General features: G+C 59.6%; 71 protein-coding genes and 1 pseudogene (1 of these 72 running past the window's edge). 57 read left to right on the forward strand and 15 right to left on the reverse strand.

Annotation, left to right across the window (positions count from 1 at the left end; genetic code table 11):
• The 4 genes from BMZ79_RS01275 to BMZ79_RS01290 all read left to right on the forward strand — a co-directional run.
• Positions 1–1,440 carry the 3' portion of an ABC transporter ATP-binding protein gene (locus BMZ79_RS01275; protein ID WP_090635877.1) on the forward strand. It extends 276 nt beyond the left edge of the window, so the window shows 1,440 of its 1,716 coding nt (coding positions 277–1,716); its start codon lies beyond the left edge, outside the window; the stop codon is at positions 1,438–1,440.
• 145 nt (positions 1,441–1,585) lie between these two features.
• Complete coding sequence (locus BMZ79_RS01280) at positions 1,586–2,821, forward strand: aminopeptidase (protein ID WP_090635879.1); 1,236 nt, start codon at positions 1,586–1,588, stop codon at positions 2,819–2,821.
• Positions 2,822–3,042: 221 nt separating this feature from the next.
• Positions 3,043–3,687, forward strand: a complete 645-nt coding sequence (pnuC, locus tag BMZ79_RS01285) for a nicotinamide riboside transporter PnuC (RefSeq protein WP_090635880.1) — start codon at positions 3,043–3,045, stop codon at positions 3,685–3,687.
• Positions 3,684–4,748, forward strand: coding sequence for an AAA family ATPase (locus tag BMZ79_RS01290; RefSeq protein ID WP_090635882.1), 1,065 nt, complete (start codon positions 3,684–3,686; stop codon positions 4,746–4,748). Before pnuC ends, BMZ79_RS01290 begins: the two co-directional genes overlap by 4 nt.
• Before the next feature lie 46 nt (positions 4,749–4,794).
• On the opposite strand, the gene BMZ79_RS01295 is transcribed toward BMZ79_RS01290, so the two are convergent.
• The 4 genes from BMZ79_RS01295 to BMZ79_RS01310 all read right to left on the reverse strand — a co-directional run bounded on the left by BMZ79_RS01295 (position 4,795) and on the right by BMZ79_RS01310 (position 6,789).
• Complete coding sequence (locus BMZ79_RS01295) at positions 4,795–5,337, reverse strand: GNAT family N-acetyltransferase (RefSeq protein WP_090635883.1); 543 nt, start codon at positions 5,335–5,337, stop codon at positions 4,795–4,797.
• Positions 5,338–5,406: 69 nt separating this feature from the next.
• Positions 5,407–6,042, reverse strand: a complete 636-nt coding sequence (locus tag BMZ79_RS01300) for a hypothetical protein (RefSeq protein WP_090635885.1) — start codon at positions 6,040–6,042, stop codon at positions 5,407–5,409.
• Positions 6,043–6,053: 11 nt separating this feature from the next.
• Positions 6,054–6,461, reverse strand: a complete 408-nt coding sequence (locus BMZ79_RS01305) for a permease prefix domain 1-containing protein (protein ID WP_090635887.1) — start codon at positions 6,459–6,461, stop codon at positions 6,054–6,056.
• A 1-nt stretch (position 6,462) separates the two neighbouring features.
• Positions 6,463–6,789, reverse strand: a complete 327-nt coding sequence (locus BMZ79_RS01310; protein ID WP_090635889.1) for a PadR family transcriptional regulator — start codon at positions 6,787–6,789, stop codon at positions 6,463–6,465.
• Positions 6,790–7,564: 775 nt separating this feature from the next.
• Here BMZ79_RS01310 and BMZ79_RS01315 point away from each other — a divergent pair.
• From BMZ79_RS01315 to BMZ79_RS01380, 12 genes are all read left to right on the forward strand, one after another.
• Positions 7,565–8,344 carry an HAD family hydrolase gene (locus tag BMZ79_RS01315; protein WP_177221944.1) on the forward strand — a complete coding sequence of 260 codons (780 nt, stop codon included), beginning with the start codon at positions 7,565–7,567 and terminating at the stop codon, positions 8,342–8,344.
• 62 nt (positions 8,345–8,406) lie between these two features.
• The gene (thpR, locus tag BMZ79_RS01320; protein ID WP_090635893.1) at positions 8,407–8,934 is read left to right on the forward strand and encodes an RNA 2',3'-cyclic phosphodiesterase; all 528 of its coding nucleotides are present in this window, start codon (positions 8,407–8,409) and stop codon (positions 8,932–8,934) included.
• Between the two features lie 9 nt (positions 8,935–8,943).
• Positions 8,944–10,458, forward strand: coding sequence for a bifunctional metallophosphatase/5'-nucleotidase (locus BMZ79_RS01325; RefSeq protein ID WP_090635894.1), 1,515 nt, complete (start codon positions 8,944–8,946; stop codon positions 10,456–10,458).
• Entirely contained in the window at positions 10,451–11,416 is a 966-nt protein-coding gene (locus tag BMZ79_RS01330) for a carbohydrate ABC transporter permease (protein WP_177221945.1), read from the forward strand. Before BMZ79_RS01325 ends, BMZ79_RS01330 begins: the two co-directional genes overlap by 8 nt.
• Positions 11,413–12,246, forward strand: a complete 834-nt coding sequence (locus BMZ79_RS01335; RefSeq protein ID WP_177221946.1) for a carbohydrate ABC transporter permease — start codon at positions 11,413–11,415, stop codon at positions 12,244–12,246. The genes BMZ79_RS01330 and BMZ79_RS01335 overlap by 4 nt, the downstream gene beginning before the upstream one ends.
• A gap of 87 nt (positions 12,247–12,333) precedes the next feature.
• Complete coding sequence (locus BMZ79_RS01340; RefSeq protein WP_090635899.1) at positions 12,334–13,746, forward strand: extracellular solute-binding protein; 1,413 nt, start codon at positions 12,334–12,336, stop codon at positions 13,744–13,746.
• Between the two features lie 168 nt (positions 13,747–13,914).
• The gene (locus BMZ79_RS01345) at positions 13,915–15,510 is read left to right on the forward strand and encodes a bifunctional metallophosphatase/5'-nucleotidase (RefSeq protein ID WP_090635901.1); all 1,596 of its coding nucleotides are present in this window, start codon (positions 13,915–13,917) and stop codon (positions 15,508–15,510) included.
• A 238-nt stretch (positions 15,511–15,748) separates the two neighbouring features.
• Positions 15,749–18,007 (forward strand): phosphodiester glycosidase family protein, encoded by a 2,259-nt coding sequence (locus BMZ79_RS01350; protein ID WP_090635902.1) that lies wholly within the window; start codon positions 15,749–15,751, stop codon positions 18,005–18,007.
• Between the two features lie 28 nt (positions 18,008–18,035).
• Entirely contained in the window at positions 18,036–19,721 is a 1,686-nt protein-coding gene (locus tag BMZ79_RS01355; protein ID WP_090635904.1) for an S-layer homology domain-containing protein, read from the forward strand.
• A gap of 439 nt (positions 19,722–20,160) precedes the next feature.
• Positions 20,161–23,604: a fibronectin type III domain-containing protein gene (locus BMZ79_RS35470; protein ID WP_177221947.1), complete on the forward strand. Its 3,444-nt coding sequence runs from the start codon at positions 20,161–20,163 to the stop codon at positions 23,602–23,604.
• A 494-nt stretch (positions 23,605–24,098) separates the two neighbouring features.
• Positions 24,099–24,791, forward strand: coding sequence for an FAD-dependent oxidoreductase (locus BMZ79_RS01375; RefSeq protein ID WP_090635906.1), 693 nt, complete (start codon positions 24,099–24,101; stop codon positions 24,789–24,791).
• Positions 24,782–25,810, forward strand: a complete 1,029-nt coding sequence (locus BMZ79_RS01380; RefSeq protein ID WP_256252501.1) for an NAD(P)-dependent alcohol dehydrogenase — start codon at positions 24,782–24,784, stop codon at positions 25,808–25,810. Before BMZ79_RS01375 ends, BMZ79_RS01380 begins: the two co-directional genes overlap by 10 nt.
• 277 nt (positions 25,811–26,087) lie before the next feature.
• On the opposite strand, the gene BMZ79_RS01385 is transcribed toward BMZ79_RS01380, so the two are convergent.
• A complete protein-coding gene (locus BMZ79_RS01385; protein ID WP_177221948.1) occupies positions 26,088–26,546 on the reverse strand; it encodes a cupin domain-containing protein in 459 nt (152 codons plus the stop codon).
• Positions 26,547–27,066: 520 nt separating this feature from the next.
• On the opposite strand from BMZ79_RS01385, the gene BMZ79_RS01390 reads away from it, so the two are divergent.
• The 10 genes from BMZ79_RS01390 to BMZ79_RS01430 all read left to right on the forward strand — a co-directional run bounded on the left by BMZ79_RS01390 (position 27,067) and on the right by BMZ79_RS01430 (position 36,883).
• Entirely contained in the window at positions 27,067–27,450 is a 384-nt protein-coding gene (locus BMZ79_RS01390; protein ID WP_090637051.1) for a thioredoxin family protein, read from the forward strand.
• A 10-nt stretch (positions 27,451–27,460) separates the two neighbouring features.
• Complete coding sequence (locus BMZ79_RS01395) at positions 27,461–28,156, forward strand: Crp/Fnr family transcriptional regulator (RefSeq protein WP_090635909.1); 696 nt, start codon at positions 27,461–27,463, stop codon at positions 28,154–28,156.
• Between the two features lie 354 nt (positions 28,157–28,510).
• Positions 28,511–29,257, forward strand: coding sequence for an SDR family NAD(P)-dependent oxidoreductase (locus BMZ79_RS01400; RefSeq protein WP_090635911.1), 747 nt, complete (start codon positions 28,511–28,513; stop codon positions 29,255–29,257).
• A gap of 771 nt (positions 29,258–30,028) precedes the next feature.
• A complete protein-coding gene (locus BMZ79_RS01405) occupies positions 30,029–30,712 on the forward strand; it encodes a response regulator transcription factor (RefSeq protein ID WP_090635912.1) in 684 nt (227 codons plus the stop codon).
• A 95-nt stretch (positions 30,713–30,807) separates the two neighbouring features.
• The gene (locus tag BMZ79_RS01410) at positions 30,808–32,076 is read left to right on the forward strand and encodes a sensor histidine kinase (protein ID WP_218154636.1); all 1,269 of its coding nucleotides are present in this window, start codon (positions 30,808–30,810) and stop codon (positions 32,074–32,076) included.
• Positions 32,077–32,131: 55 nt separating this feature from the next.
• Positions 32,132–33,520 (forward strand): hypothetical protein, encoded by a 1,389-nt coding sequence (locus BMZ79_RS01415; protein ID WP_090635916.1) that lies wholly within the window; start codon positions 32,132–32,134, stop codon positions 33,518–33,520.
• Between the two features lie 183 nt (positions 33,521–33,703).
• On the forward strand, positions 33,704–33,859 hold the full coding sequence (locus BMZ79_RS34095; RefSeq protein ID WP_177221950.1) for a hypothetical protein: 156 nt from the start codon (positions 33,704–33,706) through the stop codon (positions 33,857–33,859).
• Between the two features lie 265 nt (positions 33,860–34,124).
• Positions 34,125–34,376, forward strand: a complete 252-nt coding sequence (locus tag BMZ79_RS01420; RefSeq protein ID WP_090635917.1) for a YolD-like family protein — start codon at positions 34,125–34,127, stop codon at positions 34,374–34,376.
• A 425-nt stretch (positions 34,377–34,801) separates the two neighbouring features.
• A complete protein-coding gene (locus BMZ79_RS01425; protein ID WP_177221951.1) occupies positions 34,802–35,692 on the forward strand; it encodes an endonuclease/exonuclease/phosphatase family protein in 891 nt (296 codons plus the stop codon).
• Between the two features lie 354 nt (positions 35,693–36,046).
• Entirely contained in the window at positions 36,047–36,883 is an 837-nt protein-coding gene (locus tag BMZ79_RS01430; RefSeq protein WP_090635920.1) for an oxidoreductase, read from the forward strand.
• A gap of 324 nt (positions 36,884–37,207) precedes the next feature.
• Here the strand turns inward: BMZ79_RS01430 and BMZ79_RS01435 are convergent, their stop codons facing one another.
• Complete coding sequence (locus tag BMZ79_RS01435; protein WP_090635922.1) at positions 37,208–37,393, reverse strand: hypothetical protein; 186 nt, start codon at positions 37,391–37,393, stop codon at positions 37,208–37,210.
• Between the two features lie 186 nt (positions 37,394–37,579).
• Here BMZ79_RS01435 and BMZ79_RS01440 point away from each other — a divergent pair, with 186 nt between their 5' ends.
• Positions 37,580–38,881, forward strand: a complete 1,302-nt coding sequence (locus BMZ79_RS01440; protein ID WP_090635924.1) for a potassium channel family protein — start codon at positions 37,580–37,582, stop codon at positions 38,879–38,881.
• 9 nt (positions 38,882–38,890) lie between these two features.
• On the opposite strand, the gene BMZ79_RS01445 is transcribed toward BMZ79_RS01440, so the two are convergent.
• Positions 38,891–39,469 (reverse strand): TetR/AcrR family transcriptional regulator, encoded by a 579-nt coding sequence (locus tag BMZ79_RS01445; RefSeq protein ID WP_090635926.1) that lies wholly within the window; start codon positions 39,467–39,469, stop codon positions 38,891–38,893.
• A gap of 293 nt (positions 39,470–39,762) precedes the next feature.
• Between BMZ79_RS01445 and BMZ79_RS01450 the strand changes: the two genes are divergently transcribed.
• The 15 genes from BMZ79_RS01450 to BMZ79_RS01525 all read left to right on the forward strand — a co-directional run bounded on the left by BMZ79_RS01450 (position 39,763) and on the right by BMZ79_RS01525 (position 57,670).
• Positions 39,763–40,242, forward strand: coding sequence for a DUF6530 family protein (locus tag BMZ79_RS01450; protein ID WP_090635928.1), 480 nt, complete (start codon positions 39,763–39,765; stop codon positions 40,240–40,242).
• Between the two features lie 255 nt (positions 40,243–40,497).
• Entirely contained in the window at positions 40,498–41,481 is a 984-nt protein-coding gene (locus BMZ79_RS01455) for a sugar ABC transporter substrate-binding protein (RefSeq protein ID WP_090635929.1), read from the forward strand.
• Entirely contained in the window at positions 41,478–42,917 is a 1,440-nt protein-coding gene (locus BMZ79_RS01460; protein ID WP_090635930.1) for a sensor histidine kinase, read from the forward strand. Before BMZ79_RS01455 ends, BMZ79_RS01460 begins: the two co-directional genes overlap by 4 nt.
• Positions 42,914–44,497 (forward strand): response regulator, encoded by a 1,584-nt coding sequence (locus BMZ79_RS01465; RefSeq protein WP_090635932.1) that lies wholly within the window; start codon positions 42,914–42,916, stop codon positions 44,495–44,497. Before BMZ79_RS01460 ends, BMZ79_RS01465 begins: the two co-directional genes overlap by 4 nt.
• 28 nt (positions 44,498–44,525) lie before the next feature.
• On the forward strand, positions 44,526–45,656 hold the full coding sequence (gene xylF, locus BMZ79_RS01470) for a D-xylose ABC transporter substrate-binding protein (RefSeq protein WP_090635933.1): 1,131 nt from the start codon (positions 44,526–44,528) through the stop codon (positions 45,654–45,656).
• 408 nt (positions 45,657–46,064) lie between these two features.
• Positions 46,065–47,168 (forward strand): sugar ABC transporter substrate-binding protein, encoded by a 1,104-nt coding sequence (locus BMZ79_RS01480; RefSeq protein WP_090635937.1) that lies wholly within the window; start codon positions 46,065–46,067, stop codon positions 47,166–47,168.
• 89 nt (positions 47,169–47,257) lie between these two features.
• Entirely contained in the window at positions 47,258–48,778 is a 1,521-nt protein-coding gene (locus tag BMZ79_RS01485) for a sugar ABC transporter ATP-binding protein (RefSeq protein WP_090635939.1), read from the forward strand.
• A gap of 12 nt (positions 48,779–48,790) precedes the next feature.
• Entirely contained in the window at positions 48,791–49,966 is a 1,176-nt protein-coding gene (locus BMZ79_RS01490) for a sugar ABC transporter permease (protein WP_090635941.1), read from the forward strand.
• 168 nt (positions 49,967–50,134) lie between these two features.
• A complete protein-coding gene (locus tag BMZ79_RS01495) occupies positions 50,135–51,706 on the forward strand; it encodes a histidine kinase N-terminal 7TM domain-containing diguanylate cyclase (protein ID WP_090635943.1) in 1,572 nt (523 codons plus the stop codon).
• A 203-nt stretch (positions 51,707–51,909) separates the two neighbouring features.
• Positions 51,910–52,224: a phasin family protein gene (locus tag BMZ79_RS01500; protein WP_090635944.1), complete on the forward strand. Its 315-nt coding sequence runs from the start codon at positions 51,910–51,912 to the stop codon at positions 52,222–52,224.
• A 13-nt stretch (positions 52,225–52,237) separates the two neighbouring features.
• Complete coding sequence (locus BMZ79_RS01505; RefSeq protein WP_090635946.1) at positions 52,238–53,905, forward strand: ABC1 kinase family protein; 1,668 nt, start codon at positions 52,238–52,240, stop codon at positions 53,903–53,905.
• A gap of 253 nt (positions 53,906–54,158) precedes the next feature.
• Complete coding sequence (locus BMZ79_RS01510; protein ID WP_143088861.1) at positions 54,159–54,812, forward strand: DUF7002 family protein; 654 nt, start codon at positions 54,159–54,161, stop codon at positions 54,810–54,812.
• Positions 54,813–55,055: 243 nt separating this feature from the next.
• Complete coding sequence (locus tag BMZ79_RS01515) at positions 55,056–56,069, forward strand: ABC transporter substrate-binding protein (protein WP_256252502.1); 1,014 nt, start codon at positions 55,056–55,058, stop codon at positions 56,067–56,069.
• Between the two features lie 25 nt (positions 56,070–56,094).
• The gene (locus tag BMZ79_RS01520; protein ID WP_090635949.1) at positions 56,095–56,889 is read left to right on the forward strand and encodes an ABC transporter ATP-binding protein; all 795 of its coding nucleotides are present in this window, start codon (positions 56,095–56,097) and stop codon (positions 56,887–56,889) included.
• Positions 56,870–57,670 (forward strand): ABC transporter permease, encoded by an 801-nt coding sequence (locus tag BMZ79_RS01525; RefSeq protein WP_256252503.1) that lies wholly within the window; start codon positions 56,870–56,872, stop codon positions 57,668–57,670. The genes BMZ79_RS01520 and BMZ79_RS01525 overlap by 20 nt, the downstream gene beginning before the upstream one ends.
• 434 nt (positions 57,671–58,104) lie before the next feature.
• Here the strand turns inward: BMZ79_RS01525 and BMZ79_RS01530 are convergent, their stop codons facing one another.
• The gene (locus BMZ79_RS01530; RefSeq protein WP_090635953.1) at positions 58,105–59,796 is read right to left on the reverse strand and encodes a family 10 glycosylhydrolase; all 1,692 of its coding nucleotides are present in this window, start codon (positions 59,794–59,796) and stop codon (positions 58,105–58,107) included.
• Positions 59,797–59,847: 51 nt separating this feature from the next.
• On the opposite strand from BMZ79_RS01530, the gene BMZ79_RS01535 reads away from it, so the two are divergent.
• Both BMZ79_RS01535 and BMZ79_RS01540 read left to right on the forward strand, forming a co-directional pair.
• On the forward strand, positions 59,848–60,096 hold the full coding sequence (locus tag BMZ79_RS01535; RefSeq protein ID WP_143088862.1) for an EAL domain-containing protein: 249 nt from the start codon (positions 59,848–59,850) through the stop codon (positions 60,094–60,096).
• Positions 60,097–60,114: 18 nt separating this feature from the next.
• Positions 60,115–60,741 (forward strand): annotated as a pseudogene (locus BMZ79_RS01540) (EAL domain-containing protein); the annotation flags it as partial.
• A 116-nt stretch (positions 60,742–60,857) separates the two neighbouring features.
• Here the strand turns inward: BMZ79_RS01540 and ytxJ are convergent.
• From ytxJ to BMZ79_RS01560, 4 genes are all read right to left on the reverse strand, one after another.
• On the reverse strand, positions 60,858–61,205 hold the full coding sequence (gene ytxJ, locus BMZ79_RS01545) for a bacillithiol system redox-active protein YtxJ (protein WP_090635959.1): 348 nt from the start codon (positions 61,203–61,205) through the stop codon (positions 60,858–60,860).
• Positions 61,206–61,302: 97 nt separating this feature from the next.
• The gene (locus BMZ79_RS01550) at positions 61,303–63,201 is read right to left on the reverse strand and encodes a glycosyl hydrolase family 18 protein (RefSeq protein ID WP_256252504.1); all 1,899 of its coding nucleotides are present in this window, start codon (positions 63,199–63,201) and stop codon (positions 61,303–61,305) included.
• Between the two features lie 232 nt (positions 63,202–63,433).
• Positions 63,434–63,712 carry a YxcD family protein gene (locus tag BMZ79_RS01555; RefSeq protein WP_090635962.1) on the reverse strand — a complete coding sequence of 93 codons (279 nt, stop codon included), beginning with the start codon at positions 63,710–63,712 and terminating at the stop codon, positions 63,434–63,436.
• Positions 63,713–63,714: 2 nt separating this feature from the next.
• On the reverse strand, positions 63,715–64,140 hold the full coding sequence (locus tag BMZ79_RS01560; protein WP_090635964.1) for a hypothetical protein: 426 nt from the start codon (positions 64,138–64,140) through the stop codon (positions 63,715–63,717).
• A gap of 131 nt (positions 64,141–64,271) precedes the next feature.
• On the opposite strand from BMZ79_RS01560, the gene BMZ79_RS01565 reads away from it, so the two are divergent.
• Positions 64,272–64,814: a DUF309 domain-containing protein gene (locus BMZ79_RS01565; RefSeq protein WP_090635966.1), complete on the forward strand. Its 543-nt coding sequence runs from the start codon at positions 64,272–64,274 to the stop codon at positions 64,812–64,814.
• 141 nt (positions 64,815–64,955) lie between these two features.
• Here BMZ79_RS01565 and BMZ79_RS01575 read toward each other — a convergent pair whose 3' ends face one another.
• On the reverse strand, positions 64,956–65,519 hold the full coding sequence (locus tag BMZ79_RS01575) for a beta-class carbonic anhydrase (RefSeq protein ID WP_090635969.1): 564 nt from the start codon (positions 65,517–65,519) through the stop codon (positions 64,956–64,958).
• Between the two features lie 63 nt (positions 65,520–65,582).
• Positions 65,583–65,900: an iron-sulfur cluster biosynthesis family protein gene (locus BMZ79_RS01580; RefSeq protein WP_090635971.1), complete on the reverse strand. Its 318-nt coding sequence runs from the start codon at positions 65,898–65,900 to the stop codon at positions 65,583–65,585.
• Positions 65,901–66,032: 132 nt separating this feature from the next.
• Here BMZ79_RS01580 and BMZ79_RS01585 point away from each other — a divergent pair, with 132 nt between their 5' ends.
• On the forward strand, positions 66,033–67,550 hold the full coding sequence (locus BMZ79_RS01585; RefSeq protein WP_090637055.1) for a carboxypeptidase M32: 1,518 nt from the start codon (positions 66,033–66,035) through the stop codon (positions 67,548–67,550).
• Positions 67,551–67,613: 63 nt separating this feature from the next.
• Here BMZ79_RS01585 and BMZ79_RS01590 read toward each other — a convergent pair whose 3' ends face one another.
• A complete protein-coding gene (locus tag BMZ79_RS01590; protein ID WP_090635973.1) occupies positions 67,614–68,474 on the reverse strand; it encodes a helix-turn-helix transcriptional regulator in 861 nt (286 codons plus the stop codon).
• Positions 68,475–68,597: 123 nt separating this feature from the next.
• Here BMZ79_RS01590 and fabF point away from each other — a divergent pair, with 123 nt between their 5' ends.
• From fabF to BMZ79_RS01645, 11 genes are all read left to right on the forward strand, one after another.
• Positions 68,598–69,845, forward strand: a complete 1,248-nt coding sequence (gene fabF / locus BMZ79_RS01595) for a beta-ketoacyl-ACP synthase II (protein ID WP_090635975.1) — start codon at positions 68,598–68,600, stop codon at positions 69,843–69,845.
• A gap of 70 nt (positions 69,846–69,915) precedes the next feature.
• On the forward strand, positions 69,916–70,962 hold the full coding sequence (locus BMZ79_RS01600) for an aromatic acid exporter family protein (RefSeq protein ID WP_090635976.1): 1,047 nt from the start codon (positions 69,916–69,918) through the stop codon (positions 70,960–70,962).
• A gap of 229 nt (positions 70,963–71,191) precedes the next feature.
• The gene (locus tag BMZ79_RS01605; protein WP_090635977.1) at positions 71,192–72,484 is read left to right on the forward strand and encodes a beta-propeller fold lactonase family protein; all 1,293 of its coding nucleotides are present in this window, start codon (positions 71,192–71,194) and stop codon (positions 72,482–72,484) included.
• Positions 72,485–72,811: 327 nt separating this feature from the next.
• The gene (locus BMZ79_RS01610; protein WP_090635978.1) at positions 72,812–73,366 is read left to right on the forward strand and encodes an outer spore coat protein CotE; all 555 of its coding nucleotides are present in this window, start codon (positions 72,812–72,814) and stop codon (positions 73,364–73,366) included.
• A 125-nt stretch (positions 73,367–73,491) separates the two neighbouring features.
• Positions 73,492–74,949, forward strand: coding sequence for a putative amidoligase domain-containing protein (locus BMZ79_RS01615; protein WP_143088863.1), 1,458 nt, complete (start codon positions 73,492–73,494; stop codon positions 74,947–74,949).
• Between the two features lie 71 nt (positions 74,950–75,020).
• A complete protein-coding gene (gene mutS / locus BMZ79_RS01620; RefSeq protein WP_090635986.1) occupies positions 75,021–77,843 on the forward strand; it encodes a DNA mismatch repair protein MutS in 2,823 nt (940 codons plus the stop codon).
• A gap of 52 nt (positions 77,844–77,895) precedes the next feature.
• Positions 77,896–80,157, forward strand: a complete 2,262-nt coding sequence (mutL, locus tag BMZ79_RS01625; RefSeq protein WP_090635991.1) for a DNA mismatch repair endonuclease MutL — start codon at positions 77,896–77,898, stop codon at positions 80,155–80,157.
• Complete coding sequence (locus tag BMZ79_RS01630; RefSeq protein WP_090635992.1) at positions 80,154–80,924, forward strand: class I SAM-dependent methyltransferase; 771 nt, start codon at positions 80,154–80,156, stop codon at positions 80,922–80,924. Before mutL ends, BMZ79_RS01630 begins: the two co-directional genes overlap by 4 nt.
• Positions 80,921–81,928, forward strand: a complete 1,008-nt coding sequence (gene miaA, locus BMZ79_RS01635; RefSeq protein ID WP_090635994.1) for a tRNA (adenosine(37)-N6)-dimethylallyltransferase MiaA — start codon at positions 80,921–80,923, stop codon at positions 81,926–81,928. The genes BMZ79_RS01630 and miaA overlap by 4 nt, the downstream gene beginning before the upstream one ends.
• Positions 81,925–82,164: an RNA chaperone Hfq gene (gene hfq, locus BMZ79_RS01640; protein WP_090635997.1), complete on the forward strand. Its 240-nt coding sequence runs from the start codon at positions 81,925–81,927 to the stop codon at positions 82,162–82,164. Before miaA ends, hfq begins: the two co-directional genes overlap by 4 nt.
• 202 nt (positions 82,165–82,366) lie before the next feature.
• Positions 82,367–84,686, forward strand: a 2,320-nt coding sequence (locus tag BMZ79_RS01645; protein WP_090635999.1) for a transglycosylase domain-containing protein, incomplete at its 3' end; no start/stop codon positions are given.

Consider the following 84,686-nt stretch of genomic DNA (forward strand, 5'->3'; position numbering starts at 1 on the left):
CTGTTCGACCACATCCAGAAGCTGAGCTTCCGGTTCTTCGACAACACGAAGACGGGGCATCTCATCGCCAGGTTGACCAACGACCTGATGGAAATCGGGGAAATGGCGCATCACGGGCCGGAGGATCTCTTCATCGCGGTCATGACGCTGATCGGCGCCTTCGTGCTCATGCTGCTCATCAACTGGAAGCTGGCGCTGCTGACGTTCATCGTCGTGCCGCTCATGATTTGGCTTGCCGTCTATTTCAGCGCGAAGATGACGAAGGCGTTCCACCGGCTCTTCTCGGACATCGCCGAGTTCAACGCCCGCGTCGAGGACAACGTCGGCGGCATGCGCGTCGTGCAGGCGTTCGGCAACGAAGAATTCGAGAAGAAGCTGTTCGACCGGAACAACCTGCGCTTCCGCGTCACGAAGCTGCTCTCCTACAAAATCATGGCGTTCAACACGTCCTTCAGCTATATGCTGAAACGGCTCGTGACCTTGTTCGTCATGATCTGCGGCACGTGGTTCGTCGTCCGCGGCGAGCTGACCGCCGGCGAGTTCGTCGGCTTCCTGCTGCTCGCGAACGTCTTCATCGGCCCGATCGAGAAGATCAACGCCGTCATCGAAAGCTATCCGAAAGGGTTTGCGGGCTTCAAGCGCTACGCGGAGCTGATGGACACGGCGCCGGACATCGAGGACCGCCCGAACGCGGTCGCCGTGGACAAATTGCGCGGAGACATCGTCTTCCGCGACGTCAGCTTCGGTTACGAGAACGAGAAGAAAGTGCTGCGCCATATCGGCCTCGCGATCCGCGAAGGCGAGACGGTCGCGTTCGTAGGCCCGTCCGGGGCGGGCAAGACCACGCTCTGCAGCCTGCTGCCGCGGTTCTACGACGTGACCGGCGGCAGCATCGCCATCGACGGCCGCGACATCCGCGACATGAAGCTCGCTTCGCTGCGCAGAGGCATCGGCATCGTGCAGCAGGACGTGTTCCTGTTCTCCGGCACGCTGCGGGAGAACATCCTGTACGGCAAGATGGACGCCTCGGAGACGGAGCTCCGGGCGGCGGTCAAGCGCGCCCAGCTGGAAGCGTTCGTCGCGACGCTGCCGGACGGCTTGGACACGATCGTCGGCGAGCGCGGCGTGAAGCTCTCCGGCGGGCAGAAGCAGCGCGTCGCCATCGCGCGGATGTTCCTCAAGAATCCGCCGATTCTCATCCTCGACGAGGCGACCTCCGCGCTCGACACGGAGACGGAGTCGGCCATTCAGCAGTCGCTGGCGGAGCTGTCGCAGGGCCGAACGACGCTCGTCATCGCCCACCGGCTCGCCACGATCAAGAACGCCGACCGGATCGTCGTCGTGACGGAGAACGGCGTGACCGAGCAGGGCAAGCACGAGGAGCTGCTCGCCGCGGGCGGCCACTACAGCCGGCTGCACCGGGCGCAGTTCCAATCGTAAGCGCCGGCATCATCGACCGCGGGACCGTTCGAATCCGAACGGTCCCGTTTTCGCTTTGCAAGCCGCCGGGCCGCGCTGGTATAATGACTACGCAATCCGGTAAATGATGGCGATCATGCGAATATCCGCTAAAGGAGATCTGACGATGAAATCATTCCAACAACGGCTCGAGCAATACGCCGCGCTGGCGGTCGAAGTCGGCGTCAACGTGCAGCCCGGGCAGAAATTGTACGTCATCTCGCCGATCGCGGCGGCGCCGTTCGTCCGCGAGGTCGTCAAGCGCGCGTACAAGCTCGGCTCGCCCTACGTGCACGTGGACTGGAACGACGAAGGCGTGACCCGCGCCCGGCTGGAGCACGCGCCGGAGGAAGGACTCTCGATTCATCCGGCTTGGTACGTGGCCGGGCGCGTCGCGATGGCCGAGGAAGGCGCCGCGTTCCTGTGGGTCGACGCCGCCGATCCCGATCTGCTCAGCGGCATCGACGCCGCGCGCGCCGGCGCCGTCTCGAAGGCGCAGCAGCAGACGCTGACGCCCTTCCGCAAGTTCACGCTGAACAACGAGGTGGCGTGGTCGATCGTCGCCGTGCCTTCGAAGGCATGGGCGGACAAGGTGTTCCCGGACCGCGCGGAAGCGGAGCGGGAGGACGCGCTGTGGGAAGCGATCTTCGCGGCCGTCCGCGTCGATGCCGCCGATCCCGTCGCCGCATGGAGGCAGCACGCGTCCGGCCTGCGAGCGAAGGCGGACCGGCTGAACGAGCGCCGCTACAAGGAGCTCCGTTACCGGAGCGCCGAGGGCACGGACGTGGCGATCGGGCTGCCGGAGGGCCATATTTGGGTGAGCGCCGGCACGCGGAACAAGCAGGGGACGACGTTCATCCCGAACATGCCGACCGAGGAAGTGTTCACGTCGCCGCTGCGCACGGCCGTGAACGGCAAGGTCGCGAGCAGCAAGCCGCTCAGCTACAACGGCAGCCTGATCGACCGGTTCGCGATCACGTTCGCGGACGGCCGCATCGCCGGCTACGAGGCGGAGACGGGCCTGGCCGCGCTCCGCGAGCTGATCGAGACCGACGAAGGCTCGCATTACTTAGGCGAAATCGCGCTCGTGCCGTTCCGCTCGCCGATCTCCGATACGAACGTGACGTTCTACAACACGCTGTTCGACGAGAACGCGGCCTGCCATCTCGCGATCGGCTTCGCGTTCCCGTTCTGCCTGGAGGGCGGGCTCGCGATGAGCAAGGAGGAGCAGCTCGCGAGCGGACTGAACCAGAGCTTGACGCATGTCGATTTCATGATCGGCACGGCGGATCTGGACATCGACGGCGTCCGGGCGGACGGCACGGTCGAGCCGGTCTTCCGCGGCGGCAATTGGGCGTTCTAAGCAGCGGAAGCGAAAGGGGAGAGCGTGCCTGCGTCACGCGGTTGACGCGGGCAGGTTCTTTTTTTTGCGGAACGGATTGACAACCGATTTTTATATGTCATAATGACAATATCAAAAAAACGGCAACGGCCGGGTTTCGAGCGGCTCGTTTCGCGGATTTTGATACTGTCATATTGAGAGTATTATGGCGATGGGATGCCATGATGCGGGGAGGTATACGCATGAACAAAGGTTGGGTACTGCCGGTCTTATTTATCGTTATGCTCGCCGTCGCGTTCGCCACGTCGTCGTCGGCGCTGGAAATCGCCGCCACGACGACCGGGCTGCTCAGCGTCTGGCTGACGGCGCGGGAGAACATCTGGGCGTGGCCCGTCGGCCTCGCGAACGTCGCCTGCTTCTTCTACATGTTCGAGGACGCCAAGCTGTACGCGGACATGACGCTGCAAGTGTTCTTCTTCGCGCTCAGCCTCTATGGCTGGGCCGCCTGGCTGACGGGACGGGGCGCCGCCAAGGTGCGGCCGACGCGGAGCCTCGCGCCGAAGCGCGCCGCGCTGCTCGGCGTGCTGCTCGTCGCCGTGACGCTGCTGTGGGGATTCGTGCTGAAAGCCTATACCGACGCCTCGATTCCGTATGCCGACGCGCTGATCGCCACGCTCAGCCTCATCGCGCTATACTTGTTCTCGTCGAAGGTGCTGCAAAATTGGCTCTGCTGGATCGCCGTCGACGTGCTGTCGATCGGCATGTACGCCTACAAGGCGCTGTACGCGCTGGCCTTCCTGTACGTCGTCTTCCTGGCGATCGCGGTCGCCGGCCATCTGTCGTGGAAGCGGGCGTACGACGCCGGCCCGAAGGAGGTGCCCGCATGAACCGCGCGAGCCGCGCGGGCCGCACGACCGGACTCACGCTCGGGAAGTTCGCTCCGCTGCACAAGGGTCATCAGCTGCTGATCGAAACCGCGATCCGCGAAACCGACGACGTCATCGTCGTCCTCTACGACTGCCCCGAGACGACCGACGTGCCGTTTCATGTCCGGGCGGGCTGGATCCGCGCGCTCTACCCCGGCGTCGAGGTCATCGAAGCGTGGGACGGCCCGAACGAGTCCGGCGATACGCCCGAGATCAAACGGCTGCAGGAGCGGTATATCTTGGGGCTGCTGAACGGCAGGCCGGTCACGCATTTCTATTCCGGCGAATTCTACGGCGAACACATGAGCCTCGCGCTCGGCGCGGCCGACCGGCGGGTCGATCCGGACCGGCGGACCGTTCCGGTGTCGGGCACGATGGCCCGCAGCGATCCGTACGGCTGCCGGCCGCACCTCAGCCCGGCCGTCTACCGGGATCTCGTCGCCAAAGCCGTCTTTCTCGGCGCGCCGTCGACGGGCAAGACGACGCTCGCTGCGCATATGGCGCAGCGGATGAATACGGTCTGGATGCCGGAATACGGCCGCGAGCATTGGGAGCGGCACCAGGTCGGCCGCCGCTTGACGCCGTGGCAGCTGGAGGAGATCGCGGCGGGGCATCTCGAGCGGGAGGACCGGCTGGCGCCCGACGCGCGGGAGGTGCTGTTCGTGGATACGAACGCGCTGACGACGCACATGTTCGCTCTCGATTACCACGGAGAAGCGACGCCGGGACTTGCCGACATGGCGGATAAGGCGGCCTCGCGGTACGACGTCGTCTTCCTGTGCGGCGACGACATTCCGTACGACGATACGTGGGACCGCTCGGGCGACGTGCACCGCCGCGTCTTCCAGAAGCGGATCGCCGCGGACCTCCATGCGCGGCGCATTCCGTACGTCCCGCTGCGCGGCACGCTCGAGGAGCGGGCGCGTACGGCGGAAACGGTGCTGAGCCGGCTGCGCCTCTACGGCAATCCGCGCGAGTGGATGGCCGAATCGCCCGCGCGGCCGGAACCGCCGCGCAGCTAAAAAAAGCATGCGGACGACAAATCGTCCGCATGCTTTTTCGTTGCCGTCAATCGCGGGCCAGCGGTTTCTCGTACAGGCAGAAGCCGCTCGGCGACGTGCCCTTGTACGCATAACCGAGACCGCGGTAGAAGTCGTTCAGCTTCGGATTGCTGGCGATGCAGTCGAGCCGCATCGTCCGCTTGCCCGGGAAGGAGATGCCGGTTTCCGCCCAGCGCACGATGTCCGTGCCGAGCCCTTGGCCGGCATGCTCGCGGTTGATGGCGAGCCGGTGCAGGTACACGTTCGGCTCGTGGCCGTCCGGTCCCCAGAGGTCGAGGTCCCACTGCTTCGGCGTCTGCATGAGCAGCACGATGCCGGCCAGCGCGTCGCCGTCCTTGAACAGGAACAGCTCGCCCGCGGCGATATGGCCGACGACGTCGTGATGGTCGTCGCCGCTCAGCAGCGCGCTCCACTGCGCCGAGCCCTTGCTCTGCAGCCACCGGGCGGCGCCGACGAGCAGCGCCATGACGGCGGGCGCGTCGTCCGGCTTCGCTTGGGAGACCGCGATGCGCGGGTTGGCGTGATCGTTATGAAGGATGTAATTCAGCATGTCGCATTTCCCCGTTCGCCTGAGTGTTGGTCGTACAGGCTTCATTGTACCACCGGGCCGCGGCGCGGTTCAAACCGTCCGTTTCTTGACGACGAAGTAGTACATGCTGAGCGGCCACCAGACGACCGCGAAGATCGGATAGATCGCCCAGATGTCGTTCGGGGACGAGATCGCGTTGACGACGATGAACAGCGCGCTCGTCAGGAGCGAGCCGCACAAGGCGAACGCGAACCACTGCCGCGTGCGGGCGAAGTAGATCGACATGGGCCACCAGAGCACGGCGTATGCCGGGAACACGATCCAAGGGAACTGCGGCGAGAGCAGCACGTTGAGCATGCCGTAATACAGGATGATGCAGAAGCTGCCGGCGAACGCCATCGCGACCGTGCCCGCGAAGCGTCCGGCATACATGAGGATGGGCCACCAAATCACGGCGAAGCCCGCGTATAGCATCCATGGATATTCCGGGCTGTGGACGACGTTCTGATAGGCCAGATACAAAAGAATGACGGCGGTCGACGCCGCGGAATAGGCCTTGATCCGGCCGGTTCCGGCGAAATAAAGGGCGATCGGCCATTGGATCAGCGCGAAGGCGGGATGAACGAACCAGATCTCGCCCGGCGTGGTCAAGTAATTGACGAGGATGAGGAAGAAGATGCTCATGAGGCTGCCGGATACGGCAAAGGCGACGCGGTGGTTGCGCATGGGCGGCCTCCTTATCTCCACCCGAGCCACTTGTAGAACATGACAAGCGGCCACCAGGCGACGGCGAAGGTCGGATAAACGAACCAGATGACGTCGGGCGTATAATAAACGTTGATGAAAATAAACAGGGCGACGATGAGGCCGCTGCCCCAGAGCGAGAAGCCGAGGTGGAGCCCGAACTGCCTCCGGGAGGAGGCCGGCTTGCCGTTCTTCGCGCCGAGCTCCAGCTTGATGTCCGAGATGTCGCCGAATTCGACGATCGCCTTGTTGACGGCGTCTTCCTCCGACTTGCCGCTCCGGACGAGATCGTACACTTTTTCCTCCAGGTTTTGGGTGATTTCCTCCTGGATCTCCTGCTTCGCCTCGCTGTCCGGAATGTCCTTGAACCAGTCTTCCACGTGCGTTCTGATCTTCTTCATCTTAGATACCCTCCATGAATATATTGACGATCTCTTTGATCTCGTTCCATTCCTCGACCGTTTCCTTCAAGTAGGCTCTGCCGAGCTTCGTGATCTTGTAATAGCGCCGCTTGCCGCCGTGCGAGATGTCGCCGAGATACGATTCGATCAGCTCCTTGCGTTCCAGCCGCTGGAATACCGCGTAGAGCGTCGCTTCCTTGATTTGAAACCGGTCGTCGGTCCGGACGCTGATTTCCTTGGAAATCTCGTAGCCGTAGCGGTCTTCTTCGTAAATCAACCGCAAAATAATGGCGTCGAGATGGCCGCGGATCATGTCGCTTCGGAGCATAGGGGGTCCTCCCGTTCCTGCACGCGAGCCGTGCGAGTACGTTGTCTTATCGTGCTCTGTCTCGTGGTGCTCTGCCTGGTAGTGCTCTGTCTCGTAGTGCTCTGTCTGGTAGAGTTCTATCTGATGGAGTAAATGTAGCATATCATTACTCTATGTGTCAAAGTAATTTTTCAACCGTCCTCGGACAAGAAAAAAGCGCCCGTGCGTGACGTCAAATTTGTTGAGAAATAATTTTTCGGGAAGAAGCCGAACACTGGATTTTGCAGCTGAAATCATTCGTTCAGTGTGTATACTGCCCGAATGTTAATCGATTTGAAGCGAAGGATTTTAACATTTTTTTAATTTGGCGTTGACAAAACAATTGATCTACATAGGTTTTTTTGTAGTACGATAGCATATCCGGCATTTGTCCGTTTCTAGGATAAAGCCGGGCAAGTTAAATGTTATTCGTTTACTTCGTCATAGAGGAGTCTTATCGCTTTCGGTTCTTAAATCGATCTGATCTTTAAAAACACCATTTGTGCATGTTCTAATTCATGTTCTCTTGGGCGCTTGTCACAAGGAACGAAAGAGAGCTTTCGGCGAATGAACTGATTTCACAATTACTTCATGTTCAGTTAACACAATCAGACTTGAGTAGGCGAAATTATGTAGTATGATGGCGTAATTTCTGTTTGTTCGTTTCTCATGAATCGGATGAGCAGGAAGGCTCAAAAACGTCTTCGGTTTTATTTACAGAATATTCTGAAATAATTTCCAAAAAGGAGTCATTGACTTGCAGCCTCAACTCATCTTCTTTGATTTTGACGACACTCTCTACAGTCATAAAACCCAACGCGTATCAAGCAGTACGCGGGATGCCTTGATCGAACTGCAGGCACGCGGCCATACGATCGTAATTGCAACAGGCCGGGGACCTGCATCGATGGCGTTTATCCAAGAGCAATTGGCTGTTCCGTGCGACACGATGGTCTTCCTCAACGGTCAACTGATCTTTCGCCGGCGTCAGAAAATATTCGAACGTTTTATTGCGCTGCCATCCATGGACCGGATGATCGAAATCGCGAGGTCCTGCGGCATTGCTTACGGCGGGCATTATGAATACGGCGAGATCGTGGACCATGTAAACGAGCGGGTTGAAAAGGTCTGGCACGATTTCGGAAGCAAGCTTCCGCATGTGCGGGATCGTTTCGAGAGGAGCCATCCTTTATATCAAGCGCATCTCTATATCACTCGGGAAGAGGCACGACATGTCCAGGACTTTTTAGACGACTATGTAATCAACTGGTCTCATGACTATTTAGTCAATCTGATTTCAAAAGAAGCCGGCAAATCGCAGGCAGTTCGGTGGCTCTTGCAAGAGTCTGGCATCCCGACGGATCGCTCGTTTGCCTTCGGTGACGGATTTAACGATGTTGACATGCTGCTGGCAGTCGGTCACGGCGTCGCGATGGGGAATGCATCGGATGCGTTAAAGGAGGTGGCAGAGCTGATAACCGGATCGGCTGACGAAGATGGGATTCGACAGGCGTTAACCTCATACGGGCTTTTGTAATCTCGATTCACTATGGAGCGATTAGCTTCCTAATTACCGGAACCGGATTGGAATGATTAGACATGGAATTGTTCGTTGGACTCGATTTTCCGGCTTCTGTCTCGCAAGAGTTGAAACGCGTTCAACGCGCGCTGCGCGTTTTCGACCCGTCAGGCGCTTACGAACCGAAAGAAAACTTTCATTTGACGTTGCATTATATCGGGGAGGTTGCTAGTCCTGACGCACTGACCGAACGATTGCTTAAGGTCAACCGCAAACCGTTTGAATTGACGCTTCATGAGCTCGGCATGTTCGATATTGTCGGCGGTAACGTGGTGTGGGTCAATGTCAGAGCGGAACCTCGTTTGCATGACCTGCATCAGCGCATAAGCGGAATTTTAGCGGAACTGAGCACCGGCAAGAAGCAATATTCGTTCGATCCTCACATCTCGATTGCCTATGACTGCCGTGCAAACATTTCGGATGTCTTTTCATCCTGTACGGTTGCGGCGGTAACTTTTGAAGTGTCGCGCTTTTATCTATATGAAGTGAGTGACTTGCCTGAAGGCATGCGTTTCCGTAAGTTAAACGATTTCGAACTGAAGGGCTGAGGCGTAAGCATGGAGACTAAAACGATATCGATCATTGGCATCAACGATTTCCATGCCGAGATCTTCGAGACCGATTATACCCTAGGCTGCGCTAAATTGTGCGCGTTGGTGGAGCAGGAGAAAAGAGTTAATCCCCATACGATGGTCGTGTTCGGCGGCGATAATTTCAATGGAGATCCGGTATCGGAGGAGCTGGCAGGCGAACCCGTGATTGAACTGATGATGCGTCTGGGAGCAAAGGTATCCGCCGTAGGCAACCATGAGTTCGAGTATGGCGTAGAGAAGCTTCTCGATTGGTCGAGGCAAGGCGAGTTTACGTTCGCTGCGGCCAATGTCGTTGACAGAAAAACAGGAGAAATTGCGGCCGGATTCCAACCGTACGTCATGGAAGAGATCGCGGGCATCAAGATCGCGTTCATCGGGTTGTCCGCATCGGAGCAGCTGGACCGTCCCGGCCTTTCCATCCATACCCGCGCTCTGGCTATTGTGGACGGCGCCCGCGAAGCCCGGAAATGGGTCGATTATCTAAATCGCGGCTTGGATCCGAAGGGCAGACCGGATGCTATCCTCGCGCTGACGCATTATGGATTGAAATATACCGCGGACCGTTCCGCTCTTACAGGCGAGGAAGCGATCGAGTTATGCACGCAGGTTCCCGAGCTGTCCGGGTTATTTACCGCGCACTGGCACCAATTCATCCGTTCGGAGGTCCGGCAGGTGCCCGTGGTGCAAGGGGGCAGCAATAGCAGAGGGTTTGCCAAGCTGACGATCGAGTTCTCGCCGGGCAAAGAAGTGCTGCGCGTGACGCCCGATTATCTGGATGCCAGCGGCTTCGTCAGCCAAATTCCGCCGAACGAGGAGATGCAATGCAAGCTGAACGAATACAAGCAGCGGACAAGGGACAAGCTTGGGGTCGTACTCGGCCGTTTGGAGGACGAGGTTGTGCATAAATCCCCCTTGACGGCGGAGGTGGATATGGAAGGGACGCCGCTAACGAAGCTGGTGACGGATGTGATGCGCGCTGCGACAGACAGCGATATTGCGCTCCTCTATTCGGGCCGCATGGGGCAAGGCCTTCCATCGGGAGCAGTAACCGTGTATCAGGTTCGCAAGCTGTTTTACTTTAATGACGAATTGATCACGTTGAGGCTTAAAGGTTCGGATCTGATTCGCAATATCGAGAACGGCATCAGCACGCTGCGGGTCGAACGGGCTTCGCCCCTTGCCGTAAGCGGATTACGCATTGTAGCCGACTATGCCAAGCCTCACGGGGCGAGAATCGAATCCATCGTTCTTGAGAACGGGCAGTCCATTGACCCCGATCGCTATTACAAAATCGTCATCGACGAATGGTTGGCTTCCGACGAAATGGGCTATGAGTTCTCTTCGGGCATCGAACGAAGGCATACGGGCGTATTCCTGCGAGATCGCCTGATTCAAGAGATTAGCGACCGGAAAGTGCTTAAAGCCGAGTCTCCGACGTCGATCAAAGTGAAAAACAAGCAGGGAGATGGACATGCTTAGATCCAAACGAAAGAGATTGAACGTGCGTTATGACCATTCGGCTTACTTGTATCTACTGCCGGCCTTTTTGCTGCTCGGGCTCTTTACGGTATACCCCATCATCCATACGTTCATCACCTCCTTTAAGCCGGACTACCGGTTTTTAACCGGGGAGCACAGAGGATGGGGAATCCGTCAGTATCGCGAAGTCATGCAAGATCCTGTGTTCTGGCGAGCGCTTATGAACACCCTGTTCATCGCTTTCGTCTGCGTGCCTTGTTCAATGATCGTCTCTTTATTGCTGGCGCTTGGTCTGAACGCCATCAAGCGGGCGAAAGGATTGTTCGTCACGATCTTCTACCTGCCTCAGGTAACCAATGTCATTGCGGCGGGCATGGTATTCACCTTTATCTTCAACACCCATTTCGGACTTATGAACGCCGTTCTCGGATGGTTCGGAATCGAGCCGGTCGCCTGGATCAGCGGCGAAGGCATTCTAAGTTCACCGCATCGGTACAACGTCGCCTACATGCACAGCTTGTTCATCTTATTCGCGTATAGCGTATGGGACGGTTTGTCTCTGCATATCCTTCTCTTCCTGGGCGGACTTCAGAATATCGACAGGTCCTACTACGAAGCCGCGAGCTTGGACGGTGTCAGCCGATGGACGATTATTCGCAAAATCACGCTGCCGCTGTTATCGCCGACCTCTGTTTTTGTTTTCGTGACCTCCGTCATTTTTTCGTTCCGGGCGTATGCCAGCGTCATAGCCTTGTTCGGGGGTTCGTTCGGACCGCCGGGAGATAACTCCAAGATGATGATTACGCTTGTCGGTTATATTATGGATGCTTTAGGCAGCTACTTAACGCCCGGCGCGGTAAGCAGCGCAAGCGCCGCGGCGGTGATCCTGGTCCTGATGGTTATGATCGTCGTGTACCTGCAATTGAAATGGACGAAGGGAAAGGTGTTCTACCAGTGAAAGCTGCAGCAAAACTCAGTCAAGCGGCGCTGTATCTGTTTTTGGCTTTAGCGGCGGCAATGACGGTGGTGCCGTATTATTGGATGATCAGCACATCCCTGAAATCGGCAGCAGAGGTTGTTCGCGTACCTCCCACTTTGTTTCCGACAGAGCTGCGGAGGCACAACTATATCGATGCTATTGTTCAGGCACCGCTGCTTACGTATGTACGCAATAACTTGATCGTGGGTATGGCGACGGTAACGACGAGTACCTTCGTATCCGTGTTGGCGGCATTCGCTTTCGCCCGGCTGCGTTTCCGCGCGAAGAACGTCCTTTTCTTCGTTGTTCTATCCATGATGACGATCCCGCAGGAAATGTTGATTATCACTAATTTCCAAACGATCGCGCACTGGGGATGGATGAATACCTGGGAGGCCCTGATCGTGCCGTACTGCGTGAACCCGTTTAACATCTATCTGCTGAGGCAGACGTTCATGCAGGTTCCCGACGAGCTGTATCAAGCGGCGAAGGTCGATGGATTAACCAACTTTCGCTACTTGACGAGCATCGTGCTCCCGCTCTCCAAATCAGCCGTGGTGACGACTCTGATCCTATCGATGATCGTGATCTGGCATACCTTTGCCTGGCCGAATTTGGTCACGACCCAAGACAGCCTAAGGCTTGTTTCGAACGGGCTGCAGAACGCCTTCACCAGCAGCGTCGGCACGATTGCTTATGAATTACAGATGGCAGCAGCGGCAATTGTCACGTTTCCCTTGATCATCATGTTCCTCTTGCTGCGCAAGCAAGTGCTTTCTGGCATGATCCGCGGGGGCATCAAAGGCTAGCGGGCGGTGTCGAACATTTATATCCCGGCGGGGTTCATCGAACCTGCCTTTATAGCAAACACAACGTTAAGGGAGAGAATACCGAACATGAAAAAAGCGATCTTATCCGTCCCTATGGCCTTATCCTTAATCTCGTTGACCGCTTGCGGCCATAATCAAACGTCCGAAAGCGGGAACGCCGGCAAACCAGCCGCTTCGTCCGCCGGTTCATCGGCCTCTCAGGGCGCTCTGGAAGCCTCCGTTCAGCACCTATTGAACGACAAGAAGGAGGTTCGTATTTCGTTCTGGACGGGAACCGGGGCCGCGAACTACCCGATGCTTCAAAAGATGGTCGATGCCTTCCAAGATCGCTATCCGAATATCAAGGTAGACCTATCCAATCAGGGGGCAATTGGCGATTTAACGGACAAGCTGACGCAGAATATCGTCTCGAAGTCGACACCGACGTTGTCCAATATTGACGCTGCGACGTTTCCCGAATACATCAGTAGTCAAGCGATCGTGGACCTGATGCCGTACTACCAAAATAAAGAGATTGGAATGACAGCCGGCAACAGCGGACCTTTCCGGTATTATCTGGATGAGGTGAAGAGCTTTGGTCCGGAAGGCACGATGTTTGGATTTCCAACCAATAAAAAAACGTCCGATGTGCTGATTTATAACAAATCGTACTTCGACAGCAAAGGCTGGCAGCCGCCAAAAACGTGGGACGAGGTCGCGAGCTACGCGAAATCGATCAAAGAAGAAACGGGCAAACCGGGCTTCAGCTTCGATAATTCGTATGGGGACGCTCCTTTCAAACTGCTCTCCGAGCAATGGGGCAGTCCCTACATTAACGCTGACGGAACGATTGCTATCGACAACGAGGCCAGCAAGGCGGCGCTGAACTTCTATAAAGGAAATATGGACACCGGCTATTTTACGATGCCCGAGCTGCTGCCCAGCACGGAAGGCAAAAAATTTACCAGCAACGCATTCGTAAAAGAAGAGACGTATATGTTCATCGGAGCGGCAGCAGGGGTGCAGTTTGCGGTACCCAAGCCGGAAGCGGGCCAGAAAAGTTTTGAAGTCGGCGTCGCGCCTTTGCCGCAGAAGGATCCCGGCCATCCTGTGAGTTTCTCCAAGGGGGAAGACTACGTCATCTTCGCAAATGCCACGGAAGATGAGCGCGCCGCCGCGTGGCTGCTCATCTCATTCTTGACGGATGCGAAGCAAAACGCAGATTGGCTTATCCAGACGGGCAACCTGCCCATCGGCCAAGCGATGCTGGAGGAAACAACCTATAAGCAATTTCTGTCGGCAAAACCGAGCGACGGTTCAGCGTACTATCGGGCTGCGGCGGTCAATGCGGTTCTTGCGTCGGGGGATATGGCCTTTAATAAAGTCATTCCGAAGTCGAGCCAACTGGCTCAAGCGGTCGGCGATATGTGGGAAGCCATCATGATCGGCGGCGGAGACGTTGATCAGCAGCTCCAAGCTGCAGTCGATAAGGTAAAGTAACCTCAACTCATTACCCTCGGAATTCGAAAGCAATGTACCGGCCGTCCCGTTTTTGGAGCCAGTCCGGTAAGAGGGCTAGTAGAGGCGAAATGGCGGTGATGGGCGTCATTCCGTTTCGCCATTTCGCCTGCATGCACATCCAAATGTTTGCGCCTGGGAGAGGACGAGATGGAAGACCATAAGTGTGAAGTCATCCTGCTTGAAACGAGCGATCTTCACGGGGTTGTTTTGCCTAGAAGTTACGCGGATGGAAGCGAGATCGGATATGGGCTTGCCCGCATTGCCGCGATCGTGCGGGAAATTCGGCAGAATGATCCGTATACGCTGTTAATCGATAATGGAGACTGCCTTCAAGGCACTCCGATGACGTATTATCATGCGAAGGTCGACAACACGGCTCCCAATCCGGTTATTGCCTGCATGAACGCTCTCGGATACGATGCAGCCGTGCTTGGCAATCATGAATTTAACTATGGCCTGCCGTATTTGCGAAGCGCCGTCGGGGCGTCGGCCTTTCCTTGGCTTTCGGCCAATACGATCGATGCCGTAACCGGAGTCCCGCTGTTCGGAAAACCCTATATGATCCGCGAGATGCCGAACGGCTTGCGGATCGGGGTGTTAGGCTTAACCACGGCTCATATACCGAATTGGGAGCAGCCGCAGCATATTGAAGGCGTTCGGTTCGGGGACGTCGTGGAGGCTGCGCGGCAATGGGTGAACCGCTTAAGGCAGGAAGAGCGCGTTGACGTAGTGATTTTGTCTTACCACGGCGGCTTAGAGCGCGACCCGATGACCGGAGAGCCAACGGAGCCGCTTACCGGCGAGAACGTCGGGTACAGAATTTGCGAGCAGGTCAGCGGTATCGACGTACTGCTGACGGGGCATCAGCACCGCGCGATTGCCGATTGTGAAATCAATGGCGTTTGCGTTGTTCAGCCTGCGAACGAAGGCCGTTTTTTAGCGAAAGTAACGCTGCAGCTTGCCAAGGGAGAAGGCGGCTGGTCCGTAAAGGGCAGTCGGTCGGAGTTGATCTCTGCAATGAATTACCGGCCCGACGAAGAGATTACGCGATGCGTCGAAGAGGTTGAAGCAGCGACGCAAGCATGGCTGGATCAACCGGTTGGTCTCGTCGAAGGGGACATGACGATAACATCGCATGCGGACGCCCGGCTGCACGAACATCCGTTAATCGAATTCATTCATCGCGTGCAAATGGAAGTTTCCGGAGCGGACATTTCCGCCACCGCCTTATTCGACGACCAATCCAAGGGATTTAGCCAATGCGTCACCATGCGCGATATCCTTTCGCATTACGTTTATCCAAATACATTGAAGGTGCTTCGTATTTCAGGGGGCGATCTACGAGCAGCATTGGAAAAGTCCGCGGAATACTTTGATCTTGATGCCGGAGGCGAAATTGTCGTAAACCCATCCTTCCTGACGCCGAAACCGCAGCATTACAATTACGACATGTGGGAAGGCATTCATTATACGCTGGATATTTCACAGCCGGTCGGCAGGCGGGTGACGAAGCTGGAGCAAAATGGTCAATCCCTTGACCAAAACGAGCTATTCGAGGTGGTCATGAATAATTACCGGGCCGGAGGCGGCGGTAATTTTACAATGTTTCAGCATAAGCTCGTCGTGAAGGATATACCGACCGATATGATAGAACTATTAGCTGATTATATCCGGAATGGCGGGCGTCTCGTGGCGACGGCAAACCGAAATTGGAGCATCGTTAACGGAGAGCGCAATAAATAAGATTACGATCGGAATGACACGCATCATTTCCCCGCAAAGGCCGCGTAAATCGCGGTCTTTGTGTTCGTGTGCTATCCCGCGAGATAATCCTAGGAAAATTTACAATTTCAAAGAAAAATTTTAACAATACACGAGATTTACTCTCGAGTTTAGTTAATGGTTCATAGATAAAATAAATTGTTCATTTAAGGATGGTTGTTGAAGGCAATCATTTATTCGAAATAAGAGGAGAGTCAACATGAGAAGGTTTCAAAGAAGCAAAAAATGGCCGGCGATGGTGCTGGCAATCGCGACCGTACTGAATCTATCAAGTTTCGGTGCTTTGACTGCCCATGCAGATCCGCTGGGCGAAGCAAACGTCTTGAAAAGCGAGAAGATTTCCTCCGGCGTCAACTTCACCTCGGAGGAATACAATAACTACTATAAAGCGAACAATCGCGTCGTCGTTAACCGTCTGGATGTTAATCCGGCCGACTCGAATACGAAGATCATCACCGCCAAGGCGTACGATACCATCAGCGCCGTGGAAACGATCGGCGATCAGGCAAACCGCGAAATTTTGAAAGGCAATCAAGTCATTGCCGGGGTCGACGGCGATTTTTACGATATTGATCCGGCATCCGGAAATCCGCTAGGGTTAATGATGAAGGACGGCGAGCTGATTGTCAGCCAGGCGCCAGACGAACATGCAAGCAATTACCGCACCAGCTTTTATATGGATAACGCCAATAAACCCGGAATTGACCAAATTCATGCCGAAGGAAAATTTTCGGTAGCGGGTACCGATTATGACGTAAACCTGCTTAATCGAAACCAGGCCGTCAATAACGGTTTAGTCATCCATACGAGCAAACTTACGAAAACGCGTAAAATGACCCATAATTATGCTGCCGACAGAGGCAAATCCGTGTTCGCGTTGATCCGCGTGGGCAACCATTTCGACGGCGTTCATCCGGGGCAAACTTACACGGGTACCGTCGTTAACGTAACGTCCACGGAAGGCTTCGATATACCTGACGATTCCGTCGTTCTGGAAGGCGTAGGCACGTCGCAACCGATCGTACAGGCGTTAGAGACGAACGCCGAGGTGAGCTTTACATACGATTTGTATGCGGGCAAGGACGCGGACAACCACGATGTCTTGAAGAACGATATCGTGACTTCGCTTACCTCTAACGCTTGGCTTGTACGCGACGGCGCAGCGGTGACGACCGGCGATCCGGCCGCAAACGCACGCACGGCATTGGGCATGAAGGCGGACGGCAGCCTTGTCGTGGTAACCGTAGACAAGCCAAGCTCTAGTTATACGGGGAGCGTCGGAACAGGTCTTCCCGATCTTGCGAAATACATGCAAGAAGCGGGAGCCGTCAATGCGCTTAATCTGGACGGCGGCGGTTCAACGGAAATGATCGTACGCCAAGCGGGCAGCGATCGTCCGGTAACGATAAGCCATCCCGGCGATGTCAATGGATCGAGGCTCGTTTCGAGTTCCTTGCTATTCGTCAGCACGGCGACGAAAGGCACGACCGTCGGCAATGTGGTCGTCGATAAGAACGTGACGCTCTATACCGGCTCGAAATACGATTTCTCCTATCGGTTGGCGGATGAATTCGGCAATCCGATCTCCGGCGGCAACGGTCCGGCAGCCTGGGCGTCGACCATCGGAACCGTCGACGCGAACGGCCATTATCTCGCGAATGCCGGCATTGGCGCAGGGGAAGTATCCGCGACGGTCGACGGCGTGAAAGGCAGCGCGAAGGTATCGGTCGTGGATACCGTTTACAATGCGGCCTTTACGAGCAACAACGTGGTCATGATCAACAATCAGCAAAAGCAATTCGGGTTCACCGCGGTCGACGCCTCCGGCAATCAGGTCTACATCGATCCTTCCGTCGCGGCTTGGAGCCTTTCCGGCGGCATCGGGGAAGTCGACGCGAACGGACTCGTCTCGACGAACGGGAACGGCGGCACGGGCACGCTTACGGCAACATTCGGACCGTATACGATAACGACGAACGTCACGGTCGGTCCCAAAGAGCAGATCATCGACAACTTCGATACCGTATCGGACGGGACCGGAATCAATCCGAGCAACTTCCCGATTCAGGGTTACCATTTTAGCGGGACGGCCTATCCTACGAACCCGAATGCCGCAAGCAGCCCTTATTTCAGCTTCTCCACGACGATTAAGCATTCGGGAGACCGAAGCTTTAAGATGGATTACGATATGGCCAATTGGAGTAAAGCCGCAAACGGCACGTTGAATTGGATTCCGCATTGGTATAAGGGCGCAAATTGGAGCGATGACCTTGCGGCAGCGATGGATAAGTCCTATAAAACCGATATCTATCCGAAGAAGTTCGGGATTTGGGTATACGGCGACGGCAAAGCGCCTTGGCTCAGAGTCATATTCAAAGACGGTACCAACACGAACAAAACGCTCGATCTGACGACCGAACGGAGTAAAATACATCATTTCCGGCAATGGCGCGGATAAAACCTATGTCTCGCACGGAGACGGGGATATGCTGGGAAGCGGAAAAATCACGCTTACGGGCGGCAAGATGAAATTTACCTACGATCCGCTGCTCACGAAAACGTACATTAAAAACGAAGCCATCATCGGCAATAAGATGAATGCGGTCATCGGTTCCACGGTCCAATTGGACATGTTCGGCGATTTCCGCGAGTATCCGGCCAATTACGTAACCCAAATCAACAATCACGAATTGGTCGGAATCAAGTGGAGCTCCAGTAATGAAGCGGTTGCTTCCGTGGACGAGAATGGCGCGGTGACATCCAAGTCAAGCGGTTCTACGGTTATCACGGGAATTTCCGGAGGGAAAGCCAGCTCCGTTACGGTCGAGACGGTAAAACCCGAGGACGTAAAACCGATCAAGCTCGATTTGTCCGTTCCTGCGGAACCTCAAGTCGGCGACACGTTCATCCCGACGATTAAGGCGACCAACGCTTACGGCGCGGTTTACGCCCTTGACGCGAAGGACGTTACGTTCAGCTTTAAGAACGGAAAGGCACGCCTGCAAGAGGATGGCGTTCTCATTGCGGATGCCGAAGGCGAAGAAGAAATTACGGCGACGTTCAGCGGGCTGAAGGCGACGGCCGCTACCAAAATCGTTGCCAAGCCGACGCCGCCTGCAGATCCGGGTAATTCCGGCCCGATCGTGATCGCGCCTCCGACTACACCGGACGTCGATCTCACCAAGGACAGCATCGTGAAATCCGACGTCTTCGCGGAACTCGCGAAGGACAAGAACGCGACGATGACGTTCGCGGGCAACGGCTACAAATGGAAAGTCAATGGCTCGGACATCACGAATCCCAACGCTGCCGTGGACTTGGGCGTCAACGTCAAACATCAAGCTCCAATAGGGAAAATTTCGACCCCCGTTCAAGTCAATGCAAAGAAAGTCGTTCTGGGCTTGTCTCTCAACCAAAACGGTGCCCTTCCGGGGAAAATGACGCTTGAACTCCCGACGGGCAACGAACAAGCGGGCAAAAAGCTGTTCTTCTACGCGGTAAATTCCGCCGATCAAGCGCCTGCATTCGTATCCGAGCTTACCGTTGACGAAAACGGAACCGTTGCGATTCCGTTCACTTCCTCGACGGCGGCGGAGTACGTGCTCATGACGCAAAAGATCTTGGATTTCAAAGACGCCGATGCGCACTGGGCGAAAGCAGACATCTACTATCTGGCGGGTAAGGACATGATCAGCGGCGTTAACGACAGCCAGTTCTTGCCGAATAACGCGATCACGCGCGGCGAATTCGTCAAGCTGATCGCCGGAGCGGCGGGGGCGGACGTGTCCGCGTTCACGAACAGCTCGTTCGCGGACGTCAAGCCGGCAGACTGGTATTCGCCTTACGTCGAGTGGGCGAAGCGGAATAACATCGTGCTCGGGGTTCAACCGGATGCGTTTGCGCCGAACGAGAAGATTACGAGGGAACAAATCGCGGTTATCCTCGTAAGACTGTCCGATTTGCTCGGATATACCTTGAAGGGCAATGCGCAGCCGGTTCATTTCGCGGACGAAGCCAACATTTCCGCTTATGCGCGCGAAGCCGTGAATAAGGCGCAGCAAGCCGGAATCATAAGCGGCATGCCTAATCATCGGTTTGCGCCGGCGAAGAGCGCAACTAGAGGCGAAGCGGCCAAGATGCTGGCGACGTTGCTCAAAGCCATGGAACAGTAAAATCAATACAGTCGTCGCGAGTTCATGCGAGGACGAAACCAAACGATCGCTTTCCGGCATCTTGGATGCCGGGGAGCGATCGTTTTTGGCTTTAGGCATCGACTCGGAGAATGGGGCTCGATGGACCACGGGCGGCACGCACTGCCACGAGATCGATGAATGGCTGCGCTCAGCATCGAAATAGCTTCGATATCGCCCAAGCGTAAAATGAGGACGGAGATGAGGCGAAAGACGCTCTCATCGCGAAGAAGCGAAAAAGAAGAGAAATTCGCAAAATAGATAGTCCTTATCAGAAGCTTTCATGCGATGGACAGTGGCTGGCATAACCGGCATGAGCGATACTCCAAGAGAAGGGGGGATGAAGAGCAGCAGGGAAGTTTAGATAGGAACCGTCGTGGATCAGTCAGCAGTCGAGCCAATCGAAGAGGAGCTGAGATTGATGTGGAAGGGATTGAACAGAAAGCGGGGGCGGAAGCTGGGCAGCGCGCTGCTCGCATTCGCGACGCTGCTTCCGTTTGATCCGGCACCGGCCGCGTATGCGGCGACGTTAAATGTAACCGCTTACGGAGCGAACGGCGGCGATACGGCCGATGACCTGCAGGGCATCGCGAGCGCCATCGCGGCCGCGGCGAGCGGCGATACGGTTTATTTTCCGGCCGGCACGTATTATATCACCGGTTCAATCGCGGCTAAGTCGGGCATCAAGCTAATCGGGCAAAGCAAGGACACGACGATCATCAAATACAGCGGCACGACGGACAATAACATGATTTCGCTCAGCAACACGTCGAACGTCGAAGTCGCCCAGTTGACCCTGGACGGCAACAACAACGCGCACGTCGTCTCCGGCATTTGGGGCGAGCCAGGCAGCGGGCATAACATTCATCATAATGTGATCAAGGACCTCGTTAAATCCGACGGCTTCGCGCCGTTCGGCATTCTGCTCTCGGGGACGGACAACGCGACAATCACGGACAATACATTTACCAATATCGGCGTGAATTCCGAGTGGGGCGGCGCGATCCGTGCCGGCTGGAATTCCAACGGTACGAAGATTTTGCGCAACACGATCGCCAATACGGGACGCGGCGGCATTTTCGCCAACGACACCTGCAACAACGTTAAAGTGAAGAACAATACGATCACCGGTTCGGGCCTGCACGAGCACGGCCTATCGATCGAGCTGCACACCAACTGCAATTACTCGGTCATCGAGGACAACGACGTCGATCACTGGATCAGCGCCGTGCGCTCCAATAATATCGCGGTCAGACGCAATACGGTCCACACGACGGACGGCACCGTGCAGGGCATGGGACTGGAGGTCATGGTCACGCACGGCGTCACGACCGACAATCTCGTCGACGGCGGCCAGCAGGTCGGCATGCAGCAATCGCCGGGTACCGGCTATCAATATTGGGGCTACAACACGGTACAAAACATCGTCATGTGGGGGATGCAGCTGCAGGGCGCGGACACCGGAGAAACGGAACAATACCAATACTTCTATAAGAACACGTTCAAGAACGGTCCGATCGGCAATCCGGCAGCGGCCTATCCCGGCTACGACGGCAACGCCATCCGGATTCACGGCAACTCGCGGAATCTGACGTTCGACAGCAACCAAATAACGAATAACGGCCGTAAAGCGATCGAGATCACGACCGCTTCCGGTACGGACCGTCTCAGCTTCGTTAATAACGTCATTACCGGCAACGGGGGCCCTTCGATCGATCAGTATCCGTCCTCGGCAGCGGATTTGGAGTGGAGCAATAACACGGTCAGCGGCAACGGCACCAACACGCAGTTGGTCAGCCGGGGCTTCGGGGATCCGAAGCCGGTAGCGAACTTTAGCGCGCCGCTCAGCGTCCAACTGGGTCAGCCGATCACGTTCGCGAACACGTCCTCGGACAACGGCACGATCGCCGAAAACCTATGGGATCTCGGCGAAGGACCGCCGGTCAATGCAGCCAGCCCGACGTATACGTACCAGAAGGCGGGCACGTATCGCGTGACGCTCGTCGTCTGGGATAACGGCGGCCGCGCGAGCCTCAAAGAGCAGACGGTGAACGTCTTCGCCGGCCCGCCGGATACGCAGGCGCCGACGGCTCCGACGCTGACTTCGCCGTCCAAGTCCAACGTGACCGTCGATCTCTCGTGGTCCGGTTCGACCGATAACGTCGGCGTCGTCGGCTACGAGGTTTACAAGGGCGGCTCGCTCATCGGTTCCACGACGGGCGCGTCGACCTACACCGCGACCGGCCTCGCGCCAAGCACGGCCTATAGCTTCACGGTCAAAGCGAAGGACGCGGCGGGCAATGTTTCGGCAGCCAGCAATACCGTGACTGTCACCACGGCCGCAGGCGATACGCAGGCGCCGACGGCACCGACGAACCTGACTTCGACCGGCAAGACGGACACGAGCGTCGGCTTGTCTTGGTCTGCGTCGTCCGACAACGTGGGGGTTACCGGCTATAACGTCTATAACGGCACCGCGTTGGCCGGCACCACGACGGGGGCGGGCGGCACGACCTTCACGGCTAGCGGACTTGCGCCGAACACGGCTTACACGTTCACGGTCAAGGCTAAGGATGCATCGAATAACGTCTCTGCCGCCAGCAACGGCGTCACCGTTACGACGGATCCGCTCGCGAACTGGACGCCGTGCGCGGGCGAGAACAACACGTGCAGCTTCACCGGCACGAAGCAGGTGCGCTTCGGAGCGAACGGCAGCTACTTCTACGGTACGTACACGAACTCCGTCATGTGCTCGACGAACCAGTTCGGAGATCCGGCACCGGGCTATTATAAAACCTGCGAGGTCAACTTGGCCGGCGGCACGGGAGATACCCAAGCACCGACGGCGCCGACGAACCTGACGTCGCCGTCGAAGACGTCTACGAGCGTCAACCTGTCCTGGACGGCGTCCACCGACAATGTCGCGGTGAGCGGTTACGACATTTATAACGGGTCGACGCTCGCAGGCTCAGCAGCGACCGGTACGACATTCTCCGTCACCGGTCTGACGGCAGGAACGGCGTATACCTTCACGGTCAAGGCGAAGGACGCGGCAGGCAACGTCTCGGCCGCCAGCAACGCGCTGAACGTCACGACGAGTGCTGTCAGCGACACGCAGGCTCCGAGCGCTCCGAGCAGCCTGACCTCGCCGTCGAAGACGGCGACAAGCGTCAGCCTCTCGTGGACCGCGTCCACCGATAACGCCGGGGTCGCCGGTTACGACGTGTACAGCAGCAGCACGCTTGCCGGCACAACCTCTGGCACGACATTCACGGTCAGCGGATTAACCGCGAACACGGCGTATACCTTCACGGTCAAAGCGAAGGATGCGGCCGGTAATGTCTCGGCGGCCAGCAATGCGCTGAACGTCACGACCAACGCGTCTTCGGGCGGAAGCGGCACTGTCACGCGGGAGTATTGGACGGGAATCTCGGGTTCGTCGGTAACGACGATTCCAACCGGAACGACGCCGAGCGGAACGGAAACGCTGACCAGCCTTGAGGGCCCAACGAATTGGGCGGACAATTACGGCGACCGCATCCGCGGTTACATTACGCCGCCGACGACCGGCACGTATACGTTCTATATCGCCGGCGACGACGAAAGCCAGTTTTACCTGAGCACGAACAATAGCCCATCGAATAAAGCCTTGGTCGCGTACGAATACGAATATGCGGGCGTCCGCGAGTGGAACAAACATACGACGCAGCAGTCCGCGGCGATCACCTTGACAGCCGGACAGCCGTATTACTTCGAAATTCTCCACAAAGAAGGCGGAGGCGGCGATAACCTTGCGGTCGGCTGGACCGGACCGGGCATTTCGACGATCACGGTCATCGGCGGGTCGTACTTGTCCGCTTACTGATGCATTAGCGGTAGTGGGAGAACGCTTAGCGCGGCATGACCGCGTTGAGCGTTTTTCTTTTATAAGGACAACCGGCATGGCATCAAGAGCAAATATTTACAAATGATTCCAAGCCTAAACCGTAAGACTGTTTCAGGATGAAGATATTCGTAGTGCGATACATTAAGAACTTTCACACGCGCATGGCCCATACCGCAACCACGGTTGCGGCAGGCAAGAAATGAGTACTTCGTCATCCAAAATGAAGGCATCAAATCAAAAATAGCGCTATTTTATCCAGGAAAGCGCGATGGTATCGTGAGGTGGCAATAGGAGAAAACGCTGTCAATCCGACGGTGTTGGGTGGACGGCACATGGAGGCAAGGGAATTGGCAGACGATGCGAACATCGCAAACCAAAGGCATTCAGAGTATGTAATCCGAAAAGCGCACGAGGCGGAAAATACCCGCCCTGTTCGCTAGGAAAGTTACGATGTCGTCGTCTGCGGCGGCGGCTTGGCCGGATTCTGCGCGGCGGTGGCCGCGGCCAGGCATGGAGCGCGGACCTGTCTCGTTCAGGACCGCCCCGACTTCGGAGGCAACAGCTCGTCCGAGGTCAGGGTAACGCCGCACGGGGCTGCCGCCTTCCACGTCTACGCGAAAGAGACGGGCATTATTTCCGAGCTGCTGATCGAGGAGCGCGCACGCAACCACGAGGTCATCTTCGAGAACGGATGGACGAACAGCGTATGGGATATGGTGATGTACGATCTGGCGGTGCGAACGCCGAATCTGACCTTTCATTTGAATACGTCGATCGCCGACATACGCAAAAGCAATGAGCACCGGATAGAAGCAGTCATCGGCGTCATAGCGAACGCGGAGACGACGCTGGAATTGAGCGGCGACATCTTCATCGATTGCACGGGCGACGGAATTGTGGCGGATCTGGCCGGCTGCGAATGGCATAGGGGCTCGGAAAGCCGCGAGGAATACGGCGAGCCGCATGCGCCGCTTCGGGCTAGCGGCGACGTGATGGGATCGTCGCTGCTGTTCAAAACGGTGAATACGGGCGCGCCCGCGCCGTTCGAAGCGCCGGAGTGGGCCGCGAAGCTGGACAACCCGGACTTTTCTACAAGGAAGGCCGGAGGCCGAACGATGTGCGCGGAACGCATAAGTCTATCGTATGGAGGACGACAATGGGAGTAGAGATTAAGGCTTCAGGCTTTCCCGACGAACGAAGTGCACGCACGATGACGGCGATGGTATATGACACCTATGGTTCGCCAGAAGTCCTTCGAATGGAAGAGGCGGATATCCCTGTACCTGAAGACCGTGAAGTGTTGATCGAGGTCCATGCGGCATCGGTGAATTCCTGGGATTGGGATCTCCTCCGCGGGAAACCATACCTAACCCGCCTTGGCGGGTTCCGCAAACCCCGTTACCGAATTCTTGGCGCCGATATCGCGGGGCGAGTCATCGCCGCGGGGGCCAAGGTCAAACGATTCCGACCGGGGGATGAGGTATTCGGGGACCTTTCCGGTTGCGGCTGGGGCGGATTTGCGGAATATGCAAGCGCCAGTGAGGAAGCCTTGACACAAAAGCCTGTCGGGCTGAGCTACGAGCAGGCGGCGGCTATTCCTCAGGCGCCTGTTCTAGCCTTGCAGGGTATTCGAGATAAAGGAAATTTACGAAACGGCCATCGGGTTCTCATCAATGGAGCTGGCGGCGGAGTCGGTACGTTCGCGGTTCAATATGCCAAATTGCATGGGGCAGAAGTGACCGGCGTTGACAGTGCCGGGAAATTGGATATGCTGCGTTCCGTTGGGGCTGATCATGTTTTGGATTATACGATAGATGACTTCACCACAATCGGACAACGGTACGACCTGATCCTCGATGTCGTCGGAAACCATTCGGTTTCCGCGGTGAAGCGGGCGCTTGCGTCTGGTGGTACGTATGTCATGGTCGGCGGTTCCCTGTATCGTATACTTCGGGCTTTGTTGGCGGCACCGCTGTCAGCTTGGCTTGAAAGGAAGAAAATAGCAGTCTTCGTCCATAAGCCGAATCACGACGATCAAATGGTTTGGAAGGCCCTAGTCGAAGCTGGCCAAGTCGTGCCTGTCATCGATCGGCAATATCCATTAAAAGACGCGGCTCAGGCCATTCGTTATCTCGGAGAAGGCCGTGCGAAAGGGAAAATCGTAGTGTGCAAGAAAGATAATTAAGCTAACGGGGCGGCAGCCGGACTTAGAACGATGGGCTGCCGTCCGCCGAGTCCTCGGGGGCAGGTATGTCGTGCGTATTGATGGATAGGTATCCTTCCATTGATGTAGGCTACAGTACAAATAAAAGTGTCCTCCAAGTTGGGGGGAGGACACTTTTATTATAATCATTTCTCGGTAAGAGCTAGGTTTTTAGCAAAGGGTTAGATGTTAGGCAGCTTCTTATAATACAAACCTACTGTCTGAGTTAGCATCTTTACCCTTAAAAGGGGAGCAACATTTAGCCTAATTGTATGCCGATCGATGCATTGTCTTCAGGTGTTCCAAGCCAATAGCCATACGCAATCGCCACTTCAACAAAATGGTGCAAAACTTCTGGAGCAGGGGGGCCAGGGGGAACAGAATCAGACGGCCGGCCGATTTCAACAAAGAAGTCGCCCATTTTGGCAGTTGATGCAACTAATAACTTCACAGTTTCATTCGTGGAATTTCTCCAAGCATGTTTAACGTCACCTGGAATGTCTACCGTTTCACCGGAACGAACGATTTCCCAACGATCATTCGTAAAAGCTTCAAGTTCTCCCGAAAGAACAACAAAGGTTTCGCGGTCATCGTGACTGTGAACAGGAACGACCACGCCTGCCGGGACTTCGGCTTCCATAAGGCTATAATCTCGGTTCTTCACTAAATCGGTCAATACCTTGATCCGTGGTCCCATTACATCCAAAAAAGTTGACATAGCATATTCCTCCATCGATTCTTTATTTAAAGAAACGCCGTAACCGCCTCGCTTTGCTTGCTCCCCTATTGTAGTTACAAGAACTCTATAATTCAGTAATCTGCTTCACATACATAATTATTACCATTACACGATTTGCAGGTTCCTATAATTAAAATGATCTGATATCGCTTCAAGATTGTAATCAGGATTACGGAAGAAGAATAATAAGTGGTTTATGATGAATGCAACGATTCGCATGCCGTTTATTTTACCGAGGCAGGCGGATTAAACATCAATTCGCTAAAAATGAAATGGGGGAAATGAAACATTTTGCATAGTGCATGGAGGTACTCGTATCAATAATGGCAGCAGCGGGTGACAATCGTGGGGGCCACGTAAGACTAAGCAAGCAAGAAGCCCTTCCAAAAGGGCATCAGGTGCGAGTTGAGGTCTTACCGGCATCAGCAATTTCCCAAGCTGAATTAAACGATCAATGAAGAACCGGTGGATATCTGTGGAGAACCCGGGGAATCTTAATATGAAAATCATCGCCTCAGACGGGTTGAACCATATAACAAGGAGGAAGACCATGAACAGAATCGAAAATCAGGATCAATTTCAACAACAAATCAATCAAAACAAGTATACGATCATGAAATTCGACGCGTCTTGGTGTCCGGATTGTAAAAATTTGGACCGATTTATCGAAGATATCGTCAACGAGCATAATGACAAATCCTTCTTCGCCGTGGATTCGGAACAATTCGATAAGCTTGCGGAAGAATATGGCGTAAGGGGAATTCCAAGCTTACTTGTATTCAAGAATGGGCAGAAATTGGAACATTTGCACAGTAAATTCGCTAAAACACCGACTCAAATAAGGGAATTTCTAAGTACATTCAGTTCCTCGGCAGACAAGTGATCGAAAAACAATGAAACCGGACAAAACCAAATTTTTATTGTCGCGTATCAAGATATTCGAGTCGCTTTCAACTGAAGTGGTCCGGGAACTTGAACAGATAACTAATGAGTCGAGTGTCATTACGCTGCCTAAAAGCTCCATTATTCAAACACCGGGCAGCGAGAAAAAAGGCTTGTTTTTCGTAATCGAGGGAAAGCTTCGCTTTTATAAAACGAATCCGGCAGGTAAACAGTATACGGTTTGCATTCTTAGCGAAGGTGGAATATTTGGCGAAAGTGAATCGTTTTCATTAGCCACAAGCGGAACCTATGTGGAAACGATGGAAGAATCGACGATCTATTCGATTCCTGCTGAACAAATCGAGCCGCTTTTAAGTAAGCATTCAGAATTAACCTTAAGATTTTTAGCAGAAATGAGTAAAAGATTGAAAATTCAGGACGAATTAGTCGAAAAGATGGTATTTAGAGATCTTCGGGGTAAAGTCCTGTACTTTCTCAATAGACTTTCTATAAAATTCGGCGTGGAGGAAAATGGATACCGTAAAATAGATATCCCATTGACTCACCAAGAACTGGCTAATATGATCGGTGCTACTAGAGAAGCGGTATCCCTTACCCTACAAGAATTGACCAATGAAGGGATCCTCATTACCAGCCGAAAAACGGTAATGATTGATATTCAAAAGCTCACGGAAGAACTGAGCTAGACCCGAAGTGGGCATAATCACCATCAGATGAAGTCGGTATAGGTAATCTACATTACGGATGAATTTTTCTATAAGGACTATGATTAATGCATCTCTTCGGAGAGAAAAAAGCCACAAACCGTTGAGCCAATATATACGATGTCAAGATTGCTTTAACAAAGGAGGATGTAATATTTAATTATTATTCCCAAGTCGGACTGAAAAAACCGATGGTGTTGGTTATCGATATATTATGCAAAACCCAATATAATCCGTAATGTTGAGTATCATGACTGAATCCGAAAGCGAGTCAAATTACGGAATGCTTAAAGATTGATATATAGATATAAAAAATAAAAAGGAGCGAACAGAACCATGAAGAAATTCGAGGGCAAGGTAGCAGTCGTTACGGGAGGAACAAGCGGTATCGGGCTTACAACCGCCAAGCGACTTGTTGAAGAAGGGGCGCACGTGTTCATTTCCGGCCGGCGGCAAAGCGAGTTGGACGCGGCTGTAAAATGGATTGGAGAAAGGGTTACTGGCGTACAAGGGGATATCTCGAATCTTAATGACTTGGACAAGCTTTTTGAAACGGTAAAGCAAGAAAAAGGAAGACTAGATATTTTATTCGCAAACGCTGGTCTTGGCAGTATCCTCCCTCTGGGTCAAATTACTGAAGAGCAATACCGTCTTACTTTTGATGTAAATGTTAAAGGTACGTTGTTTACCATTCAAAAAGCGTTACCACTATTTCCGAATCAAACGGGCTCGATTATTTTGACTGGTTCGACCGCGGGCTCAGTTGGCGACCCGGGATTTAGCGTCTACGGAGGGTCTAAGGCAGCTCTTCGCCAAATGGTAAGGAACTGGGTTCTGGATTTGAAGGGCACCGGAATTCGAATTAATGTACTGAGCCCCGGAATTGTCCACACGCCGGCCTATGATGATTTGTTTGGTGAAGCGCTGGATCAGGTCCTTGAATCCGCCAAGACTTCCGTTCCGCTGAGCCGCGTAGGCAAAACAGAAGAGATCGCTAGTGCCGTGATGTTCCTGGCCTCAGAGGATAGCAGCTATGTAAACGGCATCGAATTGTTCGTCGATGGCGGCATGGCTCAAATTTAAATTGGATTTAAAGTGATTCTAATTCGCTGCCATACTCAAAATGCTTCACTTTCCTTAACTCAGGCAGAGTAAACTAACCTAGTTCTCTGCCTGAGTTTCCTATTGTAAAGTCAACTACGTCAAGCCGATATTGCAACTTCCGTGATTCTCGGACAGTCGAACGAATGATTCGGCTGTCGTTATTCTTGGCAGCTAAGCTTGGGGAAGAGGATGAGGGTTTCGAATACTTTTTGTTGGTTTAACGTTTGTCGATGATGAGTTGAGGATGCCGCCTACTTTAGTGCATGGCGGATCCTTTTTTTTATGATACATTTATGGTGATGAGCTCATGTTTTTTTCAATATCTTTACAGATTTCATCATAAACGTATTGGATAGGAGTCCCTTCTGATATACAACTCCTAGCAAGAAGTTCGTACCAATACTGATCAAAAGAAAGGCTTAACCCATAATGTGAACGAAGCGTTTGATATCGCTCCCATATTTTGACCCGAAATTTATCCAGTTCAGAACACCTCCATTGCGAATGGGTTAGTGGGTACTGGTTCATGTCAACAGTCTATAGAGGAATACCTACAAGGAACACGGCGCTAACCCAGCAGTCTGATAATTAATAAATGACCGTGTTTGCCTTGGCGATTTTGCCGGCGAATTGCCCAAGCGGTAGTTTCTAAACCATTTAGTCTGCTTACATGCAGGCTTTTTCATTATTATTTCAGAATTGCTTGGTATAGTGTTCATTGATGAGCCGTTTTGAAAAGGGGTATGGATTGTGCGTATTTTACTGGCTGAAGACGATGAGACGTTAGGAGAACTGACCGAGCATCAGTTGAAGCGACAGTATCATGTTGTAGATTGGATGAAGGACGGGCATCAAGCCAAGGAAGCGATATCGTCGGGCCGTTATGACGTATATATCCTAGATTGGATGCTGCCCGAGATGACAGGGCTAGAGCTTGTACGCGAGATCCGTCGGAAGGAAGATCATACTCCGATTCTCCTGCTAACGGCGCGAGATGCCGTGAAAGACAGGGTGGAGGGCTTACGAGCCGGAGCGGATGACTATATGATAAAGCCTTTTGCCTTCGAAGAGTTGGAGGCGAGGTTAATCGCCTTGTTCCGAAGGCAGGATCGGAGTTACCACGCATCGGATATCCTTACGTTAGGAGAGATTTCAGCTAACTTGGATCGATTTGAAGTCACCCGAAAGGGAACTGCAATTCTATTAACAAGGCGCGAATTTCAGTTGCTCGTCTGTTTGATGCGCCATTCAGGACACGTGCTGTCGCGTGAGCAACTGCTCGATCATGTATGGGGACTTGCTTCGGACGTAACCCTGAATGTTGTCGATGCTACAATCCGATTATTGCGAAAAAAAGTGGACGGGCCTTATGAAATAAAATGCATTCAAAGCGTTTATGGCGCCGGCTACAGGTTCATCATAGGCGGAGAGTGAGAGCTATGTTCAAACGGACGCGAACCAGACTCACGCGAGAATTCTCGCTTACGATTGGCATTATTCTTATGATCTCTGCCTTTTTTTCGTTGTGGATGGTACAGCAGATGCTTACTTCTACGGAAGACAACCAGCTCGGCTCATTGAGCAAGCAGTATGCGGCAGAGCTGCAGAAGCTGATCGAGTCCCCCAAAGGGAATGCATTATTCGACCCGTCGGCGGATAGAAACAAACGCAATGCCTTCTATGAGCCGAGCGGATTGCAATTGAATCAGATGGCGTGGTTGATTGATCCGAACGAAGAAATGATTTTCCAATCCTCGCCGTCAGAGAAGAATCCGTTTGGCGTGAATTTTCCGTTGACAGCGCTATTGCCCGACTTGCTGAAGGAGCCGGACAACGACTACCGGAACGTAAACGCTGAGGGGCGAACATTCCGTATTGGCGGAACCCTAATTTCAACTGGCAAACTTCAGGATTACAAAATAATCGTCGCGCAGGAAGTGACCAATGACAACAAATTGATCATCCAATTGCGATGGGCATTTGCAGGGTTTGCCTTGCTCATGTTAGCAGCGGGGGGACTAGCTGGTTATATCTTGGCCGGACGAGCAATGGGGCCAATCGCACAAGCGTTCCATCGGCAGGAACAATTTACTTCGGATGCGTCTCATGAACTTCGGACACCGCTAAGTATTTTGAGATCAGCGTTTGAAGTGTTGAATGAAGAGCGCGATAAACTTCCCGATTTCCATCGAAACGTATTAACGAAGTCAAGTCAAGAAATCCATCATATGAACCGGCTGGTCGAGAACTTACTTGTTCTTGCCCGTAGCGATAACGGCCGTCTCGATCTGGCGACCTCGGAATTTTCCCTGCGGCATACGATTCGCCACGTTATGGAGCAATTGCAGCCAATATCAGCATCCAAACAAGTAGAACTGTACTGGGAAGACAATCCGAACGCATTTGACGAAGAGAAAGCGATTATTCTGGCAGACGAAGTGCGCATCCGACAGCTTATTCTGATCCTCATTGAAAATGCGATCCAGTACAACCGAGAAGGCGGTAGGGTCACGATCTCCTTGGTAACGAATCAGCAGAAGGTCATCCTTATCGTTAGCGACACGGGAATCGGGATAGAGGAAGAGCATCTGCCCCATATCTATGAACGATTTTATCGAATGGATAAAGCCCGCACCCGCCGTTCGGAAGGAACCGGTCTCGGTCTTGCGATAGCGAAACAAATCGTCGATGCCCATCGTGCAAAGATAGAAGTGTGGAGTACGCCCCAGGTCGGCACAACATTTCGAGTCGCGTTTTCGAGCGTTTCAGATTCTTTTCAGAATGTTCCCTTACCTTAAGTCATGTAGTCTCCTTCTATAACTGAAGGAAAAACCAAACAAGGAAGGGATATCCATGAAGAAGAATTGGAAACTTGCAAGCGCAGCGTTACTAATCGCAATTGCTGTGCCTGTAACTGCGTATGCAGCAGACAACCTGGGCAGCCATTCCGGTCAAGCGGACAAAAAGGCAAGTTTGGCGGCCGAAACCGTAACACCCGCTGGCAAGCAAGGCGAAAAGCCCGCTCCGGGCAAGTTGCGGTTGGATTTGCAAACCCTTGCTAAAACAAAGCTAGGTCTGGATCAAGCTGCTTTTGAACAAGCGCAGAAGGCTGGTAAGTCACTAGCGGATATCGCGAAGGAGAAAGGCGAGGAACTTCAACCGCTCATTGATGAGCTGAGCAAGGAAATAAATGCTGATATTCTGGCCAATCTCGGCTCCAAGGATCTGACTGATCAGGAGAAGGAAAATGTGAAGAAGAAGGCATCCATGGAAGCAGAGCGAATCTTCACGGAACCGCTGAACAAAGAACGTACAAAGCAAGAGGGGAGCGATTTAAATTTAGCTGCGGCACTTGAAATACTCGGCATCGACAAGGCTGCTTTCGCTGATCAAGTACATGCCGGCAAATCACTAGTTGACATTGGGAAGGAGTATAACGTTACCCGCCAGCGGCTAATGGATGCCCTGTTGTCCACGGTTAACGCTAAAATCGAAGAGCTTAAGAAAAGCGGTACTATAACACAAGAGCAAGCGGATAAGAAAAAGCAGGCAGCTCTTCAAGATGCAGAGGATTTCGTCGATCATACGCCGGAGCTGTTTAAAAAGAAGGAGAGCTTCGCCGGTGTGCCAACCCAAGATGCGGGCTCCGAGGTCAGGCTTGATTTTCAACAGATCGCAGCAGCCAAACTGGGGCTAGATAAAGAAGCTTTCCAAAAGGCGTTGGAGGCTGGTAAATCGCTAGCCGACCTTGCAAAAGAGAAAAGCATCGAAGTCGAGCCTCTGATTGATGAGGTAACCAAGGAAATTTGTGACGAGATTCAGGCAAAGAGCACGATCGGATTTACGGACGAACAAAAGGAAAATATACACAAGAAGGCCACAGCGGAAGCAGAGCGCGTCTTCAATACTCCGCTGAACAAAGAGCAAGAAGTGAGAGAGCAGGGTGTTGGCGAGTATAACCTGATGGCTGCTTTCGAATTGCTCGGCATTGACAAAGCGACTTTCGCCGAACAGGTTCAAGCGGGCAAGTCGTTTGCAGACATTGCGAAGGATCATGGCGGATCTCGTCAAAAGTTAATCGAGGTTCTTATGTCCGACATCACTGCTAAACTTGATGCAGGCAAAGCAAAAGGCGACATCACGCAAGAACAAGCAGACCAGAAGAAGCAAGCTGCGCAGAAGGAAGTTGAAGACTTCGTCGATCATACTGCTTCGAGGTTTGAGACGAAAGAGAAGAAATAGGAGTCGAGCGAGGCTGCCCGTGACGGCGGCCTCTTATTCGTGTCTGTCAAGCTAGGGTAGTTTGAGGCTGCACTTGTAGAAGTCAAAGCAAGCATGATTCTACCGTTCGGGCTCAACATCTCTCCCTCCCACTTGGTTTGGCAAGGAATCGAAGCCGGCCAAGCCCGGCCAAGGGGAAGTGGATTGGAAAGACTGACTGCCCATCGGTTCGCGGCCTGCGAATTCGTATGGCGGCAGCATGAACCGGGCGAGATGCCCGACCTGATGAAGGAACAGCCGCCGCAGATATCGTGCATGGGCGGCACGATAGGCTTCCAAACCGGGGCCGTCCGCTGCTGACCCGTCCGGAGGATCGGGAATGGCTGGCGCTTGACGTCGAGACGGCCGTCGATCGATTGCGGACAAGCTACTAGCCGGTGACAAGAACATGAACGCATTAGAGGCCGCGATAATCGCGGCTTTTTGTGTTTTTGGGACGGACGGGTTCAATGAGGCCGAAGCCTGGAACCGGGAATGGGGTTCGACCTCAGATAAATACCTTTCCCAATCGAGCCGTTCATATTATGATAGAGTTTCAAGATATGAAGCGAAGGCGTGACGAAACGTGGCTAAAGCGAAAGTACCGAAGAGACCGACCAGAGACGAATTCGTTCTGGAGGAGATAGGAAATCAGCTGGTAGAGGCCTTTCAGGAGGAATCCGTGATTCTGCTGTCCGTGTGGGGAAGAGAAGAGAGCGTGCGGGGACAAATCATAGCGATGGATTCCAGGACGGGCAAGGTCCATATGAATACGGCAGACGGATTGGACAAGATTCCTTTCATGGATATAATGAGCATGAATTATCCGAGGGATTGAGCGGGTCTGCCCAGATGAGTTGCGTTCGCAAGTGAATGACAAAAAATGCCGGGTGACAAGACCATTACCCCAAAGCTGCGGAAATCGCAGCTTTTTTCTTTTATGACATCGAGTTCTTGTCAAAATCAAACGACAAGAACTCGATCACAGCTTCCGAAATTGACAAGTACTTGATCTCATTCCCGATGAAACGAATCGATCGCTCGCTTGTCAGGTAATGATCTTAATTGCGGATTATATAGAACTGCAACAATTTTATGATGCAAACAACTAAAAATTACAATTCTTTTACATATGGTCCTAGTAAAACACATGATTTGCTTAGAACAATCTACGCCTACCAGCCTATGGAAATGAAAATCAGTCTATGAAATTATAGTAGCAGCTTCACCTATCTTAGTGAAAACCTCGAGAGGATGTTGTGCATGCTTAAAAAGTCGGTTATTGTCTCTTCTGTTTTATTGATGTCTATGGTTCCTATGTTTTCGTTAAGCAGTGAATCTTATGCCGCCGACTTTAAAAAAGGAAAAGAGACTGCCATTAAAGTGATGGAGTATAATATTCACCATGCCGAAGGCATGGATGACATGCTCAATTTGAACAGAATTGGCGACGTTATTAAATCATCGGGTGCTGACATCATCGGTCTGCAAGAAGTCGATAATCATTTCTCCGCGCGCAGTAATTTCGAGGATCAGGCAAAATGGTTAGCCAATTCCTTAGGCATGCATTATCAATTTGCCGCGAATCTTGACAATGACCCTTTAAATGCGGGGGAACCTCGCCGTCAATACGGAACGGTTATATTGAGTAAATATCCTATTCTTTCCAGCGAAAATCATTTACTCGATAATACGCAATATCCTTCAGAGCAGCGCGGTCTTGCGAAAACGGTAATTAATGTCAATGGCAATTTTATTAATTTCTACAATACTCATCTTGACAATAAACGAGCGGAACAAAGAGATATACAAGTCAACGAAATCCTGTCCATTGTAAATCAAGATAATGGAACAAGTATCTTAGTGGGGGACTTCAATGCCACGCCGGATAGTCCTGAAATTATGAAAATGTCTGCGCAGTATCATGACGCATTTGCGGAACTGGGTCTTAATGATGCTTATACGTCTTATTATTATTCAGACAAGCCTAATCGTCGGATCGACTACATCTATACGTCTGACGATGTAAAAATAAAAGCAGGGAAGGTTATAGACACAATCGCAGCGGATCACTTGCCCATTACGGCTGAGCTCGTTATTACTGAGAATGACCATCCATCTCATGGCGATAACGGTCATAACCACCAGAAGTAATCAGCATATCGATTTAAAGCGCAACCCCTTCAGCGATGATGCTGAAGGGGTTTTACATCGTGCGTATTGGCATGTTATACGCAGGAAATGATTTGCGCTCAACCACAAGAATGGCTTGGAAACGGCACTTCGGTTTGGGCGTGATGACAGCATTCGGTTATCTGTCCAGGGGCGACAAACTTGACCTGCGGGGAATCTCTATTTTGCCACGGGTCTTGCTTTTTCAGCATGTAGGCTGTCATACGAGCTTAAAGGGATAGGTTTAACGTTAAAGGGAAAAAGTAAAAAAATTCCTCATCAATGCCATGGTAGGGAGGATGATGGCGGACAATATTCAAATGGAGACGATTAACGATGGCAAAGGTTTGGTTAATTACCGGAAGCTCACGCGGATTCGGCCGCGAGCTTACGAAGGCAGTGCTTGCAAACGGTGATAAAGTCGTAGCTACCGCACGAAGACTTGATCAACTGGCGTTCCTTGTGTCTGAATACGGAGAGCAGGTTAGAACCTTTTCGCTGGATGTGACCGATCGAGATGCAGCCCGGTCAGCGGTTCAGTTAGCCGTTGACGCGTTTGGTTCGTTAGATATTGTTGTGAATAACGCGGGGTATGCCAATAGCGCCCCAATCGAGGAAATGTCGGATGAAGATTTCCGGGCGCAAATGGAAACGAATTTGTTTGGCGTCGTAAATGTAACAAAGGCGGCTTTGCCGGTATTTCGTAAACAGCGCAGCGGCTTTTTTATTCAATTTTCTTCAATTGGCGGCCGCGTCGGAGGGACGCCGGGAATGGGGGCCTACCAAACGGCAAAGTATGCGGTGGAGGGTTTCTCGGAAGTCTTGAACAACGAGGTAAAGCCGTTCGGTGTAAAGGTCACCATCATTGAGCCAGGAGCATTCCGTACCGATTGGCAAGGTTCCTCGATGATCAGGGCGCGGGTGGGACCAGAATATGAGCTGACGGTTGGAGCCATTAACAAAATGCGGGAAGAAACCGATGGCAATCAACCCGGCGATCCGGCTCGAGCGGCTCAGGCGATCATCAATCTCGCGAACGAAGAACAACCGCCGCTTCGCTTGATCCTTGGGGCGGTTGCATTAGAAAGCGCGTTGAAGTCGTCCAAGGAACGCACGGCTGAGGCTGAGAAATGGGCGGATGTCAGCAGATCGGCTGATTTTCCGGTCGAGTAAAGTCCCAGATTAACGGGACGACCATTCATAAAGAGCGACTTTGCTCAAGCCATGGAAAAGTAAAATCGATAAAGCGTTGCAAGTTCATGCGAGGATTAAACCAAACGATCGCTTTCCGGCATCTTGAATGCCGGAAAGCGATCGTTTTTGGTGTTCGTTAATGGCCGGTGACGATCGTCTGCCTGGTCGCAGTACCGGTCTGAAGGTTATGTATAGGCAAATCTTTGGCATCTGCCAAGATAGAAGACGGTGGACCTACGTCGCGCAAGCGCCCGGATTCGGGCGCTTCGATCATGCGGTTCCTTGCGTCGGAAGGAGGCCGCCTTAGCGTTTTTGGACGTTTTTGCCGCCTCTTTTGGCGTTCTGTCCGCCTTCGTTCGCGTACGTGCCGATGTTGCGGTTGATTTGCGCGTTGCCGCTCGCCCGCTGGTACACCGTGATGTGCTTGTTGACGGCGATGAAGTAGACCGAGATATGCTTGCCTTCGCGTTTTACCCGTTTCTTGACCATTCGCCATAACCTCCATGCCCGGACTTCGTACAGCATATGAGCGACGGTCGGACTTGCTTATGCCGATGCTCCGTTCCCGGCAAGATGGGTGCCAAGGCGAGGCGAACGGCGGGGGAGGGCATCCGGTGCGTGCTTTTCGGCCGAATGGGGTAAGTAGTCCTCAAAACCTGAAAAGGAGCACGAGCCATGCGTCTATCCGACCGAATCTCCTCCTGGCGGCATGTCGCGATGACGGCGCTCGTCATCGCGTCGAGCCTGGAATTCGCGCTTGCCCATACCTCGTACCATCTCGGCGTAAAGATCGTCAAAGTCGCCGCCGCGGCCGTTCTCGCTTGGGCGTTTTACTTGGATCAGCGGATCGTGTACGCCAACTGGCAGATGCGGTTATCGCGCAAGATGCTGCTTCGCGCGGCGCTGCTGCTGCTCGCGCTGCTCGGCTTTCAGGCGACGGAGGCGCTGATCGCGATGCTTGTCCGAGAAACGGGCCGGTACGGGCCGGATGCCGCCCAAGAGCTGGAAACCGCGCTGCAGATGACGGCTTATCCGCTGCTGACCGCCGCGCTATGCTTGGGCACCGACGGCTACGCGCCGTGGCTGAGACGGCATTCGAAGCATTTGACGATGCTGCTCTATTTGTACGTCTGGATCTGGTTCGGTTCGTATTACTACTACATGGCGGACCGGACGATGGGGGACGATTTCGTCTTCTCCGAGCAGGCCGAAATTCAAACGACGCTTCGCGGCATTTACGCCGACGAACGGTACGACGACGCGGACGAATACCGGCTGAAGGAGATTCTGGAGAAGGGCCAATACAAGAAGGACTACTTGGAGCTGGACGCGGACGCTTACCTGACGCTTGACGAGACGGGCGCCGATTGGGGCGGCATTTATGAGAATCAGTTCGCGAGGGAAGGCTATGCCTACTATACGTTCCGGAAGGCGGCCGAGCCGCTCGTTATCTCGACCGACAGGCTCGATTTCGACGATTTGCCGGCGTGGCGGACGGAGCTCGGAAAGCGCTACACGGAGGTCGACGTCGCGCTGTATAAGGGCGACGGGACGGCGGACGGGACGGAGCATGGGGTCCGCTTTGCCGAGGAAGAAGGGGACTCCGCGAGCGCCGCGGACGGCGGGCAGGCCAAGACGTTGAAGCTGTATTTCGCGGAGGGCGATTACGAGCGCTATATGCAAATCTTCGCGCACGCCAAACAAGACCGCCGGCTGGGCGATCTCATCGCCGCCTCGCATACGCTGCCGGACGGGAAGTTTCTCGAGCTCTACGTCGGCATGAACGGCTACACGAACTATCGCGTCGAGGACTTCTGGTATTTCAGCGCGATTACGATCACGACGCTCGGCTTCGGCGACATCACGCCGAATTCCGGTCCCGTCAAGGTCGGGGTCATGATCGAAACGCTGCTCGGCGTGCTGCTTGTCGGCATCTACGTGTCGCTGGTCAGCCGCAAGAAGCGGGAATCCGATTGAACAAGCTATTCAGAACAGCAGGGAAATCGCGACGTTCGCGCTGTCCTGCAGCGTTTGGCGGTCCGGCGCCGTCTTGGCCAGCACGTACAGGCCGCTGCGCACGGTCACGAGGAAGCGGGAGAGCTCCCGGAGGGAATGCTTGCCGCGAAGTTTGTTCTGCGCTTGCGCCTGCAGCAGGAACGTATAGAAACGCGACTCGATGTCGACGGAGTAAGCTTCGATGCGGCTCGAGATCGCCGGATCGACGGCGCCGAGCTCCATGGCCGTATTGGCGACGAAGCAGCCTCTGCGCGAGCCGTTGTTCATGGCGGAGTCGATGACGGCGTCGAAATAGCGGACCAGCATCTCTTTCGGCTCGCCGGGGCCTTCGAGCATCTTGAACCGGGCGCTGGCATTCTGCCTGAACCGGTCGAGGCAGGTCAGGAACAGCTGATTCTTGTCGCCGAACGTATCGTACAGGCTGCCCCGGTGGACGCCCGTGTGCTCGACGAGATCCTGGATGGACGTCCGTTCGTAGCCTTGGCTCCAAAAGAGCTCCATCGCCTTGTCGAGCGCGAGCTCCTGATCGAATTCCCTGGGACGCGGCATGAAGAAAACCTCCTTTTCGTCCAGTATAGCGATTGAAGAACGAACAGTCAACAATATGGCCAGGCTGGATCGAGGACGAGAGCTGTAAATTGCAGGGAATTGCGGAGGTTTCCGTGGCGGTTATCGCGGAGAGGGGAAGGAATAAACCCAAAATACCTGACTGATCGTTCTTATATGTAAATTTTCGGCCTATTGACTTGGCACGGACGATGGGCTATGATCGCTATGTCTTTAGTAATTCAGTAAATCAGTAGATATGATTACGCGATCCTGCGACGAATAGGAGCCCCGCCATGAAAATTCCGACGACCTTAAAGCATAAACCCGTCATCGTCTCCGAAAACTACGAGCACATCGACGGCCGCTACGCCAATCATTCCGACGCGAAAGGACTGTCGCTCGGCCTCGCGCAGTGGAACGACCGCGGGAAGCTCGACATCTCGGCGAAAGTATGGCGCTACACCGGGGAGAAATGGTCCCGCCAATCCGAGGAGCTGCCGCTGCACCGCGTGCTCGACCTCGCGATTCTCGTCAGCCGCAGCCTGCTGCATTTCCGCGAAGCGTACCGCTATAAGGAGCTGTACGACACGGCCGATCCCGTCATCGACCGGGTCGGCTTGCAGGGGGACGCGATGACGATCTCCGTCGCCACGGACAACGAGAAGATTCTTGAAGACCTGAAGCTGTTCAGCCAGGCGCTCAGCGACGACGACGAACTGATCGGCGAGCGGCTGCGCGCGCTGTCCCGCATGCTGAAGGAGCTCGGGTATTAAACGGGGACGTAGGGCGGCGCAAACGACGTACGGCGAATCGCGTGCCGCCCGCGAGGCGCGAAGCGCGAAGCTAGACCGACTGCGCGATGAACATCCCGGATTTCGGCCGGACGGCCGGGACCCGGGATATTTGCGTTGGGAGGCCCGTACCCGCCATCTTGAATGCCCCCGCCCCCTTCCTAGATTTTTCTCCTATGCAAACGGTCGATTACCGGATAAAATAGGGGCAAAAACGCTTTCATAAAGGGTGCGCGCATGAAAAAGCTGCTGTTGGTTACGGTATTCGCGGGCAGTCTGGCCGCGCTGGCGGTAACGTTGTATTTGATGCTGACGGTCGACCGTGCCGGTCTCGACGCGTCCGTCGGCACGCCCGGCGCCGCGGACGAGGCGTCGGAACGGATCGTCGTCATCTCGCAGGAGCAGGGCAGCTACGTCATGAACGAGTTGCAGAAGGGGGCGCGCGAAGCCGCCGCCATCCACGGCATGCTGATCGACTTCTCCGGCGCGTACCGTTCCAACGTCGAGGAGCTCCTGAAGCAGATCGATATTGCAATCGCTTCCAAAGTAGACGGCATCATCGTCGAGGGCGTCGACCGGCCGGACTTCGCGCGCATGGTGAACAAAGCGACCGAGAAGGGGATTCCCGTCATCACGATCAATTCCGACGCGCCGGGCAGCCTGCGCAAGACGTACATCGGCTCCGACCATTACCGGGAAGGCCTCCTCATGGGACGTCGCCTCGCGGAGGCGCTTGGCGGCGAGGGCATCGTCGGCGTCGTCGCGAACGCGGACGGCTCGGATACCGATCAGCTGCGGCTGCGGGGGCTGCGCGAGGCGCTGCGGGCGCATCCGGACGTCCGGCTCGTCTTCGCCGCCGGGGACGCGGCCAAGCTGCAGGCCGGGATGCAGACGGACGACATGCTGAACCGCTATCCCGGCGTCGATGCGTTCGTCGGACTGCCGGCCGATTCCGCCAAGAGCATCGTCGACGCGGCCGATTCGCGCTCCAAGCGCAGCCCGCGCCGGGTGTTCATGTTCGACGACTCGCCGCAGACCGAGGAGCTGATCCGCTCCGGGGCCGTGCAGGCGGGCCTGTCGCAGCATTACGAAGATATGGGGAAGATGAGCGTCGACCTGCTGCAGCGCTGGCTGGACAGCGACCGGCTGCCGCTGTCGGCGAGCTATTTTACGCCGATCAGCGTGGTGACGGCCGCCGAGGCGAAGGAGGCCGCGCCGTGAAGACGATCCGCAACAAAATGATGATGCTGTCGCTGATCATCTGGATCATCATGGCGTTCATCTGGATCTCCATGAGCATCTTCAATCAGCGCACGGTCGAGAAGTACAACGGCATCCTGCAGCGCTACCTGCTGATGAACCAGGCGTCCGAGCTGAGCCGGCAGGCGCTGACCTCGCTGAACGAGTACCGGATTTCGCCGACCGAGGACCGGCTGCGCCGCTACGTCGCGGACAACAATCAGCTGCTCCGCACGAAGCTGGACATGCGCGCGCTGCGCAACGCGAACAACGGGATGCTGCTCGATAACTTCCAAAATATGGTCGAAAGCCAATCGGAAGCGATGGATCTCGCCGTCCGCTTCCAGCGGGAGCACGACGAGGAAGCCGTCTCGGCGCAGTTCGACGAAGCCTCGAACATCTCCGCTTACATCGCCGAGACGACGCTGACGCTGATCAGCGGCGAACAGCGGACGTACGACGCGTTTTACCGGCAGATCATCCGGCGCAGCGACGAGATCAAGACGCTGGGCTTCTGGGCGCTGGCGTTCGTCTCCGTGCTGCTGCTGCTGTTCTCGTACCGGTTCGTGAGCGGCGTCACGCGGCCGATCCTGAAGCTGACGCAGTCGGCGCGCGAGCTGTCGCGGGGCAATTTCCAAAATCCGATCGTCGTGCACCAGAACGACGACATGGCGTTCCTGGCCAAAACGCTCGACAGCATGCGGCTGAACATCGGCAGCCTGTTCGACGAGATTCAGAGCAAGGCGCAGCTGGAATACGACCTGCACAAGCACAAGCTCATGCTGAAGGAAAGCGAGCTGAAGAGCCTGCAGAGCCAAATCAACCCGCATTTTCTGTTCAACACGCTCAATATGCTGTCCAAGGAGGCGTATCTGGCGGGCGCCGGCAAGACGAGCGAGCTGATCAGCTCCGTCGCCGGCATGCTGCGGTACAACCTCCGCCGGATGGACAGCCGGGTGACGCTGCGGGAGGAGATCGACGTGCTGGAGGAATATTTGGCGATTCAGCAGGCGCGCTTCGGCGACCGGGTCCGCGTCGTCCGCGAGATCGACGAGGCGGCGCTGGACGTCGAGGTGCCGATCCTGATTTTGCAGCCGCTCGTCGAAAACGCGTTTATCTACGCGATCGAGCCGTCCGAGGACGGCGGAACGCTGACGCTGCGCGTGCGGGGCGAGGCCGGGCGGGTCATCGTCGAGGTGCGGGACGACGGGCCGGGCATGGCGCCGGAGAAGCTGGGCGGCCTGCTGGCCGACCCGGATCCGGCCGAGCGGCGGGGACACGCCACCGGCATCGGGCTGCGCAACGTGCTCGACCGGCTGCAGCTGTTCTTCGGCGCGGAGAACCTGCTCGCGATCGATTCCGCCATCGGAGCGGGCACGCGCATTACGTTGACATTGCCAAGGGAGGCGAGCGCATGATAACGCTGTTGATCGTGGACGACGAACCGATCGAACGAACGGCTTTGCAGCGGATGATCGAGGAAGGCTTCGACGACGTCGAGATCGTGGGCCAAGCGGCGAACGGGCGCGAGGCGATCGAGCTCGCGGCGCGGCTGAAGCCGGACGTGATCACGATGGATATCAAAATGCCCGGCATCGGCGGGCTGCAGGCGATCGAGCGGATCCGGGAGACCGACAAGGACGCGGCGTTCATCGTCGTGACGGCGTACGACACGTTCGAATTCGCGCAGCAGGCTCTGCGCATGGGCGTGCGGGATTACCTGCTGAAGCCGAGCAAGACGGCGGTCGTGCTGGAGACGATCGGCAAGGTCGCGGGCGACGTCAAGGCGTCGCGCCGCGAGCGGGAGAGCCGCACGCGCGACAAGGAACGGCTGCGCCGGATGCTGCCCGTCGTGGAAGCGGACATCGTCTCGCAGCTGCTGTTCGACTACGCGCCGTCGGTTCATCTGAACGAGCTGATCGCGCTGCTCGGGGAGCCGGAGATCGGCGAAGGCTTCGTCCTGAACGTGCTCCTGCTCGAGGGAAGCGCCGGCGATGACGCGCCGGCGGAGCAGGAGGAGCTGCAGGGGCGCCTCGCGGAGCTGCTGGAGGCGTCCGGCGTGCCGGGCTGGATCGGCAGGCTGTCGGGCAAGCAGCTGCCGGTCGTCGCGTTCAAGACGCCGGGCGCGTCATACCGGCAGACCGCGGTCGGACTCGGCCGGCGGTTGGTCCAGGCGCTGCGGCGCGGAGGCGGGCCGGAGCCGTTCATCGGCATCGGCGGGCCGAGCGCGGGCTTGAACGAGCTGCGCCGGTCGTACCACGAGGCGCTGCTCGCCGCCGTGGATCCGTCGCTGCCCGCGCGCTTCTGCCTGTACGAGGACTTGGCGCGGCTTGACGCGCCGTCCCCCGGCGACCGGATGCCGGAGCTGGAGAAGGCGGTCCTCGAAGACGTGCGCCGCGGCGGCTGGGAAGCCGCGACGGCCGGCGCCTGGCGGCTCGTCGACCTGCACGAGAGCTCCGGCCAGCCGCTCGGGATCGCGCAGCAGCGGATCTTCGAGGTGCTCGTCATCGTCGCCCGGATGCTGGAGGAGATGGGCTACGAGGTCGGCAAGCCGTACTATTCCCGCCTGGCGTCGAGCTTCGTGCAGCTGAAGGCGGAAACCGGCGCGCTGCTCGGCCGGATGGCCGAGGCGACGGCGCTGGCCGCCGGCGAGCCGGAGCCGGGCCTCGTGGCTTCGATGAAGAAGTTCATCAAGGACCACGCGAGCGAGGACCTGTCGCTGGAGCGGGTCGCGGCCGCGGTGGACCGAAACCCGTTTTACGTCAGCAAGCTGTTCAAGTCGCAATTCGGCATGAACTACATCGATTATTTGACGGAATGCCGGATGGAAGCGGCGAAGCAGCTGATGCGCGAAACGGATAAGAGCTTGAAAGAGATCACGTACGACGTCGGCTATCGCGACCCGAATTATTTCAGCCGGGCGTTCAAGAAGATCGTCGGCCATTCCCCGACGGATTATCGGAAGACGCTGCTCCGCCCCGCGGACCGAAACCGATGAAGCCCGGACGGCCGAGAGGAGAGAATACATGAGGCGGCGCACCGGGAAACGCGGTACAGGGGGAATCGTATGCACGGTCGGCGCGATAGCCGCCTTGCTGGGAGTGCTGTCCGCCTGCTCGGCGGGCGGCACGAACGGCACGGCCGCGGGACCGGCGGACAACGCGGGCGGACAGCGCGCGCCGGCGGACGTACAGCCGGCGAAGAAGCTGGTCGTCGGCTTGTCGCTCGACACGCTGCTCGAGGAGCGCTGGAAGAAGGACCGCGACCTGTTCAAGGCCGCGGTCGAGAAGCTCGGCGCCGAGGTCGACGTCCAGGCGGCGAACGGCGACGACGCCAAGCAGATCGCGCAGGCGGAGAACATGATTTCGCGGCATGTCGACGTGCTCGTCGTCGTGCCGCACGACGCGGAGGCGTCGGCGGCCATCGTGGCGAAGGCGCATCGCGCGGGCATCCAGGTCATCTCGTACGATCGCCTCATCCTGAACGCGGACGTCGACTTATACATCTCGTTCGACAACGAGAAGGTCGGCGCGCTGGCGGCGCAGGCGATCGTGGCGCGGGCGCCGCGCGGCAACTTCGTCCTGATCGAAGGGGCCGATACCGACAACAACGCGCATATGTTCAAACGCGGGCAGATGAGCGTGCTGCAGCCGCTCGTCGACCGCGGCGACATTCAGATCGTCTACGACCGGTTCACGAAGGAATGGAAGCCGGCGGAGGCGCTCGCGAACATGCGCGCCGCGCTCCGGGCGAACGGCGGCGCGGTCGACGCCGTCCTCGCGGCCAACGACGGCACGGCGGGCGGCGTCGTGTCCGCCTTGGCGGAGCGGGGGCTGGCGGGGAAGATTCCCGTCTCCGGCATGGACGCGGAGCTGGCGGCCGCGCAGCGGATCGTGGAAGGCACGCAGACGATGACCGTGTACAAACCGATCCGCAAGCTGGCCGAGACCGCGGCCGAACTCGCCGTCCGGATGGCCAAAGGCGAGCAGGTGAGCACGGACCGGACCGTCTTCAACAAGAAAATCGACGTCCCCGCCATCCTGCTGGAGCCGATCGCGGTGAACCGGTCCAATATCGACGCGACGATCATCGCGGACGGCTTCCACAGCCGGGAGGACGTATACCGTCGCGCGAAGGCGGCGGCGTCCGGGCCGTGACGCCCCATGGATAGAGGCTTTATTGGACCGTTTTTCATTTGCCTGTAAGTCATCCTGAGGCCGTTTGGCTGCCGTCTTGTACGCATTCCGGAACCATATGAACGTCATCGCATTCGCAAGTCAAACGGCGCTTCCGCTATTCGCGGAGGCGCCGTTTTTTTGCTGCTTGCCGGATATCGAACTTCGGTCGCGCACGCAACCAATCCGCTCGCCGGATCCGGCATCCGGCGCTCGCGTTCCTTGCGAATTCCCGTTCGCCGTCTTCGCGCTTACGGACGAGCCCACGCCAAAATAGTATAGACGGTCCAAAAAAAGTGCTAGCAGTAAGCGCTTCCCGGCCCTGCCGCCAATGCTATAGTTGCACCTGTAAGCGCTTCAGACTTTGCGAATCGAGAGGGGTATCGGGAAATGGGAAAAGGATTGAAACGGATTTCGCTGCTGCTGGTCGTCATGATCTTGGCGGTCGCGGTCGCGGCATGCGGCAAGAACGGAAGCGGCAAAGTGAGCGTCGGCATCGTGCTGCCGACGAAAGACGAGTCGCGTTGGGTCCAAGACGAGCAGCGTTTCAAAGACGCGCTGGACGGTACGAAATATTCGACGGAAATTTTATTCAGCCAAGGTTCTTCCGCGAAAGAGAAAGAAAACGTGGAAACGCTGATCAACAAAGGCATTCAAGTGCTGATCATCTGCCCGCAGGACGGCGATGCGGCCGCGGCCGCCGTCGAATCGGCGAAGAAAGCCGGCGTCAAGGTCATCTCCTACGACCGTCTGATTACCAATACGGACGCGGTCGATTACTACGTCACCTTCGACAGCGTGGCCGTCGGCAAAGCGCAAGCGCAGTATTTGGTCGACAACGCGAAAGGAAGCGGCGAACCGCTCTACTTGTACGCCGGTTCCGCCTCCGATAACAACGCGTTCTTGTTCTTTCAAGGTTCTTGGTCCGTCCTGCAGCCGAAAATCGCCGACGGCACGTTCAAGATCGCCAATTCCAGCGAAGCGGCCGCGCTGCAGGACAAAGCCGAGCTGTCCCGCGCCGAGATGAGTAAAATCATCGGCCAAGTGACCACGAACTGGGATGCCAACGAAGCCAAAAACAAAGCGCAGACGCATTTGACCGCAGCCGCCGCCGATATGAAAGGCGACGTTGCGATACTGGCGCCGAACGACGATACCGCGCGTTCGATCGCGGACGTCTTCGCATCGGATAAAGCCGTGACCAGCTTCGTGGTGACAGGCCAGGACGCCGTAAAGGCGTCGATTCAATACGTCATCGACGGCAAACAGTCCATGACGGTATTCAAGGACGTGCGCAGCCTCGTCAAGGACGCGATGGGCATGGCGGTCTCCATTCTCGACGGCGGCACGCCGGAAACGACGGGCTCGTACAACAACGGCAAGATCGACGTCAAAGCGAAGCAGACCGAAGTCATCGTCGTCGACAAGTCGAACGTGAAAGAAAAGCTGATCGACTCCGGCTATTACGAAGCCGGCGATTTCACCGGCCTGTAACCGGCCGCGAGGCACGGGGAAGGCGGCGGCGGAGCGATCCGCCGCCGCCTTCCGGCATGCAGGACTGGTCCCGTAAGGAGCGATGAAACATGGGCGGCACGATATTGGAAATGAAAGACATCTCCAAGACGTTCACGGGCGTCAAGGCGCTCTCGAACGTGAATTTCAAGGTCGAGCAAGGCGAGATCCACTGCCTGATCGGCGAGAACGGCGCGGGCAAGTCCACGCTGATGAAGGTGCTGAGCGGGGTTTATCCGCACGGCGCGTACCAGGGCGACATCGTCTTCGAAGGAAGCGTGCAGCGCTTCGCCAAGATCGGCGACAGCGTCAAGGCGGGCATCGCCATCATCTATCAGGAGCTGGCGCTGTTTCCGGATTTGACGGTGTACGAGAACATTTTCGCCGGCAACGAAATCAAGCAGGGCGCCTTCGTCGACTGGAACCGGACGATCGCGCGGGCGAAGGACATGCTGCGGAAGGTCAAGCTGAACGTGAATCCCGAAACGCAAATCAAGGAGCTCGGCGTCGGCAAGCAGCAGCTCGTGGAAATCGCCAAAGCGCTTAGCAAGGACGTGAAGCTGCTGATTCTCGACGAGCCGACGGCGGCGCTGAACGAGGACGACAGCGAGAACCTGCTGACGCTGCTGCGCGAGCTGAAGGCGCAGGGCATGACGTGCATCATGATCTCGCACAAGCTGAAGGAGGTCATCGCGATCGCGGACAAGGCGACCGTGCTGCGCGACGGCCGGACGATCTGCACGCTCGACGCCGCCAAGGGCGAAATCAGCGAAAGCGTCATCATCCGAAACATGGTCGGCCGCGAGATCGACGACATCTACCCGAAGCGGCCGCACAAAAGCTTCGGCGGCAACGTGCTCGAGGTCCGCGACTGGACCGCGTACGATCCGAGGCTCGGCAGGGCCGTCGTCAAGAACGTCGACCTGCACGTGAAGAAGGGCGAAATCGTCGGCATTGCCGGCTTGATGGGCTCCGGACGGACGGAACTGGCGCTCAGCCTGTTCGGCAATCCGAAGTCGTATAAATTGCAGGGCGAGCTGCTGATGGAAGGGAAGCCGCGCGCCTTCAAGCATCCGCGAGACGCCATCAAGGCGGGCATCGCCTACGTGACCGAGGACCGCAAGGGCGACGGGCTGTTCCTCATCCAGGACATCAAAAGCAACCTCTCGGCGGCGAATCTCGGGGCGGTGGCGGCGCGCGGCATCATCAACGCCAACGAGGAAGTGCAGATCGCGAACGGCTACAAGCGGTCGATGAACATCAAGGCGCCGTCCGTGGAGCAGCTCGTCGGGAACCTGAGCGGCGGCAACCAGCAGAAGGTATCGCTCGGCAAATGGCTGTTCGTCGGGCCGAAGCTGCTTATCCTGGACGAACCGACGCGCGGCATCGACGTCGGCGCCAAATTCGAAATTTACACGATCATGAACAAGCTGATCGGCGAAGGCATGAGCATCATCATGATTTCCTCCGAGCTGGGCGAGGTGCTCGGCATGAGCGACCGGATCTACGTCATGGCGGAGGGCCGCATGAAGGGCGAGCTGTCCGCCTCGGAAGCCGATCAGGAGAAAATCATGCATTTCGCGACGCAATAGGAGGAAGGCAGAATGAATTTCATGAAGGAAGCAAGGTCGCTCGTGCGGGTCAACATCCGCGAGTACGGGATGTACATCGCCTTATTCGTCATCATGCTGACGTTCTCGATTTTGACGGACGGCCTGTTCATGTCGTCCCGCAACATCAGCAACCTGCTGGACGCGACCGGCTATATCGCCGTCCTGGCCGTCGGCATGACGCTCGTCATCGTGATCCGTCACATCGACTTGTCGGTCGGCTTCGCGGCCGGATTCATGGGGGCCATCGCCGCGATCTTCCTGACGCAGCTCGGCGTGCCGGTCTACCTGACGATCCCGATCATTCTCTTCATGGGCGTCGTCATCGGCATGTTTAACGGGTTCCTGGTCGCGCAGATCGGCATCCCTTCGTTCGTCGCTTCGCTCGCGGGCATGCTCATCTTCCGGGGCGCGCTGCTGCGCGTGACGGAGGACACCGGCACGATCATCGTCAAGGACGAAGGCTTCAACGCGATCGGCAACGGGTTCATTCCGGCGATCGCCAAGGTCGGCGGACTGAATCTGCTCTCCTTGATTCTCGGCGCCGCCGTCATCGTGCTGTTCCTGTACGGCGAGGCCGCGAAGCGGCGCAACAAGCTGAGGTACAATTTCGAGGTCATCTCGAACCGGATGTTCGCGCTGAAGCTCGTGTTCGTCTCCGCGATCATCGCGTACATCACGTACATCATCGCCGGCTACAACGGGTTCTCCTGGACGGTCATCATCATGGTGCTGATCGTGGCCGTGTATCATTTCCTGACGACGCAAACGGTGCTGGGACGGCGCATTTACGCCGTCGGCAGCAATCCGGAAGCGGCGCATCTGAGCGGCATCAGCGTCAAGAAGATCACCTACGTCGTATTCGGCTCGATGGGCATGCTGTCCGCGCTGTCCGGCATTCTGTTCACGGCGCGGCTGCAGTCCGCGACGACGACGGCGGGGACGCTGTTCGAGCTTGACGCCATCGCGGCGGCTTACGTCGGCGGCGTGTCCGCGGCGGGCGGCGTCGGCAAGGTGACGGGCTCCATCATCGGCGCGATCGTCATGGCGTCGCTCTCGAGCGGCATGAACCTGCTCGGCGTCGGCATTTCGTACCAATACATGATCCGCGGCGCCGTGCTGGCGATCGCCGTCATCTTCGACGTCATGACCCGAAAGAAGAGAGCATAGACGCATTCCCAGGAAACCGGCGGCCGCCGGAAAGACGGCCGCCGGTTTTTTTTGCGTTATTCGGGCGATGAAGGACAAATTCGGTCATGACACCCGGGCGGCGATATGGTACCATGAAATCGACTTTTTTCGTGCTATGCCTACACTATTCGTCATGAGGAGCTGGCTATGGGGTCTTCGCTCACGATGTTCATCTCGCTTATCGCGACCTCGGGCGTGTTCACCGTGTTTTTATGCGTGTACGCGTACTTGAAGCGCGCGGAAATGCCCGGCGCGCGTACCTTCATGCTCTATACGGGCGCGCAGGCGATTTATATTTTCTCCGTCGCGTTCGAGATGGCGGCCCGCTCGCTCGGGGAAGTGATGGGCTGGACGGCCGTCCAGTACGTCGGCATGGCGCCCGCGCCCGCGCTCGGGCTGATCGTCGTGCTGGAATACATCGGCAAGGCCGTGCCCCGCCGGCTCTCGGCCGCGCTGTTCGTCATTCCGGCCATCTCCGTCGTCATGGTGGCGACGAACGGCTTCCACCATCTGTTTTATAAATCGGTAGCGTTTTACCCCGGCGATCCGATGCCGGTGACGGAGATCGCCATCGGGCCGTTTTATATCCTGCACGGCATCTTCACGTTCGGCTCCATGCTGGCCGGCGTCGTGCTCTTGCTGCGCCGCTGGCGGCATACGAAGAAGGCGTACCGCATTCAGCTGGCGACGCTGATCGTCGGGCAGTTCATGCCGATGGCCGGCGCGTTCGCGTATCTCGTCGGCCTCATTCCGTACGGCGCCGATCCCGTGCCGCTCATCCTGTGCGTCACGTCCGCCATGTACATCTGGGCGATTCTGTCCACGCGGATGTTGACGATCGTGCCGATCGCGAAGGAGAGCATCTTCGAAAGCATGGGCGACGGGGTCATCGTGCTGGACAACGCCGCGCGGCTCATCGATTTCAACGGCGCCGCGCGGCGCATGCTCCCGGGGCTCGGCCCCGCGATGATCGGCCTGACGCTGGACGAAGCGTGGAACGTCCTGAGCGGCGCGGATTTCCCGGCCGCCCGGCTCGCGGACGGCCTGCAGGAGGAGGTGATGTGGCGGGCGACGGGCGGGGAACCGTTCTACTACCAGATCCGGTCGTCGGTCGTGCGCGGCCGCGTCGGCGGCGCGATCGGCAGCCTGCTCATGCTGATCGACGTCACGGAACAGCGGCGGCTGCAGGATCAGCTGCAGCAGCTGGCCTACCACGACGGCTTGACCAAGCTGCTGAACCGGACGGCGTTCATTCACCGGGCGAAGGAGCGGTTGGCCGCGGCGAAGGCGAACGGCGCGTCGGCGTCGATCGTGCTGTTCGACATCGACCACTTCAAGCGCATCAACGATACGTACGGCCACGAGACGGGCGATTGCGCCATCCGGCACGTCGCCGCCGTCGTCAAGCGGCAGCTCGGGGCGGACGCGCTGTTCGCCCGCTACGGCGGCGAAGAGTTCGTGCTGTGCCTGCCGGCTTCGCCGCTGGCGGAAGCGGCCGAGACCGCGGAGCGGATCCGCGCCGCGCTGGCCGCCGAACCGCTGCGCGCGGACGGCTTGGCGATCGCCGTTACCGCCAGCTTCGGCGCGGCGGAAGCGCGTCCGGCGGGCGAGCCGCTGCAGGCGCTGCTCAAGCAAGCGGACCTGGCGTTGTACGAGGCCAAGCGTGCGGGCCGCAACCGCGTGCGGCTGCACGAGCCGGCCGCCGCGCTGAACGCATGAGGAAGACATCGGACCGATCGGGGGCGATGTCTTTTTTGTTCGTCCGACGACGTTTGGCGCGCAGGCGCGGCGATCGACGAATCGCGGTTCGGAATTGGTAAGCTTGGGAATCGGCGGGTATAATGGTACATATGAAAGACCGTCGCATCGCACAGGCATATCGTGTCAGGAAGCAAACCAATTCCGAAGGAGTCGTGGATGGCATGAAGGATACGATCGGAAAAGCGATCTCGCTGGGCCTCGGCCTGGCGCTCGCCGGCAAGGAGCAGGTGGAGAAAACGTTCGACGAGCTCGTGAAGAAAGGCGAAATCGGCAAAGCGGAATCCAAGGCGCTCGTCGAGGAGCTGCTGGTGAAGGGCGAGGAGCTGCGCCGGCAGGTGGAGACGATGGCGCGCGAACGCGTGCAGGCGATCTTGGGCGAGCGGGAAGGCAAGTACGCCACCAAAGCGGACATCGCGAGAATCGAGATCCGCCTGGACGCGCTGGAGCGGGAGCGGCAGAACCCTACCGAGCCGTGAAGGGAGGCTTCCGATGAGCGCGGCTAAACGGCTGCGGCAATTGCAGCGCTACCGGACGATCGCCTCGGCATTTGCGCGCAGCGGACTGGGCTATGTGTCGCACGAGATGGGCCTGACCGACAAAATCATGTTTTTCCGGAGCGAGGAACAGAAGGAGCTGCTGGCCAAGAGCGTCGGGGAACGCATCCGGCTGCTGCTGGAGGAACTCGGCCCCACGTTCGTGAAGCTCGGGCAAATCGCGAGCACGCGGCCCGACCTCATCCCGGCCGACGTCGTGGCGGAGCTGGAGCGGCTGCAGGACAGCGTGCCTCCCGTCCCGTTCGCGGACATCGCCAAAATCATCGAGGAGGAGCTCGGCGCGCCGGTCGACCGGCTGTTCCGCGCCTTCTCCCAGGAGCCCCTGGCCGCGGCTTCGATCGGGCAGGTGTACGAGGCGCGCCTCCCGGACGGCACGCGGGTCGCCATCAAGGTACAGCGTCCGGGCGTACAGAAGGTCATCGACACGGACCTCGACATCCTGGCGGACTTGGCCCGGCTGGCCGAAGGCGCGCTGGAATGGGCCCGCAATTACCGGCTGGGCGAGATCGTCGACGAGCTGGGACACACGCTGCGCCGGGAGCTGGATTACAACCTCGAGGCGCGCAACGCCGAGCGCTTCCTGGCCCAAGGCCAGCCGAACGTCCAAGTGCCGGAGGTATATTGGGACTACAGCTCGAAGCGCGTGCTGACGATGGCGTTCGTCGAAGGCATCAAGCTGTCCGACCGCGGCCAGCTGGAACGCGCGGGACTGGACGCAAGCCAGCTGGCGGACCGGTTCGCGACGACGATCCTGCACCAGGTGCTCGTCGCCGGGCTTTACCACGGCGATCCGCATCCCGGCAACGTGCTCGCCTTGCCCGACGGCCGTCTCGCGCTGCTCGACTTCGGCATGGTCGGAAGGCTCAATCCCGGGATGAAGAGGGAGTTCGTCTCGTTCGTCATCGCCATGCGGAACCAAAGCTCGAAGGGCGTCATCCGGGCGATCTCCAACATGGGCGTCATCCCGGATGACGCGGACCTCGACGCGCTCGGCGCCGACGTGGACGAGCTGCGGGAGAAGTACTACAAGGTACCGCTTAACCGGATCGGCTTCGGCGAGATCGTGAGCGACCTGTTCTCGCTGTCGTTCCGGCACAGGATCCGCATTCCGTCGGAGCTGACGCTGCTCGGCAAGTCGCTGCTGACGATGGAGGGCGTCGTTACGGCGCTCGACCCGAATTTCAGCGTGTTCGACGTGGCGGAGCCGTTCGGCAAGCGGCTCTTCCTGGAGCGGATCGATCCCCGGAACATCTTCAAGGGCTGGCTGGAGGACATTCCGGATCTCTTCGATCTGCTCGGCGAAGTGCCGCTCAGCCTGAAGCAGCTGTCCCGCATCATCCGGCAGGGCAAGCTGCGCGTCGAGGTCGTCTCCCCGCAGGCGGACCTGCTCGCGAAGAAGCTCGACCGGATCAGCAACCGGCTGTCGTTCAGCATCGTGCTGCTGTCGCTCAGCATTCTGATGGTCGGCTTGATCATCGGCTCCGCGCTGACCCATACGCAAGCGCTGATCTGGCGGATCCCGATCATCGACATCGGGTTCATCGCCGCGCTGTTCATGTTCCTCTGGCTGATCTTCGCGATTTTCCGTTCGGGCCGCTTTTGAAGCGAGCGGCTTACAGGACTTTATCCGCTTATGCGACAAGCCCCGAACCCGGTTCGGGGCTTTTTCGATCATTTGCTCGGGAGGCGCGGGGGCCCGAGCGCGCTTGCCGGCCGCAGCGCAGAGACCGCCCGAGAATCAAACGATCGGACTCGGAAAGGAGCTATACGATGAAACAAGCAGGAAAGAGGAGGGAACGCGACTGGATACGCACGCCATAATTACGGCGCTGACCCGGGCGCCGGGCCGCAAGGCGTTGTTTCATTTTACGCGGGCGGACAATCTGCCGGCGATCGCGCACGCCGACGCGCTCCGCTCCGGCCTGTCCATCACCGGGGACGAGTCCGGGACGCGCCGGCCGTCGCCCGTCGCGACGCTCGAGAACGGCCGGGCGGTAATCGTCAACGCGCATCTGCGCATACCTCCGGCGATGATGGCGCCGGGCTGGACCGTCGAAGCGTTCCGGGCTTGCCTGGACCGGCATGTGTTCTTCTGGCCGACGCGGCGGGACTGCCTCGCGATGCTGGAGACGTACGCGCGGCGGGAGCCGGACGAACGGTTCGCCGTGCTGGAGCTGGATGCCGCTTCGCTCCTCGCGGCTAACCAGGACGCGGCGAAGCTGTCCAAATACGATTCCGGCAGCTCGCCCCGCTTCCCGAAGCGCTGCGGCTACCTGAAGAGCCCGGCGATGCTGCTGCCGCTGGCCGCGTTCGGCGCGCCGTCGGACGCGCCGGTGCCCGCGAAGCCGTCCGAGGTAAAGGAAGTGCTGGTGGAAGGCGCCGTGCGCCAGGTGAGCCTTTACCTCAGACGGCTGTACGTCGCGAACGCGGCCGACGCGCCGGACCGCTGGTCGGGCCTCGCCGCTCCGCTGGGCGAGTTCGCCGCGGACGCGCCGGGCCACCGGCCATGAGCCCCTTCCGACTCTATGACGGCATCGCCATGTCAGCTAGATTGCCGTTTCGGCGCGCGACCCCTTCATGAAAACGCCGCCGGCGACGAACCTCCGCCCAGAGCTTTGAATAGGATATACCCTATTCGAAGCTCTTTTTCGCGTTCCGGGAGAGCTTGCGAATACAATCGGTTCGGTCGAACCGTTCACATACATCCCCGTCACGCGGACATCCGCAGTTCATCAGATGAAGGAGAGAAAGACATGAGCAGAACGATGAAGCCCGTCCTGCTGCTGCTGGCCGCCCTGCTGCTCGTCATGACCGCGGCCTGCGGCCAAAATTCGGGCAAAGGCAAGGACGCATTGACGACGGTGAAATTCTCCGAAGTCATCCGGTCCATCTTTTACGCGCCGCACTACGTGGCGATGTCGCAGGGCTTTTTCGAGAAGCAGGGCCTGAACGTCGACATGAATACCGCGCAGGGCTCCGACAAAGGCGCGGCGGCGCTGATCGCCGGCACGGCGGACATTTCGCTCGTCGGTCCGGAAACGACGATTTACATTTACAACCAGAAGGGCGAGAAGACGCTCAAGGCGTTCCATCAGCTGACCGCGAAGGACGGCTCGTTCCTGCTGTCCCGGGAGAAGCTCGACGGCTTCTCGTGGAGCGACCTGGCCGGCAAAACGGTCATCGGCTGGCGTCCCGGCAGCTCGCCGCAGATGGTGCTGAACTCCGTGCTGCTGAAGGAAAAGGTGGAAGGCGTCAACGTCGTCACGAACATCGCCTCGACCGCGATGGCGGGCGCGTTCACGAGCGGCCAGGGCGATTATATCCAAGTGTTCGAGCCGGTCGCTTCGACGCTCGTGAAGGAAGGCAAGGCATACTTGGTCGCGTCGCTCGGCGATTTCGGGGATTACCCGGAGACGTCGTACGTGGCGACGTCGGACTACATCAAGGCGCATCCGGACATCATCCAAAAGTTCACGGCGGCGGTGGCCGAAGGTGCGAAGTGGCTGAACACCGCGACGGACGACGACATCGTGAAGGCGCTGAAGCCGTTCTTTGACGGCACGCCGGACGATCTCATCCTGGAGTCGGTCAACCGCTACAAGGCGCAGGGCACGTGGCCGACCGAGCCGGTGCTGACGCAGGCGCAGTTCGATATCCTGCAGAACGTCCTCGTGGAGAACGGCGTGCTGAAGGCGGAAGACAAAATAACGAACATGGACGACGTCGTCGACATGAGCTTCGTGCAAAAGCTCGGAAAGACGGATTGAGCCATGAAAGAGGAGGGGGAGCGGCATGCGGGAAACGCATGAGGAGCACATCCGGCTGAGCGGCGTCGGGCTGAGCTATTTCACGCCGAGGGAAGAGACCGAGGCGCTGCGCGGCATCGAGCTCTCGATCGGCAAGGGCGAATTCATCAGCATCGTGGGGCCGAGCGGCTGCGGCAAAAGCACGCTGCTCTCCCTCATCTCCGGCATGCTGAAGCCGACGCGGGGGAAGGTCGCGATCGACGGCGCCGAAGTGACGGGGCCGTCGGCCAAGGTCGGCTACATGCTGCAGCACGACCATTTGTTCGAATGGCGCGACGTGCTCGGCAACGTCACCGTCGGGGCCGAGATCCGGCGGATCGAGAAGGCGGCCGCGCGGCGGAAGGGGCAGGAGCTGCTGGAGCGGTACGGGCTCGGCGACTTCGTCCGCCATGCGCCGGTTCAATTGAGCGGCGGCATGCGCCAGCGGGTGGCGCTGATCCGGACGCTCGTGGCGGAGCCGGATATTTTGCTGCTGGACGAACCGTTCTCGGCGCTCGACTACCAGACCCGGCTGACGCTGTCGGAGGAAGTGTTCCGCATCATCAAGGATCAGGGCAAGACGGCGGTGCTCGTCACGCACGACCTGTCGGAAGCCATCAGCATGGCGGACCGGGTCATGGTCATGTCCAAGCGGCCGAGCACGATCTCGGCGGTTCACGACATAGATTTGGGCGAAGGCGCGGATTCGTCGCCGTGGAGCAAGCGGCAGGCGGCGAAGTACCACGACTATTTCAATGCGATCTGGAAGGAGCTCGAGGACCATGCCGTCTCCGCTGTATGAACGCTATCTCCGCATCCAGAAGCGCCGGCAGCGGCTGATCTGGCTCGTCCGTCTCGCGCTGCTTGTCGTCTTCCTGGCGGTCTGGGAGCTCGCGGCCCGCGCGGGCTGGGTCGATTCCATGCTCACGAGCAGCCCGTCCCAGATGTGGACGTCGTTCCGCGGGCAGGTCTCGGAGGGGACCGTATTCCATCATCTGCTCGTCACGACGCGGGAGACGCTCGTCGGCATCGTCGTCTCCATGCTCGTCGGCATGGTCGTCGCGACGCTGTTCTGGTGGTCGTCGTTCGCCTCCAAGGTGCTCGATCCGTACATGGTCGTCCTGAACGCGCTGCCCAAGGTGGCGCTCGGCCCGATCTTCTTCATCTGGCTGGGCGACCGGTATTCGGTGTACGGCATGGCGGTCGCGATCTCGATCGTCGTGACGATCATCATGATCGAGAACGGCTTCAAGGACATCAGCCGGACGAAGCTGAAGCTGATGGAATCGTTCGGCGCGACCAAGGCGCAGATGCTCGGCATGGTGCTGCTGCCGGCGAGCGTGCCGCATTTCATCGCGACGCTGAAGGTGAACGTCGGGCTCACGCTCGTCGGCGTCATCATGGGCGAGTTTCTGTCGTCGAAGGCCGGGCTCGGGTACTTGATCATCTACGGCGGCCAGGTCTTCCAGATGAACCTCGTCATGGTGAGCATCGCCATGCTGGCGCTGCTGTCGGTCGTGCTCTACGGGCTGGTGAACGTGCTCGAGCGCTATGCGCGCAAGAGATACCATCACGAGCCGTGACGCCCGGCTATCGCGGATGGAACGGAACGGAAAGCGCGACCGCACGAAACAGCCGCATCGGGATCCCGCGGGGACGATGCGGCTGTTCGATGTTTTTTCCGCAGCCGGTCGCCGATCGGATTGGATGGGGGAACGGTCGAATGCGTAAAGCGAGGACGGTATCGTGCGGTTGCGGCTCTGTCCCGGACGAATCCGCGCAAACCTGACCTTCGCGGACATCGGGACCGGCTTCCGCCGCGTGACGGAGGAAAAATCCGCATGCGGCCGGAAGGGAACCGCGGCGCCGGCTCGAAGCGGGCCGGACGCCGAACGGATAGGCGTCGACGCGGACGCGAACGCCCCGGGCTTCATCCGAAGGATGGAAACCCGGGGCGTTCGCGTTTGTCGTGAGGCCGAGGATCGGCGCCGGCGAGCTGCCGGCCGCCGCCCGGCGGTTAGTTTCCGGCGGCGTAGTAGCCGCGCAGGGCATCCTGGATGCCGAGCGGATTGCCGCGCAAATCTTTGGCGCTGAAGAACACGTCGCCGTCCACTTCCGGACGGGACTTGCCGTAATCCAGCTGGCGGATGATTTCGTTCGCGGACTGCCAGCCGGCCTCCGACGTGCCGAGCTTATACGGCGAATGGCCGATGTAGAGGTCCACGTTGGTGCCCTTCACTTCGTTCGACCACCAGTCGACCAGCTTGCCGTACGGCGCGGACAGCGTGTCGAAGCTCCAGTACAGCTGCGGCGCGACGTAATCGATCCAGCCGTTCTTGATCCAGGTCCGGACGTCCGCGTACATGTTGTCGTAGTCCGTCACGCCGGCCCGCGTCGGCGAGCCGGTCGGGTCGACGTTGTTGTTGCGCCAGACGCCGAACGGGCTGATGCCGAACCGGACGCCCGGCTTCGCGGCGTGCACCGCTTGGCCGAGATCGCTCACGAACGCGTTGATGTTGGCCCGCCGCCAATCGGCGAGCTTCAGGTTCAGCGGGTTGTTGGCCGCGAACGCGGCGGCGTCCGGAAAATCGCCGCTCGACGGATAGAAATAATCGTCCAGGTGGACGTCGTCGATGTCGTAGCCTTTCACGGCATCCAGGATCGCGTCGATGATATGGCGGCGCGCGTCGGGCAGGCCCGGATTCAGGTACGGCTTGCCGCCGGACAGGACGATCCATTCCGGATGCTGCAGCATGACGTGGTTCGGAGCGAGCCCGCCGGTCTTGGCGTCGAGGCCGGCCCGGAACGGATTGAACCAAGCATGGAATTCCATGCCGCGCTTATGCGTCTCCGCGATCATGAACGCCAGCGGATCGTAGGTCGGCGCCTTGCCCTGCGTTCCGGTCAAGTATTTGGACCACGGCACGAGCGCGGACGGGTAAAAGGCGTCGCCGGCCGCGCGCAGCTGCACGAATACCGCGTTCAGTCCCATGCCCTGCAGGTCGTCCAGCAGCTGCGCGAACTCCGACTTCTGCTTATCCGCGTTGCCGGCCGAGGCCGCGCTCGGCCAATCCAAGTTGTACACCGTGGATATCCAAGCGCCGCGCAGGCCGGCCGTGCCGGAGCCCGGGTTCGCGCCGGGATCCCCGGTACCGCCGCCGGGGTTCGTGCCGGGGCCGGAAGGACCGGTGCCGGGATCCGAGCCCGAATACGGCTCGGCGACGTCCGGATCGTGCAGCGAGATCGACCGCGCGGCCGGATCCCAAGCGACCGTCAGGCCGAGCGATTCGCCGACGAAGCGCAGCGGCACCATGACCCGGCCCGAGACGACCTGCGCCGCGCCGTCCAGCTTGACCTGCGCCCCGTCGACGACGGCGGTCGTTTGGCCGCTTCGCAGCGTAATGAGCGTGTCCGCCTGCCGGATCGTGACGGTACGCGCGGCGGGCGTCCAATCGACGGCCGCCCCGAGCCCTTCGCCGATGACGCGCAGCGGCACCATGGTCAGGTTCAGCTTCGGCACGATGTACGGCGGCACGTCCGAGGTCAAGCGCGCGCCTTCGAGATAGACGGCGATGTCCCCGGGCGCGCTCCCGGAAGCGGCGGCCGCGAAGCGCGGCGGAAGCGCGAGCGAGAGAGCGACGAGCAGGGCGAGCAGCAATCGGCCCGCGCGCGGAGGGCGTAGCGATGTGCGAAAGATGAGCGGTTTCATAGGGCCTCCTAAAAGTTACTAATCCGTTAGACGTGCCTTAGGGAGGCGAAGTTGCGGTCGAACGCGCGAAAAATGCCGGCGGACGCGAGCGGCCGAACGCGGCGGTCGTTACTCCGGCAGCCCGGCGGCGGCCGGCACCGGACGCGAAAACCCGCGAGCGAGATCCGGCATTGCGCATGGTCGACATGGAGGCCAGCCTGCAGCAGAGCGCTGGAGGAGAACGAATTTTACGTGGTGTATCAGCCGCAGACCGACATCGCGAGCGGCCGGACGAACGGCGCGGAAGCGCTGGTGCGCTGAAATTCGAAGGCGCACGGCCGCGTGTCGCCGGCGGACTTCATTCCGCTCGCGGAGCAGTCGGGGCTTATTCCGAAGCTGGGCCGGTGGGTATTGGAGGAAGCGTGCCGCGAAGCGAAGCGGCGGGAGCAGGCCGGCTGGACGTCGCTGAAAATCTCGGTCAACGTCTCGGCCAAGCAGTTCAAGCAGCCGGAGTCCGTCGACGTCGTCAAGGACGTCCTGAAGGACACGGGGCTCGGCCCGCGGAAGCTGTGCATCCAAATCACGGAGAGCGTCGTCATCGACAAGCAGATGTTCACGCTGAAGATGCTTGACGAGCCGGTCGCGCTCGGGGTGGACATTTCGATCGACGATTTCGGAACGGGCTATTCGTCCCTCAGCTTGCTTCGGCAGCCGCCGATCCCGGTCATCAAGATCGACCAGTCGTTCATCGCGGAGATGGTCGAGGAGCAGTCGGTCCGCTCCGTCGTCGCGGCCATGACCACGATGTCGCATCACCTCGGGAAGACCGTCGTCGCCGAAGGAATCGAATCGGAGCAGCAGATGGCGTGGCTGCGGGAGATGGGCTGCGACAACGGGCACGGGTATTTCATCGACAAACCGTTGACGGCGGAGCTGATGCAGGCCCGGCTGACAAACATATCGTAACGCGCGCCGAGCGCGGACGATCCTTTACGAAAACGAAAGCCCCGGACCGGCACGTTGCGGAAACCGCAACAAGGCGCCAGTCCGGGGCTTCTTTGCGTTAAAGCGGGGAAGCGCGATCAGTTCAGGACCGCTTTAATATGGGCGGCCGTCACGGACCAGTGGGAAGCGGTCCAGTACTTCGCTTTGTCTTTGACCAGGATGATTTGCGGCGACTCGTGCTTGACCGCGGTATCTTCGGCGATTTGGTTGGAAACCGGACGGGATTCGATGACCTTGACGAGCACGTAATCCGTGTCCGCGTCGGCGTCGCCGCTGTTCAAGTAGTTCGTGAATTCGTTGTAGGCGTTCGCGCTTACCGGGCACGTGGTGCTGTGCTTGAATACGACGAGCGGGCGGGAAGCGGAGCCCTCCAGCGCGGATTTCCATTCTTCGACCGTTTGAATTTCCTTGTATGCCTGCGGCATGGCGCATTCTCCTAACTGTTATGAAATGAGTTACAGTACCTTCGTCTTCACATCATAGCATAACGACCGCAGAAGTACCACTCGTCCGCGAACGCCTTTATTTCAGCTGCAGCAGCAACGGCCACAGCTCGGTCTGCTCGAAGCCGAGCCGCCATGCCGCGACCCCGGCGAGGTCGTATTTCTTGGCGATGGCGACGCGCGCCTTGACCGTTTCGGCCGTTTCGGACCAGAACACGTGCGTGTACCCGTCGCTCCCGGCATACCGGTATTTCGTCTGGCCGGACGCGGCGTCGAAGACGCCGCTCGCGCCGGTCGACCGGATCAAGGCGCCGAGGCTCTTCATGAGGAGCGCCTTGCTGTCGACGATGCCGCCGGCGGCATTGACGCGCCATTCGCGCACGTAGAACGGGATGCCGAGCATCAGCTTGCCGCGGGGGATGCCGTAGGCGAGAAATTGGCGCACGCCTTCCTCGGTCCAAGCCAAGTCCGCGACGGAGCCCGCCTGGTCGCTGCCTTCCCAATGCTGGTCGTACGCCATCAGGACGATCATGTCCGCGATGCCGGCGAGCGCGGCTTGGTCGTAAGCGGTCTGCGCGTCCCACAGCACGTCGCCCCGCGGCAGGTCGATCGACACGGTCAGCCCGGCCTTGTGGGCGGCCGACGTCAGCGACCGGACGAATGACGTATAGCGGGCGCGGTCGCCGCCGGCCAGTCCTTCGAAGTCGACGTTGACGCCGGCGACGTTCAGCTGCGCGAGCCTGGCGACGAGCTTCGCGATGAATGTCGCCTGCGCCGCGGGATCGCGCAGGAACGCGCTCGTCAGCTTGGCGTCGAACCGATTGCTCACGAGCGGCGTCAGCTTGATGCCCGAGGCGCGCAAGGAGGCGGCGAGCCCGGGATCGGAATCATCCGTGAACGAGCCGTCCGCGGCCGCGAGCTCGAACCACGACGGGGAGTCGATGTTCAGGCCTTGCGTTCGGCCGAGCTGCGCGAGCACCGTGTCCGTATCGGCAACGCCGTTCCAGCCGAGGTACGTCAGCGTTTTGGCGTTGCTCCAGATCGTCCGTCCGTCCGCCGTCACGACGGAGGCGTTCTTGTAGCCGGCGGCGTACGCGACGGCGCTCTTGCGGGCATTGAAGGTGCGCAGCAGCGCATTGCCTTGGAACGCGGTCAAGTACGGCACGTTCGTCCACCAGGAGAGGCCGTCCTTCATGACGGTGGCGCCGGCGAGCTTCTTGGCGTAGGCGATCGCGCCGTCGATGCCGAAGAAGGACGCGACGGCCGGTCCCGACTGCATGACCGTGAACGTCGGCGCGTTGCGGTGCACGACTTGGCCGGTCGCATTATTGACGACCGTCGCGCCGGCCAATCCGTTCGCGGCGCGCTCCGCGTCGAGCAGGAAGCCGTACGCCTTGCCGCCGACGGGCACGCCGTCCTTCACGACGCCGTATGTCGGCGCCGACTGCCGCAGCGCGGCGGCGCGGGCGTCCGAGATGTTATCCCAGACCCACTGGTTCGTGGATAAGTCGATGATATGCGCGCCGGCATAAGCGCCGGCCGCCTTTTTGGCTTCGGCGAGCGTCGCGAACGACCAGCTCGCGACGCTCTTGTCCCCTTGATACACCTGGAAATGCGGAAACTTGCTTTCGAGGAAGCCGGGCGCCTCCAGATCGCGGATTTGGGCGAAGCGGGTCTTGGCGGCAAACTGCTCCGCTTCCCGCAGCGTCCGGAATTCGCGGCCCGGGGACGAGATGCCGTTCTCGTACACCTTGTAACGCGGGAAGTCGTCCCAGACCCATTGGCGGCCCGTGATGCGCTCGACATGGGCGTAGGCGAATCCTTTGGCATAGGCGATGGCGCCGGCGCTCGTCTGGAAGTCGCGGAGCGGCTTGTCGTTCTGATAGACCCGGTAATTCTTCGTTCCGTCGGCGGCGAGCGCGTCCGGAGCGGCGAACGCCGCCAATCCGGCCTGAACGGCCAGGGTTGCGGCAATCACGGATGTCCATTTGCTGCGATTCTGCATGTGCGAGTCCAACACTCCTCTCCCGATGTATAGCGTTAAACGCGCCAATCGGGACGAGGTTGCGGTCATTCGACCATTTTCGATGAAGAATCCGAGGGCACCGGCGCGCCGGTTCCGACGCATTCGAACCTCCGAATCCGGCCGTCGCCGGAACGCGACAAAAAAAACGGGGCAGCCATTGGCTGCGCCCGTTCGTTTCGTAACGTCAATCCTCGATGTCCGCCCAAAACTCCTCGTCGGCGTCGAGCGTAATCTGGGAGCGGAACTTGCGCAGGTTGTACTGCTTCAGCAAGTATTGTTCGATCGCTTCCAGCAGGTTCGCTTCGACGAGAAATTGGCTGCGGCCCTTCACCCAGACCTCCGCGGTATAGCCGTACTGCTCCTCCCAGGACAACTGCACTTCGACATCCGTCGGCGGGACGCCCCTGCGTTCCGCCATGTGGAGGCACACGGCGTTAATGATCTCGTCCGTGTAAATCCGCATGATTAATAGGGTCTCCGGTTGCCGGGGTGCGCGGGCTTATTGCGGTTTCGGAAGTAGCGCACGATGCCGCTGATCAGCACGATGACGACGTAGATGGCCAACACGTTGACCAGCAGGCCGATGATGTTGCCGAAGAAGCCCATGTTGCCGAACAGGCCGCCGAACAGCAGGCCGGCGAGACCGCCGATCATCAGGCCCTTCATAAAGCTGCCGCCGCTGAAAAATCCGCGGTTCGCGGTCGTCGCCGCGCCGGACTTCGTCGTGCCCGTCCCGGTCTTGGTCACGTTATCGGCAGGCTTGGACGGCGTCTGCGTGTAGCTCTGCCGCGGCGACTTGAATCCGCCCCCGCGCGGCTTGGCGTCGGCCGCCGACGCGCTGAACGCGAAGAACAGCGCGAATGCCATGAATACTAATAACCCCTTTTTCATATGCCTATCTCCTCCTGTGTTTTCGGTTCCTATGGACTTATTGCGCTTCGGTACATTTACGTCTAATATAATCAAAGGTTTCAGATTTCATTCTTTCATCGGTCACGACGGCGGAAAAACGGGGGATCGCGATGGAAAAGGAAGAGTATCCGGACGACTATGAGGCATATTTGTACGAGTTTCATGCGACGCGGGACTATTTCGAGTGCCACGAGCTGCTCGAAGCCTATTGGAAGGCGCATCCCGGCGACGGATTCGGCGAGACGTGGGTGGGATTGATCCAGCTCGCGGTCGGCGCGTACCATTACCGGCGGGGGAACTTGCGCGGCGCGGCGAAAATGTTCGCGCAAGCCCGGCGGCGGCTCGCGAAGGAGCGGCTCGACCGCCTTGGCCTCGACGGCGGCGCGCTGGTCGGCATGATCGACGAACGGCTCGCGGCGCTCGGACGGGGCGTAACGTTCGCCGATCCGGCGCTGCCGATCGCGGATGCGCGTCTGCTCGCGCGGCTGCGGGAGCGGGCCGCGTCGGCCGGCCTCGGCTGGGCGCTGCCGAGCGGGACGGAGCCGGCGCTCGTCCATCGCCACGCGCTTCGCGACCGCAGCGACGTCGTCGCCGCGCGCGCGGCCGCGGCGGAAGCGAAGCGTGCCCGGGGCGCGGAGCCGCGGAACGGCTGAACGCGGCTATCGCATCCGGTCCGCGGGCGCGGCCGCGAGGCCGGACGCCGCGCATCACGACCAAAAAAGCTTCGCGCCGCGCGGGTTCGTCCCGGCGGCGCGAAGCTTTTCCGAAATTCATGTCGATGCGGCGGTAACGGCCTATTCGCCGTAGCCGTCGACGACGAGGTCCAGCTTGCCCGTCGTCGGATCGATGATCATGCCGTGCACCGGCGTGCCGGGCGGCAGGAGCGGATGGTTCTTGATGATGCCGACGCTCCGCTCGACGCTCTCCTGCACGTTGTCGAAGCCGGTGAGCCAGCGGTCCAGCTGAATGCCGGAATTGTTGAGCGTGCGGATCGTGTCCTCGGTGATGCCCCGTTCGTGCATGTGCGAGACGACGACCTTGGAGTTCAGGCCGGTCATGCCGCAGTCGTGGTGGCCGATCACGACGACCTCGCGGGCGCCGAGCTCGTAGACGGCGACCAGGACGCTCCGCATGATGTTGCCGAACGGCTGGGTGACGATCGCGCCGGCGTTTTTGATGATTTTGGCGTCGCCGTTGCGCAGGTTGAGCGCTTTGGGCAGCAGCTCCGTGAGCCGCGCGTCCATGCAGGTGACGATCGCGAGCTTTTTCTCGGGAAACTTGTCGGTCCGGTACTGTTCGTATTCGCGGTTCTCCACGAACTGTTCGTTGAAAGCCAAAATGTTTTGAATCGTGCTCAAGCCGGTTCCTCCTCAATTCGCTGGTCCTGTGCGGTGTCTAATCCTGGGTCGGTGCGGGCGGCGCTACTTCAGCAGCCGCAGGTTGGCCGTGTAAATCTGGCTGTCGCTCTTCAGAACGAACGCGTTGCGCGCCGCGTTGTAGTCGATTTTGAGCTCGGGCTCGAAGAACACCTCGTAATTGGGCTCGTACCAGACGGAGTACGGCGCGCCTTCGCCGAGCTTGTCTTGCGGATCCGGCTCCCGGACGAGCGCGAGCGTCGGCACGCCGTTCATCACGCAGCCGCAGCCTTCCGTGTCGTACAGCAGCTTCAGGCTTTTGCCGGTGTCCGCGAGCGGTCCTTCGAGCTGTCCCACGGCGTCCGGCGTGAAGGTAAATTGCATGATGATGGCTCCTTTCCGCGGAGAATGACGGGTAATCGATGTCGTTCGCCCGGATTAAAGTTGATTATACGGCGTCCAAAAAGTATGATCAAGTAGAAACCGAAACGGAACGCAGGAGAGGTGGGCGAAAACGTGACGAAGGCGATCGAAAACGAAGCGCTGCAGCGGTTTACGGAGCGCAACGCGCTGATCAAGAGCTACGAGGAAGCGCTGGCCCTGCTGTATTGGGATTTGCGCACGGGCGCGCCGCGCAAGGGCATGGAAGTCCGCTCGGAGACCATCGGCCAACTGTCCGGGCAGTCCTTCAAGCTGTCCACCGCGCCGGAGCTGGGCGAATGGCTCGCCGCGCTGGAAGCGCCGGATACATACAAGACCCTGACGGAGACGCAGCAGCGGCTCGTGACGGAGACCCGCAAGGATTACGACCGCAGCGTCAAAATCCCGCCGAAGCTGTACCAGGAATACGTGGTCCTGACCTCGCAGGCGGAATCCATGTGGGAAGAGGCGAAGGCGAAGAGCGACTACTCTTCGTTCGAGCCGTACCTCGACAAGATCATCAACTATACGAACCAGTTCATCGAGCTGTGGGGCGTGAAGGGCACGCGCTACGACACGCTGCTCGACATGTACGAGCCGGGCATGACGACGGCGCAGCTCGACCGCGTGTTCGGCGGCCTGCGCGAGAAGCTCGTGCCGCTGTCCGCGGCGATCGCGGCGTCCCCGCACCAGCCGGACGCCAGCTTCCTGAAGCAGGACTACCCGAAGGATGCGCAGAAGCGGTTCAGCAAATTCATCCTCGAGCAGATGGGCTTCGATTTCGCGGCCGGCCGTCTCGACGAGAGCGTGCATCCGTTCGCGACGGGTCTCAACCCGGGCGACGTGCGGATCACGACGCGCTACTTGGCGGACGACGTGACGAGCGCGCTTTTCGGCACCATTCACGAAGGCGGCCACGCGCTGTACGAGCAGAACATCGGCAAGGACCTGGTCGGGACGACGCTCGCGACCGGCACGTCGATGGGCATTCACGAGTCGCAGTCCCGCTTCTGGGAGAACGTGATCGGCCGTTCCAAGAGCTTCTGGAGCCGTTATTACGGCGACCTGCAGCGCCAGTTCCCGGGCCAGCTCGAGGTGCCGGCGGAGGACTTCTACCGCGCGACCAACGTCGTCCGGCCGTCGCTCATCCGGATCGAAGCGGACGAACTGACGTACAACCTGCACATCATCATCCGTTACGAGATCGAGAAGCTGATCTTCAACGAGGGCTTGAAGGCGTCCGAGCTGCCGGCGTTGTGGAACGCGAAATACAAGGAGTACCTCGGCATCGAGCCGGAGCATGACGGCGAAGGCGTGCTGCAGGACGTCCACTGGTCGGGCGGCGCGTTCGGGTACTTCCCGTCGTACTCCCTCGGCAACATGTACGCGGCGCAGTTCACGGATACGCTGGAGCGCGCGCTGCCGAACGTCTGGGAGCTCGTCGAGGCCGGCAACCTGATTCCGATCAAGGATTGGCTGACGGACAAAATCTACCGCTTCGGCAAGCTGAGAACGCCGTCCGAGCTGATCGAAGGCATCACGGGCAAGCCGCTCGACCCCGATTACCTCGTGGCGTACCTGAAGAAGAAATACACCGACATTTACAAGCTGTAGCCATAGGCCGCAGCCCGAAGAAGGCCGCTTTCGCCTCGCGCGAAAGCGGCCTTCTTCATTTAATCAAGGCGACGCGCCCGGCCGCTCCTTGGCCATCAGCTGCCGGAGCTTCGTCTCGGTCGGGGAATCCGGGTCCGGCGTATAGATGCTGACGCGCAGATCGGTATCGCCCTGCAGCTGCAGCGACGTGAGATGGAACAGCATCTTCCCGGCTTTGGCGTGCCGGAATTCGACCAGCACCTCCGGCGCCGCGCTCACCCGGCTTTGTTCCCACAGCGGCTGGAAGTCGGGGTACGTCTCGGTCATGTCGCGGAGGAACGTATCGTACCAGTCGTCGTCGACGTACTGTCCGTAATAGGCGCGGAAGATCGCCAGGTAGCCGCTGATGAAATGCTCCCAGTTGCCGGCGAGCCGGCGGAACTCCTTGCGCTCGAACAGCAGCGCGATCATGTTGCGCCTCGCCTCCGGGATGCGCTCGAAGTCCATGAAGACGTGGGAGGCCGCCTCGTTCCAGCCGACGATATGGCAGTGCCGGTCGGAGACGATCGTCGGGCAAGCCTGCAGCTCGTCGAGAATGCGGCGGAGCGGCGGGCCGATGCGGGCCGTCTCCGCGCGCAGGGCGGCGGCTCCGGCGGCGGGCGACTCCAGCGCGAGCGCGAACAGGTATTTGCGCTCGTCGGTATTAAGCCGCAGCGCGGAGGCGACGGCTTCCAGCACGGACGCCGACACCTTGATGTCGCGGCCCTGCTCCAGCCACGTGTACCAGGTCGGGCTCACCCCGGCGAGCTGGGCCACTTCTTCGCGGCGCAAGCCCGGCGTTCTGCGGCGCGTGCCGGGGGTCAAGCCGGCGTCCTCCGGCGACAGCTTGGCCCGCTGCGCCGTGAGGAAGCTCGAGAGCGCCTTCAGTCTCGTAGGCTGATTCATGCGCGACTCTCCTTCGGTTCATAGAGTAGTGGTGGTTATACTAGCATAAACGACAACTTGTAATAGGATAACATATATGTCAACATAGCACCACAAGGCAGCATTTCAAGGAGGAAGAGAGCAATGGAGAAGGTTTATATCACGGGCATGGGCATCGTGTCGCCGCTCGGCAACGACGTGAACGCCTATTGGGAAGCGCTGAAACGGGGCGCGTCCGGCATCGGGCCGATCGATCGCTTCGACGTCTCGGGTCATCGGGCGCGCATCGGGGGACTCGTCCGCGACTTCGATGCCGAAGCGCTGTTCGGCCGGAAGGAGGCGCGGCGGATGGACCGCTTCTGCCAATTCGCGCTCGCGGCCGCGGACCAAGCGTGGCGCGACGCGGGGCTGGAAGGCGCGGAGGTCGACGCCGGGCGGGTCGGCGTATACGTCGGCTCCGGCATCGGCGGCCTCGAGACGCTGCTCGCGCAGGACGGCGTGCTCCGCGAGCGCGGGCCCGACCGCGTCAGCCCGACGCTCGTACCGATGATGATCGCCAACATGGCCGCGGCGATGATCAGCATCCGCTACGGGCTGCACGGCCCGACGATGGCGCCGGTGACGGCGTGCTCCATCGGCAACACGTCGATCGGCGAGGCATACCGCCTGATCCGCGGCGGCTACGCCGATCTCGTCATCGCCGGCGGCTCGGAAGCGGCGGTGACCGAAATTTCGCTCGCGAGCTTCGGCAACGCGACGGCGTTGTCCGGCCGCAACGACGAACCGGCCAAGGCGAGCCGGCCGTTCGACAAAGGCCGCGACGGGTTCGTCATGGCGGAGGGGGCCGGCATCGTCGTGGTGGAGTCCGAAGCGCACGCCAGGAAGCGCGGGGCGCGTCCGCACGCGGAAGTCGTCGGCTACGGCGCCAGCTCCGACGCGTACCATATGGTGGCGACGCATCCCGAAGGCTACGGCCCGTACGTGGCCATGAAGGCCGCGCTGAAGGAAGCGGGCATCGCGCCGGAGCAGGCGGACGTCGTCTTCGCGCACGCCACCAGCACGGAAATCGGGGACTTGTCCGAGACGCGGGCGATCAAGCGGCTGTTCGGCGACAAGGCGTACGGCGTTCCCGTGTCGGCGGTGAAGTCGATGACCGGCCACATGCTCGGCGCGGCCGGAGGCGCGCAGGCGATCGCGCTGGCGAAGAGCCTGCAGGACGGCGTCATTCCGCCGACGATCAACCTGGACGAGCCCGATCCCGAATGCGATCTCGACTATGTGCCGAACAAGGCGAGGGAAGCGAAGCTGAGCGTCGGCGTAAGCAATTCCTTCGGCTTCGGAGGCCACAATGCGGTCATTGTCCTGAAGGCGGTTGACGCGGCTCGGGCGTGAGGGGTACCATAGAAGACATTACGGAGCCGTGGCGATGAGCCCACGGCTTTTTACGCGAGGAGCACGCGCTATGGGAATTCGAGTCATCAAGACCGCGGTCGCCGCGCTCGGCGCCTTGTACACCGCCAGCTATTTGGGCTTGAATCCGGCGCTGTCCGCCGGCCTGCTCGCCATTCTCGGCGTCGAAGTGACCCGCCAGCGGGGGCTGAAGAGCGCCTTCGTCCGGCTGGCCGCTTCCGCGGTCGGGCTTTTTTTCGCGTCGTTCCTGTTTCTCGCGCTCGGCTTTCATCTTTGGACGATCTCCTTCTTCATTTTGCTGGCCTTTCCGATCCTGTCCCGGGCGGGGCTGAAGGACGGCATCGCCACGAGCGCCGTCATCGTCTTTCACGTGTACGCGCGCGAGGAAGTGACCGTTCCGCTCATGGTCAACGAACTGCTGCTCCTCGTCTCGGGGCTCGGCTGGGCGACGGTCATCAACCTGGTCTACATGCCGAAGGACGACGACAAGCTGCGGGAGCTGCGGCATGACGCGGAGGAGAGCTTCGCCGTCATCTTCCGGTCGATGGCCCGCACGCTCCGGTCGCCGTCGTACGTCTGGGACGGCAAGGAGCTGCTGGATGCCGGGCGCGCGATCGAGGAAGGCATCCGCCGGGCGGAGCGCAACCGCGAGAACCGGATATGGGCGCAGGGCCGGTCGGGCGAGGAGGGGCGGTATTGGACCCGCTATTTCGCGATGCGCCAGCAGCAGCTGGAGACGATCGGGCAAATGCTGTCGCACCTGTCGTTCGTGTTCGAGTCGCTGCCGCAGGGCGAGCTGGCCGCGGAGCTGTTCGAGCTGCTGTCGGGCGACGTGAAGTCGGCCGTATACGAAGGCGGCGTCGAGGAGCGGATCCGGCTGCTGGAAGCGCGGTTCAAAACGATGGCGCTGCCGGTCACCCGCGAGGAATTCGAGATCCGGGCCGCGCTGTTTCTGCTGCTGCAGGAGCTGAAGCGGTACTTGAGCATCGCCAAGCGGCTGAAGCGCCGCAAGAGCGGCCTTGAAGAAGCGGCGGGAGAAGCCGAAGCGGTTGCCGCGGTATCGGCCGCCTCGGACGACGCGCCCGTTGCCCGAAAGTAACCACCCGAACGCCTAACGCGCGGCGGTCCGACCGGACCGCCGCGCGTTTCTTTATTATAGAAGGCAAACCGGCAATTTGACGTCGCGATGGGGGCTTCAAGACTCGCGCGAAGGGTTCGCGTTCGGGCGCGGAGCGGCGCGCCGGCTCGAACGCGGGTCACGCTGTCCATACCTCTCCGAAGTTTATTGCATATATTTGGAAATATGCAAAGGAAATGGAGGTGAAAACATGCCCATCTACGATACCGGCCCGATCGAGAACCGTTCGCCGCGCACGACGCGGCTCGCGGTGCGGCTGATCAACGACGGGCGGACCGACGCCATCGCCTCGATCCAGGCGTACGAGGTCATTCCGGCCGAAGCGGGCTTTGCCGGGACGGTGTTGTTCGCGCTGCATCTGGTGCGCTTGACGCCGTTCGGCACGGAGGGCAGCGTGTTCTCCGTCACCGACGTCCCCGCCGACTTCGACGTCTTCGGCGTGCGGATCGTCGCGAGCGGCCTCGGCGGCGCCAACGTCGCCGTCGCGCTGACCCAGTTCGGCGGGGAGGGCGAAACCGTCGCCGTTCGAAGCAGCTCCACCGGCGAGTTTTCGCGCGTCGGGCGGCTGCTCTCGGCCTTCAACGCGAACGTCGGCAACGACACGGTCACGGTCGTCGATACGTCCGCGAATACCGTCGCCGCCACCGTCGCTTTGCCCGCGGGCAGCAGCCCGATCGCGGTGGACGTCATGCCCGACGGCACGCGGGCGTACGTCGCCAACTTCGGCGGCGACTCCGTCTCGGTGCTCGATACCGCGTCCAATGCGGTCGTCGGGACGATTCCGCTCGCGCCCGGCAGCACGCCGGCGTCGATCGCGATCGCGCCCGGCGGCATGCTCGCGTACACGGGCAATCTCGGGAACGACACGGTCTCGGTCATCGATACCGCCGCGAACGCGTCGCAGCTTGCCGTGCCGATGCCGGCCGGAAGCCGGCCGTTCGGCGTGGCCGTCACGCCCGACGGCGCGCGCGTCTACGTCGCGAACAGCGGCAACGATACCGTCGCCGTCATCAACGCGCTGACGAACGCGGTCGAGGACACGATCGACCTGCCGGCCGGCAGCCTGCCGATCGCGGTCGCCATCGGTCCCGACGGCGGCCGCGCGTACGCGGTCAACCAAAACGCCGATTCCGTGAGCGTCATCGACACGTCGGACAATTCCATCGTCACGACGGTATTGGCCGGGACGCTTCCGTTCGGAGCCGCCGTGTCGCCGGACGGCTCGCGGGTATTCGTCGCCGGCAATCTATCGAATTCCGTCGTGGTGTTGAACGCGGCCACGAATGCCGTCGTGGCCGAATTCCCGACCCCGGGACGCCCGGTCTCCGTGGCGTTCACCCCGGACGGCGCCGTCGCGTACGTATCCACGCAGGTGAACGACGCCATCGCCGTCCTCGACGCCGCGAGCGGCGAAGTGACCGGCACGCTGCCGGCGGGGACGTCCTCGCGCGCGGTCGCGGTGACGCCGATTCTGTTATTTTAACGCCGGACGAATGCTGCGGGGAGTCATGGAAGCGGGCGTCCGCCCATATAATGAAAGCAGGCGAACAACGAAAACGGCGGTTCGCGAACGACCGCCGTTTCGTCTTCATAATCCGGAATGAAGCCGCCGATCGCGTCAGCCTGGATACGACCGCTTGCCGACCGAAAGCTGCTTTTCCTCCATACCCGACGCGCCAAGCCGGCGCCCTCCCAAGCGCGCTCCGGCAGTTGTACAACAATATCTGTTTGTTCTTCTTCGTATTAATCAACAAACGCCTATGTCCTGCATACACTTTAATTGAATGATTGTATGGAGGAGGTTAAATCGATGGCTTATGCAGATAAACAGCTTAAGGCTAGAGAGATTATTACCAAAGCTGTCTGCGGGAAAGGTCGTAAGTTTTCCACGGTAACCCATAACGTTACGCCGCCTAACCACCCCACGAGCATCCTGGGCGCTTGGATCATCAATCACCAATACGAGGCGGTCCGTTCCGGAGACGGGATCGAGGTAATCGGTACTTACGATGTGAATATTTGGTATTCTTACAACAAAAACTCGCAAACCGACGTCGCCAAAGAAACGCTCTCTTACGTCGAGCACGTGCCGCTCTCTTACCTCGATCCGAAGCACCGGGCTTCGACCGAGGAAGTGACGGCCGAGTCGACGCAAGAGCCGAACTGCATCGAAGCGAACATCTCCTCGAGCGGCGCCGGCGTCGTGATTCGCGTGGAGCGCGAATTCGCGGTCGAGCTGGTGGCCGAGACGAAGATATGGGTCGCGACGCTGCCGGGCGGTTCCGAGGACGGCAAGGAATTCGAGTACGGGGACGACGGGGATTTCGAAGATCTGGATCCGGAACTGCTCGACGACGAACTGTAATTTTCGCGGGTTACAGGTCTGCTGTATCGTATGCGCGGGCAGGGAAAGATTCGAGGGCGAGAGCCCTCTTTTTTTTCCAAAAAATCGCGGCTGGCGCCGGGAAAACGGAAGCGGAGCGTGGACGAGTGGCGGGCATCGTGTGGCTGTGGAACGGATCGGGATACCGCGCGTGCGCGGACCCGCGCGGGACGGGCAGGGACGCGGGGCCTCCGGACGAATACGACGCCGTCATCGTCGAAGCAGGCGAGATCGGCGAGGCGGACGCGGCCGGACGGCACGGACGGGGAACGCTCGTCCTGAACGCGGGCGCGCCGGCGTTCGCGGGCTGGAGCGCCGCGGAGGTTCACCGCCGGCTGCGGCGCTCTGGCACGGCCGCGCGGGAAGCGGAGGGCGGGCAAGACGCGGCGCGGACGTACGCGGTGTCGTTGTTTCAGCTGCGGCCGGTCGCGGCGGCGGCGCATCGGCCGGCGGCGATGCCGCACCGGGAGGCGGGACGAGCTCTCCCCGGCGCCGGGACGTCGATCCGGGAAGCGGCCGCGCGGCCGCTCTCCGAGCAGGACGGCCGCTACCGGCCGCTCGCGCGGCTCGCGGCGCGCGCGCTGTACGCGTGCGGGCTCGACAACGGCATCGTCGAGCTGGCCGACGACGAGGCCGGCGCCTGCTTCGTGACCGGCATCCGGCTGCCGGCCGTCGGCGCGTACGCCCGCGGCGTCTGGCAGGCGGCGGCGGCCGGTCTCGCGCGGGAGCTCGCCGCCGCGGCGGACGCGGGCGAAGCCGGAGAGAGGCCGCCGATTCTGCTTGGCGCCGATCCCGAGTTCCTGCTGCTGTCGGCCGCCGGCAAGGTCGTGCCGGCCGCGCGTTACTTGGCGAACGGCCACGGGGCCGGCTGCGACGCGGTCGTCGTCGGCGGCGAGGTCCGCTACCCGGTCGCCGAACTGCGTCCTGCGCCGTCGCCGACGCCGGACGGCTTGGCGCGCAACGTGCGGCTGCTGCTGCGCCAAGCCGCGCGGCGCATCCCGGACCGGCCGCCGCTGCGCTGGGCGGCCGGGGGCATGCCGGCCGCCGGGTTCTCGCTCGGCGGCCATCTCCACCTGAGCGGCGTGCCGCTGACCGGCCGGCTGCTGCGCCAGCTCGACAGCTGCGTCGCGTTTCCGCTCGCGATGGTCGAATCGCCCGCGGAGCAGGCGCGGCGCCCGCGCTACGGCGCCCTCGGCGATTTCCGGCCGCAGCCGCACGGCGGCTTCGAATACCGGACGCCGCCGAGCTGGCTCGTCTCCCCGCTCGCGGCGAAGGCCGCGTTCGCGCTGGCGCTGCTGTGCGCGCGGGAAACCGCTTCGTTGTCCTACGTGCCGGCCGAGGAGGAGCGCTACGTCGCGGCCTACTACGCCGGCGACCGCCGCGCGCTGGCCGGCTGCCTGGACCGGCTCGCCGCGTCGATGCGGGCGACGCGGTCGTACGCGGAGCTCGGCAAGTGGATCGAGCCGCTGCTCGCCGCGATCCGCGCCGGCCGGACATGGGACGCCGCGGCCGATATCCGCGACAAATGGCGCGTCGCTTCGACGCCTATCGCAAGCGCTCCATGAGGGGGCGCTTTTCTGCTATAATGGAGACCTGGTGTTGAACGCACGACATTTTCGATTTTAGGAGGGGCCCCATGTCCGGCTACACCCCCATGATGCAGCAATATTTGGCGATCAAGGAGAGCGCCCGGGACGCGATTCTTTTTTTTCGCCTCGGCGACTTCTATGAAATGTTTTTCGACGACGCGATCACCGCGTCGCGCGAGCTCGAGATTACGTTGACCGGCCGCGAGGGCGGCGCCGACAAGAAGATTCCGATGTGCGGCGTGCCCTACCATTCCGCGGAAGGATACATAGCGAGACTGATCGAGAAAGGCTTCAAGGTGGCGATCTGCGAGCAGGTCGAGGACCCGTCCGCGGCCAAGGGCGTCGTCCGCCGCGAAATCATCCGCGTCGTCACGCCCGGCACCGTCATGGAGACGAAATCGCTGGCCGAGAAGGCGAACAACTTCATCGTGTCCGTCTCGGAAGCGGGCGGCGTCTGCGGCGTCGCGGCGTGCGACCTGACGACGGGCGAACTATATGTGACGTCGTTCTCCGCGGCGTTGGAGCCGCTGACCGACGAGATCAACGTCTACCATCCCTCGGAAATCGTCGGCGACGCGGCCGTGCTCGAACGGCTGCGCGCGGCTGCCGCGGGCTGGAACCGGCCCGTCCTGTTCACGGACCGGGAGCCGATGGCGGGCGAACCGCTCCGCCGGCAGTTCGGCCAGCTGGAGCTGGACGCCCTGCATCCCGCGCGGCGGCGGGCGGTCAGCCTGCTCACGGGCTACCTCGACGAGACGCAGAAGCGCTCGCTCGCCCACGTTCGCCGGATATCGGAGTACGAGCCGAACCAGTTCATGATTTTGGATCCGTTCACGCGGCGCAACCTGGAGCTGACGGAGACGGTGCGCGACCGCAGCAAGAAAGGCTCGCTCCTCTGGCTGCTCGACCGCACGCGCACGTCCATGGGCGCGCGGCTGCTGCGGCGCTGGATCGACAAGCCGCTGCTCTCGAAGGCGATGATCGACGAACGGCTGGAAGCGGTGGAGAAGCTGTACCTGAACTTCATTTTGCGCGACGAGCTGCGGCGGGAGCTGAACGAGATTTACGATCTCGAGCGCCTCGTCGGCCGCGTCGCCTACGGCAGCGCGAACGGGCGCGACCTGAACGCGCTCAAAACGTCCCTGCAGCACGTGCCGGCGCTGATCGCGCTGTGCGGGGAATCGGAATCGGCGACGCTGCGCAAGCTGACGGCCGGCACCGACGACTGCGCGGACCTCGCCGCGACGATCGAGACGGTCATCGTGGACGAGCCTCCGGTGTCCGTGCGCGAAGGGGGTTTGATCCGCGCGGGCTACGACGCCTACCTCGACGAGCTGCGGGAAGCGAGCGTGAACGGCAAGAAATGGCTGGCCGAGCTGGAGCGCAAGGAGCGCGAAGCGACGGGCATCAAGTCGCTGAAGATCGGCTACAACAAGGTGTTCGGGTACTATCTGGAAGTGTCCAAAGCGAACATCGGCAGCCTGCCGGAAGGCCGGTACGAGCGCAAGCAGACGCTGACGAACGCGGAACGCTACGTGACGCCGGAGCTGAAAGAGAAGGAGACGCTCATTCTCGAAGCGGAAGAGAAGATGGTCGATCTCGAATACGCCAAGTTCGTCGAGCTGCGCGAGCATTTGACCGCGCATCTGCACCGGCTGCAGAAGCTGGCCGAGACGATCGCCGCGCTCGACGTCTTCCAATCGTTCGCCGCGGTCAGCGCCGAGCAGCGCTATGTGAAGCCGAACGTGACGGAACGCTTTGACTTCGCCGTCGCCGAGGGCCGCCATCCCGTCGTGGAAGCGGTGATGGAGGGGGCGTCGTTCATCGCGAACGAAACGAAGCTCGCGCGGGACGCCGCGTCCATGCTGCTCATCACCGGGCCGAACATGGCCGGCAAGAGCACGTACATGCGCCAGGTGGCGCTCATCGGCATCATGGCGCAGATCGGCTGCTTCGTGCCCGCGAAGCAGGCGGAGGTGCCGCTGATCGACCGGATCTTCACGCGCATCGGCGCGGCCGACGACCTGATCGGCGGGCAGAGCACGTTCATGGTGGAGATGAAGGATATTCAGACGATGACGGAGAAAGCGACGGCCCGAAGCCTCGTCATCATCGACGAGCTCGGCCGCGGGACCTCCACGGGCGAGGGCATGGCGATCGCGCAGGCGGTCATCGAGTTCGTCCATCACGAAGTCGGCTGCAAGGCGCTCGTCTCGACGCATTTCCACGAGCTGGCGCATCTCGAAGATACGCTGCCGCATTTGGCGAACGCGTGCATGGCCGTGCAGGAGACGGGCGACAACGTCACGTTTCTGCGGAAATTGGTGCCGGGCGCGGCGGGCAGCAGCTACGGCATCTACTGCGCGCAGCTCGCGGGGCTGCCGGGCAGCATCATCGAGCGGGCGTACGCGCTGCTCGACCTGCACGAGGCGCGCGAAGAGACGGCGGCCGCAGCCACGGCGCGGTACGCCGGAAGCTCGGCGGCCGGCCGCGGCGTTGGCGCCGCGCGATCCGCGCCGGGCGAGGCGCCGGCGCCGGGAGGCGGCGCGGCGCATTGGCATGGCGCCGCGTCTGCGTCCGCCCCTGTCGCCGCGGCCATTGCTGCCGAGTCCGCCGCTTCCTACGCGGCTCCCGCGCTGGAAGCGGCGGACGAGACCGCTTCGCCGAACGCCGGGGGCGTCGTGCAACTCTCGATCTTCGAGGAGCCCGCGCCCGTCGCCGCCGCATCGGCCGATTCCGGCAAAGCGCGCAAAGCCAATCCGCGCGCCGAGCAGCTGGCCGACCAGCTGCGCAAGCTCGACCTGTTCAACATGACGCCGATGCAGGCGATGCAGTGGCTGAACGACATGAAGCTGAAACTGAACGATTAGCGCCGGCATCGGCCGGCGCGATTACGATATCCATGCAAGGAGGTACGGCGGCATGAGCAAAATCCGCATATTGGACGAGCAGCTGGCCAACCAGATCGCCGCGGGCGAGGTCGTGGAGCGGCCTTCCTCCGTCGTGAAGGAGCTGGTCGAGAACGCCGTCGACGCCGGCAGCTCGACGATCGACATCGCCGTCGAGGAAGGCGGCCTATCGCTGATCCGGGTGACGGACAACGGCTCCGGCATCGAAGGCGACGACATCGAGACGGCGTTCTACCGCCATGCGACGAGCAAGATTTCGTCCGGCAGGGACCTGTTCCGCATCGCCAGCCTCGGCTTCCGCGGCGAGGCGCTGCCGAGCATCGCGGCCGTCGCGAAGGTGGAGTGCGTCTCCTCCCCGGACGGCAGCGGCCTCGGCCGCAGGCTCGTCATCGAAGGCGGCGCGATCGCGGCGAACGAAGCGGCGAACGCGCCGCAGGGCACCGACATCAGCGTGCGCGAGCTGTTCTACAACACGCCGGCGCGGCTGAAATACATGAAATCGATCCAGACCGAGATCGGCCATATCGCCGATTACGTGAACCGTCTGGCGCTGGCGCATCCCGGCATTGCCTTCACGCTGAAGCATAACGGCAGCACGCTGCTGCGCACGCTCGGCAGCGGCGACCGGCTGCAGACGTTCGCGGCCATCTACGGCACGGCCACCGCCAAGGCGATGCTGCCGGTCGAGGGCGACCATCCCGATTACGAGCTGCGCGGCTGCATCTCGAAGCCCGAGCAGACGCGCTCGAACCGCAACGGCATCACGATCGTCGTAAACGGGCGCTACATCAAGAGCTTCGTGCTGAACCAGGCGATGCTGCAGGCGTACCATACGCTGCTGCCGATCAACCGGTTCCCGCTCGCGGTGCTGGAACTCGGCATGCATCCGTCGCTGCTCGACGTGAACGTGCATCCGTCGAAGATGGAAGTCCGGTTCAGCAAGGAAACGGAGCTGCGCGAATTCGTCGAGGACGCGATCCGGCGCGCGCTCGGCAAGCAGCGCCACATTCCCGGTCCCGCGGAGCCGGCCGAACGGTCGAAGCCGGCCTTCGTGCAGGACCGGATTTCGTTCCATCAGCCGGAGCCGCCCGGCGGGAACGAAGCGGAGCTGAACGCCGCGAAGCGGCTGCTTCGCGAGGAAACGGGCATTCAGCGCGACCGGGGCTTGTCCGGGCCGGCGCCGGCGGACGCGTTCTCGCCGTCCCGGCCGGGAGGCGCGGCTTCGCTGCAAGGCCGGCCGCCGGCCGCCGCGGAGATCGCGGCCGCGCTGGACAAGGCAGAGCGCTCCTTCGGCGCCGTCCCGGCGGAGGCGCCTTGGAGCGCGGCGCCCGCGCGGAGCCAAGCGGCCGCGCCCCGCTTCGCCGGCGAGAAGCCGGCCGTGCCGCGCGACGCGACGGAACGGCTGTACGCGCCGCCCGGCGGGCGGGAGCCTTGGCGCGCGGCGGAGCCGCGGGCCGGCGGCTATGCCGCGCCGGCTCCGGCGGACGCGCCGCGCGAGGCCGGACGCCTGCCGGCGGAGGCGCCGCAAGCGCCGGTTGGCCGCGGGGATGACGCGTACGCGTCAAGCGGCCTCGAGCCGCAGGCGGCTGAGGCCGCGGCCGGCGCGAACGCCGCAGCCGCTGCATCCGCGGCTGCCTCATCCTCCGCGGACGCCGTTCCGGAACGGCCCGCCGTTCAAGCGGCGCCGGCCTTTCCGGAGCTGTACTGGATCGGCCAGCTGCACGGCACGTATATCGTCGCGCAGAACGAGGAGGGCCTGTTCCTGATCGATCAGCACGCGGCGCACGAACGCATCAACTACGAATATTATTTGGCTAAATTCGGCCGTCCGGAGCAGGCGAGCCAGCAGCTGCTCGTGCCCCTCACGCTGGAATTCACGGCGACCGAGGCGGCGTCCCTGCAGGCGAAGCTGCCGCTGCTGCAGGAAGCGGGCGTGGAGCTGGAGCCGTTCGGCGCCAACACGTTCCTCGTCCGCGCCTACCCGGAATGGCTGCCGGCCGGCGAGGAAGGGGACGTCATCGAGGAGATGGCGGACTGGCTGCTGCAGGAGCGCGGCGCCGTCGACATCGGCAAGCTGCGCGAGAAGTCGGCGATCATGTGCTCGTGCAAGGCGTCGATCAAGGCGAACGACCGGCTGACCCGCGAGGAAGGCGAAGGGCTCCTCCGCCGCCTCGCGGCGTGCGCGCAGCCGTATACCTGCCCCCACGGCCGCCCGATCGTCGTCCATATGACGACGTACCAGCTCGAGAAAATGTTCAAGCGGGTGATGTCATGATCGTCACGACGCCGCAGAAGCCCACGCCCGAGCAGACCGAATACGCGCGGGGGCTCGCGGAGGAGCTCGGGGCCAGGTTCGTCCCCCGGAAGCAGGATTCGCTGCTGCAACTGAAGGCCAAGCACGAGGACGTCCGCCTGCTTGTTGCAGACGACCGCGGACTGCGCTATTATGAGGATTCGGAGGACCCCCTGTATTTTCATCCCAGCATGGCGTACGTCCGCGTCAAGCGGATGCGCAAGGGAGAGGGGGATCCGCTGATCGCGGTCACGGGCTGCCAGCCCGGCGATACGGTCGTCGACTGCACCGCCGGACTCGGCTCCGATTCGATCGTGTTCGCGTACGCCGTCGGCCCGGAAGGGTCGGTCACCGCGCTCGAGAGCGAGCGGGTGCTATACACGGTGGTTCGCGAAGGGCTGCGCACGTACCGGACGCAGCACGAGGACGTGAACGAGGCGATGCGCCGGATCGCGATGCGCCTGACCGACCATCTCGATTATTTGAAGCGTCTGCCCGACAAGAGCGTCGACATCGTCTATTTCGATCCGATGTTCCGCCAGCCGTTGCACGACTCGTCGGCGCTGTCGCCGCTGCGGGCGCTGGCGAACGGCGCGGCGCTCGGCGAAGCGTCGATCCGGGAGGCGCTGCGCGTCGCCCGCAAATGCGTCGCGCTGAAGGAGCATGCCGACAGCGGCGAATTCGAACGGCTCGGCTTCGAAAGCCGGCACCGCAACAAAATCGCTTACGGAGTGATCATCAAGGCATGAATCCAGCAACCGAACCGTCCGCGAAACCGAAGCTGCTCGCGCTGATCGGGCCTACCGCCGTCGGCAAGACGCGGCTCAGTCTCGACATCGCCAAAGCGTGGAACGCGGAAATCATCTCGGGCGATTCCATACAAGTGTACCGGGGCATGGATATCGGCACGGCCAAAATCAAACCGGAGGAGCGGGAAGGCGTCCCGCACCACATGATCGACATCTGCGATCCGGCGCATCCGTTCTCCGTGGCGGAGTTTCAGGAGCGCTGCGCGGCGCTGATTCCGGAGATCCAAAGCCGCGGCAAGCTGCCGTTCATCGTCGGCGGGACGGGCCTCTACGTGGAGTCCGTCGCGTACGGCTACGGCTTCGCCGACGTCGGCTCCGACGACGCGTTCCGCGAGGAAATGGCGCAATACGCGCTCGCGAACGGCGCCGAGGCGCTTCACGCCAAGCTGCGCGCCGTCGATCCGCAAGCCGCGGAGCGGCTGCATCCGAACGACCGGCGCCGCGTCATCCGCGCCCTGGAAGTTCACCGCCTGACGGGCACGACCTTCTCCGAGCAGCAGGCGGGACAGAAAAAGACGTCTCCCTTCGAACTCTGTATCGTCGGTTTGACGATGGACCGGGCGGAGCTGTACGCCCGCATCAACGAGCGGGTGGAGCTGATGCTGGCGGAAGGGCTGATCGAGGAAGTCCGCGGCCTGCTCGAGCGGGGCGTGCCGGAGGGCGCCGTCTCCATGCACGGCTTGGGCTATAAAGAGATCGTGCCGTACCTGCAGGGGCATCTCTCGCTGGACCAAACGGTCGAGCTGCTGAAGCGCGACACGCGGCATTTCGCCAAGCGGCAGCTGTCCTGGTTCAGGCATATGCCTGACATTAATTGGATCGACGCAGGTGAAAATTTTAACAAGAATTTGCAAGCGATTCATGCTATAATAGCAGGAAAGTTTAGGATGGAACCCGAATATAATGTTAATCAACCTTTTGACGATGGGGGTAACGCGCAATGAACAAATCTATCAACATTCAGGATACGTTCCTGAATCAACTTCGCAAAGACAGCGTGCCGGTAACCGTGTATCTGACGAACGGTTTCCAGATCCGCGGTGTCATCAAGGCATTCGACAACTTCACGATCGTCATTGACAGCGAAGGCCGCCAACAGATGGTGTACAAGCACGCGATTTCGACGTTTACCCCGCAGCGCAACGTATCGCTCATGCAGGTTCAGGACAACGAAGCGTAAGCAACCCGGCGGGCATGTTTTGAAACCTTTTCGCGACATGCATCGTTTAATTGGATATCGGCACGAAAGAGCAGCCTTGCGTCCGTGCGAGGCTGCTTTTCCGTTTGCAGGGATTGCCTGTTTGGGAGCGTTCGTTGCCGTTTACACATATAGGGTATAACTTAGAGAGAAAAGGCTTTCGAATTGGAGGGGACCTCGTCTTATGGCAGAAGGACCGCGAAGCAGGAAAGGCAAAAACGAAAAAAAAGCGAAACCGAAAAAGAAGCGCAGCCGGCGCAAGCTCGCCGTCTGGCTGTTTTTCACGGCGGCCATCGCCGTCGTATGCGGCATCATCGGGTATATGCTCATCATATTGAACGGGGAACGCATCCTCGCCGACAATCAAGATAAATTCGAGCTGCCGGAAGCGTCGACGATTTACGACAACGCCGGCAAGGAAGTCGTCAAGCTGGGCGCGAACCGCGAGAACGTGGAATTCGCCGAGATTCCCGAGCGGATGCGCGACGCCGTCATCGCGACGGAGGACCAGCGCTTCGAGAAGCATTCCGGCATCGACCTCTGGTCGATCGGGCGCGCGCTCGTAAAAGACGTCGTCGCGCGCAGCGCCGTCGAAGGCGGAAGCACGATCACGCAGCAGCTGGCCAAAAACCTGTTCCTGACCCAGGACAAAACGTTCTTCCGGAAAGCAACGGAGGCGTCCATCGCCGTCGCGATCGAGCACAAAATGACGAAGGACGAAATCATCACGATGTACCTGAACCGGATCTATTTCGGCAAAGGCGCGTACGGGGTGCAAGCCGCGGCGCAAACGTATTTCAACGCCGACGTGAAAGACCTGAAGCTGTGGCAGATCGCGACGCTCGCGGCCATTCCGAAGGCGCCGTCGACGTACAATCCGATCAACAACCCGGACAATTCGAAGGAGCGCCGCGCCGTCGTGCTTACGCTCATGGCGGATCAGGGCTACATCACGAAGGCCGAGATGGAGGAAGCCAAGGCGGTCGATTACAAGCCGGTGCAGCGCGACGAAACGGACGATACCCCGACGTACCAGGCGTTCGTCGACTACGTGATCGACGAGGCGGAGAAGGTCGGCGGCATTACCGAGGAAGAGCTGCGCATCAAGGGCTACAAGATTTACACGACGTTGAACACGCAGGCGCAGTCGGCCATGGAGAAGGAATTCGAGGACGACGATAATTTCGAGAAGAGCGTCGACGAACAGAAGGAGCAGGCCGCGATGATCATCGTCGATCACCGGAGCGGCGAGATCCAAGGCCTCGTCGGCGGACGCGATTACGTGAACAAAGGCTTGAACCGGGTGCTGGTGCCCCGTCAGCCGGGCTCGTCGTTCAAGCCGATCACGGTCTACGGACCCGCGATCGAGACGGGCGACTGGTTCCCGTGGTCGACGCTGCAGGACGTGAAAACCTGCTACGGCTCTTATTGCCCGTCCGACTCCAATAAAGTGAAATACCTCGGATCGATCCCGATGCGCCAATCCATCAAGGAGTCGCGCAACGCGTCGGCCGTATGGCTGCTGAACCAAATCGGCGTCGGCAAAGGGCTTGCTTTCGCCAAGAAGCTCGGTTTCGAGCTGGACGCCGAGAAGGACCGCAACCTGGCCATCGGCCTCGGCGGCCTGACGTACGGAGTGACGCCGTTCCAGATGGCGAAGGCGTACAGCGCGTTCGCGAACGGCGGCAAGAGCGTCGACCCGCACGCGCTGATCAAGATTACCGATCAGGAAGACGAGCCGATTTACACGTACAACGCGCCGAGCGCAGATCAGGTCATGAAGCCGGCCACGGCCGCGTACATGACGGACGTGCTGCAGTCCGTGCTCGAGAAGGGCGGCACCGGCGTGAACGCGCGCCTCGACCGCCCGGTCGCCGGCAAGACGGGCACGACGCAGAACGGGATTCCCGGCCTTAGCAACGGCTACAACCGCGACGCCTGGTTCGCGGGCTACACGCCCGAATGGACAGCCGTCGTCTGGATGGGGTATGATCGTACCGATAGGAATCACATGATCAAGAAGAGCAGCGAACAGTCCGCCGCCATGTTCGGCAAGGTCATGGACGAGGCGATGAAGGGCGTGCCGAAAGGCAGCTTCACGAAACCGGCCGAAGAACACGAAGAGAAGCCGCCGGTCGGGATCGCGAACTTCAGCGCCGTCTACAACGACCAGAAGGACGCCGTGCAGCTGGCGTGGTCGCCCGTGGAAGGCCAAGGCATGACGTACCGGATTTACCGCAAGGCAACGGGCGAGGCGGAGTTTACGCGGCTGATGGATTCGCTCACCGCGACGGGCGTGGACGACATGGCCATCGCGCCCGGCCTGAGCTACGAATATTACGTGGCGGCGTTCGATCCGTCCACGAACATGGAAGGCACGCCTTCGGCAGCCGCGAAGGTGGACGTTCCGGCCGCCGAGCTTCCTCCGGGCGAGCCCGACAATCCCGATACGGGCACGCCGGACAACGGCGGCCAGACGCCGGACAACGGCGGCCAGACGCCGG

Origin of the sequence: Paenibacillus sp. UNC496MF, assembly GCF_900113915.1 — a bacterium.
Classification (GTDB): domain Bacteria; phylum Bacillota; class Bacilli; order Paenibacillales; family Paenibacillaceae; genus Paenibacillus_Z; species Paenibacillus_Z artemisiicola.

What these genes read in the sequence shown, in the direction of transcription:
- BMZ79_RS01280 (WP_090635879.1), top strand. Translation starts at nt 1,586, where the DNA reads ATGAAATCATTCCAACAACGGCTCGAGCAATACGCCGCGCTGGCGGTC.
- pnuC (WP_090635880.1), top strand. Translation starts at nt 3,043, where the DNA reads ATGAACAAAGGTTGGGTACTGCCGGTCTTATTTATCGTTATGCTCGCC.
- BMZ79_RS01290 (WP_090635882.1), top strand. Translation starts at nt 3,684, where the DNA reads ATGAACCGCGCGAGCCGCGCGGGCCGCACGACCGGACTCACGCTCGGG.
- BMZ79_RS01295 (WP_090635883.1), bottom strand. Translation starts at nt 5,337, where the DNA reads ATGCTGAATTACATCCTTCATAACGATCACGCCAACCCGCGCATCGCG.
- BMZ79_RS01300 (WP_090635885.1), bottom strand. Translation starts at nt 6,042, where the DNA reads ATGCGCAACCACCGCGTCGCCTTTGCCGTATCCGGCAGCCTCATGAGC.
- BMZ79_RS01305 (WP_090635887.1), bottom strand. Translation starts at nt 6,461, where the DNA reads ATGAAGAAGATCAGAACGCACGTGGAAGACTGGTTCAAGGACATTCCG.
- BMZ79_RS01310 (WP_090635889.1), bottom strand. Translation starts at nt 6,789, where the DNA reads ATGCTCCGAAGCGACATGATCCGCGGCCATCTCGACGCCATTATTTTG.
- thpR (WP_090635893.1), top strand. Translation starts at nt 8,407, where the DNA reads ATGGAATTGTTCGTTGGACTCGATTTTCCGGCTTCTGTCTCGCAAGAG.
- BMZ79_RS01325 (WP_090635894.1), top strand. Translation starts at nt 8,944, where the DNA reads ATGGAGACTAAAACGATATCGATCATTGGCATCAACGATTTCCATGCC.
- BMZ79_RS01330 (WP_177221945.1), top strand. Translation starts at nt 10,451, where the DNA reads ATGCTTAGATCCAAACGAAAGAGATTGAACGTGCGTTATGACCATTCG.
- BMZ79_RS01340 (WP_090635899.1), top strand. Translation starts at nt 12,334, where the DNA reads ATGAAAAAAGCGATCTTATCCGTCCCTATGGCCTTATCCTTAATCTCG.
- BMZ79_RS01345 (WP_090635901.1), top strand. Translation starts at nt 13,915, where the DNA reads ATGGAAGACCATAAGTGTGAAGTCATCCTGCTTGAAACGAGCGATCTT.
- BMZ79_RS01350 (WP_090635902.1), top strand. Translation starts at nt 15,749, where the DNA reads ATGAGAAGGTTTCAAAGAAGCAAAAAATGGCCGGCGATGGTGCTGGCA.
- BMZ79_RS01355 (WP_090635904.1), top strand. Translation starts at nt 18,036, where the DNA reads ATGCTGGGAAGCGGAAAAATCACGCTTACGGGCGGCAAGATGAAATTT.
- BMZ79_RS35470 (WP_177221947.1), top strand. Translation starts at nt 20,161, where the DNA reads ATGTGGAAGGGATTGAACAGAAAGCGGGGGCGGAAGCTGGGCAGCGCG.
- BMZ79_RS01380 (WP_256252501.1), top strand. Translation starts at nt 24,782, where the DNA reads ATGGGAGTAGAGATTAAGGCTTCAGGCTTTCCCGACGAACGAAGTGCA.
- BMZ79_RS01385 (WP_177221948.1), bottom strand. Translation starts at nt 26,546, where the DNA reads ATGTCAACTTTTTTGGATGTAATGGGACCACGGATCAAGGTATTGACC.
- BMZ79_RS01390 (WP_090637051.1), top strand. Translation starts at nt 27,067, where the DNA reads ATGAAAATCATCGCCTCAGACGGGTTGAACCATATAACAAGGAGGAAG.
- BMZ79_RS01395 (WP_090635909.1), top strand. Translation starts at nt 27,461, where the DNA reads ATGAAACCGGACAAAACCAAATTTTTATTGTCGCGTATCAAGATATTC.
- BMZ79_RS01400 (WP_090635911.1), top strand. Translation starts at nt 28,511, where the DNA reads ATGAAGAAATTCGAGGGCAAGGTAGCAGTCGTTACGGGAGGAACAAGC.
- BMZ79_RS01410 (WP_218154636.1), top strand. Translation starts at nt 30,808, where the DNA reads ATGGTACAGCAGATGCTTACTTCTACGGAAGACAACCAGCTCGGCTCA.
- BMZ79_RS01415 (WP_090635916.1), top strand. Translation starts at nt 32,132, where the DNA reads ATGAAGAAGAATTGGAAACTTGCAAGCGCAGCGTTACTAATCGCAATT.
- BMZ79_RS01425 (WP_177221951.1), top strand. Translation starts at nt 34,802, where the DNA reads ATGCTTAAAAAGTCGGTTATTGTCTCTTCTGTTTTATTGATGTCTATG.
- BMZ79_RS01430 (WP_090635920.1), top strand. Translation starts at nt 36,047, where the DNA reads ATGGCAAAGGTTTGGTTAATTACCGGAAGCTCACGCGGATTCGGCCGC.
- BMZ79_RS01435 (WP_090635922.1), bottom strand. Translation starts at nt 37,393, where the DNA reads ATGGTCAAGAAACGGGTAAAACGCGAAGGCAAGCATATCTCGGTCTAC.
- BMZ79_RS01440 (WP_090635924.1), top strand. Translation starts at nt 37,580, where the DNA reads ATGCGTCTATCCGACCGAATCTCCTCCTGGCGGCATGTCGCGATGACG.
- BMZ79_RS01445 (WP_090635926.1), bottom strand. Translation starts at nt 39,469, where the DNA reads ATGCCGCGTCCCAGGGAATTCGATCAGGAGCTCGCGCTCGACAAGGCG.
- BMZ79_RS01450 (WP_090635928.1), top strand. Translation starts at nt 39,763, where the DNA reads ATGAAAATTCCGACGACCTTAAAGCATAAACCCGTCATCGTCTCCGAA.
- BMZ79_RS01455 (WP_090635929.1), top strand. Translation starts at nt 40,498, where the DNA reads ATGAAAAAGCTGCTGTTGGTTACGGTATTCGCGGGCAGTCTGGCCGCG.
- BMZ79_RS01465 (WP_090635932.1), top strand. Translation starts at nt 42,914, where the DNA reads ATGATAACGCTGTTGATCGTGGACGACGAACCGATCGAACGAACGGCT.
- xylF (WP_090635933.1), top strand. Translation starts at nt 44,526, where the DNA reads ATGAGGCGGCGCACCGGGAAACGCGGTACAGGGGGAATCGTATGCACG.
- BMZ79_RS01480 (WP_090635937.1), top strand. Translation starts at nt 46,065, where the DNA reads ATGGGAAAAGGATTGAAACGGATTTCGCTGCTGCTGGTCGTCATGATC.
- BMZ79_RS01485 (WP_090635939.1), top strand. Translation starts at nt 47,258, where the DNA reads ATGGGCGGCACGATATTGGAAATGAAAGACATCTCCAAGACGTTCACG.
- BMZ79_RS01490 (WP_090635941.1), top strand. Translation starts at nt 48,791, where the DNA reads ATGAATTTCATGAAGGAAGCAAGGTCGCTCGTGCGGGTCAACATCCGC.
- BMZ79_RS01495 (WP_090635943.1), top strand. Translation starts at nt 50,135, where the DNA reads ATGGGGTCTTCGCTCACGATGTTCATCTCGCTTATCGCGACCTCGGGC.
- BMZ79_RS01500 (WP_090635944.1), top strand. Translation starts at nt 51,910, where the DNA reads ATGAAGGATACGATCGGAAAAGCGATCTCGCTGGGCCTCGGCCTGGCG.
- BMZ79_RS01505 (WP_090635946.1), top strand. Translation starts at nt 52,238, where the DNA reads ATGAGCGCGGCTAAACGGCTGCGGCAATTGCAGCGCTACCGGACGATC.
- BMZ79_RS01515 (WP_256252502.1), top strand. Translation starts at nt 55,056, where the DNA reads ATGAGCAGAACGATGAAGCCCGTCCTGCTGCTGCTGGCCGCCCTGCTG.
- BMZ79_RS01520 (WP_090635949.1), top strand. Translation starts at nt 56,095, where the DNA reads ATGCGGGAAACGCATGAGGAGCACATCCGGCTGAGCGGCGTCGGGCTG.
- BMZ79_RS01525 (WP_256252503.1), top strand. Translation starts at nt 56,870, where the DNA reads ATGCCGTCTCCGCTGTATGAACGCTATCTCCGCATCCAGAAGCGCCGG.
- BMZ79_RS01530 (WP_090635953.1), bottom strand. Translation starts at nt 59,796, where the DNA reads ATGAAACCGCTCATCTTTCGCACATCGCTACGCCCTCCGCGCGCGGGC.
- ytxJ (WP_090635959.1), bottom strand. Translation starts at nt 61,205, where the DNA reads ATGCCGCAGGCATACAAGGAAATTCAAACGGTCGAAGAATGGAAATCC.
- BMZ79_RS01555 (WP_090635962.1), bottom strand. Translation starts at nt 63,712, where the DNA reads ATGCGGATTTACACGGACGAGATCATTAACGCCGTGTGCCTCCACATG.
- BMZ79_RS01560 (WP_090635964.1), bottom strand. Translation starts at nt 64,140, where the DNA reads ATGAAAAAGGGGTTATTAGTATTCATGGCATTCGCGCTGTTCTTCGCG.
- BMZ79_RS01565 (WP_090635966.1), top strand. Translation starts at nt 64,272, where the DNA reads ATGGAAAAGGAAGAGTATCCGGACGACTATGAGGCATATTTGTACGAG.
- BMZ79_RS01580 (WP_090635971.1), bottom strand. Translation starts at nt 65,900, where the DNA reads ATGCAATTTACCTTCACGCCGGACGCCGTGGGACAGCTCGAAGGACCG.
- BMZ79_RS01590 (WP_090635973.1), bottom strand. Translation starts at nt 68,474, where the DNA reads ATGAATCAGCCTACGAGACTGAAGGCGCTCTCGAGCTTCCTCACGGCG.
- fabF (WP_090635975.1), top strand. Translation starts at nt 68,598, where the DNA reads ATGGAGAAGGTTTATATCACGGGCATGGGCATCGTGTCGCCGCTCGGC.
- BMZ79_RS01600 (WP_090635976.1), top strand. Translation starts at nt 69,916, where the DNA reads ATGGGAATTCGAGTCATCAAGACCGCGGTCGCCGCGCTCGGCGCCTTG.
- BMZ79_RS01605 (WP_090635977.1), top strand. Translation starts at nt 71,192, where the DNA reads ATGCCCATCTACGATACCGGCCCGATCGAGAACCGTTCGCCGCGCACG.
- BMZ79_RS01610 (WP_090635978.1), top strand. Translation starts at nt 72,812, where the DNA reads ATGGCTTATGCAGATAAACAGCTTAAGGCTAGAGAGATTATTACCAAA.
- mutS (WP_090635986.1), top strand. Translation starts at nt 75,021, where the DNA reads ATGTCCGGCTACACCCCCATGATGCAGCAATATTTGGCGATCAAGGAG.
- mutL (WP_090635991.1), top strand. Translation starts at nt 77,896, where the DNA reads ATGAGCAAAATCCGCATATTGGACGAGCAGCTGGCCAACCAGATCGCC.
- BMZ79_RS01630 (WP_090635992.1), top strand. Translation starts at nt 80,154, where the DNA reads ATGATCGTCACGACGCCGCAGAAGCCCACGCCCGAGCAGACCGAATAC.
- miaA (WP_090635994.1), top strand. Translation starts at nt 80,921, where the DNA reads ATGAATCCAGCAACCGAACCGTCCGCGAAACCGAAGCTGCTCGCGCTG.
- hfq (WP_090635997.1), top strand. Translation starts at nt 81,925, where the DNA reads ATGAACAAATCTATCAACATTCAGGATACGTTCCTGAATCAACTTCGC.